Source organism: Pseudomonadota bacterium (genome assembly GCA_008501635.1).
Lineage (GTDB): Bacteria > Pseudomonadota > Gammaproteobacteria > QQUJ01 > QQUJ01 > QQUJ01.
The window spans coordinates 318647-433989 of sequence record QQUJ01000018.1 but is presented as its reverse complement, the minus strand read 5'-3'; the positions used below and the strand labels follow the sequence as shown (position 1 = coordinate 433989).

The following is a 115343-nucleotide window of genomic DNA, read 5'->3' as shown; positions in this document are numbered from 1 at the left end:
GCTTCGCCTTGTCTGCCAACAGGGCTTCAACGGTCCCAGCCGGCAACTTGGCGAATGCCGCGTCGGTGGGCGCGAAAACAGTGAATGGCCCGTCTCCCTTCAAGACTTCCACCAGTCCCGCGGCCTTGACGGCCGTGACCAGCGTATTGAAAGACCCTGCTTTGACTGCGGTATCGACGATATCGTCCTTATCCATCATCTTGCTGGCCGTCTTGGTTGCACCGTACTCGTACTCGCTCAGATAGCCCTTGCCTGCCTGGGCGGGAGAGGTAATCACTGTCGCTGAAACCAAGAGGGCCGCAGCTGCCGTCATCGACATCGTCCTGTTTTGTTTGATCAGTTGGGTCATCGCTCTGTCTCCTGTTGGTTGCAGTTTCCTGCACTCGCTAGTTGGGGTTCAATCGGTTTATCCTCTGGGAATCAACCTTGGCGAAAAGTTATACGTTTATTGTACATCTGTCAATATCTGAGCGATTAATTCAACTAGTAATATCGTAACAGACTGTATTTCAGTGTTTTTAAAGTAATTCCGATCTACGTATTTTATTGTACATTATCGTTCCTTTTTATCGTTTTACATGCCTCCCTTGACGTGACTTATAATTTTTGTATAGGTTTTATCAAGACTTCTCATAGGAATGCACCATGCGGACCTCTGCAACCCCCGACAAACACGCTGTACCCAGCGACAGTGAGCTCTTTCCCATTCGTACCGTTTCCGCGCTCACCGGAGTCAATTCAATCACGTTGAGGGCCTGGGAAAGACGATATGGATTGATCCAGCCGCAAAGGACGCCGAAGGGACACCGTCTCTACACACAACAGGACATCGACCTGATAAACCAGGTGTTGGAACTGCTGGACAAGGGATTGCCAATCAGCCAGGTGAAGCGCCGTCTGCAAAGCCCGACCAGTGTGGTGAAGACCAGCGGTGACCCGAGCCCTTGGGAGCAGTTCCAACAGCGGATGCTCAACGCCGTGGTTCGTTTTGATGAATACGCACTCGACGACACCTATAACGAAGCACTCTCCATCTATCCCATCGATATGGTGACGCAGCGTCTGATCATTCCGCTGCTCCGTACGTTGGGGGAACGCTGGGAATCGTCCGATGGCAGCGTTGCAGAGGAGCATCTGTTTGGCAGCTACTTGCGCAATAAACTCGGGGCGCGCTTCCATCATCGGGTGCGCCGTGGCCATGGCCCCAAGATCATCGCCGCCTGCCTGCCAGGTGAGCATCACGAGGTGGGTTTGATGCTCTTTTGCCTCTCCGCCATCGAACGCGACTATCGGCTGATACTGCTGGGCGCCGACCTGCCCCTTGAGGAGCTGCCGGCGGTCGTACAACGCACAGGTGCGCGGGCGATCGTCTTGTCGGGGTCGATCAAACCATCACGTACAGTACTTCAGGAACAGATGACGCGACTTCACGAACAGGTCAACGTCCCGATTTTCGTTGGCGGCGAAACGTCGATAAGCCACAGCGATGCCATCGTGCGCTCAGGCGCCATCCCCGTGGGCAAGGACATCACGCACGCGCTGCGTCAACTGGATGACTCGTTGAAGCCGCGACCCGCTGGATAACGCTTGATGACGGTGGCAATCCTCTGGTTCCGCCGTGATCTGCGCCTCGCTGATCACGAGGCGCTGACTACCGCCTGTCAGAATGCAGACCGCTTGATCCCTGTCTATGTGCACGATCCCGAGAGTGACAAGGGGTGGCCCTTGGGCGCGGCGTCACGCTGGTGGTTGCACCATAGCCTGTGCGCGCTGAGCGAGCGTCTACGGCAAGCGGATTCGCGGCTCACGGTTTGGTGTGGCAAAACCGAAACCGCCCTGCCGGATCTCGCGGAACTTACTGGCGCCACGCAGGTTTACTGCAGCCGTGTGTACGACCCCAACCCGGTCGCAAACGATGCGCGCATCGCGCAACTTCTTGCTGCCCGCGGCGTTTCTTTCCTGCGTTTCGGCGGTACCCTGCTCCACGAACCCGAATCCCTGCTCAACGCCAGCGGCGCGCCGTATCGGGTCTTCACACCGTTTTGGAAGGCTTGCCAACGGCTTCCTGCATGCGGACCTCCGTTGCCCGTTCCGGCCCGATTTCCGCCACCCCCACAGGGTATCCCCTCGCTTACTGTCGACGCCCTCGAACTGCTGCCCAGGGTAGGTTGGGAGGGAGGTCTGGCGGATCGCTGGCAGCCTGGCGAACAAAACGCCGAAGCGCTTTGCTCAGCGTTCTGTTCAGATGACATAGCCGCCTATACCCGATTACGCGATGTGCCATCCGCGAGCGGTACATCGCGGCTCTCGCCCTACCTTCATCTGGGTGAGATAACCCCGCGACAGATTCTCTGGCAGGCATCGTCAATGGAACAAAGTGATGCGGGATCAACGCAGCCCTATATACGCCAATTGGGATGGCGCGAATTCGCCCATCATCTGCTCCACTACTTTCCCCACACCCCCGATAAACCTCTCGATCCGCGCTTTACCCGGTTTCCCTGGCGCGCCAACTACCGATCTCTGCTGCAGGCCTGGCAGAGCGGAGAAACGGGGATTCCGCTGGTGGATGCCGGCATGCGCGAACTCTGGAAAACCGGATGGATGCATAATCGCGTAAGAATGATCGCCGCCTCTTTTCTGACCAAGAATCTGCGCATCCCCTGGCAGGAGGGCGCCCGTTGGTTCTGGGACACACTGGTCGACGCTGATCTCGCCAACAACACCTTGGGTTGGCAATGGGTGGCGGGATGCGGTGCGGACGCTGCACCCTACTTCCGCATTTTCAATCCCGTGCTACAGGGCGAGCGATTCGATAAGCAGGGGAGGTACGTACGACGCTGGCTACCCGAGCTCGGAGAACTGCCCGATCGCTGGTTGCAGCAGCCCTGGAACGCGACACCGGAGATATTGTCCGCCGCGAAGATCCGTCTCGGAATCGACTATCCACACCCGGTCGTTGATCTCGCCGCCAGTCGGAGGGACGCGCTCGTTGCCTACGATAAAATCAAGCGCCTGAAGAACTAGTCCTGTCATGAATCTTCGCTATCTGCTCGCCATCATCACGCTGGTGACGCTTGCGCCACTGCTGATCCTGCAGGCGCTCTATTTGCGCCGGCATGCGGTACGGCTACCGCCAGCGCAAGGTCAACGGAGCGGCAGCGAACCGGGAGCTGAACCAGCCGTTGAAATTCTGGTACTGGGTGAATCGACCGCCGCCGGTGTCGGTGTATCAAACCACCGCGAATCCCTTGCGGGGCAGATCGCCACGGCGCTGAGTCAAAGGCTGCAGCGCGTGATTCGTTGGGAGGTTGCCGGCCTCAATGGCCTGATAACCGAGCGTACCGCCGCTACGCTTTTCCCCTGGGTGCAAGCAGAACGGGCGGACATCGTGGTACTCGCCCTCGGCGTCAATGATACCCTGGCATTGCGCACTCCGCGGCGTTGGTTGCGGGATCTCGAGTCGTTGATAATCGAGGTGAGATCGCGCTTTCAGCCGCAGCTCGTTGTGATCTCCGCAGTACCTCCCGTCGGCAAATTCATCGCAATCCCACAACCTCTGCGGTTCGTATTCGGACTGGTGGCTCAAAGTCTGGACGAAGCGACGCAGCAAGCTTGCGCCCAACGCCCTGAACTCCTGTACGCAGTGCTGCCTGGATCAATGCAGAACAAAAGGCACTACCTCAGCAGCGACGGTTTTCATCCGTCATCAGAAGGGTATGCAGCGTGGGGAGCAGTGCTGGCCGAAGCGATTGCCGAGCGGATGCGAGAGACTGTAGCCCCCCTATAAAGAAACGGCATACCCGTCTACCGGATATACCGTTCCCCGGGTGCGCCGGATACCTGATCAGGCGGGCGCGGGATGGTTGGCCGCCGTTTTTGGTTTCTTGCCCAGGATGTTGGATAGCGCCTGATCAAGCAGCGATTTCTCTTCGATCAGTTTGGCGGTTCCGCGTCGAAACTCCAGTGCCAGGCCTCGCTTCGTACGATCCTCGACCTTCAACCCCTGGCGGTTCGTGAAAAGATAGGTACCCGTCAGTGGGCTGGTCCAGGAGAGTTTGCCGCGAACGGTCGTTCCATCCGCCCTGGTGAACTCAACCCAAGTACCTTTCTGCAGTTCCGCGACCATGGCCGTGTAGTGATCGTCACTGTCGGGCTCCGGTTCTGGCGACGGATTTCCGATGGTGATCTCCTCTATTTCAACCTGCTCCTGATTCTCGCGCAGATTCTCCACCAGCTCTTCATAGCGTTGACGCCGCTCCTCCGCCTGTGCCTCGGGGTTGGCCTCCTGTTTGGGATCAGAGAAATCGACATAATCCATTACTTCCTCTTCGGTGAGTTCCGGTATCTCGGCGAGGTCGGGTACGACCGAAGCGATATCCTGTTTGTACGCCTCGATCCCTGTCAGATTGACCCGCTGCGCCTCGAACGCCTTCTGCTTCTCGTCAGCCTCGAACTGCGCCTGTTGACTGCGCCCCTCGCTCAACGCCTGCGAGTGGCACTGCTTCAAATCGGCAAGAAAGGCGTGACGCAGCGCCTCGGGCGTGGATGCCATCGCCATCCCCTCCTGCAATCCTTCCAGCAACCAACCCAATGCACCCACGAGTCGCTGCCGTTCACGATCGGTGCGCTTGGGCTGCACGCTCCAGAGCAGGGTATCCATCAGTTCCACGCAACGCCGCCAGTTGTTGCCCTCCTCGCCCTCACGAAGAAAATAGAGCAGCAAAACCGTATACCAGTGATCGCGCAAAAATGCCGTTACCGGCTCAGGAGGAGACTGCTTGTTGACGCGGCGATCGATCTCATCGCGCACGATCACCTTGGCCATCATGACCCGTTCTTCACCCTCCAGGGCCTTGGCGGAGCGTTCCTCGACGCGTTCGGCGCGGTTCAGCTCGTTGTCGATAAAATCAGAGAGATGATCCGCCAATTCGGCAAACAGGGTAATGTCGTCGTTGAACTCCCGCAGCACCGTTTCGACGCTGCTCTCGACCTCACTGTAGAGGCTGCCCTCGCTGCGCGATTCGCTCTCCTGCCAACCGGTCGCCGCACGCGCCAGCGTATCCAGCAACCGACGCGCCGGGTGGTTGCGCGAAGCAAAGAACGTCTTGTCGATAATGGCCACTTTGAGGACCGGAATCTGCAGTCGGCCGATCAGTGCTTTCATGGCGGGTGGTACATCGGCATTGTCGAGGATGTGATCGAAGATCAGCGCGACGATATCAATCGTCACCCCATCTGCGCTCACTAGCGGCTGCAGACCGGGAGCGGTTTTGATCTCCCGCAACACATTGACGGTACCGCCGGCAAATTGCCCCCCAGCGGGAGCGTCACCGGTGTTGGCGACGCCCAGGCCGTGCTGCATGGCTGTCAGGGCGTCGACGACCGGTCCCAGAACCGCGGGCGCCAATGGCACTCCACCGCTCATCGGGGCCCCTCCGGAAACACCCGGTGCCCCCCCGGTTACGTAATGGTGCAACGCCTGGTAGAGGTTGATCTCGCCGCTGGTGTAGCCGGGCTGTTCATAAGCGCCGGAGAGGTCGCTGGTTTGCGGCGGCACCGGCGCCATGGGTGGACGTTGATACGCGGGGCGCTTCACCTGGTGTGAAATGATCGGAAGTATCTTGTTCTTGATCAGATACTGATTGATTGCCTGATAAAGTGCCTGAAGGCCGGGAATCGCCAACTTGTCGAACAGTTTAAGCACGATCAGCTTGGCCTTGACGTCCACATCGATATCGTGGCACGCGTCCCGAAAGGCGCCACATATCACTTCCGGGCCAATGGGATTATCTTCGTTCTTCAGCTCTTTTCGGCGCAGAATGAGTTGCAGCCGCTTTTCCAGCTCGAAGAGTTCTCGATGACAGGTGCTGCGTACCTTGCTCGCCATGCTGGAGGCGGCTAGCGACTCTTCGAGGTCTTCGTGCTCAATCAGACTCAGCGAGAGGCCGCTATCACCGGCGCGGGAACTGGTGGGGGCATCGCCAGGCTTGCGTTTGAGCACCTCGGCAAAGCGTTCAAGAAACAGTTGCCGGGTGCGCTTTTCGATCTCGCTGCGGCGCCGGCGTATCTCGCGCATAGCATCGAAGTAGATAGTCTGCTCGTTGTCGCTAACGGCTTTGTCGGCCCGCTCGAACAACGTGTCATCCGCCTTATCGAAGGTAGCGGAGACCGCGCCGGCGAGATACTCGGAAATGCGGTCACGGCACTCGGTCAACACACGTTTCGCCTCGGCGGAGCCAACTGCCCCGCGTTCGCGCTCGTAGCGCTGAAGATTGACGACTTTTCCCGATTCGCCCGCACTCATAGTCCTCGCCCCTGCAATTCAGCGCCGCAGAACGCCACGCTTTGGGTTTAATGTTTATCATCGATCAATTCTGCAAAACGTGATTCGGCACTCAAAAACCCCGAGGTCGTTTGGGTAGGCTCCTTATCAAGAAAATCCATTGGTGATAGCGAATACTTCGATGAGTCAAGTTCAGGCCGTTCGCAAGCAGCAACACCACGAGATCACTTACCTTATCGAAGAGACACGTGATCTGGTCTCACCTCCGCAAGTGCATTTCGCATTACTGGAGGTACTGAACGATCCGATTTCCACCACCGATGACATGGCAGAGGTGATTGCCATGGACCCTGCGCTCACCGCGCGCTTACTGCGGATCGTCAACAGCCCCTACTATGGACTGGTACGCCGGATCGATACGATATCGCGGGCGGTGACCGTGATCGGGAGCAACGAACTTTTCAATCTCGCCGTCGCCGTGGCCGCCACCGCGGTCTTTTCGCGACTGCCCGGCTCTTTGGTCAATATGGATTGTTTCTGGCGGCACAGCGTCTTCGCCGCCATGGTGAGCCGTGAGTTGGCCAAGCGGGCCAACGTTCTCCATCCGGAACGCCTCTTCGTCGGAGGACTGTTGCACGACGTGGGTAGCCTGCTGCTCTACAACGAGCGCCCGGATACCATGTCCGATCTGCTGTTGGTGGCTCAGGGCGATGAGGAGGTGATGTTCCATGCCGAGCTTCACCGGTTGGGATTCAGCCACGCCGAAGTCGGGGAAGGCATCCTCAGCCTTTGGCAGCTTCCTGAAACGCTGTGCATCGCCATCGGGGCCCATCACACACCCCTCGATACCCAAGGGCCTTGTCCCGAGGCCGGGATCCTCTACCTGGCCGATCATTTGGCCAATCGTTCGGAGCGCAGCGGTTTCGCGGCCGAATCCCGGCCCAATGGAGAATTGGATGAGGCGGTGCTCAAGCTGTTGGGTATCGGTAAAAAAGATCTGATCCCGGCGGTAGAGGCGGCCACCGTTCAGTTCGATCAAAGTATCGCGATGTTTTTGCCCTGAGGGCGCGGCAGCGCTACTCTCGAGGCATGAGCAGTGAGCAGCCGCTTTTAAAACACTTCGTACGCGATACCCTGGGATGTAACTGCCCCGCGGCGGTATTTCAAAGGGTCGAAATCTCCGCGCTCCCCATTGCCAGCGCAGCTTGGCCACACGCGCTGCGCATCAACATTGGTAACCGGCTGCTGGTTTATCTGCTCCCCGGCGTAGCTGTCCCACCCGACCACACTGCAATGGCTGACCTGCTCAAGCACGGGATTAAAGAGCGCAACCAGGGCGGATTCAACCGCCTGCGACTGGTGATCGGGTGTGATGATCCGGCATCGATCCCCGACGATAGTTTCTCGGAATTGGAGACTCTCTTCCCTGGCGACGACAAAGTCCATTTGCACCTGTTGCCGACCTCAGTGATTCCTGCACGCTTCGATTAGAAACCCAACGCCTCCGCAGCCGAACGGTAAGGTTTGCCCAAAGCCTCGGCCACTGCGGGATGAGTAATCGTACCCTGATGTACATTCAGGCCGTTACGCAGGTGCGGGTTATCCGCAAGGGCTTGACGGTATCCCTTGGCCGCCAGCTGAACCACAAATGGCAGTGTGGCGTTGTTGAGCGCGAAGGCCGATGTGCGCGGCACTGCGCCCGGCATATTGGCCACGCAGTAGTGCACGACGCCATCCACGGTATAGGTGGGATCCGCATGGGTGGTGGGCCGGCTGGTTTCGAAACAGCCGCCCTGATCGATCGAGACATCGACGACCACCGATCCTAAGCGCATCGCGGTCACCATCTCGCGAGTCACCAGATGCGGCGCCGCGGCTCCCGGCACCAATACCGCCCCAATGACCAGATCCGCTTTCACGACATATTGCTCCAGCGCATCCTGCGTGGCGTAGACGGTGTTGAGTTGCGAGCCAAAAAGCGCATCCAGTTCACGCAGGCGATCGATGTTCTTATCAATGACGGTAACGTGTCCTTCCATGCCCATCGCCACTCGCAACGCGTTGGTTCCCACCACCCCCGCTCCGAGCACTACCACGCGCGCTGCGGCCACCCCGGGGACACCACCGATCAGCACACCACTACCGCCCTGCCCCTTCTCCAGACAGTGCGCTCCAGCCTGAATCGACATCCGGCCTGCCACTTCACTCATTGGCGACAACAGCGGGAGACGACCAAGGTCGTCGGTCACCGTCTCGTAGGCTATCGCGGTGCAACCCGAGGCGAGCAGCCCTTCAGCCTGTTTGGGATCGGGCGCAAGATGCAGATAGGTAAACAGCAATTGACCGTCACGGAGTTGCACATACTCCTGTGCCTGCGGCTCTTTGACTTTCACGATCATCTCTGCGCGCTCAAACACCTCTGCTGCGGTTTCGACGACATCGGCGCCTGCCATCAGGTAGCGACCGTCATCCATACCGACGCCCACACCGGCCCCGCTCTCGATGATCACCTGATGGCCGCGGTTGACCAGTTCACGCACGCTGGCGGGCACCAGCCCCACCCGGTATTCATGAGTTTTGATCTCCTTGGGAACCCCGATCAGCATCTCATCGTCTCCTAGTCGCGGTGGTTCTCGGTCAGCAGCAGAGCGATCTCAAGCGTCTTCCTGCAACGAGATCAGCGTCGCGTTGCCGCCCGCCGCGGTGGTGTTGATCGTCAAAGTGCGCTCGGTGGCGAAACGTTGCAGGTAATGCGGACCACCCGCCTTCGGGCCGGTGCCCGACAACCCTTCACCACCGAAGGGTTGCACCCCGACCACTGCCCCGATCATGTTGCGATTCACATAGGTATTTCCCACGCGCAAGCGCCGATGAATATAGCGCGCCCGCGCATCGATGCGCGTATGAATGCCCAGGGTCAATCCGTAGCCGGTGCCATTGATCGCATTCAGCACCTTATCGAGTTCACTGGCGCGATAACGCACCACGTGAAGAATAGGCCCAAACACCTCGCGCTCCAGCCGGGCAATGCTGTCGATCTCGACCGCCATGGGTGCAACGAAGTGCCCATGCCCGCAACCGGGTGGCAGTGTCATCTCGTGGATCACGCGACCCTCTGTACGCATGCGCTCCGCATGGCGCTCCAGCATGGCGCGCGAGGCCGCGTCGATCACCGGACCGACATCGGTTTTGAGCAGCGCAGGATCGCCGATAACCAGTTCATCCATGGCACCGGCCAGCATGGTCAGCAATCGATCGGCCACATCATTCTGCACAAACAGCACCCGCAACGCCGAACAACGTTGACCCGCACTGCGAAACGCCGAATTGACCACGTCGATCACCACCTGTTCCAGCAGCGCCGAAGAGTCGACCAACATGGCATTCTGCCCACCGGTCTCCGCAATCAGTGGCACGATGGGCCCGCCCCGCTCCACCAACGAGCGTTGGATGAGACGGGCGGTTTCGGTCGAGCCGGTGAAGGCAACGCCGGCGATACGCCGATCGGCTACCAGTCGCCCGCCAACTTCCGCACCGTCGCCGGTCAGCAGATGCAATACGTCCGCCGGAACACCAGCCTGGTGAAACAGGTGTACCGCGGCGGCGGCGATCAATGGTGTCTGCTCCGCCGGTTTCGCGATAACCGCGTTGCCCGCCGCCAGTGCGGCGGCCACCTGGCCGGTAAAGATAGCGAGGGGAAAATTCCACGGACTGATGCAGGCGAAGACCCCGCGTCCATGCAGCGTCAACTGATTGGTCTCACCGGTGGGCCCAGGCAACGCCAGCGGTTGTTCGAAGTGCAGCTGCGCCTGCGTGGCGTAGTAACGGCAGAAATCGACCGCCTCACGCACTTCGGCCAGCGCATCGGGGACAGTCTTGCCTGCCTCGCGTACGCATCCGGCCATCAATTCCGCACAGCGCATCTCCATCAAATCGGCCACGCGCGACAGAATCCCGGCGCGCACCGCCGCACCCCGCCGGTCCCACTCGGATGCTATGGTGTAAGCGCGCGACACCGCCTCATCGACGCTGTCCCCGGTCGCCGAAAAGACGCTGCCCACCTGACGCCGGGCATCGGCCGGATCGACAACGGGGCACTCCGCGCCCTCCTCCAAGGTGCGTCCGCCCACTATCGGTCCTGCCCGCCGGGATTCGCGCCAGCCCTCCGCCATGGCCTGCGAGAGCGTCTCCAAAACGGCACGATCGGCGAGTTCCAGACCGCGAGCATTGCGCCGCTGAGACCCGTATATCTCTTCCGGCAGAGGAATGCGTGGATGCGGCAGGGTCTGCAACGCTTCGATCCTGGCGACTGGGTCAGCCACAATCTCCTCGACCGGCAGCTCCTCCTGCACGATACGATTGACGAACGAGGTATTGGCACCGTTCTCCAGCAACCGCCGTACCAGATAGGCGAGCAATTCCTCGTGCCCACCCACCGGTGCGTAAATCCTGCACTCCACAGCGCCCTTGCCACCCGCGGCCACCAAAGGATCACAGAGCGGTTCACCCATGCCGTGCAGCCGCTGGAATTCCAGATCCCGCCGCCCCCCGGCCATTTCCAGAACCGCCGCGATGGTGTGGGCATTGTGGGTAGCGAACTGCGGATAAAAAACAGGACCGGCGGCCAGCAGCTTTTCGGCGCACACCAGGTAGGAAAGATCGGTGCTCTCCTTGCGGGTAAAGACCGGATATCCTTCCAGCCCCCGTTCCTGGGCTTTCTTGATTTCAGTATCCCAGTAGGCCCCTTTCACCAACCGCACCATCAGCCGATGACGCGTGCTGCCAGCCAATCCGGCCAACCAGTCGATCACCGCCGGTGCGCGCTTCTGATAAGCCTGCAACGCCAGCCCGAAGCCATCCCACCCGTGCAGGCTGGGGTGTCGTGCTACTGCGGCGATGATCTCCAGCGACAGCTCCAAGCGTTCGGCTTCTTCGGCATCGACACAAAGATTGATATCACCCTCTTTTGCAGCCTGCGCCAGCGACAGCAGACTATGGGTCAGCTCTTTACGGACACGCTCCCGTTGCGCCACCTCGTAGCGTGGGTGCAGCGCCGAGAGTTTCACCGACACGCCGGGACCGGCGACCGGCCCCGCACCTTTCGCGGCGCTGCCAATCGCCGCGATGGCCTGCAGATAATGATTCTGGTAGCGCTCGGCATCAGCGCGTGTCAGCGCGGCTTCGCCCAGCATGTCGTAGGAGTAGCGGTAGCCGTGTTTCTCCCAAGCGCGCGCCCGTTCGATCGCCTCATCAATGGTGCGCCCCATGACGAACTGGCGACCGAGAATGCGCATCGACTGGGTAATGGCCCGGCGGATCACCGGCTCGCCGCTGCGTGAGATCAGACGCCGCAGGGTCGCGCCCCAGTCACGCGTCTCCTCCTGCCCGAGGCGTACCAATCGCCCGGTCAGCATCAGCGCCCAGGTGGACGCATTGACGAACAGCGATTCGCTGTCACCCAAATGCGCCTCCCAGTCGGCTTCCCCCAGCTTGTCGCGAATCAGTTGATTGGCGGTTTCGGCATCGGGGATGCGCAGCAGCGCTTCGGCGAGACACATCAACATCACGCCTTCGCGGCTGCTGAGATCATACTCCTGCAAAAAGGCGTCCAGGCCACTGGCGCTGACCTCACGCTGGCGTATCGCCCGCACCCAGTCGGCAGCCTGTTTAACGACGCGCTGGCGTGCCTCGATTGTGAGTTGCAGCGCGCTCATCAGCTGAACCACACAGGTGCTCTCATCGACACGATACAGCCGGTTGATCGCTCCTAAAGCGGGTTCCGAGGCACTATCGATACCGACAAACACCGGCCAGCCTCCATGGGTGAGATCGTTGGGAGAGAGCAGCCCCGCGACTCAAGGACCGCAAAGCGAAAGGCCCGGCAGTGACACTACCGGGCCTTCCACTCACTGCCTATTGGCGAACGCCAGCTTAGTTGACGTAGTCGTACTTGCCGTTGCTCCACTCGTACATGACATAGCCGGGCGCGGTAACGTCACCCTTACCATTAAAGCCGATGGTACCAAGCACGGTGTTGAACTGGCCGCCCTTCAAGGCCTTGATGATCTTGGCCGGCTCGACGCCACCCGCGGCCTGCGCGGCCTGCGCCCAGGCCTGGATCGCCCCGTAGGTATAGAGGGTGTAGCCCTCGGGCTTATAGTTCTGCGCCATGAACTTGTCGACGATCGGCTTGGCCTCCGGGTTGCGGGCCGGATCGGGGCTGAAGGTCATCAGCGTACCCTCACCGGAGGGACCGGTTATGGACCAGTACTCATCGGTCACCAGTGCGTCACCGGACATCAGCACCGCCTTCATACCCTGTTCGCGGGCCTGACGGATGATCAGTCCGGCCTCGGTGTGGTAACCGCCGACATAGATCAGGTCCACATTGGCGGCCTTCATCTTGGAGACCAGTGCCGAGTAGTCCTTCTCGCCGGCGGTGTAGGCTTCGTACATGGTCGCTTTCTTGCCACGCTTTTCGATCTGCGCCTTGGTCTCGTCGGCCAGCCCCTTGCCATACGCGGTCTTGTCATGCAGAACGGCGATATTCTTGGCACCGAAATGGTCGACAATGTAATCACCCGCCACTTTGCCCTGGTCATCGTCACGCCCGCAGGTGCGGAAGACGTTGGCCAGTCCGCGTTCGGTCAGCTGGGGGTTGGTGGAAGCGGGTGAGATCTGCACGATACCCTCCTCGGCATAGACGTTAGAGGCCGGGATGGAGGAACCGGAGCAGAAGTGGCCCGCCACAAAAACCACGCCCTTGTTCACCATCTGGTTGGCCACGGCGACCGCCTGCTTCGGATCGCAGGCATCATCGCCCACTTCCAGCTTCAGCATCTGGCCCAGGACACCGCCTTTGGCGTTGAGGTCCGCGACCGCCATCTCGGCGCCGCGTTTCATCTGCTCGCCGAACGAGGCGTACTGACCGGTCATCGGACCGGCTGTCGCGATCGTGATATCCGCCTGTGCGGAGGCCGCAAGGCCCAGCGCCGCAGCGGTCATTACACCCAACATTACCTTTTTCATTGCTGTAACTCTCCTTTGGATTGCCTCTCTCTGCAGCCGCCAACAAGAACGGCTGGTTCTTTATTTACAGGTCGAACGTCTCAAACGATGTGTGTCAAACCTGTGCCTTTTTAGGGACCTCTCTTACTCTAGCAGCCGGCCGCCAGACCGCAACCGTTGCTCTACCCACCTAGGATTGCGCTTCCGGTTTTTGCCGGCAGCTCCACGGCGAGGTGCGCACATACATCCAGGGGTACTGCGTGACCAAACTTTTTATGCGGTTGACCCGAAAAGCGGCCAGACCGTAGAGATTCAATATCGCGATATCGATCAACAGTCCGGAGAGGGAGAGCAACGTGCCTTCAAACAGAGCGAAGATCAGAAACCGGCAAACGAAACCCAACAGGATGCAGTAGCCCACCACCTGCCACACCGGTTTCCAGATGCCGGCGACCGCCGCACCGGTCATCCACGCGGCGAAGCCCATCAGCACCAGTGCCACGCCAATATAAACACCACCACTGGTACCCAGTATTGCTTCCATCATGCGCTCCTCAGTGGCCACCTTCCAGATAGGCGGCACGTACCTCCTGGTTGGCGAGCAGTTCCTCCCCCGTCCCTTTCATGAGGATGCGCCCGGTCGCCATCACATAGCCGCGGTGGGCCAATTTAAGGGCGTGGTAGGCATTTTGTTCCACCAGAAAAACGGTGATCTTCTGCTGCTCGTTGATCTCACGGATGACCTCGAAGATCTGCTTCACCAGCAGGGGGGCAAGTCCCAGCGAGGGCTCATCCAGCAGCAGCATGCGCGGCCGGCTCATGAGCGCGCGGGCGATGGCCAGCATCTGCTGTTCGCCTCCCGATAGCGTGCCTCCGCGTTGATTTTTGCGCTCCTTCAAGCGTGGGAAAAGTTCGAACACGCGATGCAGATCATCATCGAAATGCCTGGCATCGGTCGTTGTCGCGCCCATCTGCAGATTCTCCATCACCGTCATGCGCGGAAAGATACGCCGCCCCTCCGGTGATTGCGCAATACCGCGCCTGACGATCGTGCTGGTGGACAGCTTGGTAAGCTCTTCTCCGTTATAGACGATCGACCCCTGACGTGCCCGCGGATTGCCGCAGATGGTCATCAACAGTGTCGATTTGCCGGCACCGTTGGCACCGATCAGCGTCACGATCTCACCCGCCTCCACCTCCAGATCCACGCCCTGCAGCGCATGAATCTGGCCGTAGTAGGTATGGACTCCTGAAATGGTTAGCAACATTGGCGGTTACCGTTAGCGACGATCGCTGCCAGCGATCATTCTGCGTCTCTTGCCAGATGGAGATCCGCGGCCACCTCCGGCGGCAGTTCTTCCGTCTCCTCCTCGCCCAGATAGGCGCGAATGACAGCGGGGTCGTTACGCACCTCGTCCGGCGTGCCATCGGAAATCTTGCATCCGTAGTCCAGCACGATAATGTGATCGGAGATCTCCATAACCACGTTCATATCGTGCTCGATGAGCAGCAGACCAATCCCATCGTCGTCCCTGATCGAGCGCAGCAGCTTGTTGAGATCAGCCGACTCACGCGGATTGAGCCCGGCGGCCGGCTCATCGAGGCACAGCAGTTTCGGCCGTGTGCACATCGCACGGGCTATTTCCAGACGTCGCTGATCGCCGTACGGTAGATTGCCTGCGTCCATATCAGCCTTGTCGACGAGATTGATGCGCTTCAGCCAGCTTGCCGCGAACTCGACGGCACTCTTTTCCGCCTTTCGGTAGTGCGAGAGCCCGAGCAGGCCGCCTATGGTGTAGTAGGAGTCGAGCATCAGCCGATTGTGCTGGGCGACAATGAGGTTCTCCAGAACCGTCATCTGCGAAAAGAGACGGATATTCTGGAACGTCCGTGCCACACCGACGCGGGCGATGCGAAACCCCTCCATGCGCTCCAGGTAACGTTTTCTGCCGCCATCGCGCAGGGTCAATCGCCCCTCGGTAGGGCGGTAGAAACCCGTCAGGCAATTGAACACCGTGGTCTTGCCGGCGCCGTTGGGGCCAATGATGGCGGTGATCTCCGAGTGCTGGGCGTCGAACGACAGATCATCGATGGCCACCAGACCACCAAAACGCATCGTCAGGTGCTCAACGGTAAGCAGCGGCTCACGTTCGCCGGTACTCATGCCTTCTCCTCCGCCTTCTTGGGAGGTGCGGGACCGTGCAACAGCAGAGTCGGATCGCGGTACGCCAACAGACCGCGCGGGCGCCAGGTCATGATCAGCACCATCGCCCCGCCGAATATCAACATGCGGAACTGCGCGAACTCACGCCCAAACTCCGGCAGCAGAATCAGTGCCAGGGCCGCGAGCACCACACCGATCTGACTGCCCATGCCTCCCAGGACCACAATGGCGAGGATGACCGCGGATTCGATGAAGGTGAAGCTCTCCGGGCTGATGAAACCTTGGCGCGTGGCGAAGAACGAACCCGCAAACCCACCAAACATGGCGCCGATGGCAAAGGCGGTCAGTTTGGTATTGGTTGGGTTGATACCCAGCGAGCGGCAGGCGATCTCATCCTCGCGCAACGCCTCCCAGGCACGGCCGATGGGTAGCTTGCGGATGCGCAGGGTAAAGAAATTGGTGATCAGCGCCAGCATCAGAATCAGATAGTAGAGGAAGACGACGCGATGCAGGCCGGCATACTCCAGGCCAAAAAACTCGTGGAAGGCCACCTCGCCCTCACCCGGAAAGCGGGTAAATTCGAGGCCGAAGAATGAGGGGCGCTCGATTCCGGAGATACCATCCGGACCATTGGTTAGGGGATACCAGTTGAGCAGAATGACGCGAATGATTTCACCGAAACCGAGAGTGACGATCGCCAGGTAATCGCCGCGCAGTCGCAACACCGGGAAACCAAGTACAATGCCGAAGAAGGTGGCAAAGATCCCGGCCAGTGGCAAACAGACCCAGAACGACCAGTCGAAGTGGGTCGCCAGCAGAGCGTAGCTATAGGCGCCAACCGCGTAGAAGGCGACGTAACCCAGATCAAGCAGCCCGGCGAGCCCGACAACGATATTGAGCCCCCAGCCCAGCATCACGTAAATCATCACCGTGGTGGCGACATCGATCACATAACGATTGGAGAGCGGTGTCAGTGGCAATAGAAACGCAAAGGCAAGTGCAGCAACCACGATCCAGCTGATATAAGGATGGAGCGCGCGCCCCGCCTTGGACATCAGCCCATCGCCCTGCGCCACCGGCGTCTTGATACCCCGGTAGAAACCGATCAGCAGGCGCCCGACAAAGACGAAGGCGACTCCATAGGCAACCCAGTCAAACCGGGTGACGACATCCAGACCTCCGGTGACATCGACGGTTTGGAAGCCGACCATCGGCAAGGCGAGGGCGAATGCCACCACGGCCGCCAGTACGGCCTCTTTGAACAGCCGCGGAAAATCGATCGTGCGCGAGACAGGATTGATAGCGGCCATGACCTATACCTTCTCCACTTCCGGCCGACCCAGTAGTCCCGTGGGCCTGAATATCAATACCAGCACCAGGATCGAGAAGGCGGCAACATCCTTGTACTCGGTGGTGAAGTAGCCGGACCAGAAGGCCTCTACCAGTCCCAGTATCAGACCACCCAGCATCGCGCCCGGCAGCGAACCTATGCCGCCCAGCACCGCGGCGGTGAACGCTTTCATGCCGGCGAGAAAACCGATGAAGAAGTCGACCACGCCGTAGTAGAGCGTCACCATGACACCGGCCACCGCCGCCAGTGATGCACCCATGACGAAGGTGAGCGATATCGTGCGATCGACGTCGATCCCCAGCAATCCGGCCATCTTCTGATCCTGCTCGCAGGCGCGCTGCGCCCGTCCCAACGAGGTTCGCGCGATCAGCAACGCAAACCCGGTCATCAGGACCAAGGTCAGGATCCAAATGAAGATCTGGATATAGCTGAGCTGAACCACGAAATCGTTTTGCTCAAAAACACTGAAACCACCTTGAATGATGGGCTGCAGAGGACGCACCCGGGCGCCCTGCAGCAGCTGGACATAGTTCTGCAGAAAAATAGACATGCCGATAGCCGAGATCAGCGGCGCCAGTCGCGGTGCACCGCGCAAGGGGCGATAGGCGACACGCTCCAGCGTCCAGCCATAGCACGCGGTAAAAAACATCGCGACGATAAGCACGATCACCAGCGCCAAAGGCACGAAGGTGATCCCCGCCGCACCGAGAATGGTAAAGACGATGATCGAGAGGAAGGCGGCAATCATGTAGATCTCGCCATGGGCGAAATTGATCATACCGATGATGCCGTACACCATCGTGTAACCGATGGCGATCAGACCGTAGATCATACCCAGGGTCAAACCATTGATGAGCTGCTGCAGAAAATAGGCCACGACTAGTACCTCGGCGAGCGCAGCAGCCAGCGCGTTGAACCGGCTTCCGAACAGTAGAGCTGAACTGGTGGCGTGACGTTTATTGCAATGGTTATTCTAGTGACCGGCAGAAACATACCGGCTCCTTTCTGGACCATCCCTCATCGAGACCTTATGCGGCGGAACAGGCGATTTTGCTGCCCACCCTCTCATTGTTTGTTCTTCGTTACGTTGCGGCCGGGCGGCCACGAATGGGGAAAAGAATCTACCTCCAAGGCGACCCATTGACAAGTATTTCGATGGAAATCGAGCGATATCAGCAGAATCCATCGAAAACCTCGTTTTACGCGGAGTTTATCCGCAAAATCCTCTGCAAAAGCGAGTTACCGCCATATTAATTTCTAATTAACGCAGTCTCTGTCAGACCACCGATCACCCTCAGGCAGCCGCGCCGTCCTGACGCCCGCAACGACGGTTGGCGGGCAACGCCATCTCGATCTTGCGCGGTGGGTCGAGCCGCAACCCGTTCATCAGGCGAATGAAGGACTCACGTGTCTGGCCAACCAGGCGGGGATTGGTGGTGCGCTGTTCGCCGATGGTGCTCACCTGGCGTCCATCATAATCATGCGCAGGATAGACCAGGGTTTCATCCGGCAGTATCAAAAGCTTTTGGGTGATGCTGTCGTATAGACACCCAGGATCACCCTCTTGAAAATCGGTTCTGCCGCACGCACCGATCAATAGCGCATCGCCGGTAAAAACCCTGTCGCCCCACAGGAAACTGAGGCATCCTGCAGTGTGGCCGGGGGTGGCCAACACCCGCAGCGTTTCATCACCGAACTGAATCTGATCGCCGTCGGCAAGCAGGCGGTTGGCACATGTAACACCAGCCCTGGCGCTCATCGCTGTGCGGGCACCGGTACGGGTCTGCAGCTGCGCAGCGCCTGTTACGTGGTCGGCATGGATATGGGTTTCCAGTATCCATTCAAGCCGCAACCGATGTGTTTCAAGCAAGTGCAGATCCCTTTCAACCTGCTCGCGCACCGAATCGATAAGTAGCGCGGCGCGTGTGCCGGCATCAACCAGAACATAGGTAAAGGTGGAACTCTCGGGATCGAATCGCTGAAAGAAATTCTGCATGAAGGCTGTCGGCCTCGGACACGGCCGGGGATGGGCTCCCATCCCCGGCGCTTAAAGGTCCGTTAAGCTCGTTCGGTTCGGTGGGAGGCGATGATGGCGGCCATTTTGTCTTTGCAGTGCAGTTTCTCTTTCTTGAGGCGGGCCAGTGTGAAGTCGTCCAAGGGCAGGGTGCCTATTTCCGCCTCGCGAACCTTGTCCTTGAGCTGGTGGTGCAGGTCGTGCAGCTTGCGAAAATTGATATCCGAGTCGAGAAGTTCCTCGACAATCTCCTGATCGTATTCGAACATCGCTACCTCCTGTGGGTAAAAGGCAAATCGATCTGGTAGGCGATTGGTTAGGACTGCCTGACCTTCCTCTCCAGCACCCCGGGCAGACAGCGTGTCAACGTTGGCCTCTGATCGGCCACGCAAAAAAGATGGCTGTGCAAGCGGTTGGAGAGCGTTGGTTTGCGGCGTAAGGTCCCACACTCCAAACCCTAGACCAATTCACCGCCCCGGGCAATGGGCGGAGCACCGCTGCCGGCTCATTCGAGTACATTCTGCATTAATGGTGATTTTCCATGGGTTCGAGGTTATCCGCACCCGGCGCGCCCACATCGCCAACAATCAAGCACTTAGTGCAGACGATGACATCAACTGAGGTTCTCGCCGGCCGTTCAGGTTATTGCATCGCAACATCAGCAGCGAGGAGCGCCGCGGAAGCAATCCACTTCAAGGTCTGCCGGCATTTCCCCTCGTTGGCGGTCTCCGGCGCCGCAGCGGGACGGTCCTTGCAACGCACCTCACGGCGGAAAGGATTCCACGACTGCAGCCAGAGTCGCGTCGACATACGACCTGCGGCAACCGATAATGCCGGCCTTATTTGTCGGTGATCTGGCAACCCCATGCTGTTACGTATCTTCTCCATCGTTTTCCCCATCTTCGCTATTGTTGCAGCGGGATACCTCTATGCCCGTCTGAAGAAGCCGGATATCACCTTCGCCAACCAACTCAACATGGACGTCTTTATTCCCGCGCTGCTGTTCAGTGTCCTTTCCTCCAAGAGTTTCGATATTGCCGCCTACCAGCAAATTGCGCTGGCCGCACTCGTGATCATTATCGGATCCGGATTGCTGGCACTACCGATAGCCAAACTGGCCAAGGTGCCGGTCAAGACCTTCGTACCGCCAATGATGTTCACCAATTCAGGAAACATGGGTCTGCCTCTGGCCGTCTTCGCCTTCGGCGAGCAGGCGCTACCCGCTGCGGTAGTGCTGTTCATCGTCGAGAACGGACTGCACTTCACGCTCGGTACCTACATCATGGATCACCGCGCGCACTGGCTCGACGTGTTGCGCATTCCCATGGTGGTGGCTACGCTGGCCGGCATCGCCTTCAGCCTCAGCGGCTGGGCGCTGCCGCAGCCGGTCAACGTGACCATCGAAATGCTGGGCCAGGTTTCCATCCCGTTGCTGCTGTTCTCGCTGGGTGTGCGGCTGATCAATGTGGACATCAAAGATTGGCGTATCGGCCTTTTGGGCGCTGTTGTCTGCCCCGTCTCCGGCCTCGTTATCGCCTGGCTGCTGCTGCAATTCATGGATCTGCCGCCGCTCCAGGCGAGCCTGCTGCTGATCTTCGGAGCGCTGCCGCCGGCGGTACTCAACTTCATCGTCGCCGAGAAGTACCGTCAGGAACCCTCGCGGGTGGCCTCCATTGTCATGCTGGGCAACCTGACAAGCTTTATCAGCATTCCCATCGTGCTTGCCTTCGCGCTCCGCTAAACGGTACCGCCGGTAGCGCTTTTCAACCCACCGCCAGCCAGTCGAGACGGACGAGCTAAACCATGACCATCGCCCAAGACTATCTCGCCCTCGTCGACGCCATTGCAGGCGCGACGGCTCTGCCACGGATTCGCCAGGTGTGGATGCCCCCGCAGCGCAGCGAACCCGCGAAGAGCGCCGAGTTCGGCGCTGTGATACTCGACGACGGCAGTGTCGGGCTGATGTTCGTGCTGCTCGAAGACACCCTGGCACAGATTGCGGCACGCTTCGATCCCGAGGCGCTGCGGGGCGCCGATGTCGTGGAACTGGCGGCAGGATTCACCGACGCCGATCCCGCCCGCAGGGCGTTGGCGCTGGCGGCGATCAACGCCATCGGCCAGCATGTGCTGAGGCTTGCGCGGTGCCCCCTCGACTACCACACCAACTCCATCGCCGATATAGATCCTCAACCTGGCGACCACATCGGCATGGTGGGCTATTTCCCGCCGCTGGTGGAGCGCCTGCGCGCACAGGGGATTCCGCTGACCGTCATCGAACTCAAAGCCGAGTTGGTGCAACGGGAGGGGGCATTCGAGGTCACCCTTGATCCCGATGCGCTGAACCGATGCAACAAGATTCTTTGCACCAGCACCGTCCTCCTCAACGACTCCATCGATCGCATGCTGGAGCACTCCAGGCACGCCGAGCGGCTTGCCATCATCGGGCCCAGCGCCGGCTTTCTTCCCGATCCTCTGTTTGCCCGCGGTGTCCATACCGTCGGTGGCAACCAGGTCGTCGACGTGGAACAGTTTCTCGCGCGTTGCAGCCGTGAGGAGAAGTGGGGACCGAGTTCACGCAAATACTGTCTGCATCACACGGACTATCCCGGTTATCGTAAATTGCTGACCCAGATCCTCTAGCTTTCGCAATCCTCACGCCCCCGCCGCAATCTGCCACACTAGGTGGAGAAGAGGAGGCCACGATGCCACTGGCCGACGAGGCGCACCCGGCTCCCGGGACAGGCAGGCAACGCACGACGCTGCAGACCTTGTTGGTACTGATCATCCTGATCGGTGCGGGGTGCGCAGTGCCGGGTCAGCAATCCTCCGATGCAACGCTTACGCCCGACCTTCCCCCGGTACGATTGCAGCCGGTGGTGACCAAACTGCCGGAGATCACCTCCATCGCGCACGCAAACGATGGCAGCGGACGGCTGTTTCTTGCGACCCAACGCGGTCAGGTACTGGAGATACGCGACGGTGCGCTGCAGCGCGTCCCCCTGCTCGACCTGGGCGCTGCGGTGCGCTGCTGCGGCGAACAGGGATTGCTGGGACTGGCGTTCGATCCCCATTTCCCGCGGAACAGACTGTTCTATGTCAGCTACATCGATCAGGAGGGGGCAAGTCTGATTGCGCGCTATCGTGCCGCAGAACCTGGCCAACCCATCGCTGCGGGGAGTGGTGAAACCGTGTTGCGCGTCATGCAACCGACACCGATACACAACGGCGGCGCCATCACCTTCGGTCCCGATCAACGGCTCTATATCGCCTTGGGGGATGGCGGACACTTTGGCAGCAATGCCGACAATTCGGGCGATGATCCGCGCCACCATGCCCAAAGCCTCACAACGCTCCTCGGCAAGATACTGCGCATCGATGTCGGCGCAGACCTCCCGTATCGTGTCCCCGACGACAACCCGTTCATCGGGATCGCCCAGGCCCGGCCCGAGATCTGGGCTTACGGACTGCGCAATCCCTGGCGCATGAGCTTCGACCGCAAGAGCGGCGATCTCTTCATTGCCGATGTCGGCCCGTCGCACTGGGAGGAGATCAACTGGATACCCCGCGGCATTTCGGGCAACAACTTCGGCTGGAGCGACCTGCTCGGTCCCGACTGCTTCAGCATCTTTCCCTGCGACGCCAAAACCTACACACCACCCATCCTGATCTACGATCACCGTTCCGGCTGCGCGGTGATCGGCGGCTATCGCTATCGCGGTGCGGCCATCAAAGCACTGCGCGGGATTTACCTGTTCGGAGATTTCTGCACCGGAGCGGTGTGGGGCGGTCGGCAGCAATCTGACGGGCGCTGGACGCAACAGCACCTGCTCTCGAGCAAGCTGCATATCAGTACGTTCGGCGAAGACGAGGCCGGAGAGATCTATCTGGTGGACTACAGTACCGAGGAGGGTACGCTCTACAGGCTGGTCGCCGACGCACCGCCGCCGCGCTAACTCCCTCGCTCTAGGGTAAGCCCAGCGCCAGTCGGGCGGGATCGAGCAAGCGATCCAGCGTGGCGGCATCGAGATCGGTCATTTCACCCGCCACCTCGCGCACCGTACGTCCCTCGCGCCACGCCCTTTTGGCGATCACCGCGGCCTTTTCGTAGCCGATCACCGGATTGAGCGCCGTGGCCAGAATCGGATTATGCGCCAAGGGTTCGGTCAAAGCCGTCGGGTTGACGGTAAATCCGGTGACCGCCCTGTCGGCCAGCGCGCTACTCGCGTTGGCCAGCAACTCGATCGACTGCAGCAGGTTGTAGGCCACCAGCGGCAGCATCACGTTGAGCTGGAAGTTGCCGGACTGGCCGGCAATGGTGATGGTCGCGTCGTTGCCGATCACCTGGGCGGTCACCATGGCCACCGCTTCGGGGATCACTGGATTGACCTTGGCGGGCATGATGCTCGATCCCGGCTGCAGGGCCGGCAGAGTGATCTCGCCCAGTCCGGCCCCCGGCCCCGAGTTCATCCAGCGCAGATCGTTGGCGATCTTCATCAGGCTGACAGCCACGGTCTTGAGCTGGCCGCTCATCTCAACCACGGCATCCACCGTCGCCTGCGCCTCGAAATGATCGCTCGCCTCGGCGAATGCGAAACCGGTCCACTCGCGAAGCAATGCCGTGACCTCGCGCCCCAGCTGCGGATGGGCGTTGAGCCCGGTGCCCACCGCGGTGCCGCCCAAGGCGAGGCGCCGCAGCCGCTCCAGGCCGCCCTCGACCCGTGCCCGGCCGTTGGCGATCTGCGTCGCCCAGGCGCCAATCTCCTGCCCAAGCGTAATCGGTACCGCATCCATCAGATGGGTGCGGCCGGTCTTGACGACACCCTGCAACGTCTCCCCACGCCGGCGCAAGGTCGATTCCAGATGCTGCAGCGCGGGCAACAGGGCCTGGTAAATGCGCAGCACCGCCGCAACATGCAGCGCGCTGGGAATTACATCATTGGAGGATTGCCCGAGGTTGACGTGATCGTTGGGATGCACGCTGCGCTTGAGACGCCGCGCCGCCAGCGTGGCGATCACCTCGTTGGCGTTCATGTTGGTACTGGTGCCCGACCCGGTCTGGAACAGGTCCACCGGGAACTGTTTATCGTGACGCCCGCGCGCCACCTCGCGCGCCGCCTTTTCGATGGCGCGGGCGAGGTCGCTGTCGAGCAGCCCCAACTCGCCGTTGATACGCGCGCAGGCCGCCTTGATGAGCGCCAACGCGGCGATGAAGTGGCCAGGCAGTCGCAGATCGCTGAGGGTGAAATTGTCCACGGCGCGCTGGGTGCTGGCGCCGTAAAGCGCATTGGCCGGCACCTCAACCTCGCCCATACTGTCGTGTTCGGTTCGCAGTTCCACCATTTTTTTCCTTCCTGGGTGAACTCGTCGGGAGCCCGCACCCTCTACAATTGTAGAAAACATCCCATACCTTGGAGCATCCCCATGACAAAGGACAGTTTGAACTGTCGCCGGACACTGCAGGTCGGAGACCAACGCTATCACTACTTCAGTCTGCCGGTCGCGGCCGAATCGCTCGGCGCCATCGACCGCCTGCCATTCTCGCTGAAGATTCTGCTGGAAAACCTGCTGCGCCACGAGGATGGACAGGGCGTGACCACCGCTGACATCCACGCGATCGCCGACTGGCTGCACGAGTGCCGTTCCGAACGCGAGATCGCCTATCACCCGGCGCGGGTGCTGATGCAGGACTTCACCGGCGTCCCCGCCGTGGTCGATCTGGCGGCGATGCGCGACGCCATGGTGCACGCGGGGGGCGATCCCGTGAAGATCAATCCGCTCACGCCGGTTGACCTGGTCATCGATCACTCGGTGATGGTGGACAAGTTTGGCAGCGCCGATGCCTTCGACATCAACGTCAAGCTGGAAATGAGCCGCAACCGCGAGCGCTACGCCTTTCTGCGCTGGGGCCAGCAGTCCTTCGACAATTTCCGTGTCGTGCCACCCGGCACCGGAATCTGCCATCAGGTCAACCTGGAACACCTTGCTCAGGTGGTGTGGACCGACGATGGGCAAACGCCGCTCGCCTACCCTGACACCCTGGTAGGCACCGACAGCCACACCACCATGATCAACGGCCTGGCGGTGCTGGGCTGGGGGGTGGGCGGCATCGAGGCCGAGGCAGCGATGCTGGGCCAACCGGTGAGCATGCTGATCCCGGAGGTGGTGGGATTCAAACTCGCGGGCCGCCTCAGGGAGGGGGCGACCGCCACCGATCTGGTGCTGACCGTCACGCAGATGCTGCGCGCCCAGGGTGTCGTCAATAAATTTGTCGAGTTTTTCGGTGACGGACTTGGCGAACTTACCCTGCCCGACCGGGCCACACTCGCCAACATGGCGCCGGAGTATGGCGCGACCTGCGGCCTCTTCCCCATCGACGAAGAGACGCTACGTTTCCTGCGTTTCACTGGCCGGGACGAGGCACGCTGCGCGCTGGTGGAGGCCTACGCAAAGGCCCAGGGCATGTGGCGCGAAAGCGATAGCCCCGACCCGGCGTATTCCTCGGTGCTGGAACTCGACCTGAGCACGGTGGAACCGAGTCTGGCGGGACCGACGCGTCCCCAGGATCGCATTCCGCTGTCGCAGGCCGCCAGCGCTTTCAGCCAGCACCTTGCGGGCCTGATCGCCGCAAGTGGAGGAGAAGCCGATCCCCGGGTCCCGGTATCCGGTACCGACCACTCACTGACCCATGGCGACATCGTCATCGCCGCCATCACCAGTTGCACCAACACCTCCAACCCGGCGGTAATGCTGGCCGCGGGCCTGCTGGCGCGCAACGCCGTCGCACGGGGACTCAAGGTCAAACCTTGGGTCAAGACCTCGCTGGCACCCGGCTCGCAGGTGGTCTCCGATTACCTGGCTGCCGCCGGGCTGCAGGGCGATCTGGATACGCTGGGATTCAATCTGGTGGGCTACGGCTGCACCACCTGCATCGGTAACTCCGGTCCGCTGGCCGAACCCATCGCCCAGGCGATCGAACAGGGCGATCTGGTGGCCTGCGCGGTGCTCTCCGGCAACCGCAACTTCGAGGGGCGCATCAATCCGCACGTGCGCGCCAACTACCTCGCCTCGCCACCCCTGGTGGTGGCCTACGCCCTGGCGGGCAATCTCAAGGTGGATCTTTACAGCGATCCGCTGGGGGTGGACACCAAAGGAGAGCCGGTCTATCTCAAGGAGATCTGGCCGAGCAATGACGAGATCCGTCAGGTGATCGAGACCTCGATCACGCCGGTCATGTACCGGGATCGCTACGCCGAGGTCTTTACCGGCCCGCCCGCCTGGCAGGCGGTAGAGATCGGTGAGGGGCTGACCTATAGCTGGGATGGCGCCAGCACCTACATCCGCAAACCGCCCTACTTCGAGGCGCTGACACCGGAACCACCGGCACTGACCGACATCGCCGGTGCGAGGGCTTTAGCGCTTCTTGGCGACTCGGTCACCACCGACCACATCTCCCCCGCGGGCAACATTGGTACTGACAGCGCCGCCGGTCGGTACCTGATCGAGCAAGGCGTAGCGCCGGGTGATTTCAACTCCTACGGCTCGCGGCGCGGCAACCATGAGGTGATGATGCGCGGCACCTTCGCCAACATCCGCCTGCGCAACGAGATGGCGCCCGGCACCACGGGGGGCGTTACCCGCCATCAGCCCAGCGGCGAACAGACCAGCATCTATGACGCGGCCATGCGCTATGCCAACGAGGAGACCCCACTGGTGGTCATTGCCGGTAAAGAGTACGGTACCGGGTCCAGCCGTGACTGGGCCGCCAAGGGAATACGCCTGCTCGGCGTGCGGGCGGTGATCGCCGAAAGCTTCGAGCGCATCCACCGCTCCAACCTGGTGGGCATGGGCGTGCTGCCGTTGCAGTTTGCGCCCGGTGATGACCGCAAGTCCCTGGCGCTGGACGGTACGGAGTGCTTCGACCTCACGGGCGTGAGCGACGGCATCACACCCGGCATGGCCGTGCCGTTGACCATCACCCGCGGCGACGGGAGCAGCAGCACCGCTACCTTGCGGTGCAGGATCGATACCGTGGATGAGGTGGAATATTATCGGCACGGCGGCATCCTGCATTACGTACTGCGCCGCCTGTTGCAGGCGTGACAGCATGCCATGGCGCCATAATACGCGCCAAAGAGTGAACCCATGGTCAGGTCTGAAGAGAGCTCAAGGATGAAGACTCGACTTACCGGTGTCGAAGAGACATTGCTGCTGCCCCTCTGGGCCCGGGCCAGGGAGACCCAACGGCACGATCCCATCATCGAGGATTCCAAAGCAGTCGAACTGCTGCGTCGCATTGACTACGACTTCGCGCGCTTCGATCACGACTGGAAATCGCAAGTTGCGGTGGCGGTGCGTACTCGCCTCCTCGATGACGCGGTACGGGATTTCCTCGGCAGGAATCCGCACGCCCTGGTCGTCAATCTCGGATCCGGACTCGACAGCCGCTTCCACCGCCTCGACAACGAAACGGTGCAGTGGTACGAGCTGGATCTCCCCGAGGTCATCGCCTGGCGCCGTCAATACTTCAAGGAACACGCTCGCTACCGCTTCATTTCCGCCTCGGTCATGGACACCAGCTGGTTCAAAGCGATTGACCGCGGTGACCGCCCAGTTTTGTTGATCGCCGAAGGACTGCTGATGTACTTCGCCCGCCACGAAGTGCGTAGCCTCCTGCGCCATCTGGTCAACGCCTTTCCCGGCGCCGAGATGCTGCTGGAGGTGCTTGCCTTCGGTGCCATAGGCATGACCCATTACCACGACACACTGTGGCGCTTCGACGCCAAACTCAAGTGGTCGCTGGCGGACAGCCATGAACTCGAACACTGGGACCGGCGCATCAAACTGCTCAATGAATGGTGCGTGCTCGATCACCATGCCGAGCGCTGGGGCTGGCTCGGTCTGGTTGCGCACAACCCCTGGTTCCGGGTGCTCTACGGGGAGCGGATCGCGCACCTGCGCTTTACGACACACCATCCGTGATCCGCCATCGATCCGGCTATCCCAAAGCACGCTGGACCCGGCACCCACCCAGATCGGGCGCCACCGGCCTCTGATCCCGCGCACCCGACAACATCAAGATCCCGATGTGCAGCGCGCAAAACAAAAACCGGCAGATACTCAGCCGGTTTTACCTTGGTCAACCTGCAAATCTGCCCGTTACTGATTCTTGAGTCGGGCGTACAAAGAACGGTCGAAGATCTGCGTCTTGTTGAAAATATCCTGCTTCTCGCCGATGGCAAAATAGACCGGAAAGAGTGAATTCTCTTCGTAAGTGAGCCGCTCTTCGACGCGCTCGAAAAGCCGTTGCAACGAAGCCACCGTCTGTGGCCGCCACCTGGCTTCTTTCTCGCCGATCTCGGCAACCAGTTTTAGCTCGGTCACAATGCCGTGCAGGTCGGCCTGGCAGCGCTGTATATTGCCCGAGTACTCGGGCAGATGCTGTTTCAGCTCGGGATAGAAATCGCGGTTTTCGGTCGCCAGATGACGGGCCAGGAATGCCTGGAATCGAACCAGCTCTTTCTTTGCGACCTCAAAGCGTTTTTCCCTGGCCGCGGCCAGTATGTTGCTCATCACCTGGCGCAACTGGCCATGCTCGCGGGAGAGCTTCGCGACAATATCGGTGTCGGCCTCAATCTCGGGCAGTTTTTGAGGAATCGCAGGTCCCGGCGCCGTCGCCTTACGCGACATACCTAATTTCGATGTAATCGCTGCAAATGCGGAACGTAAACTCATCGACTTCCCCAGATATCCAATCTCAAAACGGATCCATTATGTGCAAGTGCAGGCGCTCATGATGCCTACTCGGTCACGTACGGTATTCTATTCAGATCCCTTGCTATCGGCCGGCTAACCTTGTCACTGTAATCGCTGCAGGATATATCTCACTGTCGGCATCTGCAAATAGTCCTTTAAGCATCGAGGGGCATCATGAAAACCATGCGTTGGAAACTGCCGCCACGCAGCCATCCCACCCTCTCTTCTAGCCGCATCCCCTGCGGTAGGTGGGGGTGATGGAGCGGTTTTCGGCGCCTTTTACCCGTCGCGCCTCACCGGCGTGCGATGTGACGTATTCACTGGCTGCTGGATGGGAGCATTGGTTAGCGTGCGGCACTCGTTGGGGTAGCGTATTTGCGTTCACGATTTGATCCCCGTGGATCTGCCGGTCGAGGCGCACGAAGGGTATGCGATCGCGCAACAATGTAACGGCGCTGCCGACTTGATCAGGCGGTAGCGCCAGGGAGAAAACTGTACCAGACTGCTGCGGGGATTGGGAATGAACCGATATGTCGATCACGGCGACTTAGTGGGCATCGTTGTGCCAAACGGAGTCCGATTCATGTGCGATACCAGAGCGTGACTGTCACATCCTAGGTGGAAAATGATGCACGAGTCCAAAGCCTATTCAAACGCCCGTCCGGCACGCGCCGCCCCCGCCACGATGTGCCGCACGAAAACGGCAGCCAACGTTTGGTTCATCGCCACTCTGCTGCTGTTTTGCACCGTCGACATCTACGCTTGCAATGCGCAGGGACAAAACTGCATGCCGTCGCCGTTGCGCATCGCCTATGTCTGGGCTAACGACCCACTGGCACGCGACTACCTGCCTGCCATTGCCTACAGTCGGAATGACGGGCCGATCGCCATCCACCGGGTGCGCAAGGGTTTCTACAACGTCACGCTCGGTGCCATTGCCGCCTACGGCGGACACGCACAGGTCACGGCGTATGGCGGCAACGCGCATTGCCAGGCGGCGAGTTGGCGGCGCGGGATCGTGAACATTGCGTGCTACGGTCCCGACGGAACGCCAATCGACACACGCTATTCGCTGCTCTTTCACAATGGAAGTGGCCAGGACTATCTGTTGGCTGATAACCCCACTTCAAGCAATTACGAGCCCGCTGTCATCTTCGCGAATCGAGGGCGCACCGCCGCGCATCCGCACATCGCCCGCACCGGCCCAGGCGCATACCGGGTAAACCTCGACGGCGCTGCCAATCGAGGCGGTAATATTCAGATCACCGCTTACGGGGACGAAGCCGTCTACTGCAATGTCCGACGCTGGAGAGATCGTGATGTTGAGGTGCGCTGTTTCGCGATTGCCAGTCGCAAGCCCACGGACGCCCGATTCACACTGCTCTTTACCCGCGACACCACCGACGCCACCTACGTGTGGGCGGACAAACCCGACCTATCGCGATACCGTGCGGACACGCGTTTTACCAACTCAAAGCGTGACATCGTGATTACGCGAAAATCGACGGGGCTCTACGCCATCCGGCTCGGCGAGCCTGTTCGACGCGGCGGCGGCAACGCACAAGTGACCGCTTACGGCAGCGATGCCCATTGTACTCTGCCAAGTTGGAGCAGAGACAGCGTCCTTGTCGCCTGCTTCCGGGGAAACGAACCTCAGGATACGCGCTTCAGCCTGCTGTTTACCCATGCACCCCTTGACGCCGCCCGTGGCAGCCACCAGCGGCAACCCGAAGCGACACCGGCCTGCGCCGGATTGACCAAGGTAATCGAGTACCAGCGTGTCGGCGGTATTGCGGGGTTCTCAACCAGGCTCGAAGTGTTCGACGACGGCTGCTACGCGCTGGGCGAACGAATCGAGCACCGGGTAGGTCGTCTGAGTGGAGTGCAACTCGAAAACGTCAATGCCTGGAGAAAGCGCTGGCGAAGTTTTGCGTGGCAACAACGCTCTCCCGCGGGTATTGCGGACGGTATGTTCGTGCGTCTTTCGTTCACCGGAAGTGGAGACGAACCTGCCAATCCAGAGGCCCAACGCGCTATTCAGGAATGGATTCAGCAGTTGATTGGCAGGCGGCCTCCAAGATAGTGCGGCTAAGACGCAACGTTGCACCAGTCGCGCCGCAAGTATCGCTGCAGGGGAACTCTCGTCGATTGGGCCTCTCGGTCCGCCCAACAGTGGCTCTACCCTCGCAGACCACCCGGCCCATTATGAATACGCATGCAAGCGTTTTGCGCTTGCCTCCCAAAGGGAGGCAGCGTAAGTACCGGCTGTCTTTTTTCAACACGCCATGTGCTGGAAAGATCCCCATAGCAACCGGTCAGCACTCAATGATGTTGACCGGTACTTCGATGACGTTAACCGCAAGGCCGCCCCGCGCAGTCTCTTTGTACTTGGTCTTCATATCGGCACCGGTGTCGCGCATGGTCTTGATGACCTTGTCGAGCGAGACGAAGTGCGTCCCGTCACCACGCAGCGCCATGCGCGCGGCGTTGATCGCCTTGACCGCGGCCATGGCGTTGCGCTCGATGCACGGCACCTGAACCAACCCCCCCACCGGATCGCAGGTCAATCCCAGATTGTGCTCCATGCCGATCTCGGCGGCGTTTTCTACCTGTTCTGGAGTACCGCCCAGCACCTCGGTCAGCGCGCCCGCAGCCATCGAGCAGGCGGAACCCACTTCGCCCTGGCAGCCGACTTCGGCGCCCGAGATGGAGGCATTCTCCTTGTAGAGGATGCCGATAGCGCCGGCCGTCAGCAGAAAACGGACCACTCCATCCTCGTTGGCCCCTTTGCAGAACCGGGCGTAGTAGTGCAGCACCGCGGGGACGATCCCTGCCGCGCCGTTGGTGGGGGCGGTCACCACACGACCACCGGCGGCATTTTCCTCATTGACCGCCAACGCGTAGAGATCGACCCAGTCCAGTACCGTCAGCGGATCCTGCAATCCCTCTTCAGGGTGGCTACAGAGTTTGCGGTACAGGCTTGCCGCTCGACGGCGCACCTTCATGCCGCCGGGCAGGATTCCCTCCTCCTTGCAGCCGCGCTCCACACAGGACTGCATTACCCGCCAGATCTTCAGCAGTCGCTCGTGGATCTCGCTTTCCGAATGCCATACCTGCTCGTTCGCCAGCATCAAGTCGCTGATTCGAACGCTTTGTTTCCGACACAGCGCCAACAGCTCTGTGGCGCTCTTGAAGGGATGGGGAAGTAACGTATCGTCGGCGCGTAACTGGCCTTCTGCGGCGGCATCCTCCTCGACCACGAAACCACCACCCACCGAGTAGTAACCACGGGTGTAGAGCTTTGCCCCCGTTGTGTCAACGGCTAGAAAACGCATACCGTTGGGGTGATCGGGCAGACTCTTGCGCCGGTGGAGGATTAAATCCTCGGACTCATCAAAGGCCACCTCATGTTTCCCCAGCAGCCGTAGAGCACCCTGCCGGCGGATGCCGGCGAGACGCCCATCCACCCCATCGGGATCGACCTGATCGGGCGTCTCCCCTTCCAGACCCATCAAAATCGCCTTATCGCTTCCGTGCCCCTTACCCGTGGCACCCAACGAACCGAACAGCTCTACCCGAAGTTGGGCAACACGTGACAGCAGGCCAGCCTCGTTCAAACCCACGGCAAACCGCCGGGCTGCGATCATCGGACCGACGGTGTGCGAACTGGATGGGCCAATACCGATCTTGAACAGGTCGAAAACGCTGATGGCCATGATCTATCCGTGAGGCGCCAACGACGGCGACTCAGATAGCGTAGTTGAGTACTGCGTAAAAGTGGCAGGCAGTGCCAGTGATCACGAACAGATGCCAGACGAAATGGAAATAGCGGATCCTTTCCACGGCGAAAAAGACCACGCCAAGCGTGTAGGCTATGCCGCCCATCAACAGCCAGAAGAGCCCCCACTTCGGCACATGTGTCCAGGCAGGTTCAGCGGCGATCAGAATCAGCCATCCCATGGCCAAATAGATCCACGTGGAGATTTTGCCGGCTGCGTGCGCCCCGATAATCGCCTTGACGGTGATACCCGCGACGGCCAGGCCCCAGACCAGACCGAACAGCGTCCAGCCCCAGGCGCCGCGCAACGGTCCCAGCAAAAACGGCGTATAGGTCCCCGCAATCAGCAGATAGATCGCCCCGTGATCGAGGAACTGGAAGAGGCGCTTGGCACGACCCTGAGGGATGGCATGAAACAGCATGGATGACGCATACAGCAGCACCATGCTCGTGGCAAAGACCGCGGCCCCCGCGATACCTGCGGCATCACCGCCCCTTACCGCAGCGATCATCAGGAACGGAACCGCCACGATCGCAGCCACCATCCCCGCGCCATGGCTGACGCTGTTGGCGATCTCTTCGCCCAGGGATTGGGGGCGGTTTTCAATGGTGCAGGTTGACGCCAAGGTGGGTGGGTCCTGTTGTCCGGTCGTGGGAGTGGATACGTACTGGTAGCGCTACTTTATCACCCTATGCGTGGGGAGGTCTCATGCGAATTGGATTATTGGTTGACTCACAGGCCAAACACTGTGGCGCGGCTTCGCCGTGGTGAATTGAATGCGAGGATTCCGTCCCCGCAGCCGGACTGCACCGTATACCGGGATACGCAGCGCCGTGACCCCGGAAGAAATTCGCCTAGAACGGCGGTGAGGTCTTCGTAACAGTTCACCCTCATGCACTGCACTCCAGGAGGAAAACAATCAGCTCCTTTGGTCCGTGCACGCCGTAGGCGAGTGTCTGTTCGATATCCGCAGTTTTCGAGGGTCCGGAGATCAGCAACGCATTGGTGGGCAGGCTGCTCGCCCAATTCTCCTCCGTCATGATTTCGGCGAGCGTATTGAACAGACGATCCGCCGCCAACACCGCGATGTGAACGGGCGGCACCAGCGACATCAACCGTGGCTCCTGAATAGTCGGCCACAGCACCAGAGTGCCGGTTTCGGCAATGCCCGCATGTGCGCTGGTGAGCGCGGCCGCGACATCATTGAACAGCGCAGGTTTGAAGGCCTCGATGGATTCCGCATAACGAATCCGCTCCGGCAGTAACTCACCGACCTTGTCCAGGGCCTGGCCGATCGGTGTTTCCGATGCATACATCATGTTGCGTATCGAACGCCCGGCCAGCAATGCACAGAGCTCCGTGATCCAATGCGCGGTGGTAGTGCGATGCACCTCGGCGTGTACCGCAGTCAACAGCGTAGTGAAACGCTCAATCCTCTCCTCGTACGCCCACTGCTTTAGCGGCAACCTCGTCGCCACTCGCACCGCGCTGTCGGTCATGCGCCCGGGGCTGCGCAGGCGGCCAAGGATGTTGTCGCGCGCGATGTCACTCACCGGCGATCCCCTTTTCCCGTGCCAGTTGATGCAGCGTCTTCGACGCCAGTTGCGGCTTGCTGCGCACCGAGGTCCACTCCTTGAGTGCACCGACGTTGGGTAAAAACCCCCCCAACCTGGCGCCCCATCCCGTAAAGAACCGGTACCCGCCCGGCCGGGAATGCAGCGCAGCCCAGCCTTGCCAGATCAACGCCTCCAGGCCTTTGCGTCGTGCACCGCTGCCACGCACCGCGCCGACGCCAGACGGCCGATTGACCGCCTCCCGGCGCAGACGGACCAGAATCTGCGGGATGGGAATGCGCACCGGACACACCTCGGCGCACGCGCCGCACAGCGATGATGCGGTGGCGAGCTCACCCGCCTGTTCGATGCCGTCGATTTGCGGGGTGAGGATCTTGCCGATGGGTCCCGGGTAGACTGCGTCGTAGGCATGGCCCCCGATGCGCGTGTAAACCGGGCAGTGGTTCATGCAGGCACCGCAACGGATGCACTGCAGAGTCTGACGCAACTGCTCATCGGCGTACATACGCGAGCGGCCGTTATCGAGCAACACCAGGTGTATCTCCTCGGGGCCATCGCGTTCACCGGTTTTGCGCGGCGAGGTGATCATGTTGAAGTAGGTCGTTATCGGCTGCCCGGTCGCGGAACGGGTCAATAGACTCAGCAGGGGCGGGACATCATCGAGCCGCTCCACCACCTTCTCGATACCCATTACCGCGATATGCACCGGCGGCACCGTGGTACACATGCGGCCGTTGCCTTCGTTCTCCACCAGGCACAGCGTGCCGGTCTCGGCCACTGCGAAATTGACACCCGACATGCCGATGTCGGCGGACATAAAGGCTTCGCGCAACTTCTGGCGCGCCATGGCGGTCAGTTCGTCCACGTCCTCCGTGTAGCGTCCCTGCGCCACCTCGCGCTCGAAGAGGTGCGCGATCTGATCCTTGTTCTTGTGGATGGCGGGCATGATGATATGCGAGGGCATCTCATGATCGAGCTGGATGATGTACTCGCCCAGATCGGACTCCAGGCAATCGATGCCGTGCCCGGCCATGAATCGATTGAGATGCATCTCCTCGGAGACCATCGATTTGCCCTTGATGATGCGCCGGGCATCGCGGCGTTGCGCGATCTGCAAAACGATTTCATTGGCCTGCCGCGTGGTCTCCGCCCAGTGCACCTGAATGCCGTTGGTGCTGCAGTTTGCTTCCAGTTTTTCCAGAAGCTCCGGCAGTTTCGCCAGGGCGTTGCGGCGTATGCTTGCGCCGAGGTCGCGCAACGATTCCAGCTCTTCGGTGTCCGCAAACGCGGAGCGACGCTTGGACATCAGACCGTCCATCGCGCGCCGGAAGTTGGCGCGCAGCTGGCTGTCGTTCAGTGCCGCGTGGGAACGCGCCTGGAAATCAGTCCCGGTCACCGGTCCGCTCCAGGAGAAAACTGGCGATATGTTGACCCCGCACATCTTTACCCTGGAATTCCAGGGCGCCCGTGATATTCATCAAGCAGCCGCAATCGCCGCCCAGAACGCGTTCAGCGCCGGTGGCGCAGATATCGGCTGTTTTGTCGTTGACCATGGCGGCCGAGATCTCGGGGTGTTTGACCGCAAAGGTACCGCCGAAGCCGCAGCACTCACGCTCGCGCTGCAGTTCCACCAGCTGCACGTTGTGCAGTTGGCCGAGCAATGTCTTGGCCTCCTGTGCAACGCCCATCTCGCGCCACGCCGAACAGGAGGTGTGCAGAGTCACACGCACGGGATCGCCGGTATCCTTGAGTTCAACACCGAGGACGTTGGCCAGAAACTCCGTCAACTCATAGGTACGCTCAGCGATTGCTAGGGCACGCGCGAAATCAGCCTCGCCAGCGAACAGTTCAGGGTAGTGCTGGCGCATCATCCCCGCGCACGAAGCAGAGGGCACTACGATGGGAATCTCTTCCGCGAAGCAAGCCAACTGGCGGCGCGCCACGGACAGCGCCTCGGCGTGATAACCCGAATTGAAGGCCGGCTGCCCGCAACAGGTTTGATCCTGCGGAAATATCACCGCAACACCTGCTCGCTCCAGCAACTGCATGCCAGCCATACCGGCCTCCGGATAGAAGAGGTCGATCAGGCAGGTGCCGAAGAAGTAGACCGACTCGGGTTTGGGTGGATAAGCGCGAGATTTTTCCATGGCTTTCAGCTCATTCCGGGTTCGGCGAATTCCCTGCACGGTGGATCGAAGGCACCACGACACCCATTTAGGCATAAGGATAGGTGGTTTGAATCGCCTTTACAGGGCGCCTCTTCATCCTGGCATTGGATGCAGCGGCATGCATGTATTGGTTGACCTGCAGAAGGCGACGCTGAAAGCCGACTCCGGGATAGTCTGCAATTTCGTCGAACTGCTGGCGACCAATCCGCAACAGCGGGGTAAGAACTACCGTATCGCCCCACTGGTGACGCGAGGGTTCCAGGAGACGATGTCCCACCTGTTCAGCCTGTACGCAAAGAATCAGCCCGTGGAGTGCCAGGTTTTCAAGGAACGCTCTGCCGCGCTTGAATGGTCGCGTGAAAAGAAACCGTGCCAGGCCAATCCTGTAGCATGAGACACAAAGGCGGGCCCTGCGGCCCGCCTTCGCTACACGTAAAACTGTGCTCGGATATCACGAAGCCGTCACCACAGCACCCACGCTGCCTGCCACCGGTTTTTTCAATCCGCCACCGGTGCCGGTACCCGAGATCGCGGCAGCCGTGAATTCCGGATAGGCCTCCAGGCCGCACTCGGAGATATCCACGCCTTCGTACTCCTCCTCCTCACTGACCCGAATACCCATAGTCACCTTGAGAATCATCCACACCACGAGGCTGCAGCCGAAGACAAAGCCGAAAATGGCGCCGATACCTGCCAATTGACCGGCAAAGCTCGCTTCGTCGTTGGAGAGCAGCACCGCCATCACCCCCCAGATACCAACCACACCGTGAACCGAAATGGCACCGACCGGATCGTCAATCCGCAGCTTGTCGAGAGCGACAATGGAGAACACCACCAGCGCGCCGCCGATAACGCCGATCAGCGTAGCGAGCAACGGCGAGGGGGTGTTGGGTGCCGCGGTGATCGCCACCAGACCCGCAAGCGCACCGTTGAGAGCCATGGTGAGATCGGCCTTGCCGAACAGGAAGCGTGCCGTCACCAGTGCCGCGAGCAAACCACCCGCCGCCGCAGTATTGGTGTTGACAAAGACCGCAGCGACGGCATCGGCCGCACCTTTGGAGTCCATCGCCAATTCTGAGCCGCCGTTGAAGCCGAACCACCCCAGCCACAGGATCAAGGTACCGAGCGCGGCCAGCGGCAGGTTGCAACCGGGAATCGCGCGCACCTCCCCTTGCGGACCGTACTTGCCCTTGCGCGCACCAAGCAGCAGAACGCCTGCCAACGCGGCGGATGCGCCCGCCAGGTGGACGATGCCGGAGCCGGCATAGTCGCTATAACCCAGTTCGGAGAGGAATCCGCCACCCCAGCTCCAGTGACCCTGCACCGGGTAGATGAAACCGGTCATCACCACCGCGAATGCCAGAAACGCCCAGAGCTTCATGCGTTCGGCCACCGCGCCGGAGACGATCGACATGGCGGTTGCGACAAAAACCACCTGGAAGAAGAAGTCAGACATCAGGGCGTGGTGCGGACCATCGTCGCCCATATAAGAGGTTCCATCAGGGCCGGCAATACCGGCAAGAAGCGTTCCGCCGCCGATGAAACCGTTGCCCTCCCCATACATCAGGTTGTAACCAATGATGAGATACATGATGCAGGCCAACGAGTAGAGCGCCACGTTCTTGGTCAGAATCTCGGCAGTGTTCTTGGCGCGCACCAGGCCCGCCTCCAGCATAGCGAACCCGGCTGCCATCCACATCACCAATGCACCGGCCAATACAAACCAGAGCGTGTTCAGTACGTACTTGAGTTCGGGTATTGCTTCCATCGTAAAAACCTCCGCGTCGGGTTATAGGGCTTCGGGGCCGGACTCGCCGGTACGGATACGGATCACCTGCTCCAGTGAGGAGACAAAGATCTTGCCGTCACCGATCTTTCCGGTATTGGCCGCCTTGGCGATCTCCTCCAGAACCTGATCGAGCATGTCGGCGGCCACAGCCACCTCCAACTTCACCTTCGGCAGAAAATCCACTACGTATTCGGCGCCACGATAGAGCTCGGTGTGACCCTTCTGGCGACCGAACCCCTTCACCTCCGTGACTGTGATACCGCGCACGCCGATCTCCGACAGCGCCTCGCGCACATCGTCCAGCTTGAACGGTTTGATGATTGCAGTTACCAGCTTCATCGTCTTGCCTCTCCAGGAATTGAGGAATCTGCGCTGTGGTTTGCATAGTGCATGCCACATATTTTTTCTAGAACCTATCTCAGAATCCCCCGCGAGCTGTGCCGGTCGCTCGTGGTTTCAGCGCCAGGCGCGGCGAGCGTGGTTGGGTCATTCCCAATGAGCGAGCCGCAACACCGCGCTGGAGCCACGAGCGCCCGGCCCTTCGGGTTGGCCCCAGAGGTGCGCTGGCGGTGTTCTCGACTTGCCAATAGCGTTGCTATTGGCTGCGCCTTCGGGCCTACCCAGCGCACCTCTGGGGCTCAACACAGCACGCGGGGGATTCTGAGATAGGTTCTAATTATTTTCATGATGTTACAGTTCGATTACCGTACCACCCCCGACCAGATGCACCAGATTCGACGAGCAAAGGCCCACCCTGCACCAACATGGTGCGGCATTGCGGATCGATTCAGGATTGAGTTCGGGTAAGGGGGTTACGCGGTATTGATGGGCAACACAGTCAGGTGTGCGCCTTCGAAATCGTAACCGGCGCCGGTATCGATGAAGTAGACATTCCCAACCTGTTTGGGCGCATCAAAAACGGTGTGTCCGCAGTAGACGCGGTAGACGCCCTCCACGGGTGTCGTGCAGACCTCCTGGGCACGGCCGCGGCTCCACAGCGCATACTCAAATACGGCCTGATCACCATCCTGCAGGCGGGTTGCAAACTGGGACCACGACATATTGCACGGGATATCAGCGTGGACGATCCCCACCAGACCCTGGGGGGTCTCCACCTCCAGGAGCATGGGCAATTCGGCGAAGGTCTCCATAAAGCGCCACTTGGTCGCCTCATCCACCTCCAGCCACCAGTCACCCCCGTTGACCGCCACCCACCAGGACAACTCGTCGACATTACCCGGTGCGGATTGAACGAAATTGTCGTGATTACCGCGGCAGGTGTGGAACCAGGGCTTGGCGAGCCACTCCAGTGCCGCCAGAGAGTCGCTGCCGCGATCCACCAGATCGCCGACACAGAAAAGGCGGTCACGATCAGTATCAAAATCCAGCCGTTCCAATTCCGCCTCCAGCAGATGGAATTCGCCGTGGATATCGCCGGATACGAAATCGCGACCCAGCTGGTTTTGGGAGAAACGTTTAATCACGTCTACCGCGGCTTCCTGTCATTGCACGCTGATGTTAATTTCACCAATAAAAGCAGAGTGTTATGTCCGACCGCAGGGCACGCTCCGCCTCCGGGCGAGCGACAGAGGTGGAGATTATAGCGGCCCCGATGGCTGAATGGGCACTGTTGCCGATCAATCGTAGACCGAATTGCGCCCAGTATTGCGGAATCCAAGGTCCCTTGTCTTGCCAGGAGTTCGGGCATACACAACAGACATTCAACTATCCTTGACCGGGATTCCACCCCGAGCGTCGAAGCCGATGCCTGAAGAAAGCAACCCACTGCAGCAAGCCGCCGCGCTGATCTGCGCTGCGACTCGTATAACGGTCCTCACCGGCGCGGGCATCTCGGCTGAGAGTGGTGTACCCACCTTTCGCGATGCCCAAACCGGTCTTTGGGCCACTTATGATCCTCTGCAGCTTGCCACGCCCGAGGCGTTCGCAGCCGATCCGGAACGGGTGTGGCAATGGTACGCATGGCGGCGCGAACTGATTGCGGCAGCGCAGCCCAATCCTGGCCACACCGCCCTGGCGGCAATGGAGCAACACTGCAGCAATTTTCACTTGATAACACAGAACGTTGACGGACTGCACCAAGGCGCGGGAAGTCACAATATCATCGAACTCCACGGCAACATCCATCGCACCCGCTGCGCGGACAAGGCCCATCCAGCCGTTCCGAATCCTGACGACACCCGCATCCCTCCACGCTGTCCACAATGTGACGCACCGCTGCGGCCGGACGTGGTCTGGTTCGGCGAACACCTGCCGGCTGCGGCGCTGGAGCGGGCGTTCGACGCGGCAAAGCGCTGCGACCTCTTCCTCTGCATCGGCACCTCGAGTTTGGTCTATCCAGCGGCTGGGTTACCCTACGCCGCACTCGAAGCCGGCGCCATGCTGATCGAGATCAACCCCAGCGAAACCCCACTCAGCCACAATGCGCACCTACACTTACGCGGTCCCGCTGGAGAAATTCTGCCGCGGCTGATCGCGGCTCCAAGACCAACGTCTGAGGCTTCGAGGAACTAGCTCGATGAACTACCCGCATCACGATATCCGCGCCCTGCTCACCGTCATGGCACGGCTGCGCGACCCCAAAACCGGCTGTCCCTGGGACCGGGAGCAGGACTTCCGCTCCATCGCCCCCTACACCATAGAAGAGGCCTATGAAGTCGCTGATGCCATCGAGCGCGAGGCACCCGAGGACCTCAAAGAGGAACTGGGCGATCTGCTGCTGCAGGTGGTCTACCATGCGCGGATGGCCGAGGAGGCAAGCTGGTTCGAGTTCTCCGACGTGGTGCAGTCCATCGTCGACAAGATGATTCGCCGCCACCCCCACGTCTTTGGTGACGAGCAGATCGCCGATGCAGCCACCCAAACCGAGGCGTGGGAGCAACACAAGGCACGGGAAAAACCCGAGCGCGACAGTGTGCTCGACGGTGTGACTGCCGCACTCCCGGCCCTCACCCGCTCGGTGAAACTGCAGCGTCGCGCAGCCCGTGTCGGTTTCGATTGGCCGAGTCCGCATCCTGTGTTCGACAAAATCGCCGAGGAACTGGAGGAGGTGCGTCACGAACTGTCCGGGGACAACGATCTGGGGCGGATCACCGACGAGATGGGCGATCTGTTGTTCGCCTGCACCAACCTGTCGCGCCACCTGGGCGTCGATCCCGAAACGGCGCTGCGCTATGCCAACCGGAAGTTTGAACGCCGATTTCGCTTCATCGAGACGGATCTGCGTCAACAGGGGCGCGCGCCCGTCGATACACCCCTGGCTGAACTCGACGCGCTGTGGGAGGCCGCAAAGCGCGCGGATCGGCGGGCAAAATAGCGAGGCACACAGCCACCTTGTAACACTCTATTCGCTGAGGAGGCTGTGTTATGCTTTTCTCATACCATGAAGCTCAAGAATACAGCCTTCCTTCTGCACCCAACACCGCCCTTTGTACGGCGCCGGCCTGACACCAACCACGCCAGGCGGCCGTGCCATTGCAGCGACATACATCCGGTTCGTTTTCCGCTCAACCGTAGCGTAGGAATCCATTGATGGCCAACGATCTGACCGAAAGCGCACTGCATTACCACCGCTACCCGAAGCCCGGAAAACTCGAAATCTCGCCCACCAAGCCGCTGGCCAATCAGCGCGATCTGGCATTGGCCTACTCTCCAGGCGTGGCTGCCGCGTGCAACGCGATTGTCGATGACCCCGCCCAAGTGAGCGAGATGACGGCGCGCGGCAACCTGGTTGCCGTGGTCACCAATGGCACCGCAGTGCTGGGACTCGGGCCCATCGGTCCGCTGGCCGCCAAGCCGGTGATGGAAGGCAAGGCGGTGCTGTTCAAGAAATTCGCGCATATCGATGTCTTCGATATCGAGGTCAACGAGACCGATTCCGACCTGTTTGTCGATACCATCGCGCGTCTGGAACCCACGTTTGGCGCCATCAACCTGGAGGATATCAAGGCGCCGGAGTGTTTCGAGATCGAGCGCAAACTGCAGGCACGCGTCAACATCCCCGTGTTTCATGATGACCAGCATGGCACTGCCATCATCGTGGGCGCAGCGACCCTGAATGGGCTGCGCTTGCTGGAGAAAGAGATCTCCAGGGTGCGCCTGGTCGCCCTCGGCGCAGGTGCCGCCGGGATAGCCTGCCTCGAGCTGCTGGTGGACCTGGGCCTGCCGCGCGAGAATATCACCATCTGCGATCGCAAAGGCGTGGTTTACAAAGGTCGCGACACCTCGACGGACCCCACCAAGGTGCGCTTTGCTCAAGAGACCAGGATGCGCACCATCGCCGAAGCGATGAGCGGCGCCGATATCTTCCTCGGGCTCTCCGGTCCAGGCGTCATCACCAAAGAGATGGTCGCCACAATGGCCAAGCGGCCGCTCATACTGGCGCTGGCCAATCCGGTACCGGAGATCCTGCCCGAGGAGGTCAGGAAGGTTCGCCAGGATGCGATCATGGCAACCGGGCGCTCCGACTATCCCAATCAGGTGAACAACGTCCTCTGCTTCCCCTACATTTTCCGCGGCGCACTCGATGTGGGCGCCACGTGCGTCAACGGCGCGATGAAGATCGCAGCCGTGCATGCAATCGCCGACCTTGCAACGGTGGAGGCATCCGATGTGGTGGCCAGCGCCTACGGCGATCACGCGCTTACCTTTGGCCCGCACTACATCATCCCCAAGCCTTTCGATCCACGACTGATCGTCGAGGTGTCATCCGCGGTTGCCAAAGCCGCCATGGAGAGCGGCGTCGCAACGCGGCCCCTGCCCGATTTCGTCGCCTACCGCGAGAAGCTGCAGCAGTACGTCGTTCGCTCCGGACTGCTGATGAAACCGATTTTCGAAGCCGCCAAACTGGCACCCAAGCGCATCGTCTACGCCGAAGGTGAAGAGGAGCGCGTACTGCGCGCAGTGCAGGACATCGTCACGGAAGGACTGGCACGTCCGATCCTGATCGGTCGCCCCAACGTCATCACGCGGCGCATCCAGAAGCTCGGTCTGCGCATCCGCCAGGGCGAACACTTCGACGTAGTGAACCTGCTCACCAACCCCGAGTTCACGGAGTACTGGGAGCTCTACCATCAACTCATGGAACGTCAGGGCGTCTCCCCCGACTACGCACGCAAGATCGTGCGCACGCGCTCTACCGTCATGGGTGCATTGATGATCCGCCACGGCGAAGCGGATGCGATGATCTGCGGCGTCACCGGCCGCTACCACCGACACCTCAATCACATTATCAACGTGCTGGGGCGTCACCCGCACGCGCGCGTGGTCGCGGCGATGAATGTGCTGTTGATCAAACAGGGCGCTCTGTTCATCTGCGACACCCACGTCAATCCCGATCCGACCACCGAAGAGATCACCGAGATGACGCTGCTCGCCAGTGAGGCGGTACGGCGCTTCGGCATCGTACCCAAGGTGGCCCTGCTTTCGCACTCCAACTTTGGCAGCAGCAAAACCGCCTCTGCACTCAAGATGGCCGAGGCGCGTGTGATCATCAAACGACGTGCGCCCGATCTGGAAGTCGAGGGCGAGATGCACGCCGATACCGCGTTGTCCGAGAGAATCCGCAGCGCTATCTTTCCGAATTCCGAACTCTCCGGCGCAGCAAATCTGTTGATCATGCCCAACATGGATTCCGCCAACATCGCCTACAACCTGTTGAAAATTCTCGGCGATGCAGTGGTAATCGGTCCGCTACTGCTGGGCGCCGCGGCGCCCGCGCACGTCCTGACCACCTCCACTACCGTGCGACGTATCGTCAATATGAGCGCCCTGGCGGTCGTCGATGCTCAGACCCAGACAGCCGAGCTGGAAGCTACTGACATGAATCGACGCGTTGGATAATGTGATGGGTTTTGTTTGTCTATCAGATAGATACTGCTACACTGGCGCACAATAAAAGCATACAGGGCACTGACTCGCAGACTGGGCATGCGCCACACCATACTCGTACTCAACTCCAAGGGCGGTTGCGGCAAGACCACCATCGCAACCAATCTCGCGAGCTATTTCGCAGGCTTGGGGATGCAAACCGCAATGGTGGACTACGATCCGCAGGGTTCGAGTACCAAGTGGAATCGCATCCGCGGAGAGGAACGCCCGCAGATCCACGGCATCGCCGCCTTTCGCGAAACGCGCAACGCCAATGCGACCCGCGCCTGGCAGTTGGCACCGCCGGTCGGCACCGAACGCGTGGTGATCGACGCACCGGCGGGGATTCATGGTTTTCACCTCGAAGACTATGTACGTCGGGTCGACACCATACTGATTCCTGTCCTGCCCTCCTCCATCGATATCTACGCCGCATCCGATTTCATTCGCGACCTGCTGCTGGTGGGGCGCGCCCGGGTGCACAAGACGCGGCTCGCCGTGGTCGCCAACCGGGTCAGGGCGCGCACCAATTCGTACCTAGCGCTGCGCAATTTTCTGCAAACGCTGAATATTCCCTTTGTTGCCGCGCTTCGTGACACGCAGAACTATGTGCGTGCCGCCGAGCAGGGGATCGGGATTCACGACCTGCCTCCTCATCTCGCTCAGCGCGATATCGAACAGTGGCAGGGATTGCTTGACTGGCTGGATGAGGGCATCGTGCGGGAAATTGGCAGCACCGGTTCCGATCAAACCGGATAGTACCGATCCCGATCGACGATGCCCGATGCGCGTCCCTGTGTCGATCACCCCCAAATCGCACCCGGCCTGAGCCTATCCCCATGAACACACCGCTTTGGACACCAAGCACGGAACGCATCTCGCACTCCAATCTGACCCGCTTCACGGAGCGTGTGAACGATGCGCACGGTACCGGACTGCGCGACTACGACGCGCTCTACGACTGGTCGATACGCGAACCGGCCACCTTCTGGGCAATGATGTGGCGCTTTGCCGAGATTCGCGCGAGTCGTGTCTACGAAGCGGTGCTCGAAGACCCGCGCATGCCCGGTGCCCAGTGGTTCCGCGGTGCGCGCCTCAACTTTGCCGAGAATCTGCTGCGCTACCGGGACGAGCAGACGGCACTGATCGGTGTCGACGAGCGCGATGGCTCACCCCAGCGCCTCACCTATGCCGAACTCTATGCCCAGGTCGCGCAGCTTGCTCGGTTTCTCAAAGGCCAGGGAGTGGGGATCGGCGATCGCGTCGCCGGGTTCATGCCCAACCGCATCGCCACCGTCGTTGCCATGCTGGCCACCACCAGCCTGGGCGCACTCTGGTCATCGTGCAGTCCCGACTTCGGCTTCCGTGGCGTGATGGATCGCTTCGGTCAGATCGAGCCCAAGGTACTGATTGCCAGCGATGGGTATTTCTACGGCGGTAAGAGTTTCGATACCCGTGAGCGCATCGCCAGGGTGGCCGACGAAATCGGCGCCATTCGGTGCGTCGTGGTGGTGCCCTATGTTTACGCGCAACCCGATATCACCGGCATCAGGAGTGCGTTGCTATGGGACGACGCCCTGGACAACCCGGCCGAAGACATTGAATTCGCCCAACTGCCCTTCGATCATCCGCTCTACATCATGTACTCCTCGGGCACCACCGGCGTACCCAAGTGCATCGTCCACGGCGCAGGCGGAACGCTGATCCAGCACGCCAAGGAGCTGTTGCTGCACACCGATCTGAAGCGCGAGGATGTGATCTTCTACTTCACCACGTGCGGCTGGATGATGTGGAACTGGCTGGTGAGCTCTTTGACGGTTGGCGCGACCGTGGTGCTCTTCGACGGCAGCCCGGGTCACCCGGATATGACCATCTTGTGGCGTCTGGCGCAGGATCTCGGCATTACCGTTTTCGGCACCAGTCCCAAGTTCATTTCCGGTTGCGAAAAATCCGGCATCCACCCCAGTCGCGGTTTCGATCTGTCGCGATTGCGCACAGTGCTCTCCACCGGATCACCGCTGTCCGAGGAAAACTTCGCATGGATATACCGGGAGGTAGGTACCGACATTCAACTCGCATCCATCTCGGGAGGCACCGACATCATCTCCTGTTTCATGCTTGGCTGCCCCACCGCGCCGGTCTATGCGGGGGAGATCCAGAAACGCGGGCTCGGCATGCAGGTGGAGGCGTGGGACGATGACGGCAGGGCGCTGATCGGCGAAAAGGGCGAGTTGGTTTGTGCGGCGCCCTTCCCCTCCATGCCGGTGGCGTTCTGGAACGATCCCGACAACGAGAAGTATCTGGATGCCTATTTTCGCCGTTACCCCGGCGTCTGGCACCACGGCGACTATATCGAGATCACGCCGCGCGGTGGCGTCATCGTCTACGGCCGCTCGGATGCCACGCTCAATCCCGGCGGTGTACGTATCGGCACCGCCGATATCTACCGCCAGGTGGAAGCGATCGACGAGATCATCGACTCGCTGGTGGTGGGGCGCCCCGTGGACAACGACGTCGAGATCGTGCTTTTCGTGGTACTGCGCGCGGACGTCACGCTCGACGACGAATTCGTCAAACGCATCAAGGCCCTGATCCGCGACAATACCACCCCGCGTCATGTCCCGCGCCGCGTCCTTGCGCTCAGCGACATCCCGCGCACCATCAGCGGCAAGAAGGTCGAGCTGGCGGTGCTCAACATCCTGCAGGGCAAGGAGGTCAAGAACAAAGACGCCCTCGCCAATCCGCACATACTCGACGAGGTGGCAGCAATCGCCCGCACACTCGACTAGAGGTGCGGGCGAAGTCGTTACCCATCACTATCGCGGCAACCGGGGCAGGGGTTTGATCGGCAATTGCGTAGACACGCGGTGATACGTAAACCGCACCAGGCCCGTGTATCGGTTGCCTTCAATCAGATTGACACGCTGCCTGGCACTCGGCAGCCAACCGAAACCACCGCATCCACCCGCTACGCTGACATTGACCACGTGTCTGCCCGCCGCAATGCGGTTGATCTCCAGCGCGCACCCGGTGGACAAAGGGTTTCCTGTCGAACAGTTCGAACTGGACCGTGAGCCGCCCCGTCGCTTTGCCCACCGGGATCGCAATGATACCGCCCGGACTCTTATGGCTGTCCGCAACCACAGAGGTTGCAAGCAGGGCAACCACTATTCCCACTGCACATCTGGCACGTCGGCTCATAGCATCGTCTCCTTCGCCGTAAACACTGACCACTCCAGCCGTACAGCAATTCCGCATCCCGCCACTGGTTGTTGGATATGTCGTGGTAATCGTCAGCCGAGTTAACTGCACACCGCTCCAACCGGGCGCAGGAATCCCGCATACAGAGCAGGGAAAGCATAGTTTGCGCTGCCGCCACGAACGCACTGACGTGGCTTTGGAGGGGCGATGAATCCGCACGGGCGAACACCGGCGCCACTTGTTATAGTGGGCGTCCTTTTCGACCCGGCCACCCTCTGCACACCATGAGCGACTTGACTATTCGTATCCACGGCGCGACTCAGAACAACCTGAAGAACCTGGATCTCGAACTGCCGCTCAACGAACTGATCGTCATTACCGGCGTCAGCGGCTCGGGCAAATCCTCGCTCGCCTTCGATACCCTCTACGCGGAGGGGCAACGCCGCTACGTCGAGACCTTTTCACCCTACGCGCGTCAGTTCCTCGACCGCATGGACAAGCCGCAGGTGGAGCGCATCGAGGGTATCCCGCCGGCCATCGCCATCGACCAGACCAATCCGGTACGCACCTCGCGCTCAACGGTGGGCACCATGACCGAACTCAACGATCATCTGAAGTTGCTGTTCGCGCGTACCACCCAGCTCTATTGCCACCGCTGCGGGCAGCCGGTGGTACGCGACACACCCGATACCATTGCCGATCAGTTGCTCGCAAAACACACCGATCAACGCGTCGCCATCACTTTTCCCATTCGCATACCCGGCAACTTCACCCGCGATGAGGTGCTGAAGAATCTGGAGGCACAGGGCTACAGCCGGATTCAAGATGAGTTCGAGGGTACACTGTTGGTGACTCAAGACCGACTGCGCCTGGCACCCGACCGGCGCGATCGCCTGATCGAAGACCTGGAAATCGCGTTGCATCACGGTCGTGGCCACATTCGCGTGTTTCCGCTCGACGACGGACACCGGGCATTGCCCTACTCGGCGACGCTGCACTGCGCATCTTGCGACATCGAATACAGCGACCCTGTCCCCAACAGTTTCTCCTTCAACTCACCCCTCGGTGCGTGCGAGACCTGCCGTGGTTTCGGACGCACCATGGGCATCGACTACGGATTGGTGGTGCCCGACGAAAGCAAGAGCCTCGCCGCCGGAGCGGTAAAACCATGGCAGACCGACAGCTACCGCGAATGCCAGGACGACCTGATCCGCTTTGCCAGGCAGCGCAGGGTGCCCATCAACAAGGCGTGGCGCGAACTGAGCGACCGGCACCGGCGTTGGGTCATCGACGGTGAAGGCCACTGGGACGAGGGCGTCTGGTACGGCACGCGGCGTTTCTTCGATTGGCTGGAGACCAAAAGTTATCGCATGCACATCCGTGTGCTGCTCTCCAAGTACCGATCCTACGATCGCTGCGCAAATTGCGCTGGGGCACGGCTTAAACCCGAGGCCCTCAACTGGCGCATCGGCACGAAGCGCGAGGCCGACAGCGTCCTGCCCGATACGCAGCGGTTCCACGCTGCGTCTTTCGAATATACCCGCGCGACGCTGGCTTCACTGCCGGGCCTCACGCTGCACGATGTCATGATCCTGCCGATCAATCGTTGCCGCGCCTTTTTCGATACCCTGCAGTTACCCGCCCCCCTCGATGAGGCGACCGACCTGCTGCTCGGCGAAATCCGCTCGCGATTGCGCTACCTGGAGGAAGTCGGTCTCGGCTACCTCACCCTCGACCGCCAGTCGCGCACCTTGAGCGGCGGTGAAGTGCAGCGCATCAATCTAACCACCGCGCTCGGCACCTCCCTGGTCAACACCCTCTTTGTACTGGACGAACCCAGCATCGGGCTACACCCGCGTGACATGGAGCGGGTCATCGGGATTCTGCATCGACTGCGCGATGCCGGTAACTCGCTGGTGGTGGTGGAGCACGACGCGCAAATCATGTTGGCAGCTGACCGCATCATCGACATGGGGCCAGGACCGGGGGAGCACGGCGGTCAGGTGGTCTATTTCGGAACGCCGAAGCAATTGTTGCGCTCACGGGATTCGATCACCGCGCACTACCTGCGCGGTGATTTTCTTAAGGGGTCAGAGCCCTTTTCTGCCACTTGCGTTGCGGATCTGGGTCGGATAGAAGAAAAGGGCTCTGACCCCTTAAGAACCTTAAGAACTCGCGACCCCTCAACAACCAGTTGGCTGACGCTCACCGGCGCAGCCGCGCAAAACCTGAAGGGGATCGAGTTGCGTTTCCCGCTGCAGCAGTTGGTCTGCATCACCGGCGTCAGCGGTTCGGGAAAATCGACCTTGATCGAGACGGTGCTGTTCCGGGCGCTCTGCAAACAGCTGGGCAGAGCAACCGAAGCGCCTGGACCGTTTACGCAACTGCGCGGACATGAGTCGTTGACCGACGTGGTGATGGTGGACCAGTCCCCCATCGGCAAGACCACACGCTCCAATCCCGCCAGCTACGTGGGCGCGCTCGATGCCATCCGCAAGCTGTTCGCCGCCGAACCACTGGCCCGGGAGCGCGGCTACACGGCGGGCACCTTCAGTTTCAACTCGGGCACCGGCCGCTGCCCCACCTGCAGCGGCACCGGTTTCGAACATGTGGAGATGCAGTTTCTGAGCGACGTCTACCTGCGCTGCCCCGACTGCGACGGACGCCGCTACCGCTCCGAGGTCCTGGAGGTGAAGCTTGACGGCAAGTGCATGGCCGATGTGCTGGATCTCACCGTTACCGAGGCGGTAGCGTTCTTTACCGATCAGCCTGCGGTACACAAGAGTCTGGAGCCGCTGGCGGCGGTGGGTCTGGGCTATCTGCGGCTGGGCCAGCCCGTGCCGACCCTATCGGGCGGCGAAGCGCAGCGCCTCAAGCTCGCCGGCCATCTTGCCAAACGGCGCGCAAGATCGGATGGCTCCACCCTCTTCCTCTTCGACGAACCCACCACCGGCCTGCATTTCGCCGATATAGCCCGATTACTGGAGGCGTTCGAACGGCTGCTCGCCGACGGACACTCGGTGCTGGTGATCGAACACAATCTGGACGTCATCAACGCCGCCGACTGGCTGGTCGACCTCGGCCCCGAAGGCGGTGAAGCAGGCGGAGAAATTGTTTTCGCAGGATCGCCGATGGAAGCGGCGAAATCGGCCTCCTCCCACACCGGACGCGCTTTGCGCGATTACCGCTCGACGGCGAATCGCGATGAACGATCACCCGCCGCCAAGCGCCCGCCAACAGCAAAATCCGTCAGGGGTGCGCGCCGCAATAACAAAGCAATCCAGATCCACAATGCCCGTGAGCACAACCTGCGCAACATCGATGTCACGATTCCCAAAGAGAAGTTTACCGTGATCACCGGCATCTCCGGTTCGGGAAAAAGTACAGTGGCCTTCGACATCCTTTTCGCCGAGGGGCAGCGGCGCTACCTGGAATCACTCAATGCCTACGCACGGCAGTTCGTGCAACCGTCGGCGCGCCCCGAGGTGGACGCCATCTACGGTATTCCGCCCACGGTGGCCATCGAACAGCGCACCAGCCGCGGAGGACGCAAAAGCACGGTCGCGACGCTCACCGAGGTCTACCATTTTCTGCGCCTGCTGTTCGTCAAACTGGGCACGCAACACTGTCCCCGGTGCGATCTACCCATCGAGCCGCAATCGCCCGAAGCCATCGCGGCGCGTCTGCTCAAGGAGTATCGCGGCGAAACCATCCAACTGCTGGCGCCGCTGGTCGTGGATCGCAAAGGCTACTACACCGATCTCGCCCAGTGGGCCTTGAACAAGGGGTACACGCATCTGCGGGTCGATGGCGAACTGCTGCCCACCGCTGACTGGCCGCGCCTCGACCGTTTTCGCGAGCACACTATCGATCTCCCCGTCGCGAAGTTGAAAGTGACGCCCGGCTCGGAGAGCCAATTGCGGGCCCTGCTGAACAGCGCTCTCGACTTCGGCAAAGGCGTGGTGAAAATCGTCGAGCAACGCTCGCACCAGGAGACGCTCTACTCGTCGCGTCGCGCTTGCCACGGTTGCGGCCGCAGTTTTGCCGAACTGGATCCGCGCCTCTTCTCCTACAACTCGAAGCACGGCTGGTGTCCAGACTGTTTCGGCACCGGGCTCGCCATCAAGGGCTTCGACGCCGAGCAGAGCGGCGAAGAGATCTGGTGGAACGACTGGTTCGAGGGCGAGACCCACAACTGTGCCGGTTGCGGGGGTGCGCGCCTGAATCCCGAGGCTTTGGCGGTGCGCTTTCGCGACCACTCCATCGCCGCCATTGCCGGGTTTCCCGTTGCGGTAGCGGAGCGCTGGTTGCGGCGCCTCAAGTTGAATCGCCGCGAGGAGGCGGTGGCGCGCGATCTACGGGCCGAACTGCTGAGCCGTCTGGGTTTTCTACAGAAGGTGGGGCTCGATTACCTGACGCTGGATCGTGCCGCCCCTACCTTGTCGGGTGGCGAAGCCCAACGCATCCGCCTGGCCGCGCAACTGGGTTCCAATCTGCGCGGTGTCTGCTACATCCTCGATGAACCCACCATCGGTCTGCACCCGCGTGACAATCGTCTGCTGCTCGACACCCTCGCCGAGTTGCTGGCCAAGGGCAACAGTGTCGTGGTGGTGGAACACGACGAGGAGACCATCCGCCGCGCCGAGCACCTGATCGATCTGGGCCCCGGGGCGGGAAGCGGCGGCGGACGTATCGTCGCCCAGGGCAGTCTGAAACAGTTGATGCGCAGCAAAGAGTCGCTCACCGGCCGGATGTTGGCGCATCCCCTTCCCCATCCCCTGGTCCGGGAGCGGCCGTGGCTCGACCCCAATGCCGGAGCCATCGCCATTCACGGGGCCGATCTGCACAATCTGCAGTGCGTCGACACCACCATTCCCCTGGGGCGCCTGGTGTGCATAACCGGCGTCAGCGGGAGCGGCAAGAGTACCCTGGTGCGGCATGTGTTGGGTGACAACCTGGTTCGCCTCCTGGGTGCGCGACGCAAACGTCGTGCCCGGCTGCCGTTGCAGGGCTGCGCGGACATCGCAGGCTGGGAAAAGGTGCAGCGGCTGCTGGAGGTGGATCAAACCCCCATCGGCAAAACACCCCGCTCCTGCCCTGCCACCTACGTGGGTATCTGGGACGCGATCCGCAAACTCTATGCGCAGACCTCCGAAGCGCGGCTGCGCGGGTACGGTCCGGGGCGCTTCTCCTTCAATGTCAAAGGCGGGCGTTGCGAAGTCTGCGAAGGCCAGGGCATTCAGAAGATCGAGATGAGTTTTCTGCCCGATGTGCGTGTCGCCTGCGAGGCCTGCGGCGGCGCGCGCTTCAATGCGGAGACCCGCGCGGTGCTGTTCAAGGATGAAAGCATCGCCGATGTGCTGGCGATGAGCATCGACACGGCGGTGGATTTCTTCGCCGCCCACCCCGCCATTCACCACACCCTGTGCCTGCTGCAGGATGTGGGATTGGGGTATTTGACCCTGGGCCAGCAGAGCCCCACGCTTTCGGGCGGCGAGGCGCAACGTATCAAGCTGGTCACCGAGTTGGCCAAGGCCCGGACCGGTGGTGAACAGAACGATCGGCGACGCCGGACGGTCTCGCCGGCACACACCCTCTACCTGCTCGATGAACCCACCATCGGCCTGCATATGGCCGATGTGGAAAAGTTGATCCGCGTCCTGCATCGCCTGGTTGCCGCGGGTAACAGCGTGGTGGTGATCGAGCACAATCTCGACATCATCGCCGAGGCCGATTGGGTGATCGACATGGGTCCCGAAGGCGGGAAAAACGGCGGGCGCGTGGTAGCGCAGGGCACTCCGACGCGGGTCGCCGGGCGCAAACGAGGATCGCATACCGCACGTTTCCTGAACGATTTCCTCGCAGAACGCTCGAACGTCTGTAAATCAAAGCAGTGAATTCACCATGGGAGCCTCTATGACGCCTCACCTACGAACCCTTGCGCTATTGATCGCCCTGTTCATTGTCAACAGCCCGACCCTGGCTGAATCCCCGGCCCAGCCCGGCGTTGTCGAGCAATCCAAACAGACGGCCAGCGAAGCGGCCGATTGGGCCAAGGACAAGGCCAGGCAAGGCTGGGATACGACCAAAGCGGGTGCCAACAAGGCCGCCGACTGGGGTCAGGAGAAAGCCCGGCAAGGGTGGGACGCAACGAGGGAGGGTGCCGGTAAAGCGGCGGATTGGAGCGCAGACAAAGCCGAGAAGGGGGTCGATGCGACCGCTAAGGGTGTCAACAGCGCCGCCGACTGGACAGCGGAAAAGGTCGAGAAGGGCGCGGATTGGAGCAAAGACAAGTCGCAAAGCCTGTGGGAGAGAACCAAGGCGTTCTTCAGCGGCGACAAGCCGGAGAATCCTCAGTAGGCCGTCCAGGCATTGTTCCTCATGGTGCACTGCACTATGCTTGGGTTAAGACCCGGTGACCAATAACAGGAGGCTACGATGCTTGGCGAAACCCACGACCTCATCCATGAGTTCCCCGATCTGAAGGGCAAAATTGAGGCCAAACGCGCGAGCGACCCGCGCTTTGCGCAACTCATGGATGAATACGACCAGCTCGATGCCGAGATTCGTCGTCTCGAAGAGCTGGGTCAACCCGTCTGCGACGAGACGATGGAAGATCTGAAAAAGAAACGCGTCACCCTGAAGGACAGTCTCTACACAACACTACGCAGTTAGTCCTTAGCCCGCGATCCCTCCAACGCGACCGATGGCGGGAGAACCGTTCCGTCTATCGACTTGCGAACCCCGGCCGGGGTGAACCGCGTGCGCCCGCTACTCGATAACCTTGGGTTATGATGTGGCAGTGAGCTACCACCGGACTATGCGCTAAGGAGTTCAAGCGGTGAATTCAACCATCCCGGTCCAACCCATCGTCGAAAGTCGCATCAATCAGGTCGATTTCGACAATCTTGGCTTTGGTAATTGTTTTTCAGACCATCTCTTCACCATGGATTATCGGGATGGTGCATGGCGCGACCCGCGCATCGAACCCTACGGACCGATGACACTGGAACCCGGTACCGCTGCCCTGCATTACGGCCAGCTGGTCTTCGAGGGACTCAAAGCATTTCGCGGCAGCGACGGGCAGGTGCGCCTGTTTCGACCCGATGCCAACGCGGCGCGGCTCTATCACTCCTGCGAGCGCCTCTGCATTCCACCGGTCGATCGTGGGCTCTTCTGTCAGGCCATCGAAACCCTGGTGGCCGTCGATCGCCAGTGGGTACCCACCCGGCCGGGGCAAGCGCTTTATATCCGCCCGTTGATCCTTGGCACCGAAGCCCATCTGGACGTGCGCCCCTCGCGAGAGTATCGCCTGATCATCATGACCTCACCGGTGCGCGAGTACTTCGCCGGCGGCTTCTCCCCCATCGCCCTCAAGGTCGAGGAGCGCTATACCCGTGCGGCCCCCGGCGGGATGGGCTTCGCCAAAACCGCCGGCAACTACGCCGCCAGCCTGCTTCCCACAGCTGAGGCGCAGGCAGCCGGTTACAACCAGGTGCTGTGGTTGGATGGACGCGAACATCGCTATGTGGAGGAGGTCGGGCAGATGAACATCTTCTTTCACCTGGGCGCGAAAGTAGTCACCGCACCGCTGGGTGGCACCATACTCCCCGGCGTGACCCGCGATGCGGTCATCACCCTGCTCAACGAGTGGCGGGTCCCGATCGAAGAGCGCCCCATCACCATCGATGAAGTCATCGACGCAAGCAAAAACGGCCAGTTGCACGAAGCCTTTGGTAGCGGCACCGCCGCGGTGGTGGCACCGATCGGTCGTCTCGGCTATCGGGGTGAGGATCATACGGTGCCGGCTGCCATGGAGAATGGCCTGGCACGGCGGCTCTACGACGAAATCCTGTGCATCCAGTACGGACGTATCCCCGACCGCCACGGCTGGCTGCACCTATTGACCTGACTGCGGTCACGGCGCCTCGGGCCTTGATGCAACGCAAGGACACAGCGCCCGCTTTGCCGCTTAATACAAACTTTGCCGCTCACAGCGCTATCGCGGTGCGCGGCATGAACGTCAACGGTAGATCATTGGAAACTGCACCATGCCGACAATCCGCCATCCCTTGCTTGTCATCATCCTCTTGGTCGCCGGCTGGACGCCTATGGCCGCATCTGCCATCAGCGATGCACAGCATGATGCGATCAATCACCTCGGCGGGCTCAACGGGGTGGCGCTGCACTGCAAATTTTACGACGAGACCAGGCGCATGAAGGAGGCGATGGTCGCCAATGTGCCCAAGATCCGCGCCTTGGGCGCCCTGTTCGAGGACACGACGAACGCGGGCTTCATGAAAGCGCTTGAGAGCAACCAACCTTGTCCCTCAGCCGCGGAGTTTACACAGCAGGTATCTGCAGGTATCGAGCGACTCAGAGGATCGTTTGCGGAGTAACAGGGGAACGATTGGTCATGTCCACACTTCAACGTATCGGCATCACAGGCGCGGCTGTGCTCCTGATGGCGGCCATTGCCCAGGCGCAGACCGGCAATCCGGCGCCCGATTCTGAGCCCCTGGCGCAGGGGCGCATTGAGGGCCGTTTTATGCTTCTCGATCACTACGGCGAGATCGTGACGGATCGCAGCTTTCGCGGTAAGTTCCTGCTGATCTATTTCGGCTATACCGCATGCCCCGATGTCTGCCCCACCGCGATGGTGATCATCAATCAGGCACTTGAGTTACTGGGTGACCAGGCCGAACAGGTCCAACCGTTACTGATCAGTGTCGACCCGGATCGTGACACGCCGGCCGTGATGCGCGATTTCGTCAGCTACTTCAATCCACGGCTGATCGGGCTTACGGGCTCTCACCAGATGATCGAACGGGTAACGCAGAATTTCCGGATCCGCTTCGAAAAGGTGCGGTTACCGGCCGATCCTCCCGATGTTTATCGGGTGGATCACAGTGCGGGGGTCTTCCTGATGGGGCCCGACGGTACCTTTCTCACCAAGTTTGCCCACAGCGCCACGCCGCAGCAGATCGCCGAGCGGATTCGCGATTATATCCCCTGATGACTAGCGGCGGGGCGCAGATCCGTTGAGCATGAACTCCATCATGCGGTAGCCCGGATCGAACGAAACACTTCCGTTGCTGAGCAACCATTCATCATAGGCATCGTTGGTGTCGGCGGTGATGCCGGTGCCGCACATGGCGAACGGGACCGGCTCTCGCGCGTGCGTCTTCACAGCCACCGGGGTGGGATGGCCGGGACAGGCCACCGCACGATAGCCACCCTGTGCGGCCAGGTAATCCAGCACCGGGCCGACGATTTTCTGGTCAAAATCCTCGATCGCCTGGAGCTTGTAATCGAGCCGCCCGGCATGGCCCGCCTCATCGGGGGATTCGACATACACGCACATGATGTCGTGGCGTTGCAGACCGTCGATGCACGCCGCGGCCTTGCCGGCGTAATTAGAACCTATCTCAAAATCCCCCGCGAGCTGTGCCGGTCGCTCGCGGTTCGAGCGCCCGGTACTGCGGGTTGGCTTTGTTTCCAGGTCAGCCGACGGTGGCCTGGGCGCGCAGGCAGAGGGTACGCAGAATACCCGCGGTGGCTCCCCAGATGTGGTGGCGCTTGTGGGGAATTTCGTAGAAATGGCGTTCGCAACCTTTGTGCAGAAGGGTTTCACGGCGGAAGCTCTCTTCGCACAACACCAACTCAAGGGAAACTTCGAAAATCTCGGCCACCTCGAAAGGGTCGGGCTTCAAGGTAAAACCCGGTGTTACGACACCCACCACAGGTTCGATGTCAAAACCGGTTACAGTCCGATAACGATCCAGATACCCGAGCACCTGGATGTGCTGTCGACCCACGCCGATCTCCTCTTCGGTCTCGCGCAGAGCGGTCTCGATGGTGCTGCGATCACTTGGTTCTACGCGACCGCCTGGAAAGCTCACCTGCCCTGCATGGTCATTGAGATGTTCGGTGCGCAGGGTGAGCAGTACCGTCATACCCTCCGGTCGATCCACCAGGGGCACAAGCACGGCAGCCTGAGTGTATCCGGTACGAACGGGAGCGGTGGGATTAAGGCGATAGTCACCCGCCGACATCGGCAAAGCAGACACCTCCGTGTCGGGTTTCGAATTCAACCACTGTGCAATCCTGTCGTGCATCGCTACATGCTAAAGCTCTGATTCATCGATGTAGTCATTACTCAATTCAGAGTGTAATCCATCAGTGCATCCGTTACCGCCAATTAGATCTCACAAAGATGCGGGACGACGGTGTTGCCGCAAAGTGAGCGTATCGCCGCGTTGAATCAATTCGAGATGCTTGAGGAAACTCATACCTAACAGAATCTCATGATTCCCTAAATGCGGGTTAATGTGCGCGCGAACTTTGTCGAGCACGATATCGCCCAGTTCAACCCGCTCGAGTTGGGTACTAAAAGTAGTAATCATACCGTTGGCTGTCCGATATTGGCGGGGCAAGCCCCGCTTCAAACCCCATCTTTGAGCAAGATCACCGGGCACCGAAATATCACTGGCACCGGTATCGAGTAGAAAAGCGGCCGGATACCCGTTTACTTTACCGTTGGCCACGTAATGTCCGTGCCGATTTCGCAGGAGAACAACTTCGGCACTCCCATCGGCGGTGAAGTGGCTATTCACCACCTGGTTCGGATTGTGTTGCTGTTCAAACCAACGATGAAACCCCAGGCTGAGCAACACGAGGGCAACGACCCATCCGGTCAGGATCATCGCCCGCCCGATACCGCGCGTACTATCCCGTCCCTTACCGGTCATTCAACACTCCCGCCAGTAACTGCCGGCACCCATGTTTCGGACCACACAATAGTACGCGAGTTCGAAAAAAAACCCGCCGAACGGCGGGTTGGACCTGGGAGGTTGGGAAGAGAGCGGCGATGCGACTCAACTGAGTGCCTCGCCTTTACGGGCGCCAAGCAATCCGAGGATACGCGCCAGGGGGCAAAAGCGGGTAAAAGCGGCCTGGAGAAGGTTTGCACCTACAAACGCGGTAAACCAGAGCCAGTAGGGGTGATGTAATTGGGACAGTGCCAGACTAACCAAAATAAACAGGCCGGCAAAGGCCAAAACCATACGGTCGATACTCATAAGTCGTTACTCCTTCAAGGAATATTCTGTGGCCGTCAGTTTCTGAAATGAACGTTAATAAGTATATTAACGTTTTCTAATATTTAATCAACTTCTGCTTTCCTGCCACGAGCCCCCCCCTTATTGGTGGGCAAAGAAAACCATGCGCGCCGCTGCCACGAGCAAAACACCGCCTAGCAACCAGCGAACTCCCGCAGTACCTAAATAGCGTCTCCCCCAGACGCTGCCGAGGAGAGCCCCCAGGAGTGCGGCCGCAATCATCATGGGCATCTCGCTCGGCCACTCATAGTTGCTGAACGCATGGCCGATCAGCGCCGCAATGGAATTAATCAGGATAAAGGCCGATGACATCGCCAAGGTTGCGCGAAGATCCGCCCAGCGCTTGATCAGCAGGATTGGCGCGAGAAAGATCCCTCCTCCGACCCCGGTCAAGCCTGAGATCAATCCTAGAAGCCCCCCGATGGGGGCCAACGTGATTGGTCGTGGCGGCGTGACGAGCGGGAGCTCCCGCCTTTCCCGCCACAGCGACAGCGCCGCCACCACCAGTGCACCCGCCACCAGATAACCGTAAACGGCTGCGGGGGGAAGAAAATAGCCCCCCAATAACGCAGTTGGGAAAGAGGGTACGGTGACCGCCATGCACAGTTTTACGGGAATGTGTCGGATCCCACGCGTTATTCCCAGTGTCAGCAGGGTTACCGCAACATTCATGGCGAGCGCGGCCGGTTTCATCACCATGGGGGTCAAACCGAACAAGGCCATTACCGCCAGATAACCCGAGCCACCTCCTTGACCAGCCGCGCTGTAGAGAGTGGCGGCAAGCAGCAGCATGCCCAGCAGTATCACGATTTCGTAATCCATAGCTCCCCTCCCGCGGCCGCTTCCTCGCGATCGAACCTCCCGGATCCCGCCTCACCCCCGCGCGGAACAGCAGGCCCCGCCGTAGCGTTAAAAGATCATCGGGGGTTACGCCAAGGGATGACAGCTGTACTGAGGCCATCTCCGCAGGTTGAGTATCACATTGTTTTTACGGAGATTAGTAGCAATTTTACAGGTACGATAGCTACTCCCCTTCCGACACTGCATTGTTGCTCCGGTCCTTTCTGGCATGCTATGCTGCGACGCAGCATCAGGATAAGATTTGGCTGCTTCAAGGGGATAACACAATGCACTTTCATGGCGCGGCTCCGGCTTATGCCGAACTGGGTAAAACCGCACGCGAGTATACGTTGCGAATGGTCGAGCTGACCTCCCAAGCCGCCACCAGTGGCATGGGCCGCGAATTATCGACCGCCTTTGCCTGCGTCAGCAACGGGCTCGCTGTCCTGCGGATGAGTGCCGAACCAGAGAGCGTAACCGGCATTATCAACGGTCAGCACCACCTGGCCGAAGAGTGCCAGAACCGCGTCGTGCAGAATGTTCGCAATTCACTGCAAATCGCCGAGCTGACCAAGGCGGAGATGCTGCACTGGCAAAAACGCTGGGCAACGGCGCTGATCAGTTTCGCTTTCGCGCCCTACCGGCAGAACCGATCGCACTGACCTCACCGGGTTGCCCGTCAGGCGATCCCTTTTACCCGACAGCTCACGTAAGCTTGTTAGCCAGCCTCGCGACCAGTATGTTCAGCGCTTTTCGGATCAACCATTAGATGCGCTACCTCTATCTCCACGGATTCTGCTCCGGCCCATCGACCTTCAAGGGCAACTACTTCCGCCGGCGCTTTGCCGAACACGGCATCGAGCTCCAGGCACCCGACCTCAACAGCCCGGGTTTTGAGCAGCTGACGATCAGCAGCCAACTCGCCATTATCCGGAATGTTCTCCAGGAGAGCGAAGAGCCCACAACGCTGATCGGATCGAGCATGGGCGGTTATCTCGGCTGCCTGATAGCTCAGGATTCTCCCATCATTGCGCGTTTGATAATGATCGCGCCTGCGATCCGCTTTCTCGAGCGCTACCTCGACCTGATCGGCAAGCAGCAAGCTGCGCGCTGGCGCGAGACAGGGTGGATGGAGGTCGACCACTATCAGTACGGGGAGAAACGCAGACTTCACTACGGGATCATCGAAGATGCGCGTCAATACGAAAATTGTGTGTTGAACCGGACGCTGCCAGCCTTGATCTTTCATGGCATTTACGATGATACGGTGCCCTACCAGGGCAGCATCGAGTACCTCAACGCCAATCCTCAGGCCGAATTGATCCTTTTTCCCGCGGATCACAGTCTCAACGCCGAGATCGATCGCCTTTGGCACCATATAAAACCCGAGCTGATTTGATCCGCCCCGAACCGGTAACGGTGCTTTTACCAGGCCGCCATTCGTTTGTTGGCTGCTGATCCACTGGAAACCGGTGATCCTGTCCCTGTCAGACAGCCTCCCGAATCCCCAGCATCACCCCTCGATACCATTCCCTCGAGTTCGCACGCAACTCGTACCCACCGCCAACGCACAAGACTGAAACCACGAGCATCTGGGCGCCCATCTGATCTCACAGTCTGCGCCTCCCATTCTGTCTCAGCAGTGTGGGATCACTTCCGGCGCGTTCGATCTGCGCCAGCAACCTGGCCTTGTCCTTGCCCAGCACTCCCTTCAGCACCAGAACATTGGAGGCGTGATCACTGCGAAAGATCGTGGCCTTAAGGTCGGTAGCCGCTATAAAGCACCGCATCTCCTCGATCGACTGCCGCAGATCAAGCGGCTGGAACTCGTTACCGAAGGCCGCGCGAAACCGCTCCTCACCATGGGGGAGCATCACCACCAGAACCGCCGCGTAGCGCGGCTGGGTCTCGTTGAGGACCAGCGCCGAACTGCGCGCATGCTGTTGTGACAAAGTGGTGCCGCCGAGCCCGTTCAGTATCATCACCGAGGTCTCCATGCCCGCCGCATGCGCCTGCTGAAGACCCGCAATACTGCTTTTCTGCGTCTCGCCTTTCTGAACCCGACGAAGCACCTCATCGTCACCGGACTCCACGCCCACATAGACCAGCTTGAGACCCGCATCTTGCAGCTCGCTGAGTTCGTTCGCGGATTTTCGCGCCAGCTGCCTGGGCAGTGCATAGCAGGATACCCGCTGGATTCCCGGGAGGTGGGTGCCAACTTGATGGAGAATCGCCAGCAGCCTCCTTGTTGATAGCGTCATGGCATCCCCGTCGGCAAGGAAAACCCGCCGCACGTCCTGGCAGTGCTCGCCCAGGCGTTGTATCTCGCCCATGAGTTCGGCCTCAGGCCGTGGACGAAAGCGCTTGCTCGTGTACATTTCACAAAACGTACAGCGGTTCCAGGAGCAGCCCAGGGTGGCCTGGATGATCAGCGAATCGGCCTCACTGGGGGGACGAAACAGTGGTTCGTGATAATGGATAGGCAACGGGTACATTGAGGGATAAGCTGACATTGGGTGGAAAAGGCTCTTCAAGTGTAGGTCGGGGAGATTGCTTTCCAGTGTAATACAAAGTAATTTAATGGATCATAATAAACATACTGATATTATCCAGGCGCGTCGGACTCCCGTGGCGCTGGCCTACTCGCGTAAGGGCGAGCTATGAATCTGGATGGATCCTACGACCTTCGGCTGGTCACACTCTCCATTGTCATCGCCGTATTCGTATCCTACATCGCCTTCGGTTTGATGGGGCGCGTCGCCGGTACCACGGGACCGGCACGAAATCGCTGGCTGCTCGGCAGCGCTCTGGTAATGGGGGCTGGCATCTGGTCGATGCATTTCGTGGGGATGCTGGCGCTCCAGTTGCCGGTTGCTGTCACTTACGATACTCCGCTGACGTTGCTTTCGATGATACCCGCCACCCTCGGTGCACTGCTCGGGCTTTATATCGCCAATACCCCCGGAGATGGTCTCAAACGGTTCGCGGTCGGCGGCCTTTGCCTCGGCACCGGTATTTCCACCATGCACTACACCGGCATGAGCGCGATGCGAATATCCGCGACGGTCGGTTACGATCTCCCGATACTCGCCCTGTCGATCATCATTGCGATCGTGGCTTCGATGGCTGCGCTGAAGCTTTCCTTTGCCTTGCGGGAAAAATCACCGCTGCAACTCGATCGCGAAACGCTGGGCGGCTCGCTGATTATGGGGTCGGCTATTGCAGGTATGCACTACACCGCCATGGCTTCGGCCACTTTTACCGCGGAGTCGAGTTCCGCGGCGGGCTTGCAGGGGCTGGAACCGTTATCACTGGCCACCATCATTGCCACAATCTCTTTGCTTGTTTTAGCTACCGTTCTCGCCACCTCCGCCATCGATCGCCGCATCGCCGAACGTCAGAAGAACCACGCTCAGGAGTTGGACGCGATTCGGGCCGATCTGGAAAAAAAGGTGCGGGAACGCACGCAGCGCTTGCGCGAGGCGGTCAATCTGCTCAAACGCGATATCAAGGCGCGCGAGAGCGCCGAGGTTGCATTGAAAGCAGAGAAAGAACGGGCGCTGATCACAGTCAGCTCCATCGCCGATGCGGTGCTTACGACCAATCGCGATGGCCGGGTCGAGTTCCTCAATCCCGCGGCAGAAAGACTGGTGGGGTGGAGCGCGGAAGAGGCCCATGGCCGTGCCCTCCCGGAGGTGTGCCGCCTGTTCGATGACCCGCGCACCGAAACGACCGTAAAACCGCTTGACCCTGGTTTCCGTGAACACAGCGGGACGGCCCGTACACGCTTTGTATTGCACCGTCGTGACGGGAGGCGTCTGGTAGTCGAGGAGGCCACAGCGCTGTTGCGCGATGAGCAGGGCAATCCGACCGGAACCGTGATGATTCTCCACGATGTCACCCAGGAGCAGCGTATGGCCGACGAACTGCGCTATCACGCCTCCCATGATCCGCTGACAGGTCTGGTCAATCGTCGGGAATTCGAACGTCGCCTCGAGAGTGCTTTGCGTTCCGCCCGCCTGGAACACGATGATCATGCACTCGCCTACATCGATCTCGATCAATTCAAGGTGGTCAACGATATCTGCGGGCACATCGCCGGCGATGCCCTGTTGCGCGAATTGGCGGCGGCGTTGCGGGAAAAGGTGCGTGATAACGACACCCTGGCGCGACTGGGCGGCGACGAGTTCGGGCTGCTGTTGGAGGGTTGCCCGCTGAAAAAGGCCGAAGACGTGGCGGAAAGCATGCGTCGCGAAATCGACCGATTCACCTTCAACTGGAACGGCAAGTCGTTTTCCGTGGGAGCCAGTATCGGCCTGGTGCCGATCAGCTTTGAAAGCGACACCGTCGCGGGCTTGTTAAGCGCTGCGGACGTAGCCTGTTACGCGGCGAAAGATCTCGGCCGCAATCGGGTGCAGGTTTACCACCCCAGCAACGAGGAACTGGCACGCCGCCACGGAGAGATGCACTGGGTGGCCGGCGTCAACAAAGCGCTCCAGCAGGATCGTTTCATATTGTTCGCTCAAACCATAAAACCGCTGCGCGACGGCAACGGTGCGGCGCCCCACCGTGAGATACTGATCCGCATCCTGGAAAAGGATGGCACATTGATCCCACCCGGGGCGTTTATCCCACCCGCGGAGCGTTACGACCTGATGCCCAAGGTAGACCGCTGGGTCGTTACCAACCTTTTCTCGAGCCTCGCGACCCACATGCGCGCCCATCCCAACGGTGAAAACCTGCAGCAGACGCTGGGCATGATTTCGGTAAACATCTCGGCTGCCAGCATCAATGACGAACTGTTTGTCCACTATCTGCGCGATCAGTTTTCCGAGTTTGGCATACCTCCGGAAACCATCTGCTTCGAGATTACCGAAACCGCGGTAATGGCCTCTTTGGAACGCGCGCGTAATTTTATTCGCGAGGTTCGCGAAATGGGCTGCCGCTTGGCACTGGACGATTTCGGCAGCGGAATGTCGTCGTTCAACTACCTAAAGAATCTACCGGTAGACTATCTGAAGATCGATGGCGGCTTCGTGCGCGATCTGGTTCGCGACACTGTCGATCAGACCATTATTGAATCGATCAACCGCACTGCCCACGCATTAGGCATCCGCACTATTGCCGAGATGGTGGAGGACCGCGACTCCATTGAAATCCTGCAACGCATCGGCGTCGACTACGCACAAGGCATGGCCATCAGCCCGCCACGCCCCCTGTTCCAGCCCGAGGCATTGGAAGCGCGCGGCGACAGCGATGTAATGGAGGATCTGGAGACCACCCTGGTAGGGTTCGAGCGGACCCGTGGAGGCGAACATTCAGATACGCGCCATTAGCGCGTACCAGGGATGCTCAGCGTATTTGCACCCAGAGTTTCTGTAGTCGTTCGCAGGAAACGGGCCGCGAGGTCCCTAACTCCTGGGCAAAAAGCGATACGCGGAGCTCCTCGATCAACCAACGAAACCGTTCCAAGGCGTCGTTTGCAGCGCCTTTGCGACCATTTTTTTCATGTCTATCGCAGTACAACGTCCAGAAACGCTCAACCTCAGCCGCGTTTCTGCGATCGCGCGTCAGATTGCCGGGCAGCTTCTCCAGCCGCAGCCCGATCGCGCGCAAGTAACGCGGCAACTCGCGCAGCCAACACACCGGAGTGCGACTGATGAAATCGGGGTGGATCAGATGGTCAAGCTGGTTCCGTATCTCGCGTGCAGCTTCGATCCACAACGGCGACATTGAACCCTTCAGTCGCTTATCAATAATACGGTAGGCAGTGAGGATTTCGGCAACGATGCCGCAGATCTCGTCGGCCACCTCCATCATGCGGCCACGTCCCGCTTCCAGTACTCTGGTGAAAGTGCGTTGATCGCGCACCGCTGTAGCACCGCGTAGAAATGTTTCATCGACGATTGCGCGAGTGAGGTCTTCGCGTAACGAATCCGTAGTACCTATCCCACGGTAATTCATGGCAATCCTGTCGAAACCCGGCAGATTTTTACGGAGATAGCGCGCTTGCTGAGGCAGTGACAAGAGTATCAGTCGGCGCAATCCGGCATGATGCAGTTGTGCAGCGCGTGCTGGAGCGTCGATCAACTGGATGGCGACGCTGTCGCCCTCGTCCACCAATGCCGGAAAGGCATTGAGTGTGACCCCATGATGGGTAATCTCGATACGCTCGGGGAGTTCACCGAAGTCCCAGCGTTCGATTCCGCTCCGCTCCCAATTCGATTCGGGAAGCGATTCAAAATGGACCTGGGCCTGTGTATCCAGATTCCGGCGCAACTCAGCCAGATCGCGTCCCTCCGCCAATGGTTTTCCATGGCTATCGATCACCCGATAATTGAGACGCAGGTGGTCTGGAAGCGCTGCGCATTCCCAGGCATCGCTGGGTACCTCGACTCCGGTCATGCGTTTGAGTTGGGAACCGAGTGCATCCCTCAAGTCACCTTGCCCTCGCTCCACCGAGTTCAGACAGGCCAACGCAAAATCGGGAGCGGGCACGAAGTTTCGCCGCAACGATTTGGGAAGCGCGCGAATCAGGGCTGTGACCTTCTCTTGCAACAACCCTGGAACCAGCCATTCAAGACGTCGCGGATCGAGTTGATTGAGCGCCGCAGCCGGTACAATCAGCGTTACGCCATCGCAGCCGTGCCCCGGATCGAAGTGGTAACTGAGCGGCAACCTTAAACCTTCCGCCACCTCCAGCAGAGCAGGGAACTCTCGTTCGCTGGCCTCTTCAGGCCGGCGCATCAAATCCGACTTATCGAGAAAGAGCAGCCGTGGATTCTCCTGCTCGGCCTGCTTGCGCCAGCTTTCGAACGATTTGCCGCTGTAGATCCCTACCGGCAACAGTGCGTCGAAGAACGAGTACATCTCCTGCTCGTCGATCAAGATGTCGCGTCGCCGCTCGCGATGCTCCATCGCCGTGATCTCTTCGATCAATTGACGATTGTGGTGATGGAAGGGTGCCGCGGAGTTGTACTCGCCCTGTACCAGGGCATGCCGGATGAAGAGCTCACGGCTGAGCCCGGGGTCCAGCGGCCCATAGTTCACCCGCCGTTTCGTTACCAGTACCAGGCCATAGAGGCTGATCTGCTCATACGCGGCGACTTGAGCAGGACGCTTCTCCCAGTGAGGTTCGAAGTAACTGCGCTTGACCAGGTTCCCGGCCAGCGGCTCCACCCACTCTGGCTCGATTTGAGCGAGCGTACGCGCATAGAGTCGCGTGGTTTCCACCAGTTCTGCCGCGGCAATCCATTTCGGTCCACGATTGAACAATCCCGAACCTGGCCACAACATCAACTTGATACCGCGTGCACCTTGATATTCGTTCTTCTCGCTTTTCATTGCGATGCCACCGAGTACTCCGCTAAGGAGCGCTCGGTGGATGGCGGCGTAATCGGCCTGCTGCTGATTGGGCCGCATTCCAAGCTCGATGGCGTGGTGGTGCAGTTGCTGATGAATATCGCGCCACTCGCGCATTCGCACGTAGGAGAGAAAGCGCTCGCGGCAAAGTCGCCGCAGTTTACTCTGTGTGAGGTGACGGCGTTGCTCCTCGAACCAGCGCCACAGATTGAGGTAGCTGAGAAAATCGGAGCGCTCATCGCGCCATTCAAGGTGACTCGCATCGGCCTTCTGTCGAGCGTCCAGTGGACGCTCGCGCGGGTCCTGAATACTCAACGCGGCACCGATTACCAGCATTTCCTGGAGGCTCCCCTCGCTCGAGGAACCCAGCAGCATGCGGCCAATACACGGATCGATGGGCAAGTGGGCGAGCCGCGTACCGATTTCAGTGAGATGCCCTTTCGCATCGACCGCGCCCAACTCCTCCAGCACACGCATCCCATCGCGGATGTAGCGCGAATCCGGCGCCTCAACGAAAGGAAACGCTTCGATATCACCCAAGCGCAAAGACTTCATCTGCAGAATCACCGCCGCGAGATTGGTGCGCAGAATCTCAGGCTCTGTAAACTGGGCACGATTGATGAAGTCCTCCTCCGAGTAGAGGCGAATACAAACACCGGCACTGATCCGCCCGCAACGACCGGCCCGTTGATTGGCCGAGGACTGAGCGATTTTCTCGATCGGTAGCCGCTGCACCTTGGTGCGGTAGCTGTAACGACTGATCCGCGCCAGGCCCGGGTCGATGACAAAGCGAATACCCGGCACCGTCAGCGAGGTCTCCGCAACATTGGTGCTCAGGACGATGCGCTGACCCTGGTGGGGTTTAAAAATCTGCTGCTGCTGCGCCGCGGACAACCGGGCGAAGAGCGGAACTATTTCGGTGCCGGGTGGATGGTGCTTGCGCAGTGCCTCCGCCGTCTCACGTATTTCGCGTTCACCCGGCAGGAAGATCAGCACGTCACCGAACCGGTCAATGCGCGAGACCTCATCCACGGCATCAAGGATGGCTTGACCGAGATCACGATCGCGTTCGTCCTCGTCCTCACCTGCGATGGGCCGATAGCGAACTTCAACAGGATAGGTTCGACCCGAGACGGTGATTATCGGCGCGTCGTCAAAATGCCGTGCGAACAGCTCAGGATCGATCGTGGCCGAGGTGATAACAAGTTTGAGATCCGGCCGCCTGGGCAGCAGACGTTTGAGATAACCCAGCAGAAAATCAATGTTGAGACTGCGTTCGTGCGCTTCATCGATGATCAACGTATCGTAGGCCAAAAGTAGCGGATCGCCCTGGGTCTCGGCCAGAAGAATTCCGTCGGTCATCAGTTTGATGTAGCTGTCGGGTCGGGTGCGATCGCTGAAGCGCACCTTGTAACCCACCTGCTGTCCCAGCTCGCACTCGAGCTCTTCGCTGATACGCGCGGCAACGGCGCGCGCGGCGATACGTCGTGGTTGTGTATGGCCAATCAGGCCATCGACACCGCGTCCCAGCTCGAGACAGATCTTGGGTAGCTGCGTGGTTTTGCCTGAGCCCGTCTCCCCGCACAGCACAATGACCTGGTGCCCGGCGATAGCCTCTGCAATTTCATCGCGACGCTGACTGACCGGCAACTCTGCGGGGAAAGTCACCACCGGGCGTCCGGCCAGACGGCGCGCACGGCGCTCCCGGGAAGCGGCTATCAATGCGTTGAGTTTGGTGCGAAGTCGATCGGCAGGCTTGCCGTCATTCAATCGCCTGGCGATGGCGGCGAACAGCTTTTCCAGTTCACCCCGGTCACGCCAACTGCAAACCTCGAGTTCAGCGCGCAGCTCCGCCAACCACTTTGGCAGTACTGCAGGACCGGGGCTACGGGATTGGGAAACAGGACCAGCCATGAAACGTGTCGTAGGGAACCGGCGGGCCACTGTAACAGGAGCCCGCCACTAAACCAACGCACGGCGGGTCGCCATATCTCCTGCGGAAATCGGGAACAGGAACGGATCGGTCAGGGGCGCCAGCCCATCGCCCAAAGCAGCTCCGTCATCACCGCCGAGAGCGGTTCCTGCAACTCCGGGCTGGCAACGACCGCACAACCGCATAGACCGGGCGTCCAATCCTGCCACTGGGCCGTACCAACGAAGTAGTCCTCCGCCACCAGATCACGGAACTCGCGAACCACCGGATCTTCGCCCGAGTCGACACCGATGCGCGGAATCCAGCAAAGAAACGGTGTCTCCTTGATACTGAGGCCGGCAATCGTCTGCGCAATTCGGCGTGGTTCGAAAGCCGGCGCATCGACCAGTGCCAAATCCACGTAGGGGAGCATCGCCAGCCCACTGTAACCATCGCTGCGGGAGATGTGCGCGCCCGGCTCGCTGCGGTAGCGCAATCTCAAATCCGCGCAGACATGCGAACTGATATCCCACAAGTGCATGCGCGGCGTGACATCCGCCCGGGTCAGCATACGATGAACCAGAACGTGCGAGCCTTGGTAGGTCGATCCGGCGCAGGGAGTGTGCCGAAAAGCGGTGGCTGTATAGGGATGCAGCGCGGGCCAGCGTCGATCCGCTTCATCGACTCCCGCCACCCGCCTGCCGAAAGCACCGATGCCCGCCTCCCACGCCCCACCGGGCTGCAAAGTATGGCACGCAGGGCCGGCGTGGCTCTCGGCGTAGACGAATGTCTCGCAATGCTGCCGATAGGCGATATACGACACCGCAGCGAGCAGCGCCGCGTGTTTGACCAGGTCGCCCTGGTTGCCCGCCTTCTTAGCGTGGTCGTAACGTTGCCCGGAGGTTGCTTCCAGTGCCTCGCTTACCGATGTTTCGACCGACTCATTTGCGGATAAAGAATTGATAGGTTCCGTTGGCATCCTCAACCTGGCCCAGTAACTCGTGGCTGGTCTTGCGTGTCCAGCTCTCGACGTCACTTGGAGTTCCCTTGCAGTTACTTATCAGTTTCAGCACTTCCCCGTCCTGCAGCCCGTCCAACAGGCGGCGTGCCTCGATGATCGGCCCCGGGCAGCGAGTGCCGCGCATATCGAGCACCACATTGGCGGGCCAGAGGTCACCTTTTTGAATCAGGTAACCCTTGCGACCGTCACCCAAGGCATCGGTACTCAACAGCAGGTTGCTGGTGTGCCGCGCCCAGGCAAGCAGATCATCTCCGGTACCCGGGCAATCCGAGATCAACAGCATTATCGAACCGTTGTCCAACTCTTCGACCATTTTCTTGGCGGCAGACAATGGCCCCGGGCACACCGAACCCGTCATATCCAGAGTAACGTCGGCCGTGATCGACTGCGTGGCTCCCATAACACCCCCTCTGCTGGACGGCACATCGCAAGGACGAACCGTGGACCTGAAATAATAACCTCGGATCCGACAAAATATGAAGTGCTAACTGGCCTCAGCAGACGCCGCCGGGCGCAGCGGCCCGGTGATCTTTGCATGAGGGTGCCAGGCCGGTATGCTAGCCGGCGGATGAGTCGGGGCCCCACAGTACCCAACAATCTCAAATAATCTGTTTTAATTCAAGGAGTTTGCATGAAAATTGAAACTATCGCCGTGCATGGCGGTTTTAGCCCCGACCCCACCACCAAGGCAGTCGCGGTGCCCATATACCAGACCACCTCCTACGCCTTCGACAACACCCAGCACGGCGCCGACCTGTTCGACCTCAAGGTGCAGGGCAACATCTACACCCGCATCATGAATCCCACACAGGATGTACTGGAGAAGCGCGTTGCCGAAATGGAGGGCGGTATCGGGGGTCTGGCACTGGCTTCCGGTCAGGCGGCAATCACCTACACCATCCAAACCATCGCCGAAGCCGGAGACAACATCGTCTCGGCGGCCACTCTTTACGGCGGCACCTACAATCTGTTTGCTCATACCCTGCCGCAGCTGGGCATCCAGGTACGCTTTGCCGACTACCGCCAACCGGAAAGTTTCGAGGGACTGATCGACGATCGCACCAAGGCGATCTACTGCGAATCGGTCGGCAATCCCCTGGGCAACATCACCGATTTCGAGCACCTGGCCGAGATCGCGCATCGCCATGGTGTCCCATTGGTGGTGGACAATACCGTCTGCACCCCCTACCTGTGCCGCCCCTTCGAGCACGGCGCCGACATCGTGGTCCATTCGCTCACCAAGTACATGGGCGGACATGGCAACTCCATCGGGGGTGCCATTGTCGACTCGGGCAAATTTCCCTGGGCCGAGCACAAGGCGCGTTTCCCCCGTCTCAGCGAACCGGATGTCTCCTACCATGGAGTGGTCTACACGGAAGCATTGGGCCCGGCAGCATTCATCGGACGCGCACGCGTGGTGCCGCTGCGCAACATGGGTGCGGCGATCAGCCCCTTCAACGCCTTCCTGTTGCTGCAGGGGATCGAGACCGTACCGCTGCGCATGGATCGCATCTGCGACAACACGCTGCGGGTGGCTGAATTCCTGCGCCAGCACCCGCAGGTTTCCTGGGTCAACTACGCCGGGCTGCCCGATCACAAAGATCACGCACTCGTGCAGAAATATATGGGGGGACGCGCTTCCGGCATCCTCACCTTCGGCGTCAAGGGCGGGCGCGAGGGCGGGGCACGTTTTCAGGATGCCCTGCAGTTGATCACCCGCCTGGTCAATATCGGCGACTGCAAATCACTTGCCTGCCACCCGGCCAGCACCACTCACCGCCAACTGTCTCCCGACGAGTTGGTCAAAGCGGGGGTTACCGAGGACATGGTGCGTCTCTCGATCGGCATCGAGCACATCGATGATCTGTTGGCAGACATCGATCAGGCGTTAAAAGCCGCCGGTTAGGGGTCTATTCATCGGCCGGGCTCTGCCGTTGGTCGGCACGAGCCCGCCGGCAGGGCGTTGTTGATAGGGATGACCTGGCCCGGGTGGTATACTGGCGCCCATTGACGATGCCATTGCGGAGCTGCCAACCATGGCGATCAATCCGATCTACGATAGTGCTATCCAGGGTATTCAGCGCGGATTTGAGGGGCTGAATCGTAACGCCCACACCATCGCCCATGCCAATACTCAGGATACCAGCGTCCTCGATGGGGATGTCCTCAAGGCACTGGTGCAATTAAGCGCCAATCGCACCCAAGTCGAAGCCTCTGTGTCGGTGATACGCCGTACCGACGAGGCACTTTCGAGCCTTCTTGATTCCTGACACCGCCGCCGTGCCATTGGCAACGAGCCCCAGGCGATTCGCGCGACTAGCACCGGCTGCATTGGTAATCACGCTTCGGTCTACAGCCCAGAGGAGAGCTCCATCGGCCATAAGCACGCCAAACGGCGGATGATCCAGACCTCATGATTGTCAGCGACAACAACGCCCTCAACAGCTACCTGAAGACGCCGCCCTATTTCAGTGGCGAACGCGGCGTAAACAGCGTTTTCGAGATCGCGCCGCCACGTCAGGTTCCCAGTGTGATCCAGGATCGCGGCACCGAACAGGAGTCGCGCTGGGCAGAGGAACGCCGCAAAGCCCAGGAAGATGCCCCGCGTGACCGCCACGCCGCTCGCGACACGCACACGGCCTTACAACCGGCAGGGCGGCAAGCGGCGCTCTACACCGCGCTGCCCGAGCTGCGACTCGCCAAACCCTGGCAAACGGAAGTCGATTCACGCCTCAGCAGTCAAGCGCAGATCCGCACCCAATTGGCGCACTCGGGCTATCTGCCTCGACATTTGGTAGTTGCCGGTGGACACGCGTTTGAAAGCGCTGTGCAGGCGCGCGCCACCCTCAACGCCAGCAAGGTCCACCAGCAACGCCTCGCCGTCTCGCAACGCAGCGGCCAACAGCGTATCTCCCCCGAGTAGTTGCCGAAACGATTCGCAATACACAAGGAAGCGGAATCTCGGCGTATGCGCGTATAATGGCCGCCGCAATGCGCCGGCAGACGGGAGGAAGAGCGCCGTGATTAACGTCAACGATCTGATGACGACCAATCTCTACACCTTGAGCGAGAACGATACCCTGCGTACCGCCAGACTCGCCATGGCTGAGCATCGCATTCGCCATATTCCCATCGTCGACGCGGACAATCGCTTTCTGGGCATTCTGACGCAGCGTGATGTCCTGGCGCTGACCGTCTCTTCTCTGGCCGACATGGACGCCGAGGAACGCGAAGCCCTGGATACCAACATCACGTTGCGTGAAGTGATGAGCCGCAACGCGCTCACCGTCGACGCCAAGACCAGTCTGCGCGAAGCCGCGGGACTGATGCTGGAAAGAAAGATTGGCTGCCTACCGGTGGTTACCGGCGATTATCTGATCGGTATTCTTACCGAGGCGGATTTCCTCAAGCTGGTGGTCCACCTGGTCGATCGCATCGAAGAGTTGGGCGAAGAGTACTGACAAGTTCTTAAGTGGAGTCATCCCCGGGTCTGTACGCCGAGAGAGGTAAGGCCGTTACGCTGCCGCCCTTGATCTCCTTTACCTCGGTGATCTTGGCCACACCTTCCTTCTCAACCTCGTCGATACGCACCACGGCATGCATGGGAATGTAGGTGCGGTTCACGCCTTCAAATTCGCTTTTTAAACGCTCCTCCGCCGGATCCACCAGCATCGCCGAACGCTCCCCAAAGATCAGTCCATCGACTTCCACGAAGCCGTACATGCTGGACTGGGAAACCCCCTTGGCGTAGAGCTCATACACCTTGCCTTGGTTAAAAAAAACCACCTTGAAGACACTGCGTTTCTTTGCCATAGCGCTCTCGTAACGTGCGAGGTATGAAAGGCGGGATTTACTTTACCCGCCAGGGTGAGAGTATCACGTGCGCGGCCCGGGCAGCCGCCCTTGTTCGCGATAGACACGATAGTCATCCAGAATACGCGCGTGATCGAACGCCAACGGTTCAGGTAGTGCATCGAGCGCAAAGACGCCAACATCTGCCGCATCATCCCCTGCCGACGGCTTACCCTGTGCCTGCGCCACATAAACCGCGCTTGCCGTATGCCCACGGACATCGCGCGCAGGTTCCGAATACAGACCCAGCAACACCACCAGCTGCGCCGCCAACCCGGTCTCTTCCAATGCTTCGCGCGTTGCCGCCCGTTCGACGCTCTCACCCACATCAACGAAGCCGCCGGGTAATGCCCAACCCAACGGAGCGTTACGCCGTCGGATCAAAACAATGGGTCTTCCCGGCTGGTCAATGAGTTCGATGATGGCATCCGCGGCAAGCTGCGGTGTTTCGGGTCGCGGCATAGTGACTCCCTGATTCAGAGCCTGCATTGTAGAGCGCATCGACAGGCACGTCGAAATGAGATCCTGTATTATTGCCCCTCCTTTGAAGCCGCAGGACCCCGCAATGCTCATCGTTATGGACCATGCCGCCACTCCGGATCAGATTGCTGCCGTTACCGACAGAATCCGTGAGTTGGGGTATACCCCGCAACCCATACCCGGAGAGAACCGTGTCGCCATCGGTGTACTGGGCAATCATGGGTATGTCGACGAGGAACCGTTTCGCGGCTTGCCGGGGATTCTTGAACTGATCCACGTCTCGAAGCCCTACAAACTGGTGAGTCGCGACTTTCATCCCCAGGATACCGTCGTCGGCGTAGGCAACGACGTACGTTTCGGCTGGTCTGAAGAACCGGTGATGATCGCCGGTCCGTGTGCGGTGGAAAACCGCGATCAGCTGCTGAACGCCGCCCGCGCCGTCAAGGCCGCCGGCGCGCGGGTGCTGCGCGGTGGTGTCTTCAAGCCGCGCACCGGTCCCCACACCTTCCAGGGCATGGGTTACGACGGACTGCAGCTCCTGGAGGAAGCGCGCGCTGAAACCGGTCTGCCTTTCGTAACCGAAGTGATGCGTATCGACCAGTTGGAGCGCGTGGCGGAATCCGCGGACTTTCTGCAGATCGGCGCCCGTAACATGCAGAACTTCGATCTTCTGAAAGAGATCGGCCAGCTCAAAAAACCGGTCATGCTCAAACGCGGACTGAGCGCAACAATCGAAGAATTTCTGGCCGCTGCCGAGTACATCGTCAGCGAAGGGAACGATCAAGTCGTGCTATGCGAACGCGGTATCCGCACCTTTGAAACCGCGCTGCGCAACACGCTCGATCTCGGCATCGTGCCCTATCTCCGCCAAATCACCCACCTGCCGGTTATCGTCGACCCCAGCCACGCCACAGGTCGGCGCGAAATCATCGGCCCGGTGACCAAGGCGGCGTTGGTGATCGGTGCGGCGGGCATCATGGTGGAAGTACACCCGGAACCCGCCAAGGCGTTGTGCGATGGTCCGCAGGCGCTGACCCCCGGTTACTTCAACGAATTGATGCGCGAGATCAATGCATTGCGCGCGGCGTTGGCAACCTCGGCCAAATCGTTCCACACCGCCGCTTGAGCGGCGCCACCAGGCGTAGCCGCGCGCGACGCTGCCGAAAGGCGTACCGTCACCCCCTGCGGCGTCGAGCTGTCCGGCTCGTGCCGTCAGCGCCCAGGCTTCGTCGAGCGCTTGTGACCAGGCGACCGCGAGCGAGTGCGAATGGCTGCCGTCTACTGCCGAGTCGGTCCGCTCCCAGGTAAACGCCACAGATCCTTGCCCAAGATAGCGAACCACCGTGAGGCTGGTGCACGATTCCAGCAATCCCGAACCTAGACCGAACGCTGTTGCGGTAACGACGTAGGGCGCCAAGCGCGCGATCTCCCGTTGTATGCTGGCGCTCGGGTCATGAAAGGCGCGACAGCACGACCCTTCGTAGAAGGCAATACCACAATCGTCCTGGTGCGGGCCTGTCTCCCCGCCGCGTTTCATCAGTCCGGAGAAACTGAAACAGATGTCGGCGGGGATGTTGGTGCTCATGCCGAGAAGTTCACACACGGGGTCTGGTCTAGCGTGGTCACTGAGATCTGAAAGAACCTGTTCGCTCCACGTTTCCGGTTCAAACCAACCGCAGGAGCGGTTGTGCACTTTTGCGTTACACCCCCCCATCCTTGGGTATCCTCTGCGTTTCAACGCCAAGCCCTTGCTGCTATCATCCCCGCCCTAACCAGTGCGAACCGTCCAGGAATGGCATGAACAACATCGTCTTGATCCAGATCTCCGGCGACGACAGCCCGGGTCTGACCGCCTCGCTGATGGAGGTACTGGCCCAATTCGATGTGGAAATCCTCGATATCGGTCAGGCGGTTGTCCACAACACCCTGTCGCTGGCGATGCTGGTCAAGATCGGGCCGGGCGAAGACGGGGTGCTTAAAGAGGTGCTGTTCCACCTGCACAAGGCGGGGCTCAACGCGCGCTTCACGCCGGTCGACGACGACGAGTATCTGCGCTGGGTCGGCGGACGCGGAAAATCACTGTACGTCATCACTGTGTTCGGTCGCGAAGTCACTCCCGATCACATGGCACGCGTCGCCAAGGTGATCAGCGGTCATGGGCTCAACATCGACGAAATCCATCGCCAGTCGGGGCGCGTGCCGCTCGACCCGGCGTTGGATCAACACCGCCGCTGCGTTGAACTGGTTGTGCGCGGCGAACCCCGCGACGAACACACCATGAAATCGGCGTTCATGGAGATCTCTCACGAATCAGGTGTCGATATCGCCTTCCAGCGCAACAACGTCTTTCGGCGCAATCGGCGGCTGGTGGTGTTCGACATGGACTCGACGCTCATCCAGCATGAGGTTATCGATGAACTCGCCAAGGAGGCCGGTGTCGGCGAACAGGTTGCGGCCATCACCGAATCGGCCATGCGTGGCGATATCGATTTCAAGGAGAGCTTTCGCCAACGCCTGGCGCTGCTTAAAGGTCTCGACGCCAGCGTGCTGGAAACGATCGCGCAGCGACTGCAACTCACCGAAGGCACCGAACGGCTGTTTGCCAATCTCAAGGCGCTGGGCTACAAAACCGCCATCGTCTCGGGCGGTTTCACCTTCTTCGGCCAGCACCTGCAGCAAAAACTCGGTATTGATTACGTCTACGCCAACGAGCTGGAAATCACCGACGGCAGGGTAACCGGCCGGGTCGCCGGTGAGATCATCGACGGCCAGCGCAAAGCGGAACTGCTCAAGGAGATCGCGGTCAAGGAGCACATCAACCTCGAGCAGGTGATTGCGGTGGGTGACGGCGCCAACGATCTGCCGATGCTGGAAGCCGCCGGACTCGGCATCGCCTTCCACGCCAAACCCATCGTCAAAGCCAACGCCCGGCAGGCCATCTCCACGCTCGGGCTGGACGGAATTCTCTATCTGATCGGGTTACGGGATTACGAGATACTGAACTAAGCATGCGTTCCGGCTCGGTCCGCAACACCTCGCACTGAGCACCCTGAAAAAGCATTCCCTGCCGCAAAACCAATCTATACTCAAGCATAGTGGCGGGTATCGAGGAGCCGCTAGCGCAGAAATCCACATCGTTCGGTACAGAGGAGGTGGTGGCCATGTGGCGACCAATATTTGCAGCAATTCCGACGCTCCTGATTGCAAGTCTCATGAGCGGCCTGGGTACGGCAGCGGATACGCGGAATCCAGCCTTGTGGAAACACCACACCACCGGCGATTTTGCCGAGGTATTGGATGCCATCAAGTTCGGGCTGGAAACGCATCAGTTCACCATCACCAGCGAGCAAAATCTCTCCGGAGCACTGGAGCGCAACAAGGAGGCGCTCGGGGAGATGCGCTGGAACACCATCGGCTTCGATCATGTCCAGGCCGTGCACTTCTGCTCGCTCCTGTTCAACCTGGACGCGATCAATACCGATATCGATCTCGCGGTTCTCTGTCCCTTCAAACTGGTTGCCTATACGACGCGGGCAGCACCGCGGAAGGTTACCGTCATTACCATCCGGCCGAGCTATCTTGTCCAGCACGAGCCCAGCGCGAAAGCCAAAGAACTTGGCGAACAGATGGAGCAGAGAATCATCAGCGCGATTAAGGCGGGCATGGAGCCGTTCTGAGCGACCTCCAGCACGATCAGCGGTTTATCTGCGACACTCGGTTTTCACCATCACCCCACGCAAGCGGCGATCCGCTTGTCATCGCGCCTTGAACCCCGAACTTCCACCTGCACGGGAATGGCAATGCGACAACAATCTCTGACCCTCAAAGCTTGCAGCGTTGCCGGCGATCCGCCGCGACCGCGGGTGGCTCGCTGACACAGCACACCGACGGTTTCGCTGCACACCTCAACGGCGAGCAATATCGCGGTCAGCTCTTCGGGCTCGCTCACCATCGGGTCATGGCCAGTTCTCAGTTCCACCACGTTCCAGCCCGCTTCCTCGCGTACGCGCCGACGCATAACATCAATCACAGCTCGCGCGGGATTCTGAGATAGGTTCTAGGTGCGAGGGAATTGCGCGATACGCCGGATATCGAATGACAAGGGATCCTGGCAGACCCCGACCGACTGGGGTGTCTGGCGCCGGCTCACCCACTCCCGGTCGGCACCCTGCAAGCCAAAGAGCTGCGCATCCGGCGGTGGTATGGCTGCCCCACCGCTTTGACGGGCAGCCTCGATGCGACCCTTGATGATCTCCGCAGGATGCCGGCTACTCCAACGCTCCCCCGGCTTGGGCACCACGGCATCCACGTAGATCAGGTGCCGGATCAACCCCGGACACTCCCGCTCCAGCGTGTCTGCCGTGCCGGTGATCACCATTCTCGCGTAGCTGTGCGCGACCAGCACCACTTCGTCCGGCTCCTCGCTGCGAATCAGATTCAACACGTCCTGGACGTGCGTCGCGAGTCGAATATCGGCATTGATCAGATGCGCCCGCTCCGGTCAAAGCGACGGCGGATGCCTCGCGCCCCGCCGCGCGCAGCACCATCCCCCGTGCCCGGCTCCGTGAACCAGAACGTAGTACGACATGACGATTCCATCGTGGTGATCGGGTCAAGTGAAGCAGCTCGGCGCAGCCTGCACCACCCCGGAGCAACCTCGCTCAGGGCGCAGCGAAGAACTGATGGAGGACCTGGTCGCCGACTTGAATTCCCAGACGCTCCGCCAGCCCGGCATTGATTTCAAGAACCGCGATCGCCGGGCGGAGCGAACTGATGCTGCCCAGCGAGTAGGGTGTGGTGCCGCGGGCGATGTGGACGATGCGCCCGCCCTTGTCGACAAACAGCATATCGAGGGGGAGCGGTGTGTTTTTCATCCACATGATCACAACGTGCTCGTGTGGGTGCACGAACAGCATGCCGACCGTGTCCGGGAGCGCTTGGACAAACATCAGGCCACGGGCGCGTTGCACGGGATCGATGGCCAGAAACACGTCGAAGCGCTCCTCACGTCCTGCGGTGGTGCGGATCGCCACCTCGCCACGGCCGAATGACTCGGCGAGCGCGCGCCCCTGCGCAGTGACCTGCGTTGTGCCCTGAGCGTGTGCGCTACCGCCCAGCAGCAGCCCTACGATCAAGGACGCGACAACGATTCTGCAGGGGCTCATGAGGGATCGATCCAATACCCGCCTGGCGTACGCGGTGTTAAACGGTCAGCTCAGCGGCGGCTCGCGGCGTGAACGCCGTGAGCCACGCGATTCGGCATCAGCTTAGCGCAAACAGAAACGCCGCGACTCCGCGCGGCGTTTCTGTTTCTGCGTTAACGGCGAATTTCTACCCGTCCGCACCGGCTTCTTCAGCAACGCCCGGCTTGCCGGCCAACTCCAGAAGCAGCTGATTCAAGCGCTGCACGAATCCGGCCGGGTCTTCCAGTTGACCGCCCTCGGCGAGCAGCGCCTGGTCGAATAGTATGTTGGCCCAATCGCCGAAACGCGCATCCTCTTTTTCCTGCGCCAGTCCCTCGACCAGGGGGTGGCTGGTATTGATCTCGAGAATCGGCTTGCTGCCGCCTACACTCTGCCCCAGCGACTTCAGCATGCGCTCCAGGTTGGCGCTCATATCCGTCTCGTCGACCACCAGGCAGGCGGGTGAATTCTTCAGGCGTTCGGTGGCGCGCACCTCCTTTACCTTGCCTTCCAGCACCCCCTTGATACGCTTGATCAAGTCTTTTTCCTTGCGCGAAACCTTCTTTTTCTTGCCCGCGGTCTCGACCCCGCCGCTGAGTTCCTTCAGGTCGAGCTCGCCGCGCGTGACCGATGCCAGCGACTTGCCCCCGAACTCGTCGAGGTGCGAGACCAGCCACTCGTCCACGCGATCGGAGAGCAGCAACACCTCGATACCCTTGTCGCGGAAGACCTCCAGATGCGGGCTGTTCTTGGCCGCGAGGAAGGTCTCGGCGGTGATGAAGTAGATCTTCTCCTGCCCCTCTTTCATGCGGCCGATGTAATCGTCCAGCGAAACATTCTGCTCCTCGGTATCGGCATGGGTCGAAGCGAAACGCAGCAGTTTGGCGATGCGTTCCTTGTTGGTGAAGTCTTCGCCCGGCCCCTCTTTCAGTACCCGGCCGAACTCTTTCCACAGCGCCTGATACTTCTCGGGATCGTTGGTGGCGATGCCCTCCAGCAGTCCCAGCACCTTCTTGACCGAGCCCGAGCGCATGGAGTCGATCAGTTTGTTGTGCTGCAGGATCTCGCGCGAGACGTTGAGCGGCAGATCCGCCGAATCGACGATACCGCGCACGAAGCGCAAATAACTCGGCATCAGGTGCTTGGCGTCATCCATGATGAAGACGCGCCGCACGTAGAGCTTTACGCCGTGGCGCTGCTCGCGATCGAACAGATCGAACGGCGCACGTTTCGGGATATAGAAAAGCGAGGTGTACTCCTGCTTGCCCTCGACATGGCTGTGCACCCAATCCAGCGGTTCCTCGAAATCGTGGGCGATGTGCTTGTAAAGCTCCTTGTACTCATCGTCGCTCACGTCCTTTTTATTCCGCTGCCATAGTGCAGAGGCCTGATTGATAGTCTCCTCTTCGTCGGTCTTCTTATCCTCTTCCTCCTTGCGCATCAGAATCGGCAGGCTGATGTGGTCGGAGTAGCGGCGAATGATCGACTGCAACCGGTAGCTGGTGAGCAGCTCATCCTCGCCCTCGCGCAGGTGCAGCACCACTTCGGTGCCGCGCTGGGGACGGTCGACGGTTTCGATGGAGAAGGTGCCCTCGCCGTCCGATTCCCAGCGCACGCCGTGCTCGGCGGTGAGGCCGGCGCGGCGCGTGGTCACCACCACCCTGTCGGCGACGATGTACGAGGAGTAGAAGCCGACGCCGAACTGGCCGATCAGCTCGGCGTCCTTGGCCTGCTCGCCGGTCAGCGCTTTGAAGAATTCGCGGGTCCCCGACTTGGCGATGGTACCGAGGTTGTCCAGCACCTCCTGGCGATTCATGCCGATGCCGTTGTCGCGCACGGTGATGGTGCGGGCCTCTTTGTCGTAGTCGATGCGGATCTTGAGGTCGGCATCACCCTCGAACAGGGCATCGTCGGCAAGGGCCTCGAAACGCAGCTTGTCGGCGGCATCCGAGGCGTTGGAAATGAGCTCCCGCAGGAAGATCTCCTTGTTGGAGTAGAGGGAGTGGATCATCAGCTGCATCAACTGACGCACTTCAGCCTGAAAATCCAGGGTCTCCTTGTGGGCTTCTACACTCATGGGTACTCAAACTCCTTGGTCAAAGGTAGATTAGGCAGGATTATTGATTCAGCTCGGGCAGATAGTTGGGGTTCGTTTGGCACTTTTCAACCCCCAATCGCCACCGATGGGACCATATTCTGCTGAAAATGTGCAGTTGCAGCACAATCGGCGGGTGTTTAAAATCACCCCTTCTCCGGCAAGAGGACCCACAAGAGCGGCGTCAAACCCTGCACCATTGACAAAGCCTCCCCAGCGCGTCCTTACCGGCAGTACCCACAAGCCCGCGCACCCCCGGCCCTTGCCCATGACCCGGCCCTCGTATCTACCGCCAACAAGGTACAGAATCAGAGCACGGCATCATTCGATTTTCTTGGTCTTAGGCTACGGAGGGTATTGCGATGCGCTACATCAAACGGTTCGCTGAACTGGGCATGCAGGATGTACCCCTGGTGGGGGGCAAGAATTCGTCGCTGGGCGAGATGTACAGCGCCTTGTCGGGGAAGGGAGTCAAGGTACCAAACGGATTCGCCACCACCACCGACGCCTATCATCACTATCTGCAGCACAACCAGCTCTTCGAACGCATCTCCGAGGTGCTGGAAGCGCTCGACGTGGACGACGTCAGAGCGCTGGCCGCCACCGGCAGACAGGTCCGCCAGTGGGTGCTCGAGGGTGAGATGCCGCAGGAGCTGGCCGACGAGATCGTCGCCGCCTACGGTGAGCTGGCCGTCGAGTACGGCGACAATCCCGACGTGGCGGTACGCAGCTCCGCCACCGCCGAGGATCTGCCCAGTGCCTCGTTCGCCGGCCAGCAGGACACCTACCTCAACATCCGCGGCGCCGAACAGCTGGTCGCCACCTGCCGCAAGGTCTTCGCTTCGCTCTTTACCGACCGCGCCATCTCCTACCGCGTCCACCAGGGTTTCACTCATATGGATGTCGCGCTCTCCATCGGCGTGCAGAAGATGGTGCGCTCCGACCTCGCCGGTTCAGGGGTCATGTTCACCCTCGACACCGAGACCGGATTCCGCGACGCGGTCTTCATCACCGCCGCCTACGGCCTGGGCGAGAACGTGGTGCAGGGTGCGGTCAATCCCGACGAGTTCTACGTCTTCAAGCCGACACTGGAGACGGGCAAGCGCCCTATCATCCGCCGCCACCTGGGCGAAAAGGCGCTACGCATGGTCTATTCCGACGATCCGCGGGCCGACAACCCGGTCAGGAACGTCGAAGTTCCGGCCGCGGAACGCCAGCAGTTCTCGATCAGCGACGACGAGGTGCTGCAGCTCGCCCGTTACGCGGTGACCATCGAGAAGCACTACTCGCAGCAAACGGGCCGCGCCATGCCCATGGATATCGAATGGGCGAAAGACGGCCAGAGCGGCGAGCTGTTCATCGTCCAGGCCCGCCCCGAGACGGTGCAGTCCACCGACAATGGCACCTATCAGGAGATCTACAAACTGGAGACCCGCGGCAAGGTGCTGTGCCAGGGCAAGAGCGTCGGGCAGAAGATCGCGGCCGGCAGGGTGCGGGTGATCATGGACTCCGAGCAGATGACCGATCTGCAGCCCGGCGAGATCCTGGTCACCGACATGACCGACCCCGACTGGGAGCCAGTGATGAAAATCGCCGGCGCGATCATCACCAACCGCGGCGGGCGCACCTGCCACGCCGCCATCATCGCCCGCGAGCTGGGCATCCCCGCCATCGTCGGCTGCGGCAACGCCACCCAGGTGCTGGAAGAGGGGGCGGACGTCACCATCTCCTGCGCCGAAGGCAACAACGGCATGATCTACGCGGGCCTGCAGAAGTACTCCATCGAGCGCATCGACCTCGGCAACCGTGAAAAGCCCAAGACCAAGATCTACGTCAACGTCGGCAATCCCGAAGTCGCCTTCGAGGTGAGCAAGCTGCCCGCCGACGGCGTGGGTCTGGCGCGGCTCGAGTTCATCATCAACAACACCATCAAGGTGCATCCGCGCGCATTGCTCGAATACGACCGCGTCCCGGCGGATGTGCGGCAACAGATCGACGCCATCGTCGCCGGCTACGGTGATCGCACCAACTACTTCGTCCAGAAACTGGCCGAGGGGGTAAGCAACATCGCCGCCGCCTTCTACCCGCGGCCGGTCATCGTGCGCATGAGCGACTTCAAATCCAACGAGTACGCGGCGATGATCGGCGGTACCACCTTCGAGCCCGATGAAGAGAACCCGATGATCGGGTATCGCGGCGCCTCGCGTTACTACTCCGCCGACTTCGCCGAGTGCTTCGCGCTGGAGTGCGCGGCGATGAAACGGGTGCGCGATGACATGGGCCTTACCAATGTCAAGCTGATGCTGCCGTTCGTGCGCACCGTCGACGAAGGCGTGAAGGTGCTCGAGGTGATGAAGGCCAACGGGCTGGAACGCGGCGGGAACGGACTCGAGGTCTATATCATGTGCGAGATTCCCTCCAATGCGCTGTTGGCCGACCAGTTCCTGGAGCACTTCGACGGCATGTCCATCGGCTCCAATGACCTGACCCAGCTCACACTCGGCGTCGATCGCGACTCGGGCATCCTCACCGGCTTCGACGAACGCGACGAAGCGGTGCGCAAACTCATGGGCATGGCGATTGCCGCCTGCAACCGCAACGGCAAGTACATTGGGATTTGCGGTCAGGCGCCCTCGGACTTCCCCGAGATCACCCGCTGGCTGGTGGATCAGGGCATCCAGTCACTCTCGCTCAACCCCGACAGCGTGCTCGATATGAGCGGTGTGGTGTTGGAAGAGGAGAAGCGCTTGGGTAAAAAGGCGAGTTGAGTTGTTTCTCCCGCCAAGTCGCCAAGAGCGCAAAGGAAAAGAACTTCACCGTAGGAGCGGCGGAAGCCGCGAACGAGATCTGGCAATCTCCGCAGTCATTCGCGGCTTCCGCCGCTCCTACAATCTCCCTTGCTATGCAGGTCGGGTTAGCGCAGCGTAACCCGACGTTGTGGATTCCGGATCTTCGCTGCGCTACGTCCGGAATGACGGTGTGGGGCGTCTTTGCGCGAGTAAGGTCTTTGAATCTCCAGTAGAATAGTCGGCAATTCGCCCGCATAGGATTTTTTAATGCCCCAGATCCACCCCACCCTGTTGGTCATCCTCGACGGCTTCGGGATCAATCCCGATGAAACCAGCAACGGCATCGCCATCGCCGGTACGCCCAAGCTCGACGCCTGGTTCGACCGCTACCCGCACACCCAGCTGCAGACCTCGGGCCGTGCGGTGGGGCTGCCGGAGGGGCAGATGGGCAACTCCGAAGTGGGGCATATGACCATCGGCTCCGGCTCCATCATTCGCCAGTACCTGGTGCGCATCGACGACGCCATCGCCGACGGCTCGCTGTACTTGAACACCACGCTCAACGCCGCCATCAATGCCGCGCCACCGGGCGGTAACGTCCATCTGTTGGGAATGGTCTCCGACGGCGGCGTACACAGTCACATCGACCATCTGCTTGCGTTGGTGCAGATGGTCGGCAAAGCGGGCCGAATCCCCGTCGTGCACATGATCACCGATGGGCGCGACACGGCACCGAAGTGCGCGCAGGATTATCTGCCGCCGCTGGAGACAGCGCTTGCCGCCGCGGGTGGCCGCATTGCGGTCGTCTCCGGTCGCTACTACGCCATGGATCGCGACCAGCGCTGGGAGCGTACCGAACTCGCCTTTCGTGCACTCGTCAACGGCGCAGGCCGCACTGCCGCAACCGCACGCGAGGCCATCGATGATGCCCACGCCCGCGATGAGAGTGACGAGTTCATCGTGCCGACCGTGATCGGCGCCGCGACACCGATCAGCGCCGACGATCCGGTCATCTTTTTCAATTTCCGCAACGACCGCACCCGGCAGATGACCGCCGCGCTGAGTCAGCGCACATTCGACGCTTTCGACCGAGGTGATTTTCAGCCGGTGGTGGTCACGTGTCTCACGGAGTACGACCCGGCATTCAAGCTACCCGTCGCCTTCGAAAAAGAGGTGCCGCAGACCACGCTCGCCGAGATCATCAGCAACGCCGGCCTCAAGCAGTTCCACTGCGCGGAAACCGAGAAATACGCCCACGTCACCTTCTTCCTCAACGGCGGTCACGAGGCGCCGGTGCCCGGCGAGGTGCGGGTGATGATCCCCTCACCCAGAGTGGCCACCTACGACCTGCAGCCGGAGATGAGCGCGCACGAGGTCACCGACGCCTGCATCGCGGCGATCGAGAGCGGCGACTACGCCTTCATCGTCGTCAACTACGCCAACTGCGACATGGTGGGTCACACCGCAGTACGCGAAGCCATCCTCAAAGCGGTACGCACCGTTGACGACGAGGTGAGCCGGCTGCTCGACAGCGCCGTAGCGCACGGTTTCTCGGCGTTGATCTCCGCCGACCACGGCAATTGCGAGGAGATGGTCGATCCTGTCACCAACAATCCGCAGACCCAGCATACGCTGTTTCCCGTTCCCTGCCTGGTGGTGGACGATCGCCCCTGGACATTGCGCGACGGCGGCGGGCTGGCCAACATCGCACCCACGATCCTGGAGCTCATGGGCCTGGAGATCCCGACGACCATGACCGGCGAGTCACTCTTGGTGGCTGCCGGTCAGCCCGAGGCCACGCGAACCGGCGTCGTCTGATACCCGCACCATGCCGCTCGATACCTGGCTGACCATGCTGCTCACCGCCCTGGCGATCAGTATCTCGCCAGGCGCCGGTGCGGTTACCGCCATGAGCTATGGTCTGACCCACGGGGCGCGCAATGCCTTCTCCGCGGTGCTCGGCCTGCAGTGTGGATTCATCACCCAGATCGTTGTCGTTGGTATCGGCCTGGGCGGGTTGATTGCCGCCTCGGTCACCCTCTTCACGACGGTGAAGTGGATCGGGGTGGGCTATCTCATCTACCTGGGTCTCCGCAAATGGCGCGAAGGCGGTGAGCTGAAACTGGGCCGCGTCACACTCGCTTTTTCGCATCGTCGCGCCTTTTTCGAGTCGGTGCTGGTCAATCTCACCAATCCCAAGTCGCTGGTCTTTCTGGTGGCGCTGATGCCGCAATTCATCGATCCGCATGCCGATCAGGCGCAACAGATCGCCATCATCGGCGCAACCCTGATCGCGGTGGATGTCGCGGTGATGTCCGGTTACAGCACCCTCGCCTCGCGCCTGCGTTCGCTGCTGCGCAATGAAAAGGCGGTACGGTTGCAGAACCGCATTACCGGCGGTGTGCTGATCGGCGCGGGGCTACTGCTCGCCAGTACCGATAACCGCCGGTGAACGAACCGGGAAACAAAAGACCGAACAGCACTACCACGGATCGACATGAACTGCGCTCAAGGGTACACCGCTGGTTTTGTCAACAAGCATCGCCATATAGAATTTTCGCGCCAGCAGTGGCAGATAACCTACCTGATCCTTTTCGCGACCCGCTTTATGCAACGCACGCGTTATCAGATCGCGTGTTCCAGCATCTCTTGAGAGCAACTTGTCCAGGGGGATCACTCTATTATGTAAATCCCCGTCCTGCTCCTCGAAAGGAATGTAGTACTTGGGCATGCGATCGATATCTTTCTGCTCGAACACCGAAGAGAAGAGCAACTGGTTCCGTTCCTGGATAGTCGTGGGTCGTTTGGTACCGACCACCCGTGGGCCGGTCCAGGACAATGATTTGAACTGGGGGAGTTCGGCCTGTGATAAATCTTCGTCAGACAGTTCATTGGCTGCCACCAGTACGAACCGATCCACCGCAAACACCAAGAAAACAGGTCTGGCCTGCCAGACGATCGATGCGCCGTAGACAAGCGCTGCGATCTGCAGAAAACCAATGACACCAAGATCAAACTTCAGGGTTTTCTTACCCGATTTGAAAACGACCAGAGTCAGCAGTGGGCCGATCACGACATCGACACCGATGAGAATCGTCAGCAACTGATCCGCTCCACTCGCCCTGAAATAGGGCTGTGGATACCAGATCAGCAGCATCAGCGTCACAAACAGCAGCGCGATACCAACACTGATGAGCAAATGGATTCCGGATGCAGTCCAACGCGACGCCGTTATTCTCCTCCAACGCTATTCGTAAGACATCGTTTGGCGCTTGATCACTATTAAACGACCAGCACAGCTGCGAACTTTATAGCAAAAAAATAACCCGATAACGTCCCGTGCTCGCTCACTGTGCCGGAGCGCCCTTTATGAGCAGCTGTTTTATGGCTTGCACCATTGCAACGGCTGCGGGTGCCAGAACCACCTCCTTACGCCACGCCAGCACCCAGGTACGACGCAACGGCGGCGCATCGATGGGCGCGGCGGTGAGTTCGCCGGCGGTGAGCAGCGGACCGCACACCTCACGCGACAATACCGTGTAACCCAATCCCCGATGCACGAAATCCAGCAGCATGCGCAACGAATCGGCCTCGATCACCGTCTGCAATCGCACCCCGGCGCGGAACGCGGACTGCTCGACGATGGCGCGCAGTCCGTGGCGGTAGCCGGGAAGGATCATCGGCAGCGCGGCCAGGGATTCGAAACGCACCGGGGTAGCGGCTGACAGCCCGGCATCGGGCGGTCCGATCAACTCCAGCGCTTCGATCCGCAACAGTTCGGTCTGCAGACCAGCGCTGAGCGCGCCCTCATAGAGAATCCCCAGATCCAACCGACCACCCAGCAGCCCGTCCTGGATGGCGCCGGTTAGGTCTTCGATGATCTGCAGCGACACCTCGGGATATCTCGCTCGGTAACCCTCCACCAACTCTCCCGCCATAGCGGTGCTGACGCTGGGTGGGATGCCGACGCTGAGGCGCCCACCTACCTGCCCGGGACTGCCAAGGTCGCGTTCCACCTTGGCGATATCCTCAAAGAGGCTGTAGGCGCTGTCGCGCAGCCGTTCGCCCGCCTCGGTGGGCACCACGCCACGGCCGGTACGATGCAGCAGGCTGACGCCGAGATGCTCTTCCAGCAGATGGATCTGACGGCTCAGGGCCGGCTGCGACACCCGCAGCCGTTCGGCGGCCAGGCTGAGGCTGCCCAGTTCGGCGACGTGTACGAAGCTGCGCAGATGAGTGAGATTCATGGCGCAATGATATCAGCGATACGCATAGCTGATAGAGTCAGATTGCCATTGTTTGATATCTCGGCGCGACTAGACTGATTCATCATGCACCACGACACCTCCCTCTCCCCGCAGCGCGCGGCCATCCTGCTGGTCACGATCGCCACCGCTGCCATCGCCTTCAAAGGCATCTTCGCCCGCTTCGCCTATCTCGACGGGGCAACCGTCACCGAACTCCTGCTGCTGCGCTTTGTCATCGCCTCACCTTTGTTTCTCCTGATCGCCCGCATCGCGGCACCCGGCGGCCTTGGGCGGCTGGATCGCGACGGGTGGCGGGGCTGCTTGATCGCTGGGGCACTCTTCTTCGTGGCGACACTGTGCGATTTCACGGCCATCGAGCGCATCGGCGCGGGGCTGTCGCGCATCATCCTCTTCACCTTCCCGATCTTCGTCATCCTGTTGACTGCACTGCGTGATCGCCGCCCGCCGCCAGCGGGTCACGTCGTGCTCTTTGCCGTGGTCTATGCCGGACTCTGGCTGGTGGTGATGCCGAACGGTCCCGACGCGCTGGATCAGGCGCAATGGTTGGGTGTCCTGTGGGCGCTGGGTTCGGCAGTTGCCTACGCCGCCTTCCTGGTCACCAGCCAGGTGGTCATGACCCGCATGGGCTCGATGCGCTTTACCGCGCTCTACAACATTGTGGTTCTGGTGCTGATGGTGGCCTACGCGGGAATCGTCGATCCACCGCAACGCTGGCCATCCGCCGAGACCCTGAAGTGGGGCAGCCTGATCGCCGTGCTCTGCACCGTGCTGCCCTTCTTCCTGTTGTTCGAAGGCATCCGCCGAATCGGCGCTTCTCAAACCAGCCTGATCACCCTCTCCGGACCGGTGATCACGGTCGCCGTCGCCTGGTGGTTACTGGATGAGGTAATGGCGCCGGTGCAGTGGATCGGATTGGGGATGCTGGTCGTCAGCGTGGGTGTCCTCTCGGGACCCGGTGCGTGGAAGGCTGCGCTGCGCCGTTGGATCTCTGCTCGACAACGCCGCTCCGCCAAAAACGAAACCTGTCCGTAGCACGGGGTAATTCCATCCGTCATCCCCGCGAACGCCGGGACCCATGTGGCCAATTACCTGGATTCCCGCCTGCGCGGGAATGCCGTTCAAAAAGCTTGCCGGCGAAGAGATGATTTCCTAAAAGTTCAATCTTTCTAAGCCGGCGCACCCCGATAGTAGTGCCACAGGAACAGCGAACCGACACTGCGCCACGGTGCCCAATGCGCCACCAACTCCCGCGCCTGCCTGGGCGTCGGCTTGCCGTCCAATCCCTTCAGCCGTCCCAAGGCAATCTGCAACGCCAGATCGTCCGCCGGGAATACATCGCGGCGCCGCAATGAAAACATCAGATAGATCTCCGCGCTCCAGCGGCCGAAACCGCGCAACGCGGTGATAGCGCCGATAGCATCCTCATCGGATAGTTTCGGCAGTCCGTCCACGTCCAAACGACCTTCAACAATCGCTTTCGCCAGACCTCTGGCGTACTCGATCTTGCGGTACGACATCCCCGCGCCTCGTAACGCCTCGGTATCTACGCCGAGCAGTGCCGGTGCTGACACCTCCGGCAACAACGCCTTCACGCGCCTCGAGATGACACGCGCGGCCTCGGTAGAAATCTGCTGACTGACAATGGTGGAAAAGAGGGTTTCGAAACCGGCGGGGCGCAGGCGGGGTTGGGGCGGGCCAAGCCGCGCAAAAGCCCCGGCGACCTGGGGGTCGATTTGCGCCAGCGCGGTCATGCCCCTCTGTATGACTCGCTTGTCCATTTGATGACTGCCAAAAGGCGTTGAACTATTGCTCCCGATCCAGGGCGGAGGTCCGATCACTGGTCGCACAAGTTCTGTTGCAAGCTGCGACACCCCTCGAAGGATAGCTGTTTCCTGGGCTGCAGCAGCGAAAAAGCAGTGCTCCACGCACCGGTTCTCGCGCCGGCGTGGCCGGTCGCGTGGGTCCGCTTGTTGCGTGGCAACTGCGGTGCGATGGCTCGACACTTGCCATGGCTATACCACCCCCCTCTCATTGTTTTCGGCAAACGAAAAACTGCAAACAGTTGAATGCCAAATCACGGCCGGGAAACGGGGCCTTTCCTGGATTCCACATGCTCATCGAGCGCAACCTTTTCCATTTGCTGTCGGTTGCGAGTGACTCCAGACCCCAGGAACAGAGTACCGTTTCCCGGTAACATCTCTTCTGAAATCGTCGGCGGTACGGTGCCGTTCTCCCTGAACAACTCCCTGTCGCAGCGAGCAGGGACATCAAAATCATCGCCTGCGCTGCCAGCAGGCTCCATGCGGTGCATAAAAAAAGTCGGCCGCAGGGCCGACTCCTTAATCTATAAATTTATGCGCTGTTGAGTCGAGCAATCAACCAATTTCAACCAGTTGCAGATCGAAGGTCAACGCCTTGCCAGCCAGCGGATGGTTGGCGTCGAGTTTGATCGTTTCGTCCGACATCTCGATGACGGTCACGACGATATCACCCTGCGGGCCTGATGCCTGGAGCTGCATACCGACGGCGAGATCGATGTCGTCGGGGATGTCGGAACGCGGAACCTGCTGCACCATCTCTTCGCGCCGTTCGCCGTAGGCGTTTTCCGGTTCGATGGTGATAGTGACACTCTCCCCGACCGTCATGCCGGTAACCGCCTCATCGAAGCCTGGAATCACCTGACCCGACCCCAACGTAAAGTCGAGTGGGTCGCGCCCTTCGGAAGAATCGAACACGGTGCCGTCGTTCAGTCGGCCAGTGTAATGAACACGGACAGAATCGCCCGCCGCTGCTTGTGCCATGAAATCTCTCCAGTTGTAGGATTCAGTGAAAAAGCGCAAAGATCAACTCAAAACAGCGTACGACAACGCACGGGGCTCTAAACGACCGCGGGACTGAATTGAACCGGTGGCGCATTTTCGGTGCCCCTTTAGGATAGCTCGCATGGCGCCGCATGGCGAATCGATCACCCGCCAACCGGTATCAATGCCCGGATTTTCTCCAGCAGCACCTGCGGCTCGACAGGCTTCTCAAGAAAACCCTGCACCGGCAGAAAATCATCGCTGATATCGCGTTCTGAGAAACTGAAGCCGAGATTGGTGCGTTCGTTGACTGCGCTCAGCACCAGCACGGGAATCGCCCGTAGATCGACGTCATTCGCCAGTTCACGTGCCGCTTTGAAACCCGCCTGAGGATCGTCAGGAAAAATGATGTCGAGCAGTATCAGATCCGGATGCTGCGCCTTGACGCACTCGCTCAGACCCTCGGTATCGGTCTTGGCAACGACCTGGTGACCGTGCCCTTCGAGGATCAAAGTAATACTGTCGATGATGTCGAGATCGTCGTCGATGATCAGTATGCGCGCCATGGCATTACCCCTCTTTCCAGGAATTTCGCATCACCCCGTCGGTAGCGTGACGCGGAACACGCTCCCCTGCGGGTGAGCATCGAGCACTTCCACCGTCGCTCCCAGCACCCGCGCGGTGGCCTTGACGATGGGCAAACCCAACCCGGTGCCACCCTCATGATGCGCAGCAGCGTTGCGCGCGCGGTAGAACTCATCGAAGATGCTTTGCCGCGCATCGGGCGGGACTCCGATGCCGTGATCCTCGACTTCGACGACGATGCGCTTCTCCGCGGTCAGCAAGCGGACCATCACCTGCTCTCCGTCGTGCGAGTATTGAACAGCATTCGCCAACAGGTTGGAGAAAAGCGTGTGCAGATGTTCACGCGTCGCCCGCACCAGCGCGCTGCCATCAATGCGGTTTTCCAGCCCAATGGTGACATTGCGCGTGCGCCCCAGCTCTTCGGCTTCGTTGACGAACTGACTCATCACCTCCAGCAGATCCACATTCTCGAACTGCGTACCGGTGTAGACGTAGGTACGCAGGTTACTGAGGCGCATGATATCGGTAATCTTGGCCAGCAGCCGGTCACAGCGACGTCCGATGCGCTCGACAATCTTCTGCGCCTTGTCGGGCAACTCTCCGCCGTAGCCGTCGCGCAGCGTGAATACGTAGCTCTTGATCGCCGCCAGCGGTGCCTTGAGTTCGTGCGTGCCGCGCAGCACGGCACGTGTTCGTTCTTCGTCGAGGCGCACCATCTGCTCGTAACTCTGTTCCAGCTCGAGCTCATTGTGTACCAGGCGTTCGGTGATCACGCTGACCAGATACCAACAGACCAATACGCAGGCGACCAGCACACCGAGAAAGGCCGCCAGAGCCAGAGGTTGATCGAGCAACAGGCGCTTGAGCGGCGAGGCAAACAACACACGCTCGGGCAGCACACCCACCGTCTCCAACAGCAGTGGCGAAGTGACCATGAGTAACGCCGTCACAGTCACCGCCAAACCCTGGCGCGGTGTAAAAAAGAGCGCCACGACGATGATGTTGGGCAACACCAGAAACAGCACCGGAGTCTCGACGGTACCCAGCGCGTAAGCAACCACCGCCAGCGCCATGTAGTCACCCATCACCTGCAGCAGGCAGAGCCTGCGCAGATCGCCGGTGCCCGGACAACGCACCTTGGCCTGATGCGCCTGCCAGCGGTAGAAAAGATTGGCGAACAGCAATACACCACCAACCGCTAGAAAATAGCCGGGCTCCAGATTCAAGGGCGCCATCGGCAGCGCTGCGAATCCTGCGGCGACAAAGCAGGCGACGACAAAAAACCAGCGCAGGCGTACGGCCCACCCGATGCGGTCCACCAGTTCGCGGGTGTGCACATCCTGCACGCAGCAGATGATCGATTCAGTGCTCACGCTCGATACTTATCAGCAAGGCGTCGATGGTACTCAGCAAGGATTGCTCCAACACTGCATAGGCTTCCCGCACTTCCCGGCTCAAATGCAGACTGTGGCCGATGCTCGCGGGTTGCACGCCAAAGAAGTAGAGCGGCTGCCCGAACCCCAGGCCACGCGCCAGATCGATGCCGTCACCCAGCGTCAAGCCATGCGTCGAGTTTCCCTCGGCAGACAGAACCATGTTCGCCGTCGCTTCCGCCCACCAGCGCGATGTCCCCGGAGCACCCCCTATCTGCGCACAATCGACAAACAGCACCGGCCGCTCACGCTCGATCAACTCCTGCGCCAGCGTGTAGGCGTCGGCGCCCTCCCATACCACACCTTCCACTCCAGGAGGCAGCGTGTATCGCATCGATTCCACCAGGTGCACCCCGATGCCATCGTCGCCGCGCGCGCGGTTGCCCAGCCCCGCGACGATCAAGCGGATAGCATCATCACCCGCCGTCAAACGAACTCCACCTCCAGTAGATGCACCGAACAGGAGATGCAGGGATCGTAAGCACGCACCAGCATCTCCATGGTGTGGGCGAGTTCCCCCTCTTCCACCTTGCCGAGCAGTTGCGGCACGAAGGCGTGCATATCCTTTTCGATGTTGTTGACGTTCTGACTGGTGGGAATCACGGCATCGGCGCTGATGCAGCAACCATCGTCGTCGAAGCCGTATTCATGGAACAGCACGCCGCGTGGCACCTCCACCGCGCCGGCGCCGCAACCTGCCGCTGCCCTAACCGCGGGTGGTGCCGATTCAGAGTTTCCATCCAGCACCTCGTCAAGCATTGCCAGCGAGTTGTGCGTACAGTGAACCAGTTCCACCAACTGCGCGAGATTGTTCTGATAGGGATTGTAGCTCGGCACCTTGATCCCCAGCTGCATGGCCACCTCCTGCGCTTCGGGTCGCAGTTGCGCGAAATTGTTGTTGATCCGTGCCAGCGCTCCAACCATGTAGCTGTCGCGGTGCCAGCGCGCCCATTTGGCGGTGGAGTGTGCAATCGTGAACTCGTTGGTCGCCTGGCGATAGTCGGCCACGGCGACCTGTTCGCCGGTATCGGAGCTGTGGATCGTGCCGTCATAGAGGGCGTACTCGTCGGGGTGCTTCAATGAGACGTATTCGGTCTCGCGCTCCAGTTCGGGAAGTTTCAGGTCGCTCATGAACTCCACCATGGTCTGTACTTCGGGCAGTGATTCGGCCAGGCGGCGGCGGATAGCGGCCAGGGCATCCTGCGCCGGCCATTTGCGGAATCCACCCAGTGCGGGAGTCATGGGGTGCAGCGTGCGCCCGCCGATCACTGCGGTGAAATCGTTGGCGAGCTTTTTCAGTTTCAACGCGCGGCGCACCAGCTCGGGATGCGAACTGGCGAGCGGCAACACGCTCTTGGTGCCGACGAAATCGGGCACCGCGAGGAAGTAGAGATGCAGCGAATGGCTTTGTAGAAATTGCGATTCGTTGAGCAGCTTGCGCAGCAGGATGGTCTGTGTACTGGGGACGATGCCGAGCGCGGCCTCCACCGCCTTCAACGCTGCCAGTTGATGCCCGACGCAGCAGATGCCGCAGATGCGGCTCACCGTCTGCGCCACATCCTGCGCCGGCATTCCGAGCACCACGCTCTCGAAAAAGCGGTTGGCCTCGACGACCTCCAGCTTCACCTCTTCCACCACGCCTGCGCGGGTGTTGATGCGAATACTGCCGTGTCCCTCGACGCGGGTCACGTGTTCGATGTGAATGCGATGGGTGCCGCTCATTGCGCCGACCCCTTGAGGCGCGCGTCGCTGCTGCAATGCAGGCTGTAGCGATGCAGAATCGCGCGATCGCCTATGCCCATGCTGCGCAGAAGATCGCGATGCGCATCGACGTTGGCGTAGGGCAACAGGCCACGGCAACCATCGCAGACGTGACCGCCGTTGATGCAGACCGAGTCGCAACCGCCGTAGGCAATAGGGCCGAGACAGGCGAGGCCACGATCGTAGACGCATTCGTTGCCGTTCTTCTTGCACTCGACGCACACGGCATTGGCGGGAAAGCGCGGGATCTGCCCGCTGATGAGCGCCTTGACCAGCCGCAGAAACTCCTCCGCCACCATGGGACAACCGCGCAGCGTGTAATCGACCGCCACCACCTCGTGCACGGCACGCACGCGGGTGTGCGCCCACAACGGCCAGTAGTTACCGTCGGCCTGTACGCTGTTGCGCGCCTCTTCGCCGTAGACGCGTTGAAAATTCACCGCCGGCGCAACGGCGTTGGCGCGCGCCTGCACGTTACCCGTGTCGGCGCAGGCACCCAGGGCGACGAGATATCTGGTACGCGCGCGAACGTCGTGCAGCCGTTCCACATCCTCTTCGCGATGGATGCTGCCTTCTATGAAGGCGATATCGTAGCGCGGTGCCTTTTCGCTCATCGCCTCGCGAAACTCCACCAGTTCGACATGTTCCAACAGTTCCAGCAGTACGTCTTCGCAATTGAGCAGCGCCAACTGGCAACCTTCGCAACTGGCGAAATCGAAGAAGGCGATTTTGGGCTTCATGGCGCTCATGACAGCGCCTCCGGATAGTTGGCCAGATCGGCGTAGCGGAACACCGGTCCATCCTGGCAGCAATAGAGTTCATTGATCTGGCAGTGACCGCATTTGCCGACGCCGCAACGCATGCGCCGTTCCAGGTCGACGTAGATATGCTGCGCAGGAATCGCGTGATGCTGCGCCAGCTCCAGCAGTACAAACTTGTACATCACCGGCGGTCCGCACAACACAACGCGTGTATTGGCAGGATCGAGCGTCAACTCACCGATGGGTCCCGTCACCAGGCCGACCCGCCCGTTCCATGGCTGGTGCTCGGTGCGGTCGACGGTTTCGATCACCGTGACTCCGTCGATCTTCGACCAGGCGGTCAACTCGTCGCGGAACAGCGTCTCGGCCGGTGTGCGCGCTCCCGTGACCAGCGTCAACGATCCAAAGCGCAGACGATCCGCCACCACCGGTTGCAACAACGAACGCAGCGGCACCAGACCCAGGCCACCGGCAACGACGACCAGCTCGCGCCTGGCAAACCGGTCAAGATCGAAACCATTGCCGAAGGGACCGCGGATGCCGACGACATCACCCACGTTGTAGCCGTGAATCACGCCCGTCACGTTGCCGGCGCGCCGGATCACCAGCTCCACTTCCGGCCGAGCATGCGGTCCGCAGGTGATGGAGATGGCGCACTCGCCGATGCCGAAGAGACTCACCATCACGAACTGCCCCGGCTTGTGCTTGAGCGGCTGTTCCAGCTCGAGTCGGAAGTATTTTTCGCGCGTGGTCAGTTCACGCACTTCGGCGATGCGCGCCACTTGCGGGCGATAAAGATCAGTGGGTTGCGCACTCATCCGCAGGCCTCACGGGCGATGTCGTTGACCATGTCGAAGATATCGATATCGGTGGTGCACTGGCGACCGCAACGCCCGCAACCGACACAGAAACTCCCCAGGCCAAAGCGCTCGGGCAGGTATTCAAACTTGCGCTTGATACGGTGGCGCTGGCGCTCGGCGGCTGCGGCGCGAAAGTTGTGGCCGCCGGCCACTTCCGCGAACCCGGGCACCATGCAGCCGTCCCAGGTGCGGGTACGCTGGCCCGATTGGCCGCCCAGCGCCATCTCATCGCACACCTCGAAGCAGTAACAGGTGGGGCAGACCAGATTGCAGGTGCCGCAAGAAAAGCAGCGTTCAGCGTAGTACGCCCAGACAGGCGAGTGGTACGCCTTGCGTAACAATTCCGGCATCTGCTGCGCAGGCGCCTCCAATTGGCGGCCGAAGGGTTGCGGGCGACCGGCCTCGGCAGCCTGACGACGCGCGACGGCATCCTCGCAGGAATCGAAACCGGCGGCTTCCAACAGCGACTCGCCCGCGCGCGTGAGCGCTTCGATCACCGCTTCATCGCCGATCAGCGTGACGAAACAATCGGCCCCCTCGCGCTGCGACAAGGCGCCGGTGGCTGCGCAGAATGCGCGATCATCGCAGGGTTGCAGGCAATTGAACGCGATGATACGGGTGGCGGCGCGACGGCGCAGGTAGTGGGTATCGCTGGGTGGATCGGCGTGTACCGCGTCCATCTGCACGATGGCGCGCAGATCGCAGGGGCGTACCCCGGCAATGATCTGCGACGGCGCGGGCGGCATCTCAATGAATTCAATACCCCCCTCGGGGCGACGACGAAAGCCAAACAGCACCTCCTGGTCGGGCATCAGATGCCGGCCCGGCGGGATGATCGTGGGACGGTAGCCCGCCAGAGTCACCGCGCTCTCGGGAGCCAATGGGTGGTAGTTCCAGTTGGCACTTCCCTCGGGTTGCGGGAAATGGACCGTATAGGATTCGGCAAGCCGACGCAGCCAACCCGACACCTGCTGGCGGGAGCTGCGAAAACCGCTCACCACGCACCCTCAGACCACGCCGTACGCCGTGTCCTGTTTGTCTTTCGTACCGTCAACGACTTCTCCATAAACTACCAATGTAGGCGAACCGCCACCGCAACCACAAGCGCGCGCGCCTTACCGCTACCTGACAAAAACGGTAGAATATGCGCTCTTTCGCAACACCCCATCGCTCTTGCTCCATCGACCCTGATCATTGCGGGTAAGCTGATCGTACCGAGGATGTGTCAATGAATGTTTCCGACCTGCCCCTGATCGTCGAACCCGACCAACTGGAGGCTGCCCTGGGCAGTGACGGACTACTGGTGGTGGATCTGTGCAAACCCGAGGTTTACCACCAGTATCACGTCCCCGGCGCGATTCACCTTGATTACGGTCAACTCATTCAACCCCGCAAGCCGGCCATGGGGTTGCCACCCAATGCCGGGCGTCTCACCGCGCTCTTCTCCGGCATTGGGCTCACCCCGGAAACGCATGTGGTGGCCTACGACGACGAGGGTGGCGGGCGCGCGGCGCGGCTGCTGTGGACACTGGAGCTGGCGGGTCACACCAGCTACTCGCTGCTCAACGGCGGTCTACACGCCTGGGCCAACGAACGCCACCCGCTGAACGGTGATACGGTGCTGCGTGATCTTGCACGCTATCCGGTAGAACTCAACGACGCACCCCTGGCCACCAGGGAGTACGTGCTCAACCATCTCAACGATCCCGAGGTGAAACTGCTCGATGCGCGCTCCCCGGCCGAGTACGGGGGTACCAAGGTGTTTGCAGCCCGCGGCGGCCACATCCCCGGCGCGGTCAACCTGGAGTGGACCGAGACCATGGACAGCCAGCGCAACCTGCGGCTCAAGGCGAGCGATACGCTGCGCGACATGCTGGAGGTGCGCGGCGCCATCCCGAGCCGCGAGATCATCGTCTACTGCCAGACCCACCACCGCTCCGCCCACCTCTACATCGTGCTCAAATCGCTGGATTATGAACGGGTGCGCGCCTACGCGGGTTCGTGGTCCGAATGGGGCAACACCCCCGACCTCCCCATCGAATAGATCCCTATCGCGGTGTCATGCCTGGATAATCGGCGCTCAAGCTGACACAATCGCAGCCGTTTTTGTGCCCTTGGGCCCACACCACGCAACCGCATGAACGACGCCGACTCAGCATCCGACACCCCTGCCGGTGAACCAGCCCAGCTGATCGATCACTGCAAGGCGATCCCGCAGCGCTTACTGCCGCACCACCTGCTGTCGCGCGGCATGCATGTGCTGGCGCGAAGCCGCAACCGGCTGATCCGCAAAGGCCTGATCCGGTTCTTTCTGCGCAGGTTCAAGATCGACCTCAGCGCAGCGGAGATTCAGGACCCCGATGCCTTCAGGACCTTCAATGACTTTTTCACGCGCGCGCTGCGCGCCGGGGCACGCACGATCGCCGCGGGCGACAATGTGCTGGTCTCCCCGGTCGATGCGACCATCAGTCAACTGGGCCGGTTGGAGGACGGTGCCATCCTCCAGGCCAAAGGCAAACACTTCGACGTGGTGAATCTGCTGGGTGGCGATAAAACCCGTGCGCAGGCGTTTCGCGACGGCGGTTTTGCCACCCTTTATCTCTCGCCGCGCGACTACCACCGCATCCACATGCCCATCGACGGCACTCTGCGCGAGATGGTTTACGTGCCTGGGCGTCTCTTCAGCGTCAGCCCGGCGACCACCCGCGCCCTGCCCGGCCTCTTCGCGCGCAATGAGCGGGTCGTGCTGCTGTTCGACACCGACCAGGGGCCTCTGGCATTGGTGCTGGTGGGTGCGCTCTTCGTCGGCAGCATCGAGACCGTCTGGGCAGGCGAGATCACCCCTCCACCGGGGCGACGTACCCGCAGCTGGCATTACGATCCAAAAAGCGGCCCCGGCCGCATTGCCAAGGGCGAGGAGATCGGCCGCTTCAACATGGGTTCGACAGTGATCGTGTTGACCGGCCCCGACGCACTGCGCTGGGAGTCGCTGCTCCAACCGGGGCAGCACCTCGCGCTCGGTGAACGGATCGCGACGGCCCCCGGGAGAGCCGGCTGAAACAGCGCTGCGCCGGGGTCTGGTGGTCCACAGCCATGGTTTGCGCGGCTTTGATCCGCTCTGCTAAGATTCACGCCTCCTGTATTTTGACGCAGATCAAAAACCCGATTCCTCGGCCCCAGCTCGGCCGCCCTGCCAACGGCCTTGAGACCGAACCGTCATGATCAATAGCGCACTGCCCTCACTGGTCATCCGTGGCCGCAAACTGCTGCCCATCATCCAGGGCGGAATGGGTATCGGTGTCTCGGCCCACAAGTTGGCCGGGGCGGTCGCCAGGGAGGGGGCGATCGGCACCATCGCCAGCATCGATCTGCGCCGCCTGCACCCCGATCTCATGGCACGCACGCGACGCAGTAAGAGTGCGGCAGAGATGGATGCGGCAAATCTGGAGGCGTTGGATCGGGAGATTCGCGACGCCCGCGAAATCTGCGGCCCCAAAGGCTACCTGGCGGTCAATGTGATGAAAGCGGTCAACCAGCACCCCGAGCTGGTGCGCCAGGCCTGCGCCAGCGGCGCCAACGCCATCGTCATGGGCGCTGGATTGCCGCTCGATCTGCCCGACCTGGTCGCCGACTACCCTGACGTGGCACTGATCCCCATCCTCTCGGAAGAGCGCGGCGTCAAGGCGGTGCTGAAGAAGTGGCAGCGCAAGGGCCGGCTGCCCGACGCCATCATCATCGAGAATCCGCACCACGCCGGCGGCCACCTGGGCAGTCCCAAGCTCGCCGATGTCAACGATCCTAGGTTCCTCTTCGCCCGTGTGATCGAAGAATTGAAAGGGCTGTTCCGGCAGGTGGAGGTGGCGCTGGATAACATCCCGCTGATCGCCGCCGGGGGGGTCAACTCCTTCGAGAAGCTGAAGAAACTGATCGCTGATGGCTGGCGGGGCGCGCAGATCGGCACACCGTTCGCGGTGACCGCCGAAGGCGACGCTCACCCCAATTTCAAGCGGGTGCTGGCGGAGGCCAAGGCTGAAGACATCGTCACCTTCCTCAGTGCCGCAGGATTACCCGCCCGTGCGGTACTCACGCCATGGCTGAAGAAGTATCTTGGCCGCGAGGCGCGCCTCAAAGCACGCGTCAATCCCAGGCAGACGGTTTGCGCAATGAGCCTGGAGTGCCTCAGCCACTGCGGGCTGAAAGATGCCAATCCGCAGGCCGGCCAGTTCTGCATCGATACGCAGCTCGCGGCGGCGGTGCAGGGCAACGTCGAGCGTGGCCTCTTCTTCCGCGGCTCGGAAGCACTGCCATTCGGCAACGAAATCCGCTCGGTGCGCGACCTGCTGCAGCTCCTGCTTTCGGGTATCGATCCCCGCGGCAACGCCAGACCGGCCTGATCAGGCGCGATCGATCGGAAAGGCCAGCACCCGGCGGATATCGTCGACGCCGGTCAGCGCCATCAGCAGTCGGTCCACCCCCAACGCGACACCGGCGCAGGGCGGCAGACCGCTCTCCAGCGCGGCCAGCAGGCGCGTGTCGACCGGGACCGGCGGCAACCCCAGGCTCTCCCGGCGCTGGCGATCGACCTTGAAGCGCTGCGCCTGTTCAGCCGCATCGGCCAGCTCGTTGAAGCCATTGGCCAACTCCAGCCCCCGCCAATAGAGTTCAAAGCGCTCTGCGACGCTGGCATCAGTGGGATCCAGCCGCGCGAGAGAGGCCTGGGTCGAGGGGTAATGATGGACGAAACAGGGACGCTCCCTGCCGAGCTGCGGCTCCACTTCGTGCACCAGGATAAGATCGCGCCAGTAATCGATATCGGACTCGCCGTCGCTCGCGGGTGGCGCGTAGCTTGCGGCGTGGACCTTGAGATGCTCAAGGGCGACGAAGGGATCGATGCCTGCGTAGCGCTGGAACGCCTCGCGGTAGCTCAGGCGCTCCGCCGGAGCGGGCGGATCGCCAAGCGCCACCGCGCGCAGCAGCGCTTCCACCTCATCCATCAGCGCATGGTGATCGAGACCCGGCCGATACCACTCCAGCAGCGTGAATTCGGGATTATGGCGACGCCCGGCCTCGCCATCACGGAATACCTTGCAAAGCTGGAAGATGGGGCCGCTGCCCGCAGCCAGGAGCCGTTTCATGGGAAACTCCGGCGAGGTATGCAGGAACAGCCGCCCGCTCGCCGGTGCACCCGGGCCATGATAAGGGGTGTCGAAACTGTGCAGATGAGGCTCGCCGGCGGCTGCGCTGGAGAGTACGGGCGTCTCCACCTCAAGCACCTCCCGGGTGGCAAAAAACCGGCGGATGCGTTGCAGCAGGCGGGCACGTTGAATCAGTAGCTCGCGATCGGCGGCGGGCCGCCATAAGGAGGGATCGCGCCCCTCCATCAGACGACAAAAAGGGCCGGTTCGACCGGCCCCTGCAGTAAATCGTGCAACACGCCGACGTTCACTCTTCCTTGACGCGCGATACGTACTCGCCAGACCGGGTATCGACCTTGACCAGTTCGCCCTGCTCCAAAAACAGCGGCACGCGCACCACGGCGCCACTCTCCAGGGTGGCTGGCTTGACGCCACCGGTAGCGGTATCGCCGCGCAGGCCGGGATCGCATTCGGTAATACGCATGACGACGAAGTTGGGTGGGGTAACCGCCAAAGGCGAACCGTTATAGAGGGTGACGGTGCAGACAGCCTGCTCCTTGAGCCATTTCACCGCGTCGGCCACGGCGCCGGCGTCGGCGGCATACTGCTCGTAGGAGCCAGGATCCATGAAGTGCCAGAATTCGCCGTCGGCATAGAGATACTGCATCTCGGTATCGACGACGTCAGCGGTCTCGAGGGTTTCGCCGGACTTGTAGGTGCGCTCCCATATGCGACCGGTTTTCAGGTTACGCAGTTTGACACGGTTGAACGCCTGGCCTTTGCCCGGTTTGACGAACTCGTTCTCGACGACCGCGCAAGGATCACCGTCCACCATCACCTTCAAGCCACTGCGAAATTCACTCGTGCTGACCGTGCCCATAGTTTCCTCATTGATACAATTTGTATAGTGACTCCCGCGGCGCTGGCGACAGACTCGAACAAACGAAAAGGACGAGTGCAAAACCCCGCCCTTTGGTCGCCGCATCAACCGGGTACGCGAGCGAGCGCGTATAATAGCGCGAATGCGCGCGCCCTGTCAGACACCCCTGCAGCAAAATCTGCCTTCCGCCACTGGCGACTATCAGCAGCTGCGCCAGCGATTGGCATTGTCCGAATTGGAGCTTCCGGCTAGCGGCCCGGCACAGGGGCAATTCGCCCTCAAGGCACCGCCCGCTTTTGTCGATCGCATCAAACCCGGCGACGCCGACGACCCGTTGCTGCGGCAGATCTGGCCTGCACCAGAGGAGGAGATCGAAGCATGCGGGTTCGTGACCGATCCGGTGGGCGACAATGCCGCAATTACGGCACCGGGCCTGCTGCAGAAATATCAGGGACGGGCGTTGCTGATCGCCACCAGCGCCTGCGCCATCCATTGCCGATACTGCTTTCGCCGGCATTTCCCTTATGGCGACCATCTCACCCTGGACGAGGATTGGGCGCCCGCATTGCGGGAGATCACGGAGGACACCTCGCTCAACGAGATCATTCTGAGTGGTGGCGATCCGCTCACGCTCAGCGCCCGGCGCCTGCAACAACTCCTCGACCATTTGGCCGCCATTCCCCATCTGCAGCGCTTGCGCATCCACTCGCGGGTACCGGTGGTCAGCCCGGAGCGTATCACCCCCGACCTGGAGACGGTGCTGAAAAGTCACCCGCGGCCCACGGTACTGGTCATCCACGCCAACCACCCGGCGGAACTCGACGAAGCGGTGCATGACACGCTGTGGCGGCTGCGCCGACAGGGAGTCACGCTGCTGAACCAGGCGGTGTTGCTGAGAGGCGTCAACGATTGCGTCGAGACCCTGCAACGCCTCAACGAGCGCTTGTTCTCATGCGGCGTGCTGCCCTATTACCTCCACCAACTCGATCCGGTGGCAGGCGCGGCCCACTTTGCGGTCGATAAGGCACGAGCGTGCGCCTTGATCAAATCCTTGCGTGAACACCTGCCGGGTTATCTGGTGCCGCGGCTGGTTCAGGAACTCCCCGGCGCTGCGGCAAAGCTTCCGTTGATCGACTGATCACCCAGGAACCGATGCGACCAGCATCGCTCGGACCGTTTGTTTCAGGCCAATTTCTTGTGTACCGTAATCGCCGTGTGCACGCCCACCGGAAAGGGGATCGGTGGGAGTTGCCTTTCCGGAAAAGCGCGAAGCGATCCGTATGTCCGCCGATACCAATCTGCAGCTACACCTACCCGACCTGCAGGCCGCAGGCGATACCGCTATGCCCTATCAGGCGAAAGCGGTACGGGCCTGGTTGAGCGAACTGCCCATGGCCGATCACGAACGCGCGGCCGGGGCGTTGATCCAGGGCATCGCCAGCGTCAACCGCCAACGCCTGACTTTGACCGATCGTCTCTCTTATCTGGGGTACGTGGATGAAACGGCCGGCACCCTGTTGGCGTCGCTGCGCCAGCGGATACGCCATCACCTCCTGCCGCTCTCCCCCCACGGCGATCAAATCGCGCGATTGATTCGCGGTCTGCACCGGGAACTGGCGCTGGGCTACAAACGCGTACTCATGGACAATGCGGAAGCCGGACTGTTTGGACACCTGTCCAAGCGCGCATCGGCGCTGGCCCTGCATGGTGCAATGGCTTATCTGGGTGAACTGGTTCTGGATTATTTTCAAACCTACCAACCACCGCAAACCGGCATTTGGCGCGATCTGCATCAGTTGTATCGCTATGCAGAACAGCACGGCTTGCTTGGCAGCAGGCTCACTGAACTCCACACACCCTATGGGAAGGAGTCCAACCTCCAACGCCTCTACCTGCGCTTGCTACTCTTGACCCTTGCCTCGCCCTATCGTTTGCGCCCGGGCGAACTCGACTGGGTCAACGAAGCCCTGGCGCGTTGGGTAGGCCTGTGCGAGGTACGCCCCCCGCCCTCTCACGAGACCGGTATCGGAACCCTGGTGATTGATCTTGAAAGTGACGAGCCCACCGACCAATCACTCGAAAATTCGGAAATCACCCCCGCACGCCATCGCATAGTGACGACGATCGATCTGCTACCGGTGCTGCGCCAGGAGTTGACCACCTTCCATGAACTCGGCACGCTGCCCAAGACCAGTGACGGCGGCACACTTTCCGCCGATATCTACCGCCGGCTAACCCAGGCCTGGGGCACCTCGCCGCAGCGCAGTTTTTCGCGCAGCGAACGGGCACACAGCCTCGACATCACCATCGGGTTTACATCGTTGTGCCGTCTCATCGCCGCAGGCCGCGGCGTGGAAACATCCGCTCAACCTCTCGATGTGGTTCCTGACGATCGACCCCGCGCAACCGGAGAGTACGTCATTGAACCGAAATCGCAGGACGTGTGGAGTCTGGTATACACCAGCTCGGGAACTTCACCCGATCAGGATGAGCTACCGCTCGAAACCCACCGGTGTGGCACTATCAATGAGAGCGCCGGAGGATTCTGTCTCGTCACGCACAAAGAGAGTCAACTGCGTGCGCGGGTGGGTGAACTGGTGGGCATTCGCGATGAATCGGCCCGCGGTGAATGGGAGATCGGTGTCATACGCTGGATGCGGGACAGCGAAAGCGAGCACATGGAATTCGGCGTTCAGATGATCGCGCCCTGCGCTCGGGTCATCCGCATTGGCAGTGGCGAGTCAGATACTGGACGCATCGCGGGGGAATCCGCCCTGATACTGCCCGCGGTGCGAGCGGTGATGCAACCGATCAGCTTGATAACCGCTCTGTCGGGTTATCCGGTCGGTACCAGCCTGTCAGTGGAGAGTCCGGCCGGGGATGTGACGTTGCACCTCAGTCGCATGTTGGAGTCCACCGGCAGTTTCTCCCACTACCAGTGCTCTCCCGACGAAGGTCTCGTGGCACTATTGGGTGAATGCGGATAGTTTCCACTGCGAACACTGAATTGGGATTCCGGGGCACCCCCCCTATAATGGTTGCCAAGGGCGGGATAGTTATTGAATATCGCCTGCTGGGCAGACAGTTAGCCGCCAGCGCGACCAGTTCGATTTAAAGCTAACAACCACAATACTAACGCTGAGACAGGGCTGTACATGGTAGACGACCAGGATATTTTGCGGGTACTGATCATAGAGGATTCGCTTAACGAAGCTGAAACCTACGTCAGCACCTTGCGCGGTGGTGGTCATGCCGTCCGCGCCAAGCAGGTGAAAAGTCCAGACGAGCTGCAGGCCGCCCTGGCCGAACACCAGTACGAAATGGCCATCTGCTCTTCCCCGTTAAACGGCTGTCGCGTCGAGGATGCGATCACCGTCATCGCCCGCAGCGAAAAGGATATACCGCTGGTGGCAATCGTCGAACGCCCCACTCAGGATGCCCTGATAGAGGCGCTGCGCGCCGGGGCGCGCGATGCGATCCCCAAGGGGCAGAACGAACACCTGCGGCTGGTTGTCGATCGCGAGTTGGAAGACCTCAAGGCACGTCGTGCGTTACGCGACATGCAGCAGCGCTACCGCGAGGCGGAGCGCCGCAGTCGGGCACTCCTCGATACCGCACGCGATGCCATTACCTACGTGATCGACGGGATGCATATCCGCGCCAACGATGCGTATCTCAAACTCTTTGGATTTACCGACCCGGAAGAGATCGAGGGGATGCCCCTGATGGACATGATCGCTCCGGACGATCACCCCAAACTAAAGCAGTTTCTTCGCGGTTTACCCGAGCTGAACAAAGGGTCGCAAAGACTGGAAGTTCTGGGTCAGCGCATCGATGGCAAGACGTTCCCCATCACCCTGGTCTTCAGCCCGGCCGTGGTTGACGAGGAAGAGTGCTTCCAGGTGGTCATCCCCGCCCAGACCGCGGCCTCCGCTCCGACGCAATCCGATAACCAGGAGTTGGAAGACAAGATCAAGATTCTCAGCGACCGTGATCTGTTGACCGGGCTTTACAACCGTCAGTACTTTATCGAAGAGCTTGAATTGAAAGTGGCCGAAGTGCTCAGCGGCAATGCCCAATTGGCGTTGCTGCTTATCGCCATCGACAGTTTCGATACCATCGTCGATCGCGTCGGAATCGCCGCCAGCGACATGGTGGTGGTGGATATGGCAGATCTTTTGAACGAAAACCTCGACGAGACGCAAACGTTGGCGCGTTTTTCGGACCAGATATTCGCTGTTCTGACCCACTACAAAACCCCCGATGATATGCAACAGTTAGCCGATGCCTTACGTAAGAAAGTGGAAGACCATGTATCGGAAGTAGGTGGCCATGCGATCAACCCCACGGCCAGCATAGGTATTACGCTCGTCAGTGAAAACGCGGCCAGCGCCCAGGAAGTATTGCGCCGCGCGCATCAGTGCTGCGATCAGGCGCGCGCTGACGGTGGCAATCGCACGCAACTCTACACGCCCTCGACAGTGGAGCAGGCGATCGAAAGCAGCGGCGATGTCATGTCCAAAGTGGTGAAGTCGGCGCTGGAAAAGGACGCCTTCACACTGCTTTATCAGCCTATCAGCAGCCTGCGCGGTGAACAGCATGAGTACTACGAAGTCTATGTTCACCTGAGTGACGATAAAGGCAATGAAATCCCTACCAAGCCGCTTCTTGCCGCCGCGGAACGCCACGGCATAATGCCGCAAATCGACCGATGGGTGGCTGAGCGCGCATTGGAGAAGCTTGCGGAGGAGCACGCCAAGGGTAAAAAGGTCCACTTTTTCCTCAATTTGTCGGAATCCACACTGGCCGATGAGGATTATCTGCCGCGATTGGCGGGACGTCTTAAGGACTATCGATTGTCGGGGGAGTACCTGGTCATTGAGGTCAAGGAGCCAGCCGCCAGCGCCAATATTCAAGGCTTGAAACTTCTGATCAAAGGTTTGAAAGCGTTGCGATCGCGGCTTGCGCTTGCGCAATTTGGCAGTGGTTTGAACTCACTCAACTTCCTTAAGCATGTTCCCGCCAGTTTCGTCAAAATCGACCGGGCGCTGATGGTCAATCTACCCACCAACAAAGAGAGCCAGGACGCTGTCGCTGATATCGCCAGGACCGCGCACGAACTAGGCATGGAGTGCATCGCCGAATTTGTCGAGGATGCGGGCTCGCTGCCTCTGCTCTGGCAATCCGATGTGGACTATATCCAAGGTTATTTTCTCCAGGAACCGAGCGAGGAGCTAACATTCGACTTCAGTGGTGAATCGTTCTAGCCCGCCCTGCCAATCCGCAACGACTGCCTGAAAGTGAGCACCGGTTCACATCGATATCCGGTACAAACGCCTACGCTTTTGTGGGCTGTCAAAGGTAAGACGGCCAGATCCCCATCCGGACGCTATACTCAAAACAAGCACCTCGTCACGAGGGCCCCGATATGAAGAGTAGGGTTTTAATCGGTTTACTCGCACTTTCCGCCTGTACCCATGTTGCGGCAGAAGGCGATATTGACCAACTCAATCTACTCTCGCAGTCAGAGTTCCGCCTCTTCTCGAGAGACCTGGGCGCTGCATTGAGCTACAAGGCGGTAACCCCTGCAGAGCCCTTGGGCACAACCGGTTTCGACTTCGGCCTTGCGATCGTAAACACTCGATTGGAGAACGGCGATCTTTTTGACCGTGCCAGTTCAGATGATGTCTCGGACACTATCTACATCCCGAGATTACACCTGCACAAAGGCTTGCCGGGCGGCATCGATCTTGGCGCATTCTATTCTGCGATGCCCGGCAGCAACATCGCTTTTTGGGGCGCTGAGGCACGCTACGCGTTCTTGAAAGGGGGTGCTCTATCTCCCGCACTTTCGCTGAGAGGCACCTACTCCAGGCTCTCCGGCGTTGACCAATTGGATATAGATACCACGGGGCTCGAGTTATCCGTCTCCAAAGGTTTTGCCAACTTCACTCCGTATGCCGGCCTCGGCAAGGTTTGGGTAAAGAGCACGCCCTACGCCGGAAGCTTAGTGGAGGAGGACTTCAGTGAAGAGAAGTATTTCCTCGGGGTGAATCTCAACTTCGGGATCTTCAATATGGATTTGGAAGGCGATCGAACCGGAGATACCACCTCCTATAGCCTCAAATTCGGATGGCGCTTCTAGAACCTTTATCGATTCAACCATCAGCCCCGGCGGAAACGCTCTAACTGACGCCTCTCGCGCTTGTTAGGTTTATGATCACTGAAGAGCTGGCTCGATTTCGCGGCATCGTGAGCCGCTTGTATCGCCGCCCGCCGCGCTTTGCTCGCCTCCGTTTCCTGATATAAACGCTGTGCCTCCGAAGCCGGACCGCGGCGTTGACCCAGTTCCATCACGCACACTTCAAACCGCTCTATCCCGCGGGTGATTTCCAGAACCTCACCTACCCGCAACTCTCGCGCAGATTTTATACGTGCCCCGGCAATGCGGACCTTCCCACCGCGTAGTGCTTGAGCAGCAAGCACGCGTGATTTGAAAAATCTTGCGAACCAGAGCCATTTATCGACTCTCAGTGACATGAAATCTCTGCTCATGGCAGGAACACCAAGCGATCATGAATCCATGTGCTGGTGTACGAGAGAGTGAGACTGAAACACATCTCGGCGGCTACGCCATGCCACGACCGGTATACGAGGCATGTACCGCTGGCGCTATTTTTTCGCATGTCACGAGGAGCGAAGTCCTTCAACTTCGCTGTCGACGCAGCGCGTTGGCGATCTCGGTATTAATGCTTTCCACAACTCGACCCGGGTTCGCGGCACGTGTAATGGGGCGTCCGATCACCAGATAATCGGCCCCGTTTTCGATGGCTGCATCGGGCGTCATGATCCGTATCTGGTCGTCGTCATTTGAACCACGAGGACGAATACCCGGCGTGACCAAACAGAACTCCGAAGGGTGCGAACTGCGCAACCGGATTGCTTCGTGCGCCGAACACACGACGCCATCCAATGATGCTGCCTTGGCCAAAGCGGCCATACGTTCGACGGTCCACGCCGCAGTGCCGGAAAAGCCGATCTCGGCCAAATCCTCGTCACCCAGGCTGGTTAAAACGGTTACACCGATCAGCAGAGGTCGTATATCAAACTTGTCGAGCGCTTCTCGCGCAGCCTCCATCATCCGCCGGCCACCCGACACATGAACATTGATCATCCATACACCCAAATGGGCTGCAGCCGCGCAAGCGCCTGCTACGGTATTCGGAATATCATGGAACTTGAGATCCAGAAAGACATCGAAACCTCGCTCAACCAGCGACTCAACCAGACTTGGACCAGTCGATGTAAAAAGCTCCTTTCCCACTTTCAATCGGCATGCCCCGGGATCGAGGTGCTCGACAAAGGAGAGGGCCTGCGTGGCCTCATGAAAATCCAGTGCGACTATTACCCGCGGGGCGGTACTAATCGTTGTCATGGCTCCATCGCTACCTTATTCGCCTTCCACACCCTGGATCTGCCGAATACTGCTCCAGCTTCTGCAGCTTGGACAGTGCCAATGCAACGCCTTGGCTGAAAATCCGCAACGCGTGCATTTGTACGACGGTTTGTGCTGTAGCAAAGCATGTGTAATCTGTCTCAGGACATCAAGGTTGCCACGAGCCCTCTCGTCCGCATTTGAGAGTTTGGTCCTCAATAACCAGTCCAGGCCACGTACTGACGGCTTCTGCCGCAGACGCTCAACAAGATAAGCCGTGGCTCGCGCCTCACCCTCGGTATCCCTGATTACCTCCGCCATGGCCAACAATACCGATATACCCTGATACCGTAGCTGAAGCTTGTGCAGGTAGGCGATGTATCCGGCGCGATCACCCAAATTCTTGTAGCACTCCTTCAGAGGTGCAATCACCTCCGGGAGATAGTCGAGATTCTGATCTTCGACACTTCGGTAAAATCCAATTGCAGCTTTCCAGTCACCACTGCCTGCCTGCAAATCTCCCGCTATCAGGCTGGCTCGCACACAATGTGCATCGCTGGCCAAAGCTCTCCTTATCATCTGTTGTGCCGCACGGCGATCACCACTCGCAAGGGCCTCCTCCGCCAATTCGCAATAGAACTGTCCAATCAAAAGGCGGCGCTCTCCTTCGGGCAAAGCTGTTGAAGCGCGAGTGACCGAGATCGCATTTTCCCAGTCCTTCTCTAGTTGATAAATATCCTGAAGGTGACGACGCGCCGCGTCGACATGCATGCGCATGCCTATCAGTTCCTGAAAAATGTTCTCTGCGCGATCAAGAAGCCCCGCTCGCATATAGTCTTGTCCCAATTCAAGCAGTGCCTGCGATCTTTGCGATCTATCTAGGCTGGGACGTGCAATCAGATTCTGATGGATACGGATTGCTCGATCTACCTCACCGCGACGCCTAAACAGATTGCCGAGCGCCAAATGCGTTTCCACTGTCTCGCTGTCTTCCTCAAGCAGCTTGATGAAAACCTCAATGGCCTTGTCGGGCTGTTCATTGAGCAAAAAGTTGAGCCCTTTGAAATAGGCTTGCCGCATGCCCAGTCCAGGAGTCTGCACGCCTCTGGCGGGTAATTTCCTCGCCAAAAGCCAACCCGAAGCTGCCGCGACCGGCAATAGTAACCACAGTAGGTCATACATATGCTTAACGACTAACCCTTATCCGTCTCCGGTACTCATTTCATCATGAGTGTTACCACGAGCGAACGTCCGACTGTTGACCGCTTTGCCATGCAATGCCGAGACACGAACATTCAATGATCTTGACGAATAGGCATGGAGCGCAGATTAGTGAGCTCTTGTTGCGAAATGCGTTCTGCACGTCGAACTTGGTTTAATTCGCGTTTCAATCCCAACATCCGGCCGAGGCTGACCAGCAAACCCACAATTGCTCCCAGCGCGAAGGTCACCACCACTATCACTGACAGCGGCATCTCTATACTGCCAACGTAGTAATCAATCTTGACTGCATCGGCATTGATAACCGCGAATGCCAACGCCACCACAAAGATCAGGAAAAGTATGATGCTTTGGACAATACGCATGCTGCACTCCCCAAGTCTTTTTTCTCATTGCTTGCGTTAAACCTCCCGCTAGACGCCCATGCGCAGACGACAGGCAGCGCCGGAAGATCAGGTATTGGAATTGCACTGCCTAAGGTACAGGTGCCCCACCCTAACTGACAAGTAGAGACGAACCGGTAACTTTTCTCGAGGGAAGGGGTGCTTTGTGTCGCTAGGAGGGGGCAGAATCAAACGAAAGGATGACTAACCCGCGGTTAGCTGAGCATGACGATCGTCTGCCGCGATATCGGCAGTTTCGGTGACTCGTTCACGCAACTCCTTGCCCGGTTTAAAATGCGGCACGTACTTACCCGGCAGGGCGACGGCTGTGCCGGTCTTGGGATTGCGTCCCATCCGTGGCGGGCGGTAATGAAGAGAGAAACTGCCAAATCCACGAATTTCGATACGCTCGCCCGACGAGAGCGAATGGCTCATCTGTTCGATCAGGCTTTTTACTGCCAGCTCGACATCTTTCTGTGCCAGGTGACTCTGTTTACGAGCCAGCAATTCGATCAATTCCGACTTCGTCATTCTAGTTTTCCCGGATCGGAGCGGGGGTCGTTGCGACCCCCGCAAACCTTGTTCCCCGCAAGGAGCGTCAGTCGTTCTTGCTCTCCAACTGCTCCTTGAAGATATCGCCCAGCGTAGCACCGGTGCTTGGCGCCTTGTAGTCCTGCAATACCGCGGCCTCTTCCTCGGAATCTTTGGCCTTTATCGATAGCGTAATGGTACGACTCTTACGATCGACACCAATGAACTTGGCTTCGACTTCATCGTCGACCTTGAGCAAAGTACGCGCATCCTCAACGCGGTCGCGGGCGATCTCGGAAGCGCGCAGATGTCCATCGATGCCTTCGGCAAGATTCACCACGGCGCCCTTGGCATCCACCTCGATCACCTTACCCGTCACGATACTGCCTTTGGGGTGAGCCGCTACGTAGTTGGAGAAGGGGTCCTGCTCCATCTGCTTGACGCCGAGCGAGATGCGTTCACGCTCTGCGTCAATGGCCAGCACCACCGCTTCCATCTCATCGCCCTTCTTAAAGCGGCGAACAGCTTCTTCGCCGCCGTCATTCCATGAGATGTCGGAGAGGTGCACAAGACCATCGATCCCACCCTCCAGACCAACAAAAATTCCGAAATCGGTAATCGATTTGATGGTGCCGCTGACCTTATCGCCCTTGTTGTGCATGGCGGCAAACTCATCCCAAGGATTGGGTTGGCACTGTTTCACGCCCAACGAGATGCGACGACGGTCGGTATCGATATCGAGCACCATCACCCCCACCTCGTCACCGATCTGCACCAGTTTGGAGGGGTGGATGTTCTTGTTGGTCCAGTCCATCTCGGAAACGTGCACCAAGCCCTCAACGCCCTCCTCGATCTCGACGAAACAGCCGTAATCAGCCAGATTGGTGACCTTACCGAACAACCGAGTACCGACTGGATAGCGACGCGCGATATCCATCCACGGATCTTCGCCAAGCTGTTTCAGGCCCAGCGAGACGCGGTTGCGCTCGCGGTCGAATTTGAGAACCTTCACCTCTATCTCATCGCCAATATTGACGATCTCGGAGGGGTTCTTGACGCGCTTCCAGGCCATGTCGGTGATATGCAGCAAACCGTCGATGCCACCCAGGTCCACGAACGCGCCATAATCGGTGAGATTCTTGACGACACCGGTAACCACTTGACCTTCCTGCAGATTCTTCAACAACTCATCACGCTCAGCGCTGTACTCGTCTTCCACCACCGCGCGGCGCGAAACAACGACATTGTTGCGGCGACGATCCAGCTTGATGACCTTGAATTCGAGATCCTTGCCTTCCAGGTAGGTCGCATCACGTACCGGGCGCACATCCACCAGTGAGCCGGGCAGGAAAGCGCGGATATCGTCGATGTCGACTGTGAACCCGCCTTTAACCTTGCCATTGATCTGGCCGGCAACGGTCTCACCCTTATCGAAAGCGGCCTCCAGCTTCATCCAGGTCTTGGCGCGCTTGGCCTTCTCGCGGGACAGACGGGTCTCGCCGAACCCATCTTCCACAGTATCCAGGGCGACTTCGACTTCATCGCCGGGCTGGACATTGATCTCGCCATTTTCGTTGTAAAACTGTGAGGCAGGGATAATACCTTCAGACTTGAGGCCCGCCGAGACAATGACGACATCGGGCCTAACTTCCAGTACCACAGCGGTCAAGATACTGCCCGGACGCATCTGGGTCTGGGCAATGCTCTCTTCAAACAGTTCAGCAAAACTTTCGGTCATGGTTAAAAGGTCCTGGACTCACCATGCATGCTGGTGATCCCCTCGATTGCTTACGCGGCACAAAACGCCGCAAGTCAGTTATAAAAAATGCCTAGTATCGCCAGTGGCAACCTAGACCCCTGAAAATGTCGAAGTTGGTCGACCCTCGACGATCCCCATCACTGTGGCTACCACCTCGTCTATCGAAAGCTTGGTGGTGTCCAGAATGATGGCGTTCTCTGCGGGTTTCAGCGGTGCGACGGCGCGGCTGGAATCACGCTCGTCGCGCTCACCGATCTCCCTCAGAACATCGGCCAGATTAGCACTCAACCCTTTTTCTTTCAACTGGTTATATCGCCTTTGGGCGCGCGCCTGGACACTGGCGGTGAGGAATACCTTGGCCTGAGCACCGGGGAAAACCACAGTCCCCATATCCCGTCCGTCAGCCACCAAACCGGGAGGTTCGGCAAATGCCCTTTGGCGCTCCAGCAGCGCTTGACGCACACTGGGTATCGCGGCCACCTGAGACGCGGCCTTCCCGCAGGCCTCGCTGCGCAGCATTGCTGTGACGTTCTCACCTTCGAGTTGTACCGCATCATCGGCAGGATCAGCCGCCAGCTCGAACTGAACGTCGAGATGAGCCGCAAGGGTCGCCAGCGATTCTGCATCTTCAAGGGTCAACCCGTGGTTTTGAGCGGCCATAGCCAAGACGCGATAGAGCGCGCCACTATCGAGGTAGTGCCAACCGAGCTGCTTGGCGATGCGGCGACTGATCGTTCCTTTGCCCGACCCGCTGGGGCCATCGATGGTCAATATCCTCACCTCAGCCATCGTATTTCGTTCCCTCTTCTGCGACAGGCACTGGTCACCTCAGTGCTCACGTGTCTGGTGGAAATGGACATCGGGCCATCGCTCCTGCGTCAGCTCCAGATTTACGCGTGTGGGTGCTATGAATACCAGGTCACCGGCGCCATCGATGGCAAGATGTTCGTAGTGTTTTTCACGAAACCGTTCCAACTCCCGTGCATCGGCGCTCTCGATCCATCGGGCCGAATAGACGGGTACCGCCTCGAAGCTGCATTCCACCCCGTATTCGTTCTGCAGGCGATAGGCGGCTACATCAAATTGCAGTATCCCCACGGCGCCGACGATCTGATCGTTGTTTTTCAAGGGACGAAAAACCTGCGTAGCCCCTTCCTCGCTTAGCTGGGTCAATCCCTTCTGCAAAGCTTTGAGTTTTATGGGGTTTTTTAGAATGATCCGGCGAAACAATTCGGGTGCGAAAGAGGGGATTCCACTGAACTTGAGGTCTTCGCCCTGCGTGAATGTGTCCCCGATACGAACCGTCCCGTGATTGTGGATGCCGACGATATCGCCCGCGTATGCCTCCTCCACCCGCTCGCGCTCGGAGGCGAGGAAGGTAATCGCATTGGCGATCTGAATATCCCGTCCGGCGCGCACATGGCGCAGTCGCATACCTTTGGTGTAGCGCCCCGAGCAGACGCGCAGAAACGCGATGCGATCACGATGGGCGGGATCCATGTTCGCTTGTATCTTGAAGACGAACCCCGTGAATGACTCGTCGTCAGGCTCTACGCGACGTTCTCCCGCATCCCGCCCGCGGGGCGGCGGTGCGTAGCGCACAAAATTGTCGAGCAGCTCTTTTACCCCGAAGTTATTGATTGCAGAACCAAAAAATACCGGGGTCAGCGTGCCTTCCAGATAAGCATCGGCATCGAATCCGTGACTCGCCCCCCTGACTAGCTCGATATCAACCCGCAATTCATCCGCCTGATCTCCAAGCACCGCGTCGAGTTCAGGATTGTCGAGCCCCTGGATTACCCGGCCGGCTTGTACCCGTTCTGCGTTGCCGGGTGCGTAGAGATAGACCGCGTCGTCCAGCAGATGGTAGACACCGCGAAACCGTTTACCCATCCCAATCGGC

The 115343-nt window shown here is 60.2% G+C and carries 103 protein-coding genes and 2 pseudogenes (2 of these 105 running past the window's edge); 44 read left to right on the top strand and 61 right to left on the bottom strand.

Going from position 1 to position 115343, the window contains the following annotated elements; translation table 11 throughout:
* Positions 1-319, bottom strand: the 5' portion of a protein-coding gene (locus tag DWQ09_12045; protein KAA3628024.1) for a fasciclin domain-containing protein. The gene continues 221 nt to the left of window position 1, outside the view; the window shows 319 of its 540 coding nt (coding positions 1-319); its start codon is at positions 317-319; its stop codon lies off the left edge, out of view.
* Positions 320-645: 326 nt separating this feature from the next.
* Here DWQ09_12045 and DWQ09_12040 point away from each other — a divergent pair, with 326 nt between their 5' ends.
* From DWQ09_12040 to DWQ09_12030, 3 genes are read left to right on the top strand one after another with little or no spacing between them, the layout of a single operon-like run.
* Complete coding sequence (locus tag DWQ09_12040; protein KAA3627879.1) at positions 646-1584, top strand: MerR family transcriptional regulator; 939 nt, start codon at positions 646-648, stop codon at positions 1582-1584.
* Between the two features lie 6 nt (positions 1585-1590).
* Positions 1591-3027, top strand: a complete 1437-nt coding sequence (locus DWQ09_12035) for a deoxyribodipyrimidine photo-lyase (protein KAA3627878.1) — start codon at positions 1591-1593, stop codon at positions 3025-3027.
* 7 nt (positions 3028-3034) lie between these two features.
* On the top strand, positions 3035-3790 hold the full coding sequence (locus DWQ09_12030; GenBank protein ID KAA3627877.1) for an SGNH/GDSL hydrolase family protein: 756 nt from the start codon (positions 3035-3037) through the stop codon (positions 3788-3790).
* Between the two features lie 57 nt (positions 3791-3847).
* Here DWQ09_12030 and DWQ09_12025 read toward each other — a convergent pair whose 3' ends face one another.
* On the bottom strand, positions 3848-6307 hold the full coding sequence (locus DWQ09_12025) for a DUF1631 domain-containing protein (GenBank protein KAA3627876.1): 2460 nt from the start codon (positions 6305-6307) through the stop codon (positions 3848-3850).
* A gap of 160 nt (positions 6308-6467) precedes the next feature.
* On the opposite strand from DWQ09_12025, the gene DWQ09_12020 reads away from it, so the two are divergent.
* Positions 6468-7349, top strand: a complete 882-nt coding sequence (locus tag DWQ09_12020) for an HDOD domain-containing protein (protein ID KAA3627875.1) — start codon at positions 6468-6470, stop codon at positions 7347-7349.
* Between the two features lie 26 nt (positions 7350-7375).
* Positions 7376-7777, top strand: a complete 402-nt coding sequence (locus DWQ09_12015) for a hypothetical protein (protein ID KAA3627874.1) — start codon at positions 7376-7378, stop codon at positions 7775-7777.
* Here DWQ09_12015 and ald read toward each other — a convergent pair.
* From ald to DWQ09_11960, 11 genes are all read right to left on the bottom strand, one after another.
* Positions 7774-8892 (bottom strand): alanine dehydrogenase, encoded by a 1119-nt coding sequence (gene ald, locus DWQ09_12010; GenBank protein ID KAA3627873.1) that lies wholly within the window; start codon positions 8890-8892, stop codon positions 7774-7776. The genes DWQ09_12015 and ald overlap by 4 nt on opposite strands.
* 48 nt (positions 8893-8940) lie before the next feature.
* Positions 8941-12093: a bifunctional proline dehydrogenase/L-glutamate gamma-semialdehyde dehydrogenase PutA gene (locus DWQ09_12005; GenBank protein KAA3627872.1), complete on the bottom strand. Its 3153-nt coding sequence runs from the start codon at positions 12091-12093 to the stop codon at positions 8941-8943.
* A gap of 124 nt (positions 12094-12217) precedes the next feature.
* Entirely contained in the window at positions 12218-13315 is a 1098-nt protein-coding gene (locus DWQ09_12000) for a branched-chain amino acid ABC transporter substrate-binding protein (GenBank protein KAA3627871.1), read from the bottom strand.
* Between the two features lie 169 nt (positions 13316-13484).
* Positions 13485-13838, bottom strand: coding sequence for a hypothetical protein (locus DWQ09_11995; GenBank protein KAA3628023.1), 354 nt, complete (start codon positions 13836-13838; stop codon positions 13485-13487).
* A 10-nt stretch (positions 13839-13848) separates the two neighbouring features.
* Positions 13849-14559, bottom strand: coding sequence for an ABC transporter ATP-binding protein (locus DWQ09_11990; protein KAA3628022.1), 711 nt, complete (start codon positions 14557-14559; stop codon positions 13849-13851).
* A gap of 38 nt (positions 14560-14597) precedes the next feature.
* Entirely contained in the window at positions 14598-15458 is an 861-nt protein-coding gene (locus DWQ09_11985; protein KAA3627870.1) for an ATP-binding cassette domain-containing protein, read from the bottom strand.
* Positions 15455-16768 (bottom strand): high-affinity branched-chain amino acid ABC transporter permease LivM, encoded by a 1314-nt coding sequence (locus tag DWQ09_11980; protein ID KAA3627869.1) that lies wholly within the window; start codon positions 16766-16768, stop codon positions 15455-15457. Before DWQ09_11980 ends, DWQ09_11985 begins: the two co-directional genes overlap by 4 nt.
* 3 nt (positions 16769-16771) lie before the next feature.
* Positions 16772-17686, bottom strand: coding sequence for a high-affinity branched-chain amino acid ABC transporter permease LivH (locus tag DWQ09_11975; protein ID KAA3627868.1), 915 nt, complete (start codon positions 17684-17686; stop codon positions 16772-16774).
* A gap of 417 nt (positions 17687-18103) precedes the next feature.
* Positions 18104-18805, bottom strand: a complete 702-nt coding sequence (locus DWQ09_11970) for an MBL fold metallo-hydrolase (GenBank protein ID KAA3627867.1) — start codon at positions 18803-18805, stop codon at positions 18104-18106.
* Positions 18806-18867: 62 nt separating this feature from the next.
* A complete protein-coding gene (locus DWQ09_11965) occupies positions 18868-19092 on the bottom strand; it encodes a DUF465 domain-containing protein (GenBank protein KAA3627866.1) in 225 nt (74 codons plus the stop codon).
* Positions 19093-19465: 373 nt separating this feature from the next.
* Entirely contained in the window at positions 19466-19690 is a 225-nt protein-coding gene (locus DWQ09_11960) for a hypothetical protein (protein ID KAA3627865.1), read from the bottom strand.
* On the opposite strand from DWQ09_11960, the gene DWQ09_11955 reads away from it, so the two are divergent.
* The 3 genes from DWQ09_11955 (at position 19689) to DWQ09_11945 (ending at position 22776) form a co-directional block, all read left to right on the top strand.
* Positions 19689-20564 (top strand): AEC family transporter, encoded by an 876-nt coding sequence (locus tag DWQ09_11955; protein KAA3627864.1) that lies wholly within the window; start codon positions 19689-19691, stop codon positions 20562-20564. The genes DWQ09_11960 and DWQ09_11955 overlap by 2 nt on opposite strands.
* A 62-nt stretch (positions 20565-20626) precedes the next feature.
* Positions 20627-21463 (top strand): hypothetical protein, encoded by an 837-nt coding sequence (locus DWQ09_11950; protein ID KAA3627863.1) that lies wholly within the window; start codon positions 20627-20629, stop codon positions 21461-21463.
* A 62-nt stretch (positions 21464-21525) separates the two neighbouring features.
* A complete protein-coding gene (locus DWQ09_11945) occupies positions 21526-22776 on the top strand; it encodes a glucose dehydrogenase (GenBank protein KAA3627862.1) in 1251 nt (416 codons plus the stop codon).
* A gap of 10 nt (positions 22777-22786) precedes the next feature.
* Here DWQ09_11945 and DWQ09_11940 read toward each other — a convergent pair whose 3' ends face one another.
* The gene (locus DWQ09_11940) at positions 22787-24163 is read right to left on the bottom strand and encodes a class II fumarate hydratase (protein ID KAA3627861.1); all 1377 of its coding nucleotides are present in this window, start codon (positions 24161-24163) and stop codon (positions 22787-22789) included.
* 81 nt (positions 24164-24244) lie between these two features.
* On the opposite strand from DWQ09_11940, the gene acnA reads away from it, so the two are divergent.
* The gene (gene acnA / locus DWQ09_11935) at positions 24245-26923 is read left to right on the top strand and encodes an aconitate hydratase AcnA (GenBank protein KAA3627860.1); all 2679 of its coding nucleotides are present in this window, start codon (positions 24245-24247) and stop codon (positions 26921-26923) included.
* A gap of 42 nt (positions 26924-26965) precedes the next feature.
* Positions 26966-27802, top strand: a complete 837-nt coding sequence (locus DWQ09_11930) for a class I SAM-dependent methyltransferase (protein ID KAA3627859.1) — start codon at positions 26966-26968, stop codon at positions 27800-27802.
* Positions 27803-27979: 177 nt separating this feature from the next.
* Here the strand turns inward: DWQ09_11930 and DWQ09_11925 are convergent, their stop codons facing one another.
* Positions 27980-28555, bottom strand: a complete 576-nt coding sequence (locus DWQ09_11925; GenBank protein KAA3627858.1) for a hemerythrin domain-containing protein — start codon at positions 28553-28555, stop codon at positions 27980-27982.
* A gap of 649 nt (positions 28556-29204) precedes the next feature.
* On the opposite strand from DWQ09_11925, the gene DWQ09_11920 reads away from it, so the two are divergent.
* Positions 29205-30659, top strand: a complete 1455-nt coding sequence (locus DWQ09_11920; GenBank protein ID KAA3627857.1) for a hypothetical protein — start codon at positions 29205-29207, stop codon at positions 30657-30659.
* Between the two features lie 232 nt (positions 30660-30891).
* Here DWQ09_11920 and DWQ09_11915 read toward each other — a convergent pair whose 3' ends face one another.
* From DWQ09_11915 to DWQ09_11895, 5 genes are all read right to left on the bottom strand, one after another.
* A complete protein-coding gene (locus tag DWQ09_11915) occupies positions 30892-32292 on the bottom strand; it encodes an L-serine ammonia-lyase (protein KAA3627856.1) in 1401 nt (466 codons plus the stop codon).
* Between the two features lie 31 nt (positions 32293-32323).
* Positions 32324-32899: a hemolysin III family protein gene (locus DWQ09_11910; protein ID KAA3627855.1), complete on the bottom strand. Its 576-nt coding sequence runs from the start codon at positions 32897-32899 to the stop codon at positions 32324-32326.
* 346 nt (positions 32900-33245) lie between these two features.
* Positions 33246-33854, bottom strand: coding sequence for a lactate utilization protein (locus DWQ09_11905; protein ID KAA3628021.1), 609 nt, complete (start codon positions 33852-33854; stop codon positions 33246-33248).
* Between the two features lie 46 nt (positions 33855-33900).
* Entirely contained in the window at positions 33901-35370 is a 1470-nt protein-coding gene (locus tag DWQ09_11900) for an iron-sulfur cluster-binding protein (protein KAA3627854.1), read from the bottom strand.
* Complete coding sequence (locus tag DWQ09_11895) at positions 35312-36076, bottom strand: (Fe-S)-binding protein (protein KAA3627853.1); 765 nt, start codon at positions 36074-36076, stop codon at positions 35312-35314. The genes DWQ09_11900 and DWQ09_11895 overlap by 59 nt, the downstream gene beginning before the upstream one ends.
* Positions 36077-36215: 139 nt before the next feature.
* On the opposite strand from DWQ09_11895, the gene DWQ09_11890 reads away from it, so the two are divergent.
* Positions 36216-36491 carry a hypothetical protein gene (locus DWQ09_11890; protein KAA3627852.1) on the top strand — a complete coding sequence of 92 codons (276 nt, stop codon included), beginning with the start codon at positions 36216-36218 and terminating at the stop codon, positions 36489-36491.
* 57 nt (positions 36492-36548) lie between these two features.
* Here the strand turns inward: DWQ09_11890 and DWQ09_11885 are convergent, their stop codons facing one another.
* From DWQ09_11885 to DWQ09_11875, 3 genes are all read right to left on the bottom strand, one after another.
* On the bottom strand, positions 36549-37865 hold the full coding sequence (locus DWQ09_11885) for an ammonium transporter (GenBank protein ID KAA3627851.1): 1317 nt from the start codon (positions 37863-37865) through the stop codon (positions 36549-36551).
* A gap of 21 nt (positions 37866-37886) precedes the next feature.
* Positions 37887-38225 carry a P-II family nitrogen regulator gene (locus tag DWQ09_11880; protein ID KAA3627850.1) on the bottom strand — a complete coding sequence of 113 codons (339 nt, stop codon included), beginning with the start codon at positions 38223-38225 and terminating at the stop codon, positions 37887-37889.
* A 473-nt stretch (positions 38226-38698) separates the two neighbouring features.
* Positions 38699-39370, bottom strand: coding sequence for a metallophosphoesterase (locus DWQ09_11875; GenBank protein ID KAA3627849.1), 672 nt, complete (start codon positions 39368-39370; stop codon positions 38699-38701).
* Between the two features lie 280 nt (positions 39371-39650).
* Here DWQ09_11875 and DWQ09_11870 point away from each other — a divergent pair, with 280 nt between their 5' ends.
* From DWQ09_11870 to DWQ09_11850, 5 genes are all read left to right on the top strand, one after another.
* Entirely contained in the window at positions 39651-40418 is a 768-nt protein-coding gene (locus DWQ09_11870) for an NAD-dependent deacylase (protein ID KAA3627848.1), read from the top strand.
* Positions 40419-40422: 4 nt separating this feature from the next.
* On the top strand, positions 40423-41220 hold the full coding sequence (locus tag DWQ09_11865; protein KAA3627847.1) for a nucleoside triphosphate pyrophosphohydrolase: 798 nt from the start codon (positions 40423-40425) through the stop codon (positions 41218-41220).
* Positions 41221-41435: 215 nt separating this feature from the next.
* On the top strand, positions 41436-43745 hold the full coding sequence (locus DWQ09_11860) for an NADP-dependent malic enzyme (GenBank protein ID KAA3627846.1): 2310 nt from the start codon (positions 41436-41438) through the stop codon (positions 43743-43745).
* 87 nt (positions 43746-43832) lie between these two features.
* The gene (locus DWQ09_11855) at positions 43833-44531 is read left to right on the top strand and encodes a ParA family protein (protein KAA3627845.1); all 699 of its coding nucleotides are present in this window, start codon (positions 43833-43835) and stop codon (positions 44529-44531) included.
* Positions 44532-44611: 80 nt separating this feature from the next.
* On the top strand, positions 44612-46561 hold the full coding sequence (locus DWQ09_11850; protein ID KAA3627844.1) for an acetoacetate--CoA ligase: 1950 nt from the start codon (positions 44612-44614) through the stop codon (positions 46559-46561).
* A gap of 27 nt (positions 46562-46588) precedes the next feature.
* Here DWQ09_11850 and DWQ09_11845 read toward each other — a convergent pair whose 3' ends face one another.
* Positions 46589-46810 (bottom strand): hypothetical protein, encoded by a 222-nt coding sequence (locus DWQ09_11845; GenBank protein ID KAA3627843.1) that lies wholly within the window; start codon positions 46808-46810, stop codon positions 46589-46591.
* A 447-nt stretch (positions 46811-47257) separates the two neighbouring features.
* Between DWQ09_11845 and DWQ09_11840 the strand changes: the two genes are divergently transcribed.
* The 6 genes from DWQ09_11840 (at position 47258) to DWQ09_11815 (ending at position 55989) form a co-directional block, all read left to right on the top strand.
* Positions 47258-52870, top strand: a complete 5613-nt coding sequence (locus DWQ09_11840) for an excinuclease ABC subunit UvrA (GenBank protein ID KAA3627842.1) — start codon at positions 47258-47260, stop codon at positions 52868-52870.
* A gap of 7 nt (positions 52871-52877) precedes the next feature.
* Positions 52878-53333: a hypothetical protein gene (locus DWQ09_11835; protein ID KAA3627841.1), complete on the top strand. Its 456-nt coding sequence runs from the start codon at positions 52878-52880 to the stop codon at positions 53331-53333.
* A 78-nt stretch (positions 53334-53411) separates the two neighbouring features.
* The gene (locus DWQ09_11830) at positions 53412-53648 is read left to right on the top strand and encodes a DUF465 domain-containing protein (GenBank protein ID KAA3627840.1); all 237 of its coding nucleotides are present in this window, start codon (positions 53412-53414) and stop codon (positions 53646-53648) included.
* A gap of 166 nt (positions 53649-53814) precedes the next feature.
* On the top strand, positions 53815-54885 hold the full coding sequence (locus DWQ09_11825; GenBank protein KAA3627839.1) for a branched-chain amino acid aminotransferase: 1071 nt from the start codon (positions 53815-53817) through the stop codon (positions 54883-54885).
* A gap of 139 nt (positions 54886-55024) precedes the next feature.
* A complete protein-coding gene (locus DWQ09_11820) occupies positions 55025-55372 on the top strand; it encodes a hypothetical protein (protein ID KAA3627838.1) in 348 nt (115 codons plus the stop codon).
* Between the two features lie 17 nt (positions 55373-55389).
* Positions 55390-55989: an SCO family protein gene (locus DWQ09_11815; GenBank protein KAA3627837.1), complete on the top strand. Its 600-nt coding sequence runs from the start codon at positions 55390-55392 to the stop codon at positions 55987-55989.
* Positions 55990-55992: 3 nt separating this feature from the next.
* Here DWQ09_11815 and DWQ09_11810 read toward each other — a convergent pair whose 3' ends face one another.
* From DWQ09_11810 to DWQ09_11790, 5 genes are all read right to left on the bottom strand, one after another.
* A complete protein-coding gene (locus tag DWQ09_11810) occupies positions 55993-56574 on the bottom strand; it encodes a hypothetical protein (GenBank protein ID KAA3628020.1) in 582 nt (193 codons plus the stop codon).
* Positions 56477-57091, bottom strand: a complete 615-nt coding sequence (locus tag DWQ09_11805; GenBank protein ID KAA3627836.1) for a CoA pyrophosphatase — start codon at positions 57089-57091, stop codon at positions 56477-56479. Before DWQ09_11805 ends, DWQ09_11810 begins: the two co-directional genes overlap by 98 nt.
* A gap of 90 nt (positions 57092-57181) precedes the next feature.
* Positions 57182-57724 (bottom strand): TIGR02281 family clan AA aspartic protease, encoded by a 543-nt coding sequence (locus tag DWQ09_11800; protein ID KAA3627835.1) that lies wholly within the window; start codon positions 57722-57724, stop codon positions 57182-57184.
* 126 nt (positions 57725-57850) lie between these two features.
* Positions 57851-58054, bottom strand: coding sequence for a DUF2892 domain-containing protein (locus DWQ09_11795; protein KAA3627834.1), 204 nt, complete (start codon positions 58052-58054; stop codon positions 57851-57853).
* Between the two features lie 120 nt (positions 58055-58174).
* The gene (locus tag DWQ09_11790; protein ID KAA3627833.1) at positions 58175-58915 is read right to left on the bottom strand and encodes a sulfite exporter TauE/SafE family protein; all 741 of its coding nucleotides are present in this window, start codon (positions 58913-58915) and stop codon (positions 58175-58177) included.
* 305 nt (positions 58916-59220) lie between these two features.
* Here DWQ09_11790 and DWQ09_11785 point away from each other — a divergent pair, with 305 nt between their 5' ends.
* Complete coding sequence (locus tag DWQ09_11785) at positions 59221-59595, top strand: hypothetical protein (protein KAA3627832.1); 375 nt, start codon at positions 59221-59223, stop codon at positions 59593-59595.
* A gap of 107 nt (positions 59596-59702) precedes the next feature.
* Positions 59703-60332 (top strand): esterase, encoded by a 630-nt coding sequence (locus DWQ09_11780; protein KAA3627831.1) that lies wholly within the window; start codon positions 59703-59705, stop codon positions 60330-60332.
* A 211-nt stretch (positions 60333-60543) separates the two neighbouring features.
* Here the strand turns inward: DWQ09_11780 and DWQ09_11775 are convergent, their stop codons facing one another.
* Positions 60544-61428 (bottom strand): radical SAM protein, encoded by an 885-nt coding sequence (locus DWQ09_11775; protein KAA3627830.1) that lies wholly within the window; start codon positions 61426-61428, stop codon positions 60544-60546.
* 165 nt (positions 61429-61593) lie between these two features.
* Here DWQ09_11775 and DWQ09_11770 point away from each other — a divergent pair, with 165 nt between their 5' ends.
* Positions 61594-64269, top strand: a complete 2676-nt coding sequence (locus DWQ09_11770; protein KAA3627829.1) for an EAL domain-containing protein — start codon at positions 61594-61596, stop codon at positions 64267-64269.
* 16 nt (positions 64270-64285) lie between these two features.
* Here DWQ09_11770 and hrpA read toward each other — a convergent pair whose 3' ends face one another.
* From hrpA to DWQ09_11755, 3 genes are all read right to left on the bottom strand, one after another.
* On the bottom strand, positions 64286-68209 hold the full coding sequence (gene hrpA, locus DWQ09_11765) for an ATP-dependent RNA helicase HrpA (protein KAA3627828.1): 3924 nt from the start codon (positions 68207-68209) through the stop codon (positions 64286-64288).
* A gap of 110 nt (positions 68210-68319) precedes the next feature.
* The gene (locus DWQ09_11760) at positions 68320-69186 is read right to left on the bottom strand and encodes a hypothetical protein (GenBank protein KAA3627827.1); all 867 of its coding nucleotides are present in this window, start codon (positions 69184-69186) and stop codon (positions 68320-68322) included.
* Positions 69149-69628 carry a hypothetical protein gene (locus DWQ09_11755; GenBank protein ID KAA3627826.1) on the bottom strand — a complete coding sequence of 160 codons (480 nt, stop codon included), beginning with the start codon at positions 69626-69628 and terminating at the stop codon, positions 69149-69151. The genes DWQ09_11760 and DWQ09_11755 overlap by 38 nt, the downstream gene beginning before the upstream one ends.
* A gap of 231 nt (positions 69629-69859) precedes the next feature.
* Here DWQ09_11755 and DWQ09_11750 point away from each other — a divergent pair, with 231 nt between their 5' ends.
* The 4 genes from DWQ09_11750 (at position 69860) to DWQ09_11735 (ending at position 72689) form a co-directional block, all read left to right on the top strand.
* Entirely contained in the window at positions 69860-71134 is a 1275-nt protein-coding gene (locus DWQ09_11750; protein KAA3627825.1) for an aminotransferase class I/II-fold pyridoxal phosphate-dependent enzyme, read from the top strand.
* Positions 71135-71264: 130 nt separating this feature from the next.
* Positions 71265-71498 carry a hypothetical protein gene (locus tag DWQ09_11745; protein KAA3627824.1) on the top strand — a complete coding sequence of 78 codons (234 nt, stop codon included), beginning with the start codon at positions 71265-71267 and terminating at the stop codon, positions 71496-71498.
* 143 nt (positions 71499-71641) lie between these two features.
* Positions 71642-72151, top strand: a complete 510-nt coding sequence (locus DWQ09_11740) for a hypothetical protein (GenBank protein KAA3627823.1) — start codon at positions 71642-71644, stop codon at positions 72149-72151.
* A 97-nt stretch (positions 72152-72248) separates the two neighbouring features.
* Entirely contained in the window at positions 72249-72689 is a 441-nt protein-coding gene (locus DWQ09_11735; GenBank protein ID KAA3627822.1) for a CBS domain-containing protein, read from the top strand.
* Between the two features lie 7 nt (positions 72690-72696).
* Here the strand turns inward: DWQ09_11735 and DWQ09_11730 are convergent, their stop codons facing one another.
* Entirely contained in the window at positions 72697-73041 is a 345-nt protein-coding gene (locus DWQ09_11730) for a DUF1820 family protein (GenBank protein ID KAA3627821.1), read from the bottom strand.
* A gap of 63 nt (positions 73042-73104) precedes the next feature.
* A complete protein-coding gene (locus tag DWQ09_11725) occupies positions 73105-73542 on the bottom strand; it encodes an NUDIX hydrolase (GenBank protein KAA3627820.1) in 438 nt (145 codons plus the stop codon).
* A 103-nt stretch (positions 73543-73645) separates the two neighbouring features.
* Here DWQ09_11725 and aroF point away from each other — a divergent pair, with 103 nt between their 5' ends.
* The gene (gene aroF, locus DWQ09_11720) at positions 73646-74686 is read left to right on the top strand and encodes a 3-deoxy-7-phosphoheptulonate synthase (GenBank protein KAA3627819.1); all 1041 of its coding nucleotides are present in this window, start codon (positions 73646-73648) and stop codon (positions 74684-74686) included.
* 49 nt (positions 74687-74735) lie between these two features.
* On the opposite strand, the pseudogene DWQ09_11715 reads toward aroF, so the two are convergent.
* Positions 74736-75163, bottom strand: a pseudogene (locus DWQ09_11715) (hypothetical protein).
* Positions 75164-75357: 194 nt separating this feature from the next.
* Between DWQ09_11715 and serB the strand changes: the two are divergent.
* Together serB and DWQ09_11705 are read left to right on the top strand one after the other, a co-directional pair.
* Positions 75358-76566: a phosphoserine phosphatase SerB gene (gene serB, locus DWQ09_11710; protein ID KAA3627818.1), complete on the top strand. Its 1209-nt coding sequence runs from the start codon at positions 75358-75360 to the stop codon at positions 76564-76566.
* Positions 76567-76655: 89 nt separating this feature from the next.
* Positions 76656-77237, top strand: a complete 582-nt coding sequence (locus DWQ09_11705; protein ID KAA3627817.1) for a DUF302 domain-containing protein — start codon at positions 76656-76658, stop codon at positions 77235-77237.
* 236 nt (positions 77238-77473) lie between these two features.
* On the opposite strand, the pseudogene DWQ09_11700 reads toward DWQ09_11705, so the two are convergent.
* From DWQ09_11700 to DWQ09_11690, 3 genes and pseudogenes are all read right to left on the bottom strand, one after another.
* Positions 77474-78148, bottom strand: a pseudogene (locus DWQ09_11700) (alpha/beta hydrolase).
* A 73-nt stretch (positions 78149-78221) separates the two neighbouring features.
* Positions 78222-78725, bottom strand: coding sequence for a DUF192 domain-containing protein (locus DWQ09_11695; GenBank protein ID KAA3627816.1), 504 nt, complete (start codon positions 78723-78725; stop codon positions 78222-78224).
* Positions 78726-78891: 166 nt separating this feature from the next.
* Complete coding sequence (locus tag DWQ09_11690) at positions 78892-80820, bottom strand: molecular chaperone HtpG (GenBank protein ID KAA3627815.1); 1929 nt, start codon at positions 80818-80820, stop codon at positions 78892-78894.
* A 380-nt stretch (positions 80821-81200) separates the two neighbouring features.
* On the opposite strand from DWQ09_11690, the gene DWQ09_11685 reads away from it, so the two are divergent.
* From DWQ09_11685 to DWQ09_11675, 3 genes are all read left to right on the top strand, one after another.
* On the top strand, positions 81201-83606 hold the full coding sequence (locus tag DWQ09_11685; GenBank protein KAA3627814.1) for a phosphoenolpyruvate synthase: 2406 nt from the start codon (positions 81201-81203) through the stop codon (positions 83604-83606).
* 288 nt (positions 83607-83894) lie between these two features.
* Complete coding sequence (locus tag DWQ09_11680; protein ID KAA3627813.1) at positions 83895-85445, top strand: 2,3-bisphosphoglycerate-independent phosphoglycerate mutase; 1551 nt, start codon at positions 83895-83897, stop codon at positions 85443-85445.
* A 10-nt stretch (positions 85446-85455) separates the two neighbouring features.
* Entirely contained in the window at positions 85456-86079 is a 624-nt protein-coding gene (locus tag DWQ09_11675; GenBank protein ID KAA3627812.1) for a homoserine/homoserine lactone efflux protein, read from the top strand.
* Between the two features lie 30 nt (positions 86080-86109).
* Here DWQ09_11675 and DWQ09_11670 read toward each other — a convergent pair whose 3' ends face one another.
* Together DWQ09_11670 and DWQ09_11665 are read right to left on the bottom strand one after the other, a co-directional pair.
* Positions 86110-86826: a hypothetical protein gene (locus tag DWQ09_11670; protein KAA3627811.1), complete on the bottom strand. Its 717-nt coding sequence runs from the start codon at positions 86824-86826 to the stop codon at positions 86110-86112.
* A 148-nt stretch (positions 86827-86974) separates the two neighbouring features.
* Positions 86975-87874: a LysR family transcriptional regulator gene (locus DWQ09_11665; protein ID KAA3627810.1), complete on the bottom strand. Its 900-nt coding sequence runs from the start codon at positions 87872-87874 to the stop codon at positions 86975-86977.
* Between the two features lie 84 nt (positions 87875-87958).
* On the opposite strand from DWQ09_11665, the gene DWQ09_11660 reads away from it, so the two are divergent.
* The gene (locus tag DWQ09_11660; protein KAA3627809.1) at positions 87959-88927 is read left to right on the top strand and encodes a DMT family transporter; all 969 of its coding nucleotides are present in this window, start codon (positions 87959-87961) and stop codon (positions 88925-88927) included.
* Between the two features lie 134 nt (positions 88928-89061).
* On the opposite strand, the gene DWQ09_11655 is transcribed toward DWQ09_11660, so the two are convergent.
* The 10 genes from DWQ09_11655 to DWQ09_11610 form a co-directional block, all read right to left on the bottom strand.
* Positions 89062-89673 (bottom strand): DNA-3-methyladenine glycosylase 2 family protein, encoded by a 612-nt coding sequence (locus DWQ09_11655; protein ID KAA3627808.1) that lies wholly within the window; start codon positions 89671-89673, stop codon positions 89062-89064.
* A gap of 296 nt (positions 89674-89969) precedes the next feature.
* Positions 89970-90197, bottom strand: a complete 228-nt coding sequence (locus tag DWQ09_11650; GenBank protein KAA3627807.1) for a hypothetical protein — start codon at positions 90195-90197, stop codon at positions 89970-89972.
* Between the two features lie 73 nt (positions 90198-90270).
* Positions 90271-90696, bottom strand: coding sequence for a peptidylprolyl isomerase (locus tag DWQ09_11645; GenBank protein ID KAA3627806.1), 426 nt, complete (start codon positions 90694-90696; stop codon positions 90271-90273).
* Positions 90697-90860: 164 nt separating this feature from the next.
* Complete coding sequence (locus DWQ09_11640) at positions 90861-91262, bottom strand: response regulator (protein ID KAA3627805.1); 402 nt, start codon at positions 91260-91262, stop codon at positions 90861-90863.
* A 30-nt stretch (positions 91263-91292) separates the two neighbouring features.
* Positions 91293-92654: a sensor histidine kinase gene (locus DWQ09_11635; protein ID KAA3627804.1), complete on the bottom strand. Its 1362-nt coding sequence runs from the start codon at positions 92652-92654 to the stop codon at positions 91293-91295.
* Positions 92644-93186, bottom strand: coding sequence for a hypothetical protein (locus DWQ09_11630; protein ID KAA3628019.1), 543 nt, complete (start codon positions 93184-93186; stop codon positions 92644-92646). Before DWQ09_11630 ends, DWQ09_11635 begins: the two co-directional genes overlap by 11 nt.
* On the bottom strand, positions 93141-94436 hold the full coding sequence (locus tag DWQ09_11625; protein ID KAA3627803.1) for a Ni/Fe hydrogenase subunit alpha: 1296 nt from the start codon (positions 94434-94436) through the stop codon (positions 93141-93143). Before DWQ09_11625 ends, DWQ09_11630 begins: the two co-directional genes overlap by 46 nt.
* Entirely contained in the window at positions 94433-95224 is a 792-nt protein-coding gene (locus tag DWQ09_11620) for a hypothetical protein (GenBank protein ID KAA3627802.1), read from the bottom strand. Before DWQ09_11620 ends, DWQ09_11625 begins: the two co-directional genes overlap by 4 nt.
* Positions 95221-96054 carry an oxidoreductase gene (locus DWQ09_11615; GenBank protein ID KAA3627801.1) on the bottom strand — a complete coding sequence of 278 codons (834 nt, stop codon included), beginning with the start codon at positions 96052-96054 and terminating at the stop codon, positions 95221-95223. The genes DWQ09_11620 and DWQ09_11615 overlap by 4 nt, the downstream gene beginning before the upstream one ends.
* A complete protein-coding gene (locus DWQ09_11610; GenBank protein ID KAA3627800.1) occupies positions 96051-97094 on the bottom strand; it encodes a hypothetical protein in 1044 nt (347 codons plus the stop codon). Before DWQ09_11610 ends, DWQ09_11615 begins: the two co-directional genes overlap by 4 nt.
* 230 nt (positions 97095-97324) lie before the next feature.
* On the opposite strand from DWQ09_11610, the gene DWQ09_11605 reads away from it, so the two are divergent.
* The 3 genes from DWQ09_11605 (at position 97325) to DWQ09_11595 (ending at position 100490) form a co-directional block, all read left to right on the top strand.
* The gene (locus DWQ09_11605; protein KAA3627799.1) at positions 97325-98140 is read left to right on the top strand and encodes a sulfurtransferase; all 816 of its coding nucleotides are present in this window, start codon (positions 97325-97327) and stop codon (positions 98138-98140) included.
* Between the two features lie 207 nt (positions 98141-98347).
* A complete protein-coding gene (gene psd, locus DWQ09_11600) occupies positions 98348-99154 on the top strand; it encodes a phosphatidylserine decarboxylase (protein ID KAA3628018.1) in 807 nt (268 codons plus the stop codon).
* A 160-nt stretch (positions 99155-99314) separates the two neighbouring features.
* Entirely contained in the window at positions 99315-100490 is a 1176-nt protein-coding gene (locus tag DWQ09_11595) for a nitronate monooxygenase (GenBank protein KAA3627798.1), read from the top strand.
* On the opposite strand, the gene DWQ09_11590 is transcribed toward DWQ09_11595, so the two are convergent.
* Both DWQ09_11590 and efp read right to left on the bottom strand, forming a co-directional pair.
* On the bottom strand, positions 100491-101477 hold the full coding sequence (locus tag DWQ09_11590) for an EF-P lysine aminoacylase GenX (protein ID KAA3627797.1): 987 nt from the start codon (positions 101475-101477) through the stop codon (positions 100491-100493).
* Between the two features lie 61 nt (positions 101478-101538).
* Positions 101539-102111: an elongation factor P gene (gene efp / locus DWQ09_11585; GenBank protein ID KAA3627796.1), complete on the bottom strand. Its 573-nt coding sequence runs from the start codon at positions 102109-102111 to the stop codon at positions 101539-101541.
* Positions 102112-102253: 142 nt separating this feature from the next.
* Between efp and epmB the strand changes: the two genes are divergently transcribed.
* The 4 genes from epmB (at position 102254) to DWQ09_11565 (ending at position 108256) form a co-directional block, all read left to right on the top strand.
* Positions 102254-103249, top strand: coding sequence for an EF-P beta-lysylation protein EpmB (gene epmB, locus DWQ09_11580; protein KAA3627795.1), 996 nt, complete (start codon positions 102254-102256; stop codon positions 103247-103249).
* Positions 103250-103352: 103 nt separating this feature from the next.
* Positions 103353-105098, top strand: coding sequence for a hypothetical protein (locus DWQ09_11575; GenBank protein ID KAA3627794.1), 1746 nt, complete (start codon positions 103353-103355; stop codon positions 105096-105098).
* A 168-nt stretch (positions 105099-105266) separates the two neighbouring features.
* Positions 105267-107378, top strand: coding sequence for an EAL domain-containing protein (locus tag DWQ09_11570; GenBank protein KAA3627793.1), 2112 nt, complete (start codon positions 105267-105269; stop codon positions 107376-107378).
* Positions 107379-107539: 161 nt separating this feature from the next.
* On the top strand, positions 107540-108256 hold the full coding sequence (locus tag DWQ09_11565) for a hypothetical protein (GenBank protein KAA3627792.1): 717 nt from the start codon (positions 107540-107542) through the stop codon (positions 108254-108256).
* Positions 108257-108276: 20 nt separating this feature from the next.
* Here DWQ09_11565 and DWQ09_11560 read toward each other — a convergent pair whose 3' ends face one another.
* The 8 genes from DWQ09_11560 to DWQ09_11525 all read right to left on the bottom strand — a co-directional run.
* Complete coding sequence (locus DWQ09_11560) at positions 108277-108666, bottom strand: RNA-binding S4 domain-containing protein (GenBank protein KAA3627791.1); 390 nt, start codon at positions 108664-108666, stop codon at positions 108277-108279.
* A gap of 151 nt (positions 108667-108817) precedes the next feature.
* Positions 108818-109546 (bottom strand): orotidine-5'-phosphate decarboxylase, encoded by a 729-nt coding sequence (locus DWQ09_11555; GenBank protein ID KAA3627790.1) that lies wholly within the window; start codon positions 109544-109546, stop codon positions 108818-108820.
* 15 nt (positions 109547-109561) lie between these two features.
* A complete protein-coding gene (locus DWQ09_11550; GenBank protein ID KAA3627789.1) occupies positions 109562-110728 on the bottom strand; it encodes a lipopolysaccharide assembly protein LapB in 1167 nt (388 codons plus the stop codon).
* A gap of 113 nt (positions 110729-110841) precedes the next feature.
* Entirely contained in the window at positions 110842-111132 is a 291-nt protein-coding gene (locus DWQ09_11545) for a LapA family protein (GenBank protein KAA3627788.1), read from the bottom strand.
* Between the two features lie 222 nt (positions 111133-111354).
* Complete coding sequence (locus DWQ09_11540) at positions 111355-111681, bottom strand: integration host factor subunit beta (GenBank protein KAA3627787.1); 327 nt, start codon at positions 111679-111681, stop codon at positions 111355-111357.
* Positions 111682-111748: 67 nt separating this feature from the next.
* On the bottom strand, positions 111749-113419 hold the full coding sequence (locus DWQ09_11535; GenBank protein ID KAA3627786.1) for a 30S ribosomal protein S1: 1671 nt from the start codon (positions 113417-113419) through the stop codon (positions 111749-111751).
* A 111-nt stretch (positions 113420-113530) separates the two neighbouring features.
* On the bottom strand, positions 113531-114229 hold the full coding sequence (locus tag DWQ09_11530) for a (d)CMP kinase (GenBank protein ID KAA3627785.1): 699 nt from the start codon (positions 114227-114229) through the stop codon (positions 113531-113533).
* 39 nt (positions 114230-114268) lie between these two features.
* Positions 114269-115343, bottom strand: the 3' portion of a protein-coding gene (locus DWQ09_11525; protein ID KAA3627784.1) for a peptide chain release factor 3. It continues 506 nt past the right edge of the window; the window shows 1075 of its 1581 coding nt (coding positions 507-1581); its start codon lies off the right edge, out of view; its stop codon occupies positions 114269-114271.

Excerpts from the sequence above, each read along its gene's own strand:
- DWQ09_12040 (KAA3627879.1), top strand. The coding sequence starts at position 646 with ATGCGGACCTCTGCAACCCCCGACAAACACGCTGTACCCAGCGACAGT.
- DWQ09_12035 (KAA3627878.1), top strand. The coding sequence starts at position 1,591 with ATGACGGTGGCAATCCTCTGGTTCCGCCGTGATCTGCGCCTCGCTGAT.
- DWQ09_12030 (KAA3627877.1), top strand. The coding sequence starts at position 3,035 with ATGAATCTTCGCTATCTGCTCGCCATCATCACGCTGGTGACGCTTGCG.
- DWQ09_12025 (KAA3627876.1), bottom strand. The coding sequence starts at position 6,307 with ATGAGTGCGGGCGAATCGGGAAAAGTCGTCAATCTTCAGCGCTACGAG.
- DWQ09_12020 (KAA3627875.1), top strand. The coding sequence starts at position 6,468 with ATGAGTCAAGTTCAGGCCGTTCGCAAGCAGCAACACCACGAGATCACT.
- DWQ09_12015 (KAA3627874.1), top strand. The coding sequence starts at position 7,376 with ATGAGCAGTGAGCAGCCGCTTTTAAAACACTTCGTACGCGATACCCTG.
- ald (KAA3627873.1), bottom strand. The coding sequence starts at position 8,892 with ATGCTGATCGGGGTTCCCAAGGAGATCAAAACTCATGAATACCGGGTG.
- DWQ09_12000 (KAA3627871.1), bottom strand. The coding sequence starts at position 13,315 with ATGAAAAAGGTAATGTTGGGTGTAATGACCGCTGCGGCGCTGGGCCTT.
- DWQ09_11995 (KAA3628023.1), bottom strand. The coding sequence starts at position 13,838 with ATGGAAGCAATACTGGGTACCAGTGGTGGTGTTTATATTGGCGTGGCA.
- DWQ09_11985 (KAA3627870.1), bottom strand. The coding sequence starts at position 15,458 with ATGAGTACCGGCGAACGTGAGCCGCTGCTTACCGTTGAGCACCTGACG.
- DWQ09_11980 (KAA3627869.1), bottom strand. The coding sequence starts at position 16,768 with ATGGCCGCTATCAATCCTGTCTCGCGCACGATCGATTTTCCGCGGCTG.
- DWQ09_11970 (KAA3627867.1), bottom strand. The coding sequence starts at position 18,805 with ATGCAGAATTTCTTTCAGCGATTCGATCCCGAGAGTTCCACCTTTACC.
- DWQ09_11965 (KAA3627866.1), bottom strand. The coding sequence starts at position 19,092 with ATGTTCGAATACGATCAGGAGATTGTCGAGGAACTTCTCGACTCGGAT.
- DWQ09_11955 (KAA3627864.1), top strand. The coding sequence starts at position 19,689 with ATGCTGTTACGTATCTTCTCCATCGTTTTCCCCATCTTCGCTATTGTT.
- DWQ09_11960 (KAA3627865.1), bottom strand. The coding sequence starts at position 19,690 with ATGGGGTTGCCAGATCACCGACAAATAAGGCCGGCATTATCGGTTGCC.
- DWQ09_11950 (KAA3627863.1), top strand. The coding sequence starts at position 20,627 with ATGACCATCGCCCAAGACTATCTCGCCCTCGTCGACGCCATTGCAGGC.
- DWQ09_11945 (KAA3627862.1), top strand. The coding sequence starts at position 21,526 with ATGCCACTGGCCGACGAGGCGCACCCGGCTCCCGGGACAGGCAGGCAA.
- DWQ09_11940 (KAA3627861.1), bottom strand. The coding sequence starts at position 24,163 with ATGGTGGAACTGCGAACCGAACACGACAGTATGGGCGAGGTTGAGGTG.
- acnA (KAA3627860.1), top strand. The coding sequence starts at position 24,245 with ATGACAAAGGACAGTTTGAACTGTCGCCGGACACTGCAGGTCGGAGAC.
- DWQ09_11930 (KAA3627859.1), top strand. The coding sequence starts at position 26,966 with ATGGTCAGGTCTGAAGAGAGCTCAAGGATGAAGACTCGACTTACCGGT.
- DWQ09_11925 (KAA3627858.1), bottom strand. The coding sequence starts at position 28,555 with ATGAGTTTACGTTCCGCATTTGCAGCGATTACATCGAAATTAGGTATG.
- DWQ09_11920 (KAA3627857.1), top strand. The coding sequence starts at position 29,205 with ATGCACGAGTCCAAAGCCTATTCAAACGCCCGTCCGGCACGCGCCGCC.
- DWQ09_11915 (KAA3627856.1), bottom strand. The coding sequence starts at position 32,292 with ATGGCCATCAGCGTTTTCGACCTGTTCAAGATCGGTATTGGCCCATCC.
- DWQ09_11910 (KAA3627855.1), bottom strand. The coding sequence starts at position 32,899 with ATGGTGGCTGCGATCGTGGCGGTTCCGTTCCTGATGATCGCTGCGGTA.
- DWQ09_11905 (KAA3628021.1), bottom strand. The coding sequence starts at position 33,854 with ATGACCGACAGCGCGGTGCGAGTGGCGACGAGGTTGCCGCTAAAGCAG.
- DWQ09_11900 (KAA3627854.1), bottom strand. The coding sequence starts at position 35,370 with ATGTGCGGGGTCAACATATCGCCAGTTTTCTCCTGGAGCGGACCGGTG.
- DWQ09_11895 (KAA3627853.1), bottom strand. The coding sequence starts at position 36,076 with ATGGAAAAATCTCGCGCTTATCCACCCAAACCCGAGTCGGTCTACTTC.
- DWQ09_11890 (KAA3627852.1), top strand. The coding sequence starts at position 36,216 with ATGCATGTATTGGTTGACCTGCAGAAGGCGACGCTGAAAGCCGACTCC.
- DWQ09_11885 (KAA3627851.1), bottom strand. The coding sequence starts at position 37,865 with ATGGAAGCAATACCCGAACTCAAGTACGTACTGAACACGCTCTGGTTT.
- DWQ09_11880 (KAA3627850.1), bottom strand. The coding sequence starts at position 38,225 with ATGAAGCTGGTAACTGCAATCATCAAACCGTTCAAGCTGGACGATGTG.
- DWQ09_11870 (KAA3627848.1), top strand. The coding sequence starts at position 39,651 with ATGCCTGAAGAAAGCAACCCACTGCAGCAAGCCGCCGCGCTGATCTGC.
- DWQ09_11865 (KAA3627847.1), top strand. The coding sequence starts at position 40,423 with ATGAACTACCCGCATCACGATATCCGCGCCCTGCTCACCGTCATGGCA.
- DWQ09_11860 (KAA3627846.1), top strand. The coding sequence starts at position 41,436 with ATGGCCAACGATCTGACCGAAAGCGCACTGCATTACCACCGCTACCCG.
- DWQ09_11855 (KAA3627845.1), top strand. The coding sequence starts at position 43,833 with ATGCGCCACACCATACTCGTACTCAACTCCAAGGGCGGTTGCGGCAAG.
- DWQ09_11850 (KAA3627844.1), top strand. The coding sequence starts at position 44,612 with ATGAACACACCGCTTTGGACACCAAGCACGGAACGCATCTCGCACTCC.
- DWQ09_11840 (KAA3627842.1), top strand. The coding sequence starts at position 47,258 with ATGAGCGACTTGACTATTCGTATCCACGGCGCGACTCAGAACAACCTG.
- DWQ09_11835 (KAA3627841.1), top strand. The coding sequence starts at position 52,878 with ATGGGAGCCTCTATGACGCCTCACCTACGAACCCTTGCGCTATTGATC.
- DWQ09_11830 (KAA3627840.1), top strand. The coding sequence starts at position 53,412 with ATGCTTGGCGAAACCCACGACCTCATCCATGAGTTCCCCGATCTGAAG.
- DWQ09_11820 (KAA3627838.1), top strand. The coding sequence starts at position 55,025 with ATGCCGACAATCCGCCATCCCTTGCTTGTCATCATCCTCTTGGTCGCC.
- DWQ09_11815 (KAA3627837.1), top strand. The coding sequence starts at position 55,390 with ATGTCCACACTTCAACGTATCGGCATCACAGGCGCGGCTGTGCTCCTG.
- DWQ09_11805 (KAA3627836.1), bottom strand. The coding sequence starts at position 57,091 with ATGCACGACAGGATTGCACAGTGGTTGAATTCGAAACCCGACACGGAG.
- DWQ09_11800 (KAA3627835.1), bottom strand. The coding sequence starts at position 57,724 with ATGACCGGTAAGGGACGGGATAGTACGCGCGGTATCGGGCGGGCGATG.
- DWQ09_11795 (KAA3627834.1), bottom strand. The coding sequence starts at position 58,054 with ATGAGTATCGACCGTATGGTTTTGGCCTTTGCCGGCCTGTTTATTTTG.
- DWQ09_11790 (KAA3627833.1), bottom strand. The coding sequence starts at position 58,915 with ATGGATTACGAAATCGTGATACTGCTGGGCATGCTGCTGCTTGCCGCC.
- DWQ09_11785 (KAA3627832.1), top strand. The coding sequence starts at position 59,221 with ATGCACTTTCATGGCGCGGCTCCGGCTTATGCCGAACTGGGTAAAACC.
- DWQ09_11780 (KAA3627831.1), top strand. The coding sequence starts at position 59,703 with ATGCGCTACCTCTATCTCCACGGATTCTGCTCCGGCCCATCGACCTTC.
- DWQ09_11775 (KAA3627830.1), bottom strand. The coding sequence starts at position 61,428 with ATGTACCCGTTGCCTATCCATTATCACGAACCACTGTTTCGTCCCCCC.
- DWQ09_11770 (KAA3627829.1), top strand. The coding sequence starts at position 61,594 with ATGAATCTGGATGGATCCTACGACCTTCGGCTGGTCACACTCTCCATT.
- hrpA (KAA3627828.1), bottom strand. The coding sequence starts at position 68,209 with ATGGCTGGTCCTGTTTCCCAATCCCGTAGCCCCGGTCCTGCAGTACTG.
- DWQ09_11760 (KAA3627827.1), bottom strand. The coding sequence starts at position 69,186 with ATGCCAACGGAACCTATCAATTCTTTATCCGCAAATGAGTCGGTCGAA.
- DWQ09_11755 (KAA3627826.1), bottom strand. The coding sequence starts at position 69,628 with ATGGGAGCCACGCAGTCGATCACGGCCGACGTTACTCTGGATATGACG.
- DWQ09_11750 (KAA3627825.1), top strand. The coding sequence starts at position 69,860 with ATGAAAATTGAAACTATCGCCGTGCATGGCGGTTTTAGCCCCGACCCC.
- DWQ09_11745 (KAA3627824.1), top strand. The coding sequence starts at position 71,265 with ATGGCGATCAATCCGATCTACGATAGTGCTATCCAGGGTATTCAGCGC.
- DWQ09_11740 (KAA3627823.1), top strand. The coding sequence starts at position 71,642 with ATGATTGTCAGCGACAACAACGCCCTCAACAGCTACCTGAAGACGCCG.
- DWQ09_11730 (KAA3627821.1), bottom strand. The coding sequence starts at position 73,041 with ATGGCAAAGAAACGCAGTGTCTTCAAGGTGGTTTTTTTTAACCAAGGC.
- DWQ09_11725 (KAA3627820.1), bottom strand. The coding sequence starts at position 73,542 with ATGCCGCGACCCGAAACACCGCAGCTTGCCGCGGATGCCATCATCGAA.
- aroF (KAA3627819.1), top strand. The coding sequence starts at position 73,646 with ATGCTCATCGTTATGGACCATGCCGCCACTCCGGATCAGATTGCTGCC.
- serB (KAA3627818.1), top strand. The coding sequence starts at position 75,358 with ATGAACAACATCGTCTTGATCCAGATCTCCGGCGACGACAGCCCGGGT.
- DWQ09_11695 (KAA3627816.1), bottom strand. The coding sequence starts at position 78,725 with ATGAGCCCCTGCAGAATCGTTGTCGCGTCCTTGATCGTAGGGCTGCTG.
- DWQ09_11690 (KAA3627815.1), bottom strand. The coding sequence starts at position 80,820 with ATGAGTGTAGAAGCCCACAAGGAGACCCTGGATTTTCAGGCTGAAGTG.
- DWQ09_11685 (KAA3627814.1), top strand. The coding sequence starts at position 81,201 with ATGCGCTACATCAAACGGTTCGCTGAACTGGGCATGCAGGATGTACCC.
- DWQ09_11680 (KAA3627813.1), top strand. The coding sequence starts at position 83,895 with ATGCCCCAGATCCACCCCACCCTGTTGGTCATCCTCGACGGCTTCGGG.
- DWQ09_11675 (KAA3627812.1), top strand. The coding sequence starts at position 85,456 with ATGCCGCTCGATACCTGGCTGACCATGCTGCTCACCGCCCTGGCGATC.
- DWQ09_11665 (KAA3627810.1), bottom strand. The coding sequence starts at position 87,874 with ATGAATCTCACTCATCTGCGCAGCTTCGTACACGTCGCCGAACTGGGC.
- DWQ09_11660 (KAA3627809.1), top strand. The coding sequence starts at position 87,959 with ATGCACCACGACACCTCCCTCTCCCCGCAGCGCGCGGCCATCCTGCTG.
- DWQ09_11655 (KAA3627808.1), bottom strand. The coding sequence starts at position 89,673 with ATGGACAAGCGAGTCATACAGAGGGGCATGACCGCGCTGGCGCAAATC.
- DWQ09_11650 (KAA3627807.1), bottom strand. The coding sequence starts at position 90,197 with ATGGAGCCTGCTGGCAGCGCAGGCGATGATTTTGATGTCCCTGCTCGC.
- DWQ09_11645 (KAA3627806.1), bottom strand. The coding sequence starts at position 90,696 with ATGGCACAAGCAGCGGCGGGCGATTCTGTCCGTGTTCATTACACTGGC.
- DWQ09_11640 (KAA3627805.1), bottom strand. The coding sequence starts at position 91,262 with ATGGCGCGCATACTGATCATCGACGACGATCTCGACATCATCGACAGT.
- DWQ09_11625 (KAA3627803.1), bottom strand. The coding sequence starts at position 94,436 with ATGAGCGGCACCCATCGCATTCACATCGAACACGTGACCCGCGTCGAG.
- DWQ09_11620 (KAA3627802.1), bottom strand. The coding sequence starts at position 95,224 with ATGAGCGCCATGAAGCCCAAAATCGCCTTCTTCGATTTCGCCAGTTGC.
- DWQ09_11615 (KAA3627801.1), bottom strand. The coding sequence starts at position 96,054 with ATGAGTGCGCAACCCACTGATCTTTATCGCCCGCAAGTGGCGCGCATC.
- DWQ09_11605 (KAA3627799.1), top strand. The coding sequence starts at position 97,325 with ATGAATGTTTCCGACCTGCCCCTGATCGTCGAACCCGACCAACTGGAG.
- psd (KAA3628018.1), top strand. The coding sequence starts at position 98,348 with ATGCATGTGCTGGCGCGAAGCCGCAACCGGCTGATCCGCAAAGGCCTG.
- DWQ09_11595 (KAA3627798.1), top strand. The coding sequence starts at position 99,315 with ATGATCAATAGCGCACTGCCCTCACTGGTCATCCGTGGCCGCAAACTG.
- DWQ09_11590 (KAA3627797.1), bottom strand. The coding sequence starts at position 101,477 with ATGGAGGGGCGCGATCCCTCCTTATGGCGGCCCGCCGCCGATCGCGAG.
- efp (KAA3627796.1), bottom strand. The coding sequence starts at position 102,111 with ATGGGCACGGTCAGCACGAGTGAATTTCGCAGTGGCTTGAAGGTGATG.
- epmB (KAA3627795.1), top strand. The coding sequence starts at position 102,254 with ATGCGCGCGCCCTGTCAGACACCCCTGCAGCAAAATCTGCCTTCCGCC.
- DWQ09_11570 (KAA3627793.1), top strand. The coding sequence starts at position 105,267 with ATGGTAGACGACCAGGATATTTTGCGGGTACTGATCATAGAGGATTCG.
- DWQ09_11565 (KAA3627792.1), top strand. The coding sequence starts at position 107,540 with ATGAAGAGTAGGGTTTTAATCGGTTTACTCGCACTTTCCGCCTGTACC.
- DWQ09_11560 (KAA3627791.1), bottom strand. The coding sequence starts at position 108,666 with ATGAGCAGAGATTTCATGTCACTGAGAGTCGATAAATGGCTCTGGTTC.
- DWQ09_11555 (KAA3627790.1), bottom strand. The coding sequence starts at position 109,546 with ATGACAACGATTAGTACCGCCCCGCGGGTAATAGTCGCACTGGATTTT.
- DWQ09_11550 (KAA3627789.1), bottom strand. The coding sequence starts at position 110,728 with ATGTATGACCTACTGTGGTTACTATTGCCGGTCGCGGCAGCTTCGGGT.
- DWQ09_11545 (KAA3627788.1), bottom strand. The coding sequence starts at position 111,132 with ATGCGTATTGTCCAAAGCATCATACTTTTCCTGATCTTTGTGGTGGCG.
- DWQ09_11540 (KAA3627787.1), bottom strand. The coding sequence starts at position 111,681 with ATGACGAAGTCGGAATTGATCGAATTGCTGGCTCGTAAACAGAGTCAC.
- DWQ09_11535 (KAA3627786.1), bottom strand. The coding sequence starts at position 113,419 with ATGACCGAAAGTTTTGCTGAACTGTTTGAAGAGAGCATTGCCCAGACC.
- DWQ09_11530 (KAA3627785.1), bottom strand. The coding sequence starts at position 114,229 with ATGGCTGAGGTGAGGATATTGACCATCGATGGCCCCAGCGGGTCGGGC.